This window comes from Microbispora catharanthi (assembly GCF_006334915.2).
GTDB lineage: Bacteria > Actinomycetota > Actinomycetes > Streptosporangiales > Streptosporangiaceae > Microbispora > Microbispora catharanthi.
In genome coordinates this window covers 1-114488 of record NZ_VDMA02000003.1, presented here as the reverse complement: position 1 = coordinate 114488, position 114488 = coordinate 1, and the positions used below count along the sequence as shown (strand labels likewise).

General features: G+C 69.4%; 105 protein-coding genes, 1 other RNA gene and 2 pseudogenes (1 of these 108 running past the window's edge). 63 read left to right on the top strand and 45 right to left on the bottom strand.

Annotated elements, in window-relative coordinates:
* From FH610_RS06275 to FH610_RS06260, 4 genes are all read left to right on the top strand, one after another.
* On the top strand, positions 1-1079 hold the 3' portion of the coding sequence (locus FH610_RS06275; RefSeq protein ID WP_139573345.1) for an LpqB family beta-propeller domain-containing protein. 688 nt of this gene lie to the left of the window's left edge; the window shows 1079 of its 1767 coding nt (coding positions 689-1767); the start codon falls outside the window, past its left edge; the stop codon is at positions 1077-1079.
* A 74-nt stretch (positions 1080-1153) separates the two neighbouring features.
* Positions 1154-1876: a ComF family protein gene (locus FH610_RS06270; protein ID WP_139573344.1), complete on the top strand. Its 723-nt coding sequence runs from the start codon at positions 1154-1156 to the stop codon at positions 1874-1876.
* 526 nt (positions 1877-2402) lie between these two features.
* Positions 2403-3068 (top strand): ribosome hibernation-promoting factor, HPF/YfiA family, encoded by a 666-nt coding sequence (gene hpf / locus FH610_RS06265; protein ID WP_139573343.1) that lies wholly within the window; start codon positions 2403-2405, stop codon positions 3066-3068.
* 161 nt (positions 3069-3229) lie between these two features.
* Positions 3230-3934 carry a response regulator gene (locus FH610_RS06260; protein ID WP_229689545.1) on the top strand — a complete coding sequence of 235 codons (705 nt, stop codon included), beginning with the start codon at positions 3230-3232 and terminating at the stop codon, positions 3932-3934.
* Here FH610_RS06260 and FH610_RS06255 read toward each other — a convergent pair.
* Positions 3927-5147: a winged helix-turn-helix domain-containing protein gene (locus tag FH610_RS06255; protein ID WP_240808794.1), complete on the bottom strand. Its 1221-nt coding sequence runs from the start codon at positions 5145-5147 to the stop codon at positions 3927-3929. The genes FH610_RS06260 and FH610_RS06255 overlap by 8 nt on opposite strands.
* Positions 5148-5215: 68 nt before the next feature.
* Entirely contained in the window at positions 5216-5488 is a 273-nt protein-coding gene (locus tag FH610_RS06250) for an HGxxPAAW family protein (protein WP_139573342.1), read from the bottom strand.
* Positions 5489-5706: 218 nt separating this feature from the next.
* Here FH610_RS06250 and secA point away from each other — a divergent pair, with 218 nt between their 5' ends.
* On the top strand, positions 5707-8508 hold the full coding sequence (secA, locus tag FH610_RS06245; RefSeq protein ID WP_139573341.1) for a preprotein translocase subunit SecA: 2802 nt from the start codon (positions 5707-5709) through the stop codon (positions 8506-8508).
* Positions 8509-8573: 65 nt separating this feature from the next.
* Here secA and FH610_RS06240 read toward each other — a convergent pair whose 3' ends face one another.
* The 3 genes from FH610_RS06240 to FH610_RS06230 all read right to left on the bottom strand — a co-directional run bounded on the left by FH610_RS06240 (position 8574) and on the right by FH610_RS06230 (position 11396).
* Positions 8574-9026, bottom strand: coding sequence for an Rv3235 family protein (locus tag FH610_RS06240; RefSeq protein WP_139573340.1), 453 nt, complete (start codon positions 9024-9026; stop codon positions 8574-8576).
* Between the two features lie 266 nt (positions 9027-9292).
* Positions 9293-10627: a PTS transporter subunit EIIC gene (locus FH610_RS06235; protein WP_139573339.1), complete on the bottom strand. Its 1335-nt coding sequence runs from the start codon at positions 10625-10627 to the stop codon at positions 9293-9295.
* 28 nt (positions 10628-10655) lie between these two features.
* Positions 10656-11396 carry a GntR family transcriptional regulator gene (locus tag FH610_RS06230; protein WP_139573338.1) on the bottom strand — a complete coding sequence of 247 codons (741 nt, stop codon included), beginning with the start codon at positions 11394-11396 and terminating at the stop codon, positions 10656-10658.
* A 153-nt stretch (positions 11397-11549) separates the two neighbouring features.
* Between FH610_RS06230 and FH610_RS06225 the strand changes: the two genes are divergently transcribed.
* The 7 genes from FH610_RS06225 to FH610_RS06195 all read left to right on the top strand — a co-directional run bounded on the left by FH610_RS06225 (position 11550) and on the right by FH610_RS06195 (position 17434).
* Positions 11550-12584 (top strand): SIS domain-containing protein, encoded by a 1035-nt coding sequence (locus tag FH610_RS06225; RefSeq protein WP_139573337.1) that lies wholly within the window; start codon positions 11550-11552, stop codon positions 12582-12584.
* A 32-nt stretch (positions 12585-12616) separates the two neighbouring features.
* Positions 12617-12853: a PTS sugar transporter subunit IIB gene (locus FH610_RS06220; RefSeq protein WP_030509331.1), complete on the top strand. Its 237-nt coding sequence runs from the start codon at positions 12617-12619 to the stop codon at positions 12851-12853.
* An 81-nt stretch (positions 12854-12934) separates the two neighbouring features.
* Entirely contained in the window at positions 12935-13381 is a 447-nt protein-coding gene (locus FH610_RS06215; RefSeq protein WP_139573336.1) for a PTS sugar transporter subunit IIA, read from the top strand.
* Positions 13382-13391: 10 nt separating this feature from the next.
* Complete coding sequence (locus FH610_RS06210; RefSeq protein WP_139573335.1) at positions 13392-14027, top strand: HAD family hydrolase; 636 nt, start codon at positions 13392-13394, stop codon at positions 14025-14027.
* 24 nt (positions 14028-14051) lie between these two features.
* The gene (locus FH610_RS06205; RefSeq protein ID WP_139573334.1) at positions 14052-14309 is read left to right on the top strand and encodes an HPr family phosphocarrier protein; all 258 of its coding nucleotides are present in this window, start codon (positions 14052-14054) and stop codon (positions 14307-14309) included.
* Positions 14310-14398: 89 nt separating this feature from the next.
* On the top strand, positions 14399-16075 hold the full coding sequence (ptsP, locus tag FH610_RS06200; RefSeq protein ID WP_139573677.1) for a phosphoenolpyruvate--protein phosphotransferase: 1677 nt from the start codon (positions 14399-14401) through the stop codon (positions 16073-16075).
* Between the two features lie 57 nt (positions 16076-16132).
* Entirely contained in the window at positions 16133-17434 is a 1302-nt protein-coding gene (locus FH610_RS06195; protein WP_240808793.1) for a glycoside hydrolase family 3 protein, read from the top strand.
* Here the strand turns inward: FH610_RS06195 and FH610_RS06190 are convergent.
* The 3 genes from FH610_RS06190 to FH610_RS06180 are packed head-to-tail and all read right to left on the bottom strand — an operon-like array spanning position 17427 to position 18957.
* The gene (locus FH610_RS06190) at positions 17427-17693 is read right to left on the bottom strand and encodes a hypothetical protein (RefSeq protein WP_139573333.1); all 267 of its coding nucleotides are present in this window, start codon (positions 17691-17693) and stop codon (positions 17427-17429) included. The genes FH610_RS06195 and FH610_RS06190 overlap by 8 nt on opposite strands.
* Positions 17694-17701: 8 nt before the next feature.
* On the bottom strand, positions 17702-18625 hold the full coding sequence (locus tag FH610_RS06185; protein ID WP_139573332.1) for a hypothetical protein: 924 nt from the start codon (positions 18623-18625) through the stop codon (positions 17702-17704).
* Positions 18625-18957 (bottom strand): hypothetical protein, encoded by a 333-nt coding sequence (locus FH610_RS06180; protein ID WP_139573331.1) that lies wholly within the window; start codon positions 18955-18957, stop codon positions 18625-18627. The genes FH610_RS06185 and FH610_RS06180 overlap by 1 nt, the downstream gene beginning before the upstream one ends.
* An 83-nt stretch (positions 18958-19040) precedes the next feature.
* On the opposite strand from FH610_RS06180, the gene FH610_RS06175 reads away from it, so the two are divergent.
* The 5 genes from FH610_RS06175 (at position 19041) to FH610_RS06155 (ending at position 22952) form a co-directional block, all read left to right on the top strand.
* Positions 19041-19838 carry a YbaB/EbfC family nucleoid-associated protein gene (locus FH610_RS06175; RefSeq protein WP_139573330.1) on the top strand — a complete coding sequence of 266 codons (798 nt, stop codon included), beginning with the start codon at positions 19041-19043 and terminating at the stop codon, positions 19836-19838.
* Positions 19839-19878: 40 nt separating this feature from the next.
* Positions 19879-20553 carry an HAD family hydrolase gene (locus FH610_RS06170; RefSeq protein WP_139573329.1) on the top strand — a complete coding sequence of 225 codons (675 nt, stop codon included), beginning with the start codon at positions 19879-19881 and terminating at the stop codon, positions 20551-20553.
* Positions 20554-20582: 29 nt separating this feature from the next.
* Entirely contained in the window at positions 20583-21089 is a 507-nt protein-coding gene (locus tag FH610_RS06165) for a DUF6912 family protein (RefSeq protein WP_139573328.1), read from the top strand.
* Positions 21090-21139: 50 nt separating this feature from the next.
* On the top strand, positions 21140-21772 hold the full coding sequence (locus FH610_RS06160; RefSeq protein WP_139573327.1) for an HAD family hydrolase: 633 nt from the start codon (positions 21140-21142) through the stop codon (positions 21770-21772).
* A 460-nt stretch (positions 21773-22232) separates the two neighbouring features.
* The gene (locus FH610_RS06155; protein WP_139573675.1) at positions 22233-22952 is read left to right on the top strand and encodes an HAD family hydrolase; all 720 of its coding nucleotides are present in this window, start codon (positions 22233-22235) and stop codon (positions 22950-22952) included.
* 299 nt (positions 22953-23251) lie between these two features.
* Here the strand turns inward: FH610_RS06155 and FH610_RS06150 are convergent, their stop codons facing one another.
* A complete protein-coding gene (locus FH610_RS06150) occupies positions 23252-24508 on the bottom strand; it encodes a hypothetical protein (RefSeq protein WP_139573326.1) in 1257 nt (418 codons plus the stop codon).
* Between the two features lie 142 nt (positions 24509-24650).
* Between FH610_RS06150 and FH610_RS42740 the strand changes: the two genes are divergently transcribed.
* From FH610_RS42740 to FH610_RS06140, 3 genes and pseudogenes are all read left to right on the top strand, one after another.
* Positions 24651-24794 carry a hypothetical protein gene (locus FH610_RS42740; protein WP_161627927.1) on the top strand — a complete coding sequence of 48 codons (144 nt, stop codon included), beginning with the start codon at positions 24651-24653 and terminating at the stop codon, positions 24792-24794.
* 96 nt (positions 24795-24890) lie between these two features.
* Positions 24891-25191, top strand: a pseudogene (locus FH610_RS06145) (transposase); the annotation flags it as partial.
* Positions 25192-25355: 164 nt separating this feature from the next.
* On the top strand, positions 25356-27539 hold the full coding sequence (locus tag FH610_RS06140; protein WP_152313694.1) for an HNH endonuclease signature motif containing protein: 2184 nt from the start codon (positions 25356-25358) through the stop codon (positions 27537-27539).
* Between the two features lie 79 nt (positions 27540-27618).
* Here the strand turns inward: FH610_RS06140 and FH610_RS06135 are convergent, their stop codons facing one another.
* Positions 27619-29166, bottom strand: a complete 1548-nt coding sequence (locus tag FH610_RS06135; RefSeq protein ID WP_139573323.1) for a penicillin-binding transpeptidase domain-containing protein — start codon at positions 29164-29166, stop codon at positions 27619-27621.
* A gap of 108 nt (positions 29167-29274) precedes the next feature.
* Here FH610_RS06135 and FH610_RS43550 point away from each other — a divergent pair, with 108 nt between their 5' ends.
* The 3 genes from FH610_RS43550 to FH610_RS06125 all read left to right on the top strand — a co-directional run bounded on the left by FH610_RS43550 (position 29275) and on the right by FH610_RS06125 (position 33082).
* Positions 29275-30222, top strand: coding sequence for a LysR family transcriptional regulator (locus tag FH610_RS43550; RefSeq protein ID WP_205825593.1), 948 nt, complete (start codon positions 29275-29277; stop codon positions 30220-30222).
* Positions 30219-31094: a serine hydrolase gene (locus FH610_RS43545; RefSeq protein WP_205825592.1), complete on the top strand. Its 876-nt coding sequence runs from the start codon at positions 30219-30221 to the stop codon at positions 31092-31094. The genes FH610_RS43550 and FH610_RS43545 overlap by 4 nt, the downstream gene beginning before the upstream one ends.
* A 62-nt stretch (positions 31095-31156) precedes the next feature.
* Positions 31157-33082 carry an acetoacetate--CoA ligase gene (locus tag FH610_RS06125; protein ID WP_139573673.1) on the top strand — a complete coding sequence of 642 codons (1926 nt, stop codon included), beginning with the start codon at positions 31157-31159 and terminating at the stop codon, positions 33080-33082.
* A gap of 8 nt (positions 33083-33090) precedes the next feature.
* Here the strand turns inward: FH610_RS06125 and FH610_RS06120 are convergent, their stop codons facing one another.
* Both FH610_RS06120 and FH610_RS06115 read right to left on the bottom strand, forming a co-directional pair.
* Positions 33091-33780, bottom strand: coding sequence for a cyclase family protein (locus FH610_RS06120; RefSeq protein WP_276607633.1), 690 nt, complete (start codon positions 33778-33780; stop codon positions 33091-33093).
* Positions 33777-34286: a winged helix-turn-helix transcriptional regulator gene (locus FH610_RS06115; protein WP_139573322.1), complete on the bottom strand. Its 510-nt coding sequence runs from the start codon at positions 34284-34286 to the stop codon at positions 33777-33779. Before FH610_RS06115 ends, FH610_RS06120 begins: the two co-directional genes overlap by 4 nt.
* Before the next feature lie 98 nt (positions 34287-34384).
* Here FH610_RS06115 and FH610_RS06110 point away from each other — a divergent pair, with 98 nt between their 5' ends.
* From FH610_RS06110 to FH610_RS06100, 3 genes are read left to right on the top strand one after another with little or no spacing between them, the layout of a single operon-like run.
* Positions 34385-35029 (top strand): dihydrofolate reductase family protein, encoded by a 645-nt coding sequence (locus FH610_RS06110; RefSeq protein WP_139573321.1) that lies wholly within the window; start codon positions 34385-34387, stop codon positions 35027-35029.
* 21 nt (positions 35030-35050) lie between these two features.
* Entirely contained in the window at positions 35051-35842 is a 792-nt protein-coding gene (locus FH610_RS06105) for an alpha/beta fold hydrolase (RefSeq protein ID WP_139573320.1), read from the top strand.
* 59 nt (positions 35843-35901) lie between these two features.
* Positions 35902-39072, top strand: coding sequence for an ATP-binding protein (locus FH610_RS06100; protein ID WP_139573319.1), 3171 nt, complete (start codon positions 35902-35904; stop codon positions 39070-39072).
* Position 39073: 1 nt separating this feature from the next.
* Here the strand turns inward: FH610_RS06100 and FH610_RS06095 are convergent, their stop codons facing one another.
* The 3 genes from FH610_RS06095 to FH610_RS06085 all read right to left on the bottom strand — a co-directional run bounded on the left by FH610_RS06095 (position 39074) and on the right by FH610_RS06085 (position 42184).
* Entirely contained in the window at positions 39074-39919 is an 846-nt protein-coding gene (locus FH610_RS06095; RefSeq protein ID WP_139573318.1) for an ABC transporter permease, read from the bottom strand.
* Complete coding sequence (locus tag FH610_RS06090) at positions 39916-40902, bottom strand: ATP-binding cassette domain-containing protein (RefSeq protein WP_139573317.1); 987 nt, start codon at positions 40900-40902, stop codon at positions 39916-39918. Before FH610_RS06090 ends, FH610_RS06095 begins: the two co-directional genes overlap by 4 nt.
* 112 nt (positions 40903-41014) lie before the next feature.
* Positions 41015-42184 carry a glycoside hydrolase family 10 protein gene (locus FH610_RS06085; protein WP_240808792.1) on the bottom strand — a complete coding sequence of 390 codons (1170 nt, stop codon included), beginning with the start codon at positions 42182-42184 and terminating at the stop codon, positions 41015-41017.
* 184 nt (positions 42185-42368) lie between these two features.
* Between FH610_RS06085 and FH610_RS06080 the strand changes: the two genes are divergently transcribed.
* The 7 genes from FH610_RS06080 (at position 42369) to FH610_RS06050 (ending at position 47779) form a co-directional block, all read left to right on the top strand.
* Positions 42369-43280 carry an ABC transporter ATP-binding protein gene (locus FH610_RS06080; RefSeq protein WP_139573316.1) on the top strand — a complete coding sequence of 304 codons (912 nt, stop codon included), beginning with the start codon at positions 42369-42371 and terminating at the stop codon, positions 43278-43280.
* The gene (locus tag FH610_RS06075) at positions 43277-43990 is read left to right on the top strand and encodes an ABC transporter permease (protein ID WP_139573315.1); all 714 of its coding nucleotides are present in this window, start codon (positions 43277-43279) and stop codon (positions 43988-43990) included. The genes FH610_RS06080 and FH610_RS06075 overlap by 4 nt, the downstream gene beginning before the upstream one ends.
* 10 nt (positions 43991-44000) lie before the next feature.
* The gene (locus tag FH610_RS06070) at positions 44001-45158 is read left to right on the top strand and encodes a sensor histidine kinase (protein WP_205825591.1); all 1158 of its coding nucleotides are present in this window, start codon (positions 44001-44003) and stop codon (positions 45156-45158) included.
* Positions 45155-45760: a response regulator transcription factor gene (locus tag FH610_RS06065; RefSeq protein WP_139573314.1), complete on the top strand. Its 606-nt coding sequence runs from the start codon at positions 45155-45157 to the stop codon at positions 45758-45760. Before FH610_RS06070 ends, FH610_RS06065 begins: the two co-directional genes overlap by 4 nt.
* Positions 45761-45825: 65 nt before the next feature.
* Positions 45826-46386, top strand: coding sequence for a GNAT family N-acetyltransferase (locus FH610_RS06060; RefSeq protein WP_139573313.1), 561 nt, complete (start codon positions 45826-45828; stop codon positions 46384-46386).
* Positions 46387-46399: 13 nt separating this feature from the next.
* A complete protein-coding gene (locus FH610_RS06055; RefSeq protein WP_139573312.1) occupies positions 46400-47209 on the top strand; it encodes an alpha/beta fold hydrolase in 810 nt (269 codons plus the stop codon).
* A gap of 156 nt (positions 47210-47365) precedes the next feature.
* Positions 47366-47779, top strand: a complete 414-nt coding sequence (locus tag FH610_RS06050; RefSeq protein WP_139573311.1) for a prevent-host-death protein — start codon at positions 47366-47368, stop codon at positions 47777-47779.
* A gap of 564 nt (positions 47780-48343) precedes the next feature.
* Here the strand turns inward: FH610_RS06050 and FH610_RS06040 are convergent.
* Positions 48344-48868: a GNAT family N-acetyltransferase gene (locus tag FH610_RS06040; RefSeq protein WP_139573309.1), complete on the bottom strand. Its 525-nt coding sequence runs from the start codon at positions 48866-48868 to the stop codon at positions 48344-48346.
* Positions 48869-48913: 45 nt separating this feature from the next.
* On the bottom strand, positions 48914-49774 hold the full coding sequence (locus FH610_RS06035; protein ID WP_139573308.1) for a helix-turn-helix domain-containing protein: 861 nt from the start codon (positions 49772-49774) through the stop codon (positions 48914-48916).
* Between the two features lie 138 nt (positions 49775-49912).
* On the opposite strand from FH610_RS06035, the gene FH610_RS06030 reads away from it, so the two are divergent.
* Positions 49913-50668 carry an SDR family NAD(P)-dependent oxidoreductase gene (locus FH610_RS06030; protein ID WP_139573307.1) on the top strand — a complete coding sequence of 252 codons (756 nt, stop codon included), beginning with the start codon at positions 49913-49915 and terminating at the stop codon, positions 50666-50668.
* A 121-nt stretch (positions 50669-50789) separates the two neighbouring features.
* On the opposite strand, the gene FH610_RS06025 is transcribed toward FH610_RS06030, so the two are convergent.
* Positions 50790-51071 (bottom strand): iron-sulfur cluster assembly accessory protein, encoded by a 282-nt coding sequence (locus tag FH610_RS06025; protein ID WP_139573306.1) that lies wholly within the window; start codon positions 51069-51071, stop codon positions 50790-50792.
* A 298-nt stretch (positions 51072-51369) separates the two neighbouring features.
* Between FH610_RS06025 and FH610_RS06020 the strand changes: the two genes are divergently transcribed.
* The 3 genes from FH610_RS06020 (at position 51370) to FH610_RS06010 (ending at position 53589) form a co-directional block, all read left to right on the top strand.
* Positions 51370-52257, top strand: a complete 888-nt coding sequence (locus FH610_RS06020; protein WP_139573305.1) for an SDR family oxidoreductase — start codon at positions 51370-51372, stop codon at positions 52255-52257.
* 178 nt (positions 52258-52435) lie between these two features.
* Positions 52436-53086: a winged helix-turn-helix transcriptional regulator gene (locus FH610_RS06015; protein ID WP_139573304.1), complete on the top strand. Its 651-nt coding sequence runs from the start codon at positions 52436-52438 to the stop codon at positions 53084-53086.
* Positions 53083-53589, top strand: coding sequence for a DinB family protein (locus FH610_RS06010; RefSeq protein WP_139573303.1), 507 nt, complete (start codon positions 53083-53085; stop codon positions 53587-53589). The genes FH610_RS06015 and FH610_RS06010 overlap by 4 nt, the downstream gene beginning before the upstream one ends.
* A 9-nt stretch (positions 53590-53598) precedes the next feature.
* On the opposite strand, the gene FH610_RS06005 is transcribed toward FH610_RS06010, so the two are convergent.
* The 4 genes from FH610_RS06005 to FH610_RS05990 all read right to left on the bottom strand — a co-directional run bounded on the left by FH610_RS06005 (position 53599) and on the right by FH610_RS05990 (position 54840).
* The gene (locus tag FH610_RS06005) at positions 53599-54018 is read right to left on the bottom strand and encodes a hypothetical protein (protein WP_139573302.1); all 420 of its coding nucleotides are present in this window, start codon (positions 54016-54018) and stop codon (positions 53599-53601) included.
* A gap of 61 nt (positions 54019-54079) precedes the next feature.
* The gene (locus tag FH610_RS44235; protein WP_079315603.1) at positions 54080-54292 is read right to left on the bottom strand and encodes a DUF397 domain-containing protein; all 213 of its coding nucleotides are present in this window, start codon (positions 54290-54292) and stop codon (positions 54080-54082) included.
* A gap of 55 nt (positions 54293-54347) precedes the next feature.
* Positions 54348-54566: a hypothetical protein gene (locus FH610_RS05995; protein ID WP_205825590.1), complete on the bottom strand. Its 219-nt coding sequence runs from the start codon at positions 54564-54566 to the stop codon at positions 54348-54350.
* 64 nt (positions 54567-54630) lie between these two features.
* Positions 54631-54840: a hypothetical protein gene (locus FH610_RS05990; protein ID WP_139573300.1), complete on the bottom strand. Its 210-nt coding sequence runs from the start codon at positions 54838-54840 to the stop codon at positions 54631-54633.
* A gap of 160 nt (positions 54841-55000) precedes the next feature.
* On the opposite strand from FH610_RS05990, the gene FH610_RS05985 reads away from it, so the two are divergent.
* Both FH610_RS05985 and FH610_RS05980 read left to right on the top strand, forming a co-directional pair.
* Entirely contained in the window at positions 55001-56281 is a 1281-nt protein-coding gene (locus FH610_RS05985; protein ID WP_139573299.1) for a helix-turn-helix domain-containing protein, read from the top strand.
* A 24-nt stretch (positions 56282-56305) separates the two neighbouring features.
* Positions 56306-56614, top strand: a complete 309-nt coding sequence (locus FH610_RS05980; RefSeq protein ID WP_139573298.1) for a 4a-hydroxytetrahydrobiopterin dehydratase — start codon at positions 56306-56308, stop codon at positions 56612-56614.
* A 59-nt stretch (positions 56615-56673) separates the two neighbouring features.
* Here the strand turns inward: FH610_RS05980 and FH610_RS05975 are convergent, their stop codons facing one another.
* Entirely contained in the window at positions 56674-57060 is a 387-nt protein-coding gene (locus FH610_RS05975) for a very short patch repair endonuclease (RefSeq protein WP_240808826.1), read from the bottom strand.
* Between the two features lie 296 nt (positions 57061-57356).
* On the opposite strand from FH610_RS05975, the gene FH610_RS05970 reads away from it, so the two are divergent.
* The 8 genes from FH610_RS05970 to FH610_RS05935 all read left to right on the top strand — a co-directional run bounded on the left by FH610_RS05970 (position 57357) and on the right by FH610_RS05935 (position 73079).
* Positions 57357-58418 carry a DNA cytosine methyltransferase gene (locus tag FH610_RS05970; protein WP_240808791.1) on the top strand — a complete coding sequence of 354 codons (1062 nt, stop codon included), beginning with the start codon at positions 57357-57359 and terminating at the stop codon, positions 58416-58418.
* Between the two features lie 975 nt (positions 58419-59393).
* The gene (locus FH610_RS05965; protein WP_139573296.1) at positions 59394-60011 is read left to right on the top strand and encodes a hypothetical protein; all 618 of its coding nucleotides are present in this window, start codon (positions 59394-59396) and stop codon (positions 60009-60011) included.
* A gap of 86 nt (positions 60012-60097) precedes the next feature.
* Positions 60098-64813, top strand: coding sequence for a DEAD/DEAH box helicase (locus FH610_RS05960; RefSeq protein ID WP_139573295.1), 4716 nt, complete (start codon positions 60098-60100; stop codon positions 64811-64813).
* The gene (locus FH610_RS05955) at positions 64810-66606 is read left to right on the top strand and encodes a UvrD-helicase domain-containing protein (protein ID WP_139573294.1); all 1797 of its coding nucleotides are present in this window, start codon (positions 64810-64812) and stop codon (positions 66604-66606) included. Before FH610_RS05960 ends, FH610_RS05955 begins: the two co-directional genes overlap by 4 nt.
* Before the next feature lie 2 nt (positions 66607-66608).
* Complete coding sequence (locus FH610_RS05950) at positions 66609-69767, top strand: helicase-related protein (RefSeq protein WP_240808790.1); 3159 nt, start codon at positions 66609-66611, stop codon at positions 69765-69767.
* Positions 69764-71512, top strand: coding sequence for a DUF1998 domain-containing protein (gene drmB / locus FH610_RS43535; RefSeq protein ID WP_139573292.1), 1749 nt, complete (start codon positions 69764-69766; stop codon positions 71510-71512). Before FH610_RS05950 ends, drmB begins: the two co-directional genes overlap by 4 nt.
* Before the next feature lie 212 nt (positions 71513-71724).
* On the top strand, positions 71725-72408 hold the full coding sequence (locus FH610_RS05940) for a hypothetical protein (protein WP_205825588.1): 684 nt from the start codon (positions 71725-71727) through the stop codon (positions 72406-72408).
* Positions 72405-73079 (top strand): DUF4166 domain-containing protein, encoded by a 675-nt coding sequence (locus FH610_RS05935; protein WP_139573291.1) that lies wholly within the window; start codon positions 72405-72407, stop codon positions 73077-73079. The genes FH610_RS05940 and FH610_RS05935 overlap by 4 nt, the downstream gene beginning before the upstream one ends.
* A 2-nt stretch (positions 73080-73081) precedes the next feature.
* Here FH610_RS05935 and FH610_RS05930 read toward each other — a convergent pair whose 3' ends face one another.
* On the bottom strand, positions 73082-75184 hold the full coding sequence (locus FH610_RS05930; protein ID WP_139573290.1) for a glycoside hydrolase family 6 protein: 2103 nt from the start codon (positions 75182-75184) through the stop codon (positions 73082-73084).
* Positions 75185-75309: 125 nt separating this feature from the next.
* On the opposite strand from FH610_RS05930, the gene FH610_RS05925 reads away from it, so the two are divergent.
* Entirely contained in the window at positions 75310-75939 is a 630-nt protein-coding gene (locus FH610_RS05925) for a TetR family transcriptional regulator (protein ID WP_139573289.1), read from the top strand.
* A 14-nt stretch (positions 75940-75953) separates the two neighbouring features.
* On the opposite strand, the gene FH610_RS05920 is transcribed toward FH610_RS05925, so the two are convergent.
* The 3 genes from FH610_RS05920 to FH610_RS05910 all read right to left on the bottom strand — a co-directional run bounded on the left by FH610_RS05920 (position 75954) and on the right by FH610_RS05910 (position 80171).
* Positions 75954-76643: an alpha/beta fold hydrolase gene (locus FH610_RS05920; protein ID WP_139573288.1), complete on the bottom strand. Its 690-nt coding sequence runs from the start codon at positions 76641-76643 to the stop codon at positions 75954-75956.
* A 64-nt stretch (positions 76644-76707) separates the two neighbouring features.
* Positions 76708-78882: a glycoside hydrolase family 6 protein gene (locus FH610_RS05915; RefSeq protein WP_139573287.1), complete on the bottom strand. Its 2175-nt coding sequence runs from the start codon at positions 78880-78882 to the stop codon at positions 76708-76710.
* A 98-nt stretch (positions 78883-78980) separates the two neighbouring features.
* Positions 78981-80171 carry a hypothetical protein gene (locus FH610_RS05910; RefSeq protein WP_139573286.1) on the bottom strand — a complete coding sequence of 397 codons (1191 nt, stop codon included), beginning with the start codon at positions 80169-80171 and terminating at the stop codon, positions 78981-78983.
* A gap of 51 nt (positions 80172-80222) precedes the next feature.
* On the opposite strand from FH610_RS05910, the gene FH610_RS05905 reads away from it, so the two are divergent.
* Positions 80223-80591: a hypothetical protein gene (locus FH610_RS05905; RefSeq protein ID WP_139573285.1), complete on the top strand. Its 369-nt coding sequence runs from the start codon at positions 80223-80225 to the stop codon at positions 80589-80591.
* A 14-nt stretch (positions 80592-80605) separates the two neighbouring features.
* On the opposite strand, the gene FH610_RS05900 is transcribed toward FH610_RS05905, so the two are convergent.
* The 4 genes from FH610_RS05900 to FH610_RS05885 all read right to left on the bottom strand — a co-directional run bounded on the left by FH610_RS05900 (position 80606) and on the right by FH610_RS05885 (position 83819).
* Positions 80606-81037: a hypothetical protein gene (locus FH610_RS05900; RefSeq protein ID WP_139573284.1), complete on the bottom strand. Its 432-nt coding sequence runs from the start codon at positions 81035-81037 to the stop codon at positions 80606-80608.
* A gap of 140 nt (positions 81038-81177) precedes the next feature.
* A complete protein-coding gene (locus FH610_RS05895) occupies positions 81178-81744 on the bottom strand; it encodes a hypothetical protein (protein ID WP_139573283.1) in 567 nt (188 codons plus the stop codon).
* Positions 81745-81952: 208 nt separating this feature from the next.
* Complete coding sequence (locus FH610_RS05890) at positions 81953-82873, bottom strand: hypothetical protein (RefSeq protein WP_139573282.1); 921 nt, start codon at positions 82871-82873, stop codon at positions 81953-81955.
* A gap of 97 nt (positions 82874-82970) precedes the next feature.
* Positions 82971-83819 (bottom strand): NAD(P)H-binding protein, encoded by an 849-nt coding sequence (locus FH610_RS05885; RefSeq protein ID WP_139573281.1) that lies wholly within the window; start codon positions 83817-83819, stop codon positions 82971-82973.
* An 84-nt stretch (positions 83820-83903) separates the two neighbouring features.
* Between FH610_RS05885 and FH610_RS05880 the strand changes: the two genes are divergently transcribed.
* A complete protein-coding gene (locus tag FH610_RS05880; protein WP_139573280.1) occupies positions 83904-84626 on the top strand; it encodes a TetR/AcrR family transcriptional regulator in 723 nt (240 codons plus the stop codon).
* A gap of 23 nt (positions 84627-84649) precedes the next feature.
* Here the strand turns inward: FH610_RS05880 and FH610_RS05875 are convergent, their stop codons facing one another.
* The 4 genes from FH610_RS05875 to FH610_RS05860 are packed head-to-tail and all read right to left on the bottom strand — an operon-like array spanning position 84650 to position 88839.
* On the bottom strand, positions 84650-86701 hold the full coding sequence (locus FH610_RS05875; RefSeq protein WP_139573279.1) for a polyprenyl synthetase family protein: 2052 nt from the start codon (positions 86699-86701) through the stop codon (positions 84650-84652).
* Between the two features lie 19 nt (positions 86702-86720).
* Positions 86721-87509 carry an ABC transporter permease gene (locus tag FH610_RS05870; protein ID WP_139573278.1) on the bottom strand — a complete coding sequence of 263 codons (789 nt, stop codon included), beginning with the start codon at positions 87507-87509 and terminating at the stop codon, positions 86721-86723.
* Positions 87506-88159, bottom strand: coding sequence for an ABC transporter ATP-binding protein (locus FH610_RS05865; protein ID WP_139573277.1), 654 nt, complete (start codon positions 88157-88159; stop codon positions 87506-87508). The genes FH610_RS05870 and FH610_RS05865 overlap by 4 nt, the downstream gene beginning before the upstream one ends.
* A 32-nt stretch (positions 88160-88191) precedes the next feature.
* A complete protein-coding gene (locus FH610_RS05860) occupies positions 88192-88839 on the bottom strand; it encodes a hypothetical protein (protein WP_139573276.1) in 648 nt (215 codons plus the stop codon).
* A 128-nt stretch (positions 88840-88967) separates the two neighbouring features.
* Between FH610_RS05860 and FH610_RS05855 the strand changes: the two genes are divergently transcribed.
* Positions 88968-89207, top strand: a complete 240-nt coding sequence (locus FH610_RS05855) for a ribbon-helix-helix domain-containing protein (RefSeq protein WP_139573275.1) — start codon at positions 88968-88970, stop codon at positions 89205-89207.
* The gene (locus tag FH610_RS05850) at positions 89204-89638 is read left to right on the top strand and encodes a PIN domain-containing protein (RefSeq protein ID WP_139573274.1); all 435 of its coding nucleotides are present in this window, start codon (positions 89204-89206) and stop codon (positions 89636-89638) included. Before FH610_RS05855 ends, FH610_RS05850 begins: the two co-directional genes overlap by 4 nt.
* 48 nt (positions 89639-89686) lie before the next feature.
* Here FH610_RS05850 and FH610_RS05845 read toward each other — a convergent pair whose 3' ends face one another.
* From FH610_RS05845 to FH610_RS05835, 3 genes are all read right to left on the bottom strand, one after another.
* Positions 89687-90409: a GNAT family N-acetyltransferase gene (locus FH610_RS05845; RefSeq protein ID WP_139573273.1), complete on the bottom strand. Its 723-nt coding sequence runs from the start codon at positions 90407-90409 to the stop codon at positions 89687-89689.
* 39 nt (positions 90410-90448) lie between these two features.
* Positions 90449-91909 (bottom strand): FAD-binding oxidoreductase, encoded by a 1461-nt coding sequence (locus FH610_RS05840; protein WP_139573272.1) that lies wholly within the window; start codon positions 91907-91909, stop codon positions 90449-90451.
* A 72-nt stretch (positions 91910-91981) separates the two neighbouring features.
* On the bottom strand, positions 91982-92350 hold the full coding sequence (locus FH610_RS05835; protein WP_240808789.1) for a ferredoxin: 369 nt from the start codon (positions 92348-92350) through the stop codon (positions 91982-91984).
* On the opposite strand from FH610_RS05835, the gene FH610_RS05830 reads away from it, so the two are divergent.
* On the top strand, positions 92330-92530 hold the full coding sequence (locus FH610_RS05830; RefSeq protein WP_139573270.1) for a zf-HC2 domain-containing protein: 201 nt from the start codon (positions 92330-92332) through the stop codon (positions 92528-92530). The genes FH610_RS05835 and FH610_RS05830 overlap by 21 nt on opposite strands.
* Here FH610_RS05830 and FH610_RS05825 read toward each other — a convergent pair.
* Positions 92487-94721 (bottom strand): bifunctional polysaccharide deacetylase/glycosyltransferase family 2 protein, encoded by a 2235-nt coding sequence (locus FH610_RS05825; RefSeq protein WP_139573269.1) that lies wholly within the window; start codon positions 94719-94721, stop codon positions 92487-92489. The two genes, FH610_RS05830 and FH610_RS05825, sit on opposite strands and share 44 nt — an antisense overlap.
* 7 nt (positions 94722-94728) lie before the next feature.
* The gene (locus FH610_RS05820) at positions 94729-95286 is read right to left on the bottom strand and encodes a hypothetical protein (protein ID WP_139573268.1); all 558 of its coding nucleotides are present in this window, start codon (positions 95284-95286) and stop codon (positions 94729-94731) included.
* 309 nt (positions 95287-95595) lie between these two features.
* Between FH610_RS05820 and FH610_RS05815 the strand changes: the two genes are divergently transcribed.
* Together FH610_RS05815 and FH610_RS05810 are read left to right on the top strand one after the other, a co-directional pair.
* Complete coding sequence (locus FH610_RS05815) at positions 95596-96417, top strand: tryptophan 2,3-dioxygenase (RefSeq protein WP_139573267.1); 822 nt, start codon at positions 95596-95598, stop codon at positions 96415-96417.
* A 26-nt stretch (positions 96418-96443) separates the two neighbouring features.
* Positions 96444-101402, top strand: a complete 4959-nt coding sequence (locus FH610_RS05810; protein ID WP_139573266.1) for an NAD-glutamate dehydrogenase — start codon at positions 96444-96446, stop codon at positions 101400-101402.
* A 13-nt stretch (positions 101403-101415) separates the two neighbouring features.
* On the opposite strand, the gene FH610_RS05805 is transcribed toward FH610_RS05810, so the two are convergent.
* Positions 101416-102477 (bottom strand): DUF8094 domain-containing protein, encoded by a 1062-nt coding sequence (locus FH610_RS05805; RefSeq protein WP_139573265.1) that lies wholly within the window; start codon positions 102475-102477, stop codon positions 101416-101418.
* An 83-nt stretch (positions 102478-102560) separates the two neighbouring features.
* On the opposite strand from FH610_RS05805, the gene prfB reads away from it, so the two are divergent.
* Entirely contained in the window at positions 102561-103679 is a 1119-nt protein-coding gene (prfB, locus tag FH610_RS05800) for a peptide chain release factor 2 (protein ID WP_139573264.1), read from the top strand.
* Here the strand turns inward: prfB and FH610_RS05795 are convergent.
* Positions 103673-103861 (bottom strand): hypothetical protein, encoded by a 189-nt coding sequence (locus tag FH610_RS05795; protein WP_030509253.1) that lies wholly within the window; start codon positions 103859-103861, stop codon positions 103673-103675. The genes prfB and FH610_RS05795 overlap by 7 nt on opposite strands.
* A gap of 179 nt (positions 103862-104040) precedes the next feature.
* On the opposite strand from FH610_RS05795, the gene ftsE reads away from it, so the two are divergent.
* The 5 genes from ftsE (at position 104041) to ssrA (ending at position 108798) form a co-directional block, all read left to right on the top strand.
* Positions 104041-104730 carry a cell division ATP-binding protein FtsE gene (gene ftsE, locus FH610_RS05790; RefSeq protein WP_079315626.1) on the top strand — a complete coding sequence of 230 codons (690 nt, stop codon included), beginning with the start codon at positions 104041-104043 and terminating at the stop codon, positions 104728-104730.
* Between the two features lie 14 nt (positions 104731-104744).
* The gene (gene ftsX, locus FH610_RS05785) at positions 104745-105644 is read left to right on the top strand and encodes a permease-like cell division protein FtsX (protein ID WP_139573263.1); all 900 of its coding nucleotides are present in this window, start codon (positions 104745-104747) and stop codon (positions 105642-105644) included.
* Positions 105645-105701: 57 nt separating this feature from the next.
* On the top strand, positions 105702-106184 hold the full coding sequence (gene smpB, locus FH610_RS05780) for an SsrA-binding protein SmpB (RefSeq protein WP_139573262.1): 483 nt from the start codon (positions 105702-105704) through the stop codon (positions 106182-106184).
* Positions 106185-106187: 3 nt separating this feature from the next.
* Entirely contained in the window at positions 106188-108095 is a 1908-nt protein-coding gene (locus FH610_RS05775) for a penicillin-binding transpeptidase domain-containing protein (RefSeq protein ID WP_139573261.1), read from the top strand.
* A 317-nt stretch (positions 108096-108412) separates the two neighbouring features.
* Positions 108413-108798, top strand: a transfer-messenger RNA (tmRNA) gene (gene ssrA, locus FH610_RS05770).
* A 65-nt stretch (positions 108799-108863) separates the two neighbouring features.
* Here ssrA and FH610_RS05765 read toward each other — a convergent pair.
* Positions 108864-109040: pseudogene (locus FH610_RS05765) on the bottom strand (response regulator transcription factor); the annotation flags it as partial.
* Between the two features lie 177 nt (positions 109041-109217).
* Between FH610_RS05765 and FH610_RS05760 the strand changes: the two are divergent.
* Positions 109218-109772, top strand: coding sequence for a UTRA domain-containing protein (locus FH610_RS05760; RefSeq protein ID WP_240808788.1), 555 nt, complete (start codon positions 109218-109220; stop codon positions 109770-109772).
* On the opposite strand, the gene FH610_RS05755 is transcribed toward FH610_RS05760, so the two are convergent.
* On the bottom strand, positions 109745-110788 hold the full coding sequence (locus FH610_RS05755) for an adenosine deaminase (RefSeq protein ID WP_240808787.1): 1044 nt from the start codon (positions 110786-110788) through the stop codon (positions 109745-109747). The genes FH610_RS05760 and FH610_RS05755 overlap by 28 nt on opposite strands.
* 78 nt (positions 110789-110866) lie before the next feature.
* Positions 110867-111949 carry a S1C family serine protease gene (locus tag FH610_RS05750; protein WP_139573259.1) on the bottom strand — a complete coding sequence of 361 codons (1083 nt, stop codon included), beginning with the start codon at positions 111947-111949 and terminating at the stop codon, positions 110867-110869.
* A 202-nt stretch (positions 111950-112151) separates the two neighbouring features.
* On the opposite strand from FH610_RS05750, the gene FH610_RS05745 reads away from it, so the two are divergent.
* Positions 112152-114359: an acyl-CoA dehydrogenase family protein gene (locus FH610_RS05745; protein WP_139573258.1), complete on the top strand. Its 2208-nt coding sequence runs from the start codon at positions 112152-112154 to the stop codon at positions 114357-114359.
* Positions 114360-114488: the final 129 nt, after the last annotated feature.

Below are 114488 nucleotides of genomic sequence, written 5' to 3'. Positions count from 1 at the left end.
CCTCGTCCATAAAGAACGCGGTGAGCAGCGCGTTCCCGCCGGGCACCGAGCTCAACCGGATCAGCGTCGAGGGTGACACGGTCGTGCTCGACTTCTCCTCGGAGCTGGAGTCGGTGCCCACCGACCGCCTCGACGCGCTCAAGGCCCAGCTCGTGTGGACGCTCGGCGAACTGGTCACCGGCCGGACCGTCGAGATCCGCGTGAACGGCGAGTCCGGGATGCGGTTCCGGCCCGCCGACTACGCCCGCTACGACCCGAACGTGCTGACCGGCTCCCTGCAGGCGTACTACATGCAGGGCGGCAGGCTGCTGCAGTTCAAGGAGAAGGGCGACGGCGCGCCGGTGCCGGGCGCGGCCGGCGAGCAGGCCGGGAAGTTCTCCCAGCCGGCCGTCTCCAACACCGCCGACTTCCCGCCCCTCGTGGCCGCCCTGGTCAACGGCGACGGCGTCTACGTCGCCCCGATGACCCCCGGCAGCCAGTGGCAGCGGTGGACCGCGGGCGGGGACATGAGCCCGCCCTCCTGGGACCGTTACGGGGCCGTCTGGTCGGCCGAGAGGGTGAACCCGCACGAGAGCCGGGTCTGGACGGCCGAGAACGGCCGGGCCCGCCGTGTGGACATCGACGACGAGCTGTCGTACGGGCGGATCCTGGAGCTGCGGGTCTCCCGCGACGGGGCCCGGATCGCCGCGATCACCGACGACGGCCTCGGCACCTCCGTGAAGATCGGCACGATCGTCCGCAACGGCCAGCAGACGCGGATCGAGTCCGTACGGACGCTCATCGAGCCGCGCGACGCGCGCAAGATCAAGGACATCGCCTGGCAGGACGCCGCCGATCTGCTCGTGCTGTCCGAAGGCAGCAGCGGCCAGGAGCTCGCCACCTGGTCGGTGATGGAGGGCGTCGTCCCCAACGACGGCCCCATCAAACTCGACTCGAAGATCAAGTCGATCGCCGCCGTCCCCGACCACGTCCTCGCGGCGGCCGACGAGGGCCAGGTGCTCACCTACAGCGTGGACAAGCACGCCTGGACCCCGCGCGCCGACAACGGCTCCACCAACCCCGTCTATCCCCTCGGCTGAGCCGGCCGGAGCGACCGGAGGCGACGCGGGGTGACCGGCGGTGAACTGTCGGTGGCGGACGGCATGCTGAGGGCGTGCCGTCCCCCCTGCTCGATCTGATCCTCCCGCCCCGCTGCGCCGGATGCGGCGCGCCGGGCGCTCCGGCCTGCCCGTCCTGTACGGCCGAGTTGCTGCGGGAGCCTGCTCCCCGGCCGCCGGACCCGCCGCCTCCGGGGCTGCCGGACTGCTGGTCGGCCACCGCCTACGACGGCGCGGCCCGCCGCATGATCCTCGCCTGCAAGGAACGCGGCCGAACGGCCCTGGTGCCGGTCCTGGCGGCCGCCGTGAGCGCCTGTGTGGCCGCGTGGGCGGGGGGCGGGGGAGTCCGCCGCGAGGTGTTGCTGGTGCCGGTTCCGAGCGCGCGGGCCGCCTCCCGCCGCCGTGGGCACGACCCCGTCCGGGCCGTCGCCGCGGCGGCGGCCCGCGAGCTGTGCAGGCGGGGCCGGCCCGTCGCCGTCGTGCCCCTGCTGCGGCAGGGCCGGCGCGTGGCCGACCAGGCGGGGCTGGGATCGGCGGAGCGGGCCGTCAACCTGTCCGGGGCGTTCGAGGTCGTGCCGGGCCCGGCGGCGCGGCCACGGCCCTCTGGTCGCGGTCTGGGGGCCGTCGCCGTGGTCCTGGTGGACGACGTCGTCACGACGGGGACGACGCTGGCGGAGGCGGCCAGGGCGTTGCGCGCGGCGGGCGCGGAGCCGTCCGCCGCGGTGACCATCGCCGCGACACGCCGGAGACGCCGGATTGGTGATTATCACGGACAGTAAAGAGTTGGGTAAGCGCGGGGCTTGCCGCCGGGGAGCGACCGCCTGCCGACTTCGTAGCGACTTGCCTGCTCAATGCAGGTGTGGATGCCGCGGTTGCGGGGATTCCCAGAATATGACCACGAATTTTCCGACGGCGAGACGGCAACCGGGATCACGCAAAGTGATCGTTTAGCCGATCTCCTGGCTGACATTCGAGGCGGTAGCGACTAGCGTTCAGACATGGCACCCGTTCGGGTCCGTGGTTGCGCCGGGCCGACTCCCTCGCGGGGTCCGGCCTGGCTAGCCGATGCCAGCCGCAGGCGAAACGGCCCACGTAAGGCGACTCTTGGTCGACCGATCACGGTGCGGCTTAGAGGTAAGTCCTGCCCTCCCGGGGGTCCAGATGTCCCCCGTAAGAGGAGAAGGGCAGTAGTGGCGAGTGAGCTGCGAACCCCTCAGCAGGCGGATGTGGGGACGAAGACCAGGTCGGCCGGACGGGTGTCCAAGAGCGCGTGCACCACCGTCGATGTGCGAAGGGGGGCTTTGCGTGGAAATCATCGTCAAGGGACGGCACACCACTGTGGGTGACCGGTTCCGCGATCAAGTGACGTCCAAGCTGGCCAGGATCCAAAAGCTCAACAACAAGCTCATCCAGGTCGACGTAGAGGTCTCAAAGGAACCCAACCACCGGCAGAGCGGGCAACGTGAACGGGTGGAGCTGACAATCCACTCGCGGGGCCCCGCCATCCGCGCCGAGGCCTGCGCGGACGACCGGTTCTCGGCGCTGGACATCGCCATCGGCAAGCTGGAGGAGCGGCTGAGGCGGCTCGCCGATCGCCGCAAGATCCATCACGGGAAGAGCTGCCCTCCCTCGATGGCGGAGCTCACCGCGGTCACGGAAAACGCGCAGGGGGTGGTCACGACCGTCCGGGAAGAGCCGGAGCCGGTCGCCGAGATCCCGGCGGAGACCGCCGGAGGGCCGGCCGAGAGTTCCGAGCCCATCGTGCCCATCGAGATGGACGGCGAAGGACCGCTGATCGTACGCGAGAAGTTCCACAAGGCCGACCCCATGACGATCGACCAGGCGCTCCTGGAAATGGAGCTCGTGGGTCACGACTTCTACCTCTTCCGCGACAAGGAAGGGGGCCAGCCGAGCGTCGTCTACCGGCGCCGCGGCTACGACTACGGAGTCCTCAGGCTCGTGGAGAGCTAGCTCTCCCGGCGCCCCGGTCCGGACATCCCGGGCCGGGGCGCCGCACGATCCGGTAGGAACCGGGAGGAGAGGGGCGGGCCGGCGCGACGAAGATCCCTAACCACCCTGGAACCCGTGTAATGATGGCGATCCAGCGTCCTTGGCCCCCGCAAGGAGGTTCCGTGACCCGACCCGACGAGGCGGCCCGAGCAGCCGGTCGAAGCGAGCCGATCCGTGTGCTGATCGTCGACGATCACGCGCTGATCCGCCGCAGCCTGGAGCTCGCGCTGGCCGCGGAGGCGGACATCGAGGTGGTAGGCGAGGCGAGCGACGGCCGGGAGGCCGTCGAGCTCGCGGACCGGCTGATGCCGGACGTGGTCCTGATGGACGTCCGCATGCCGAAGCTGGACGGCATCGGAGCGACTCGCAAGATCAAGGAGTCGGTGCCGAGCACCCGGATCATCATGCTCACCGTCAGCGACGAGGAGGAGGACCTCTTCGAGGCGATCAAGGCGGGTGCGACCGGTTATCTGCTCAAGGACGTCCAGATCGACGAGGTGCCCGACGCCGTGCGCGGCGTCCACGAGGGCCAGTCGCTCATCAACCCCGCCATGGCGGCCAAGCTGATCAGCGAGTTCGCGAACATGAGCCGCAAGGAGGCCGAGCGGCCCCCCCAGCTCCCGGTCCCCCGCCTGACCGAGCGGGAGATGGAGGTCCTGCGCCTCGTCGCGAAGGGCATGAACAACCGCGAGATCGCCAAGGATCTGTTCATCTCCGAGAACACGGTGAAGAACCACGTCCGCAACATCCTGGAGAAGCTCCAGCTCCACTCGCGCATGGAGGCCGTGGTCTACGCCGTGCGCGAGCGGCTGCTGGAGATCACCTGATCGGCCCGCGAGGGCCGCGGGCCACCGCGGCGCGTAGCGGGGCCTCCAGGTCCGGTGCACCGACCCGCTCCACCCGCACGTCGGTGCAGCCGACCCAGCTCGCGGCCTCCCACAGGGCGTCGCTCATCGCCTCCACGGCCCTGGCCCGGCCGCTGCCCGGCTCGAAACCGACCTGCCGGGCGACCAGCGTGGCGCCCTCGCGGGCCGGGTCGACCCTGCCGATGATCCGCCCGCCCGCGAGCACCGGCATCGCGAAGTAGCCGTGCACCCGCTTGTCCTTTGGGACGTACGCCTCCAGGCGGTGGTTGAGGCCGAACACGCGCTCGGCCCGGGCCCGCTCCCAGATGAGCGAGTCGAACGGCGACAGCGGTGTGGTGCGGTGCCGCCCGCGCGGCTCGCTCTCCAGCGCGTCGGGGTCCGCCCAGGCGTTCGGACCGTCCGGGTCCGCGCCGCGCCGCGCGGGCCAGCCCGACACGCGTACGGGCACGAGGCCGGCTGCGCCACTCAGCAGCGCCTCGTCGAGTATGGCGGCGTGCCCGCCCTTGACGCGGGTGAAGTCGACCAGGTCCGCCCTGGTCGCCACGCCGAGCGACCGCCCGGCGATCGTGGTCAGCCGGGTCACGCACTCGTCGTCGGACAGGTCCTGGGCGAGCAGGTCCGCCGGGACCGCGCGCTCGGCGAGCTCGTAGACGCGCCGCCAGCCGACGCGGCGGGTGCAGACGACCTCACCGATGTCGAGCAGGAACTCGATGGCGATCTTGGTGTCCGACCAGTCCCACCACGGGCCTCCATTCTTGGCCCCGCCGATGTCGGCCGTGGTGAGCGGGCCGTCCGAGCGCACCTGCTCCAGGACCTTGTCGACCACGGGCGGCACCTCGTGCCAGCGGTAGCGCCGCTCCCGGTACGCGCGGCGGCGGAAGGCGTACAGCGGCCACTGCTCGATGGGCAGGACGCAGGCGGCGTGGCACCAGTACTCGAAGGCACGGGCGGGGGCGTCCCAGTAGGCCCGCTCGACCACGGAGCGGCCGACCGGCCCGAGGCGCGCGTACGCGACGAGCTCGTGGGAGCGGGCGAGGACGGAGATGGTGTCGAGCTGGACGGCGCCGACGCGCCGCAGCATGGCGGGGACGCCGCCGCCGCGGGCGGTGGCGCCGAGGAAACCCTGGGCCCGGAGGATGATCCTGCGGGCCTCGTCGGCGGTCAGGTCGGTCACAGCCAGAGATGCTAGACGCCGTGACCGACAAAACGCTTACGGCGGTTCGGGTGCGGGCCTGGAGGGCCTCAGGAGGTGATGGACCGGTGCTCGAACGGTGAGTGGTGCTCCTGGACCGACATCTCCCGGGGTGCGTCCACGATCACGTCCGAGAAGATGTCGAACGCGAGCGCGAGCAGCCCGCCGACCGCGCAGATGCCCACGCCGATCCAGACGAAGAGCCAGTTCGGGCCGAGGGTCAGCGCCACACCCCCGACCGTGAAGCCGATGAGGATGATGATGACGGCGAGCCAAGATTTGGCGCTTCCCGCGTGGCTGCCCTGGTGTCCGCTCTGTGCCATACCCCGTTTTCTACCTGATGGCTGAGGTGGTCGGAACATCGGGGGAACCTTGGGGGCGGTTTTCCCCTATGAGTTATGCGATTGTGCCGCGGCGCTCCGTCGATTGCAGGTGGGTGTGTCTGGTACGGGAACCGCCTACGATGGCTAGCGGGGAAGTATGTCTCGTCCTCACACCTCGGCGATCAACCGGGGTAGACCTGCGAGGAGCTTTACTAAAAGTGCCAGCCATTCTCGACAAGATCCTTCGCGCCGGCGAAGGCAAGACTCTGCGGAAGCTCAAGCGCATCGCCGAGCAGGTCAACTCCATCGAAGAGGATTTCAAGAGCCTGTCCGACGCCGAGCTCCGCGCGCTGACCGCCGAGTACAGGCAGCGTCACACCGAGGGCGAGTCCCTCGACGACCTGCTGCCGGAGGCGTTCGCGACCGTCCGTGAGGCCGCCCGCAGGGTCCTCGGGCAGCGTCACTTCGACGTGCAGCTCATGGGTGGCGCCAACCTGCACATGGGCAACATCTCCGAGATGCGCACCGGTGAGGGCAAGACGCTCACCTGTACGCTTCCCGCCTACCTCAACGCGATCTCGGGCAAGGGCGTCCACGTCGTCACGGTCAACGACTACCTGGCCAAGCGTGACGCCGAGACCATGGGCCGCGTCCACCGCTTCCTCGGCCTGGAGGTCGGGGTCATCCTGGCCAACATGTCGCCGGAGGAGCGCCGCAAGCAGTACAACGCCGACATCACGTACGGCACGAACAACGAGTTCGGCTTCGACTACCTCCGCGACAACATGGCGTGGTCGATCGAGGAGTGCGTCCAGCGCGGCCACAACTTCGCCATCGTGGACGAGGTCGACTCGATCCTGATCGACGAGGCCAGGACCCCGCTCATCATTTCCGGCCCGGGCGAGCAGTCGGGCAAGTGGTACCAGGAGTTCGCCAAGATCGTGCCGCGGCTGCGGCGCGGCACCGAGGGCAAGGACGGCGAGGAGAGCACCGGCGACTACGTCGTCGACGAGAAGAAGCGCACCGTCGGCATCCTCGAGGCGGGCGTGGAGAAGGTCGAGGACTGGCTCGGCATCGACAATCTCTACAAGCCCGAGCACACCCACCTCGTGCAGTTCCTCAACAACGCCCTGAAGGCCAAGGAACTGTTCAAGAAGGACAAGGACTACATCGTCGTCGAGGGCGAGGTCCTGATCGTCGACGAGTTCACCGGGCGCGTCCTGCACGGCCGTCGTTACAACGAGGGCATGCACCAGGCCATCGAGGCCAAGGAAGGCGTGAAGATCAAGGACGAGAACCAGACTCTCGCCACGATCACCCTGCAGAACTACTTCCGCCTCTACGAGAAGCTCGCCGGCATGACCGGTACGGCCGCCACCGAGGCCAACGAGTTCCACCAGACGTACAAGCTGGGCGTCGTCCCGATCCCGACCAACCGGCCGATGGTCCGCAAGGACCAGGCCGACGTCGTCTACAAGACCGAGGACGCCAAGTTCCAGGCGTGTGTCGAGGACATCAAGGAGCGCTACGAGAAGGGCCAGCCGGTCCTCGTCGGCACCACCAGCGTCGAGAAGTCCGAGAAGCTGTCGCGGATGCTCAAGCGCCGGGGCGTGCAGCACGAGGTGCTGAACGCCAAGAACCACGCTCGTGAGGCCACGATCGTCGCCGAGGCGGGCCGTAAGGGCGCGGTCACGGTGGCGACCAACATGGCCGGTCGAGGCACCGACATCATGCTCGGCGGCAACCCCGAGTTCCGCGCCCAACTGGAGCTTCAGCAGCGCGGCCTGTCACCGTCCGAGACTCCGGAGGAGTACGAGAAGGCCTGGCCCGAGGCGCTGGAGAAGGCCAAGGAGGCCGTCAAGGCCGAGCACGAGGAGGTCACCGAGCTCGGCGGGCTCTACGTGCTGGGCACCGAGCGGCACGAGTCGCGGCGCATCGACAACCAGCTCCGCGGTCGTTCCGGCCGTCAGGGCGACCCGGGCGAGTCGCGCTTCTACCTCTCGCTCGAGGACGACCTCATGCGGCTGTTCAACTCGGCCAGGGTCGAGATGATCATGACGCGGCTCAACATCCCGGACGACGTCCCGATCGAGTCGGGCATGGTCTCCAAGGCCATCGCCTCCGCGCAGCACCAGGTCGAGCAGCAGAACTTCGAGATCCGCAAGAACGTCCTGAAGTACGACGAGGTGATGAACCGCCAGCGCACGGTGATCTACGCCGAGCGGCGGCGGGTGCTGGAGGGCGCCGACCTGCACGAGCAGGTCCGCGGCTTCGTCACCGACGTCATCGACGACTACGTCAAGGGCGCCACCGCCGAGGGCTTCGCCGAGGAGTGGGACCTCGAGAAGCTGTGGAAGGCGTTCGGCCAGCTCTACCCGATCTCCTTCACCGTCGACGAGCTCATCGAGCAGGCCGGCGGCGACCGGGAGGAGCTGACGGCGGACCTCATCGCCGAGAAGGTCAAGGAGGACGCGCTCGCGGCCTACGACCGCCGCGAGGAGCAGCTCGGCTCCGAGGCGACGCGCGAGCTGGAGCGCCGGGTCATCCTCTCGGTGCTCGACCGCAAGTGGCGCGAGCACCTCTACGAGATGGACTACCTCCAGGAGGGCATCGGCATGCGCGCCTATGCCCAGAAGGACCCGCTGATCGAGTACCAGCGCGAGGGCTACGAGATGTTCTCCGCGATGCTCGACGGCATCAAGGAGGAGTCGGTCGGCTACCTGTTCAACCTCGAGGTCGAGGTGCAGGCCAACCCGATCGTCGAGGAGAACGCCGAGGAGGACACGGCGCTCTCCGAGACCGGCTCGATCATCGCCCGGGCGCTGCGGCAGCCGTCGCGGCCGACCGAGATGGTCTACACCGCGCCGGGCGAGAGCGGCGACGTGGAGGTCAACCGGGTGCGGTCGACCCCCGAGCAGCGCGCCGCGTACGGCGACACCGAGCGCAACGCGCCCTGCCCCTGCGGCTCGGGCAAGAAGTACAAGCGCTGCCACGGCGACCCGCGCAACCAGCAGGCGTGACGTGACCTGAGAAGGACCCCGCCGGGCCGTGCCCGGCGGGGTCCTTCGCGTCATGCGGGGCCCGGTCACGCGGTCTCGAAGTCGGTGACCAGCCACTGCACGCCCTGCCGCTCCAGCCGTACGGCGAGCACGCGGCTGCGCGGCCCGCAGTGGACGAGCAGGCACATCTCGATCACCCCGTCGCGGGGCCGTTGCACGTGGGGGAGGCCCGTCAGGGGCGGCCGCTCGGCGTCGATCATCTTCCCGGCCCGGACCAGCTCGCGGTAGGCCCGCTCGGTCAGCCGGTCCTGGACGGTCTCCGGTGGCCTGCGGCCCGCCAGGATCTCCGCGAGCGCCTGGCCGAGCCCCCGCAGGCGGCGCTCGTCCGTGGGCGTGCCCGTACGGCGCGGGATGGGAGCCAGGGCGAGCGCGCCGTACGTGCCGGGACGCGTGATGTGGCCGCCGCCGTCACGCTCGTCGTAGGGAGGATCGGCCGGGGGGACGGACGCGAGCCGTGGCAGGGGGACGGGCTTGGGCATCGGGGGACTCCGCTCTCATGCGCCGTGAAGCTGACGCTTAATAGAGGTTGCGGTCATCCGCTCTGATACGGGGAAACGCCAACTTTGCCGAGTCGCGAGCCTTTGTGCCGCCGTTCGTCCGGGAAGATTCCTCCCGGTTGGCGGGGCCGCTCTGGATTTGAGCACGGGTTGATCGGCGATTAGCGGCATCCGCAATGGCGGGAAACACAACAGGGGCGCCCGGGATCACCGGGCGCCCCTGCTCCCTGAGAGGGGGACCTGACGCGTCAGGCGCGGGCACGCGCCGTGTCGGCGCTCTCCCCGGAGTCCACGTCGGGCTCGGGTTCGCGACCGGGCGTCATGATGTTCAGCTTCTTGATGAGGAAGCTGAAGACCACGTAGTAGAGGAAGAAGTAGACGACGCCGATCAACATGATCAGCCAGAAGTTGTGCGTGTTGTCCTTCGTCGCGTTCAGGCCCGCGTCGATCGCGCCGGCGGAGAACCCGAAGCCGAGGCGCCCGTCCAGGGCCGCGACCAGGGCCATCGAGACGCCGGTGAGTAGCGCGTGCGCCGCGAACAGGATCGGGGCCACGAAGATGAACGCGAACTCGATCGGCTCGGTGATGCCGGTGACGAACGAGATCAGGGCCGAGGAGATCATGATGCCGCCGACGGTGGCGCGGCGGTGCGGCGGCGCGGCCCGCCACATGGCGATCGCGGCGGCCGGCAGGCCGAACATCATGACCGGGAAGAAGCCCGCCATGAACGCGCCGGCGCCGTCCTGCCCGGCGAAGTAGCAGTTCAGGTCGCCCGCGGCGTGGGTCGCGCCGACGGTGCACTCCGGCACGGTGAACCACACGATCGAGTTGACGAAGTGGTGCAGGCCGAAGGGGATGAGGCCCCGGTTCACGATCCCGTAGATGCCCGCGCCGAGCGTGGAGTTGCTGGCGAGCCAGTCGCCGAAGTTGGTCAGGCCCTGCCCGATCGGCGGCCAGATCAGGCCGAAGACGACGCCGAGGACGAGCCCGGCCAGCGCGGTGAGGATCGGGACGAAGCGGCGGCCGCCGAAGAAGGCCAGGTAGGCCGGCAGTTTCGTCCGGTAGTACCGCTGCCACAGGATCGCCGCGACGAGGCCCATGAGGATGCCGCCGAGCACTCCGGTCGGATTGGCCGCCGCGAGGTTGAGCGCCTCCGCCGGCTTGCCGTCCGCTCCCACGATGGACTGTGCCACCTTCTTGTGCACCGCCGCGTCCGCGGAGGCGTCGAAGAACATCAGGTGGGTGACCCGGTCCCAGACGAGGTAGCCGACCACGGCCGCGAGAGCGGTCGAGCCGTCGGCCTTGCGGGCGAAGCCGACCGCGACGCCGACCGCGAACAGCAGCGGCAGCGCGTCGAACAGGGCGCCGCCCGCGCCGCCGATGACCTGTGCGATCTTGTCGAGGGCAGCGTTGTCCGTGCGGCCGAGGAGGTCGTCCTGGCCGAACCGGAGAAGGAGGGCCGCGGCGGGCAGTGCCGCGATCGGGAGCATCAGGGAGCGGCCGATGCGGGACAGTGCGGTCAGCACCGCGTTCTGGCCGGAAGGTGCCGCGGGCAGGCCCGCGTCGGCGGAGGTGGAACTCATCGGGTGTTCCTCCAGGATGGGGGGACTACTAGAGGCGTCTGGCCGGGGCTCCGAGGAGCGTCCGGAGCTGGTAGCGGTCGGCGCGATAGGTGGAGACGCCGAGTTCGGCGCACACCCCGCCGGCGAAGGACCGGCGCTGCAGCAGCAGCACGGCCCCGCCCCGGGGCAGTTTGAGCAGGTCGGCGTCGCTCGGATCGGCGAGGCCGCCGTCGATGGTCAGCTCCCCGGCGTCCATCACGAGCGCGTAGCGCGACTCGAGCAGGGCGTACAGGGATCGTCCGGTCAGGTCGTAGGCATCGAGATCGGGTGCGAGCGCGACCGGGATGTGGGCGCGCTCGATGCTCAGCGGTTCCCCGTCCGCCGTGCGCAGCCGCTCGATGAAGTGGACGGCGTCTCCCGGCTGGATGCCGAGCTGCCGTGCGAGGTGGGCACTGGCCCGGACCACCCGCCGGTCCAGGTCGCGGGAGCCCGGCTCCATGCCGCGCGCCCGCATGTCGTCGGTGAAGGAGGTGAGTTGGAGTGCCAGCTCGATCTTCGGGCGGGCCACGAACGTCCCCTTGCCCGGGACCCGGTGCAACCGGCCCTCGGACACCAGGTGGTCGACGGCCTGCCGTACCGTCATACGAGACAGGTCGAAGCGCTGGCTCAGGTCGCGTTCGGAGGGGATCGCCGCGCCGATCGGCAGCTCGTTGCTCTCGATGAGGTCGAGCAGGATCTCCCGTAGCTGGAAGTACTTGGGCACCGGGCTGTCCGGATCGATCTGGGCCACTGATCCCTCCCCTCTCGCTCTGGATCGTCCGAATAAGTTAAGGTTCTTACTGGTCTAGTCCGGACTAGACCACAGCCGGGAAATGTGTGTCAATGTATGGGCCGGCGACGGATCGATAACGGACAAATCTCGCCAAGCAGAGGATGATCATCGATGACGACCAGGATGCGCGGTGAGATCGCCGAGCAGCCCGCGGCGATTCGGGCGACGCTGGACGCCCTCCTTCCGAGGACCGGCGACGTCGAGGCGGTCGCGCGGGGCACCCGCCACCTGCTGTTCGTCGCCCGCGGGACCTCGGACAACGCGGCGGTCTACGGCCGCTATCTGATCGAGGCGCGGGCGGGCCGGATGGCCGCGATGGGCGCCCCCTCCGTCGCCACCACCTACCGCCGCAGGCTCGACCTCGACGGGGTGCTGGCCGTGGGCCTGTCCCAGTCCGGCCGTACGGAGGAGATCGTCGAGACCCTCCAGTGGGCGAAGGACTGCGGCGCGAAGACCGTCGCGATCACCAACGGCGGCGAGGAGTCGCCGCTGGCCCAGGCCGCCGACCTCGCGCTGTGCACGCTCGCCGGCGAGGAGAAGGCCGTCCCGGCCACGAAGACCTACACGACCCAGCTCGCCGCGCTGGCCGTGCTCGCGATCGGCCTCGGCGCCGACGTGGACCCCGACGACCTGCGCCGGGTGCCGGACGCGGTGGAGAAGCTGATCTCCGACCCCGGCGACCTGGACGCCGTGGTCGAGGGCCTGGCCGACAAGCCCGGCGTCGTCGTGTCCGGCCGCGGCCTGGCGTTCTCGACCGCGCTCGAGCTGGCGCTCAAGCTCAAGGAGGCGTGCTACCTGCACGCCATGGGCCTGTCGTACGCCGACCTGCTGCACGGCCCGATCGCGGTCGTGGACGCCGAGACCCCGGCGATCCTGGTGGCGGCGGGGCAGGGCCCGACACTGGCGGGCACGGTCGCGCTGGCCGAGCGGGTCACCGGCGCGGGCGCCGCCGCCTTCGGCGTCGGGGGCGGCGAACGGCTCGCCGCCGCCTCGACCGCCGCCCTGAACGGTCCGGACCTGCCCGAGTGGGTGGCTCCGCTGGGACTCATCGTCCCCGGGCAGTTGCTCACCGAGGCGCTCGCGCGCAGGCTCGGTATCGACCCCGATTCCCCCCGCGGTCTGAAGAAGGTCACGCAGACCGACTGACGACAGACCGGCCGAACAACAGGAGGACCCCCATGGCTGCAGACGCCGAGGCGATCATCGCCGGGCTCGGTGGCGCCGACAACATCATCGAAGTGGAGCCGTGCATCACGCGGCTGCGCACCGAGGTGCACGACGCCTCGAAGGTGGACCAGGCCGCGCTCAAGGCGGCCGGCGCCCACGGAGTGATGGCGGCGGGCAACGTCGTCCAGGTCGTGGTGGGCCCCGAGGCCGACACCATCGCCAGCGACATCGAGGACATCATCGGCTGAACCCGGGAGATCGTCGCGGGTCCCCCGGTCTCGGGCGGACCTGTGGCGACGCCTGCCCGGATCTCAGGGAAGGGCTCTTCATTGACGACTGTTCTCGCCCCGGTCGCGGGGGCGGCCATCGGCCTGGCCGCCGTGCCGGACCCGGTGTTCTCGCAGGCGATGGTCGGCCCGGGAACCGCGATCGACCCCCTCCGGCAGCCCGTCGAGGCTCTGGCCCCGATCAGCGGCACGATCGTGAAGCTGCACCCGCACGCGTACGTCGTGGTGGGGGACGACGGCAGGGGCGTGCTGGTGCATCTCGGCATCGACACCGTGCAACTCAAGGGCGACGGCTTCCGCCTGCTCGCGGCGGAGGGGGATCGCGTCGGCGCCGGGCAGCCCGTCGTGGCCTGGGACCCCGCGGCGGTCGAGGCCGGCGGGCGCTCGCCGGTCTGCCCGGTGGTGGCGCTCGACGCCGTGGCGGGCTCGGTCGGCGAGGTCGCCGAGGGCCGCGTGAGCGCGGGTGACCCGCTCTTCGAGTGGTCGTGATGCTCAGGTGATGGAGGCCGCGCTCTTCGACCTCGACGGCACCCTGGTCAACACCGAGGTCCGCAGCCGCGCCCTGTGGCGGATGTTCCTGGACGACCGCGGCATCACGTACGACGAGACGCTGTTGCGGCGCGTCATGGGCCGCCGCGGGGTGGACGTCGTCCCCGAGGTGCTGCCCGGCCTGGATCCGGAGGTCGTGATGGAGGAGATCCGCTCCTACTACGACCATCCGGACCTGCCCGACATCGTGCCGGTCCCGGGGGCGGCGGAGCTGGTGTCCCGGGTCGCGGAGCAGGGAGCTCCGCTGGCCCTGGTCACCTCGGCCCAGCGGTGGTGGGCGGTGGAGCGGCTCACCGAGATCGGCGTCGTGGAGGTGGTACGGACCATCGTCTCGGCCGAGGACGTGACCGTGGGGAAGCCGGATCCGGCCGGTTACCTCATGGCGGCCGACCTGCTCGCGGTGGACCCGGCCACGTGTGTGGTGTTCGAGGACTCGCTCGCCGGGATAGCGGCGGCCCGGGCCGCGGGTATGACGTGCGTTGCGGTGGCCACCACCCATCATCCGGATGAACTGTCACACGCGGATCTGGTAATACCCGATATGTCGGGTATTGACTGGCCTTTGACGGAACTACCGGCGGTCTAGACCACCGCCGCAGGAGGAGGAAACGTGGCCGAACGCACAGTCAGCGTCGCGTCCGAGGTCGGGCTGCACGCCCGCCCGGCGGCGACGTTCGTGCAGACCGCGGCGAAGGCGCCCTACGACGTCACCATCGCGAAGGCGGGCGGTTCGCCGGTGAGCGCGAAGAGCATCCTGTCGGTTCTGGCGCTCGACGTACGGCAGGGCGAGTCGATCGTCATCCGCGCGGAGGGCGACGGCGCCGAAGAGCTGCTCGACGAGCTCGCCCAGATCGCCTCGGCCTCCTGACGCCAGTGGACGGACAGCGGAAGACGGGGACGACGGCGGGGGACGAGAACGGCGCGCGGTCGCTGGCCGGCACGTCGCTGGCCGGCACAGTGCTTGCCGGTACGGGGGTCAGCCCCGGCGCCGGGTACGGCCCGGCCCATGTGCTCGCGGGTGAGATCCCCGAGCCCGACAAGGAGGCGCGCCACGACGGCGACGCCGCCGCCGAGCGGGCCCGCGCCGAGCGGGCGGTCGAGGAGGTGGCCGCCGACCTGGAGGCGCGGGGCGCCAGGGCGGGCGGCGAGGCCGAGGAGGTGCTCGGCGCGCAGGCGTTGATGGCCCGCGACCCGAGCCTGGCCGTGGAGGTCGGCGAGCTCATCGAGCGTGGCGTGGCCGCCCCGCGCGCCGTCTTCGACGCCTTCGGCAAGTATCGGGACCTGCTCGCGGCGGCCGGCGGTTACCTGGCCGAGCGCGTGGCGGACCTCGACGACATCCGCGACCGGGTGATCGCCGTGCTCACCGGCCTGCCCATGCCCGGCGTGCCGGCCAGCGCCGCCGAGCCGTTCGTGCTGGTCGCCAAGGACCTCGCCCCGGCCGACACGGCGCTGCTGTCGAAGGACGTGGTCGCCGCGTTCGTCACCGAGCAGGGCGGGCCGACCAGCCACACGGCGATCCTCGCCCGCTCGATGGGCGTGCCCGCCGTCGTCGGCTGCGCCGGCGCGACGGCGATCGCCCCCGGCACCCCCGTGCTGGTCGACGGCGCGTCCGGACAGGTGCTGCTCGCGCCGGACCCGGCCCGCGTGGCCGAGGCGCGCGCCGCCGAGGAGGCGCGGCGGGCGGTGCTGTCGGCGGCCACCGGTCCCGGCGCGACCGCCGACGGGCACCCCGTTCCCCTGCTCGCCAACATCGGCGGCCCCCGCGACCTGGAGAGCGCGCTGGCCAACGGCGCCGAGGGCGTCGGCCTCTACCGCACGGAGTTCCTCTTCCTCGACCGTGAGACCGCGCCGTCGGGGAGCGAGCAGGAGGAGGCCTACCGGGCGGTGTTCGAGGCGTTCCCGGAGGGGCGTGTGGTGGTGCGCACGCTCGACTCCGGCGCCGACAAGCCGCTGGCGTTCCTGCCGCCGCCGGAGGAGGAGCCGAACCCGGCGCTCGGGGAACGCGGCCTGCGCATGTTCCGCCGGTATCCGGAGATCATGACCGCTCAGCTCGGCGCGCTGGCGCGGGCCGCCACGGGCGTCTCGGCCAAGGTCCAGGTCATGGCGCCGATGGTGGCCACCGTCGAGGAGGCCGAGTGGTTCGCCGACGCCTGCCGTACGGCGGGGCTCGACGGCGCGGGCATCATGATCGAGGTGCCGTCGGCGGCGCTGCGGGCGGTGGACCTCATCCGGGCCGTCGACTTCTTCTCGATCGGGACCAACGACCTCACGCAGTACGCGCTCGCGGCCGACCGGCAGGTCAGCGCCGTGGCCGGGCTGCAGGATCCGTGGCATCCGGCCGTGCTCGACCTGATCGCGATGGCGGCCTCGGCCGCCTCGGCGGCGGGCAAGGGCTGCGGGGTCTGCGGCGAGGCCGCGGCCGATCCGGTGCTCGCCTGTGTGCTCGTCGGCATGGGGGTCACCTCGCTGTCCATGGGCGCCCCCGCGCTGCCCTGGGTGCGCGCCGCCCTGTCGCGGCACACGCTCGCGCAGTGCCGCGACGCCGCCGCCGCGGCGCGCTCGGCCACCTCGGCGCAGGCCGCCAAGGCCGCCGCACGCGCCGAACTGCCGGGCCTGGAGGCACTCGCGTTCTGACCGTCCGTGACCGGGTTCCTGGCCCGGTCACGGCCGGGCGCGGCTACGGTAAAGAACGTGCCACGAATCAGACACGGTGTCGTCATGCTCGCCGCCCTCCTCGCGACCGGATGCTCGTCCGGCGTCGGCGCGGCGAGCCCGGCGCCCTCGCCGCGCACGTCCGCGCCGGTGTCCGTGTCCCCACCACCCCCCTCGCCGTCGGCCCGCCCCTCGGGAAGCCTGGCCGAGCGGACGCTCGCGGCGATGAGCCTGCGGGACAAGGTGGCCCAGCTCTTCACCATCGTGGTGTGGGGCCAGAAGGCCGGGGCGGCGAGCAAGGAGAACGAGGCGCGGTACGGCGTGGGGACGCCGGCGCAGGTGGTGGAGAAGTTCCGCCCCGGCGGGGTGATCCTGTTCGACTGGGCGGGCAACGTCTCCGGCGCGAGCCAGGTGGCCGCGCTCACCACCGGTCTGCGCGAGGCGGCGGCCAGGTCCGGCGAGGCACCGCTCATGATCGGCGTGGACCAGGAGAACGGCCTCGTCTCCCGGCTCAAGTCTCTCGTCACCACGTTCCCCGGCGCGTCGGAGATCGGCGAGACCGGCAAGACGGCGAACGCGCGCGACGTCGCCAGGGCGACCGGTGAGGAACTGCGCGACCTCGGCATCTCGCTCGACTTCGCGCCGGTGGCCGACGTCAACATCAACCCCCGCAATCCCGTGATCGGCCCCCGCGCGTACGGCTCCGACCCGGGAAAGGTGGCCGCGATGGTCGGGGCGGCCGTCGACGGCTTCCACGCGGCGGACGTGGCCTCCGTCGCCAAGCACTTCCCCGGCCACGGGGACACCTCGGTCGACAGCCACACGGGCCTGCCGGTCATCACGCACTCGAAGACGCAGTGGCGGAAGCTGGACGCGCCGCCGTTCCGCACGGCGATCGCGCACGACGTGGACGCGATCATGTCGGCCCACGTGGTGATGCCGAAGCTCGACCCCTCGGGCGACCCCGCGACGCTGTCCCACCGCATCCTCACCGGCCTGCTCCGCGAGGAACTCGGCTTCGACGGCGTGATCAGCACCGACGCGCTCGACATGGCCGGGGTGCGGAAGAAGTACGGCGACGCCGAGGTCGCCGTGCGGGCCGTGCTCGCCGGGGCCGACGTGCTCCTCATGCCGCCCAACCTGCCCAAGGCGTACGATGCCGTCCTCGACGCGGTGAAGTCGGGCCGGATCTCCGAACGCAGGATCGACGAGTCGGTGCTGCGGATCCTGCGGCTGAAGGAGAAGCGCGGTGTCTTCGGCCCGATCCGCACCGACCCCGGCGCGCTGAAGTCCGCCGCGCACCGCAAGGTCGCGGAGCGGGTCTTCGCCGTCGTCAGGTGACGGCGGGCGCGTCTCCTTCCGGCTCGTCCTCCTCTGGCTCGTCGGCCTGGGTGTAGTCGAAGTAGACCGTGATCGACGGCCAGTCGGTCCCGTCGTCGGTGACCTCGTTGTGCATGACCAGGTCGTACACCTCGACCTGGCCCAGTTCCTCGATCGTGGTCGCGACCCGGCGGAGCAGCGCAGGCACGCTGTCCTGTCCGATCCCTTCCGGATTGTTCTGGGTGAAGTGGTACATCTGGCTCGAAATTGGCTTGGTCATGACAGTCCCTACAGGAAACGCCTTTTCTTCTTGCCCTGGGTGTTCTGATTCTGCTGGCCCTGCTGCTGGCCCTGCTGCTGGTTGGCGTTGCCCTGGTTGGACTGGGTGCCGCGCTTCTGGGCGTTGCGGTCGCCGTCGAGCTTCTCGCCGGTCTTCACCTTTTGCTCGGCCGCCTTGGCGGCCTTCCTGTCGTACGGCTGACCGGCCTTCTTCGCGTCCAGCGCCTGCTGCTCCGCTGAGGACAGTTCGGGGCCGCTCTGCCTCGAATAGGGCCTGCGGCTCCTGCCCATGTCGAGCTTGAGGCCCCCGCGGGGCCCCGTCGCACCTGCCGTCCGCACGGGCGTGCCCCTCAGCGGAACATGGGGGCCGCCCGCCCCCGCCAGGGACGGGCCGCCTCCGAAGGGGCCGCGGGTGTTCTTCAGGATGCGTTCAAGCGGTTCGGTGATGTGCCGCGTGACGGCCGGGGCCAGAACCCGGGCGCCGCCCTCCTCGGCCTCCCTGAGGATCTTCCGCATGGCGTACCGGGTGGCGAGGAGCCCCGCCGTGGCCGAGGCCGCGGCGAACGGGCCGCCCGCGACGAGCGTCGAGGCCAACTTGGTCGCGCCCGCCATGGCCTGCGTGATGATGGCCACCTTCGTGGCGGTTACCGCGGTGGCGGTGCCTTCGAGCACCGCCGGCGCGTACGCGGCGGCCCCGACGGCCGTGCGGAGGTGTTCCGTGGTGCCGGTGTTCCAGTTGGTGCGCATCGCGTCGGCGGACACGCCCTGGTACACGCCCGGCAGCCGCCTGACCTCGCCCTCCGCGCCGCTCCCCCCGGAGGCGGCGCCGGCCTGCACGACCTGCCACGGGCGGATCTCCGTGCGGATGTCGGCCTCATCGATTTTCGGGAAGTTGACCAGGCTCGCGATCGGCTGTGCCCAGTCCGGCGGCATCAAGCCCATGTCAGGCCCTGTTCGTCGTGCGCCCCCGCGATCTGGCGCCCCGCGTCGCCCTCGGCGTCCGACACCCGCCGGCGCGCGACCGCGAGCGCCTCTCCCGTGCCGCCCACCGTCCCTCCGAGCTGCGCGTACGCCTCGACGGCCGTCAGGGCGGAGCGGTTGTACGCGGCCACGAAGGCGCCGAACAGGCCGTCGTCGCCCCACGAGGAGGCGCCCGCCCGCTCGCGCAGATACTGGAGGGCGGTCACGAATTCATCGCCGTGCTCCGTCAGGCGAGAGGAGGCCCTGTCCACTTCGCTGTGTTCGATGCCGAGTTCCCCGTGCATGCGCGGCACGTTAGCATGACCCGCGAATTACGGACGGGTGAATTGCACAGTAAAAGCATTTTGTCCTTTTTGTGGAGGAATACTTGTCCCTGTCGTTTCCGGGGGGCAGCGACCTGGAGCTGCTGGAGCAGATGATTCGCCAGGCAGAGGACGTCATGCGCGGCCTCGCGGACGTCCAGGCCGGGATCCGGCAGGTCACCGGCGAAGGGGAGGGCGCCGACGGCCTGGTGCGGGCCAGGGCCGACGGCCGGGGGCAGGTCACCGCGATCACATTGGATCCGCGGGTCATGCGGCTCGACGCGGCCGTCCTGAGCGCGGAGGTGACGAGGGCGATCAGGGCCGCCCAGGACGCCGCGAAGGAGAGGACCGACGAGCTCGTCGCCGCCGCCCAGAGCAGGGTGACCGGGCTGGCCGCCCCGCTCGACGAGACGTTCGTGCGTTATCGGTTCGACCAGCTCGCCCAGGAGCTGGACGCGGGAGCGGACGCCTTCGGCCCACACTCCGCGGACCGGGCCGACGACCTGGAGCAGGACGCGGAGCGCGCCGCACAGATCGAGGCATGGCTGGAGGACGGGCAGCGCGAGATCGAGGCCGTCACCGGCCACGGCCGGGCGGCGGACGGCCGGATCAAGGTCGTCACGACGGTGTACGGCCAGGTGCGGGAGGTCGTCATCGAGCCTCGTGCCATGCGCCTGCCCAGCCGGACGCTGGCCGAGGAACTCCTGCTGGCCCTGGGCCGGGCGCAGCAGGACGCGGAACGGCAGAGCCGTCAGATGGTGAGTGACGCGCTGCGGGAGCTGGCGCCCGGCGAGTCGTTCGGCCCGGACGCCGTCGACGAGTGGTTCGGCGGCGTGCTCAAGCCGTTCGAGCGGCCGGACTGACCACTCCCTATATTTGTAGGCACGTCGGGTGGGAGGCGCGGTGCTCAAGGGTGTGCTGATCGACTGGGGCGGGGTTCTGACCACGAGCCTGGCCGAGTCCGTCGCGGAGTGGATCGAGGCGGACCGGATCGACCCCCGGCACTACCGGGAGGTCATGCGCGCGCTGGTCACGCAGGCGTACCGGGCCGGCGTCGAGCCGGACGGCGAGAACCCGATCCACGCGCTCGAACGGGGCGAGATTCCGGTCCTGGAGTTCGAGCGCGCCCTGGCGGCCCGGCTGGTGACCCTCGACGGCGGCCCGCCGGAGGCCGACGGCCTGCTGGCCCGGATGTTCGCCGGGTTCCGGCCGGTCGAGGAGATGAACGGGATGCTCCGCCAGGCCCGGACGGCCGGGCTCGGCACCTGCCTGGTGTCCAACTCCTGGGGCGACCACTACTCGCGTGAGGGCTGGGAGGTCCTCTTCGACGCGGTCGTCATCTCCGGAGAGGTCGGCATGCGCAAGCCCGAGGAGCGGATCTTCCGGCACGCGCTCGGCCTGCTGGGGCTCGAGCCGGGACAGTGCGTGTTCGTCGACGACATCGAGGCGAACATCGTGGCGGCCCGCGCGATCGGCCTGGTCGGGGTCCACCACAGCGATCCCTCGGAGACCATCGCCGAGATGGAGCGCCTGTTCGGCCTGCCTTTCCGCGAGCCCGGCGCCGCCGCCTGTCTGTAGTTGCAATCAGAGACCGAGTCGAGGAACGCATGCGCGTCTATCTGCCGTCCACGATTCCCGCGCTGGCGCGCGTCGTCGCCGCAGGGGAGCTGGGCCCGGCCCCGCTGACCGGCTTCGCGGTCACCCCCGCGTTGATCGAGTGGTACGCCTCGGGCGACACCGAGGAGCTGGAGTACGTCGCGCTGACCGAGGCCGCCCGGACCTCCCTGCGCATGCTGGCCGCCGACCGCAAGGACGGCGTCGAGGTGGCCGCCCGGCGGGTGGTGATCGCGGCCGAGGTGCCCGACGAGAACGTGAAGGCCGGCGCCGACCTGGAGGAGCGCGCCCGCGTTCGGGTCCTGGAGCCGATCCCGATGCGGCTGGTCGCCTCGGTCCACGTGGACGACGCCGACGCCGCGCCGGACGTGGAGGCGGCGATCGCGGCGCTGCCCGCGGCCGACGTCGGGGATGACGACGCGCGGTTCGTCGTGGACGGTGCGGAGGACCACGAACTGCTCTGGTACGCCACGCAGGAGATCCAGGATCTGCTCACCTGACCCGCGTAGTTCATGGAGTTGTCACGCCCGGCGTCTAAGCTGGAGGCGAGATGACACACATTGTTTGGGACTGGAACGGGACGCTCTTCCACGACATCGACGCCGTCGTCGGCGCGACCAACGAGCTCTTCCAGCCGTACGGCCTGGGGCCGTACGACGCGGAGGGCTTCCGTGAGGTGTACACCCGCCCCATCTGGGTGGCGTACGAGCGGATGCTCGGCCGGCCGCTCGGGGAGGGCGAGTGGGAACTGCTCGACGCGGGCTTCCACGAGCACTACCACCGGCTGATGGAGGCGTGCAGCCTCGCCGAGGGGGCACTGTCGAGCCTGCGCGCCTGGGAGGGGTCGGGCCGCACGCAGTCGCTGCTGTCCATGTGGGGCCACGAACGGCTGGTCCGCAAGACCGGCGAGTTCGGCATCGACGGCCACTTCACCCGCATCGACGGCTCGCGCTCGGCGACCGGCGGCCACAAGGCCGAGCACATGGTGGAGCACATGCGCGCGCTCGGCGTCGACTCGGCGAAGGTCGTCGTCATCGGCGACAGCGTGGACGACGCCCACGCGGCCCAGCACGTCGGCGCCCGCGCCATCCTCTACACCGGCGGCATGACCAGGCGGTCGGAGCTGGAGGGCGTCGGGGTCCCGGTGGTGGACTCGCTGGCCGACGCCCTCGACCTCGTCTGACGCGTCAGCGGGCCTGGCGTTCCCCCTCCAGCAGCCACCGGGGCTTGGCGTGGCGGCCGGTAGAGCCGCCTGACCGCCACACTCCCGACGACACTTGTCGCTGACCAGGCGACCGCCGTCCGGCCCCGGCTCCTGGGTCTGGTGCAGCCGCAGGCGTCCGTCGTACAGCTCGTAGCTCGGCGGGGTCTGGCGTCGCAGTTCTGGCCGTACGGCACGTCCGGCCACTTCGTGGGATTCGAACCGATCGTGCTCGGATCGCAGTCAGCGTGTCGGAGCACTGGCCGTCGCTGGAGTGGCCCAGAGGGCTGCCCGAGCCCGAACTGCGGGGCGACCTGGCCCTTCCACGTCCCGCGTAGCGGCCCCGTGCGTGCGACTTGTCGAGGTCGTCCTGGATGCGGCGGCTGCCCCGCGTGGGCCGTACGCTGAGCACGATCCACACCGCACCCCCACGGAGGCCACGATCAACCGCCTCGTTCTCTGGAACATCGACCTGACGCTCGTCGACGTCGCCATCGTCACCCGCGACGCCTACGCGGACGCGTTCCGGATGGTGACAGGGCGGCCGCTGGTGAAGCTCGCACCGGCGCTGGGCCGCCCCGACTCGGAGATCGTCTTCGAGACCCTGGCCGTCAACGGCATCGTCGTCGAGGACCACCACCTGCCGAGGTTCCTCGACGCGCTGGCCGTCTGCTTCGCGGAGCGGCGCGACCGGCTGACCAAGGACGGCCGCGTGCTGCCCGGCGCCAAGGACGCGCTCAAGGCCGTGTCGCGCCTCGACGGCGTCGTGCAGTCGGTGCTCACCGGCACCATCAAGAGCAACGCCGTGCACAAGCTCAAGGCGTTCGGGCTGGACAAGTGGATTGACGTCGAGGTGGGCGGCTACGGCGAGGAGGTCTATCCGAAGGCCACCCTGCTGCAGGTCGCGCAGGGACGGGCCAAGGCCGGGTATGGCGCCGTCTTCACAGCCGGCAACACCGTGCTGATCGGCGACTCCACGCGTGACGTCCAGGCGGCGAAGATCGGCGGCGCGGCCATGATCGGCGTGGCGTCGGGCCGGTCCACGGCCGCCGAGCTGCGCGAGGCGGGGGCCGACATCGTGCTGTCCGACCTGTCCAACCCCTCCGAAGTCGTCGCGGCCGTCGCCCGCCTGACCACCCCGGCCGACCGTACGACGCCCTGACTTGTCGCCGCTGCCCCTTCATCGGCTCATGGCAATCGAGGGCGTAGGCGGGGCCTGGATCCGCCTGCCGCCGGCAGCGACCGGCCCACCGTCAGCGCATGTTTGCCGGCGTCGAGGAACTTGTTTCGCCACTTCCAGATCGAGACCTCCGCGACGCCCCCGTCGCGGGCCGCCCACGCTGGCGCTCGGCCTTGAAGTCCTGTGGATCGAGAGCACCGGGAGGACGTCAGACGAGGTGGCCGCTGACGTGGCCAGAACGGCTCGAGTGAAGCCTGCCGAGTGGCTGACGGCCGGGGCGCTCACTCAGCCTTCCTGCCGCGTTCCTCGTCGTCCCCGCGCCGACGGAGCGCTCGCTCGGCAATCCCGCTGGAGAGCTTGCCCGTCACCGATCTGGCCCGGTCGAGGGTCTCGTTACCGAGGTGCCTGGCGGCATCGACGCCCTCTGCTCCTGTCTCGAGCACCTTGTCCCGCACCTCCGCGGCCGCGTCCACCCATCGTCTCGCCTCCAATGACTGTCGGCTGCGCTCGATTCCGAGCCGTCCCTGGAAGTCGACGACGGCGATCGCGACATAGTCGCTCGAATGCACCACAGCCCGGGATGTGGTCGGGTGCAGCAGCACCTTCGTGTTGGCCGTGCCGGCAGCCGCATGCATGCGGGCCATCAGACGCTCGGTGCTCCGTGTGATGAGTTCCAGCCGATTTTGCCGTGCAGCCCGAAGTGCGAGGCGATGCCGGTCCAGTTCCTCCGGAGACGCGTCCAGCACCCGGTCGAGTTCGAGTACGGCGATCGCGTCCTGCAGTTGGAAGCAGCGAGCCAGAACGGCGAGCCACTCCTGAACCTTGGACTCGGCTTCCTTGGACGTCTTGGCGAGATCACCGATCTTGGTCTTGTGTTCCATCTTCTCCGCGAGTGCGTCGAGTTGACGCAGCGCGTACGCCTGGGTTCGTGCGATCGTCACCGGCGTGGCCTGTACCTTCGACCACGTGACCTCGGAGACCCGGCCCACCTGCTCTCGGATGGTCATGGCCTCCTCGATCACGAGGTCCACTCCGATCATGTCCGCCAACACCGCGTCCTTCTGGGCGCGGAGCACGTCGTCGACCTTCTCGTCGATCGTGGCGAGATAGTCGGTGATCTCGTCCATGGTCTGTTGCATCGCAAGCTGCGCCATGATCCCCGCGGCACCGGCCAGAAGCGCCGGGTTGGTCAGAAGCGATCCGGGCCCCTTCGCGAATTCGACGAATCCCTTGATGTGGCCCTTGTTCCCCTTCAGCACACCGGAACTGAGACCCGACTTCGAGCTTTGCCTCAGCCCGTACCTCTCGACAAGCTGCGCGGACTCCTTACTCAGCTTCACCCAGCGACCTGAGTTCGCGGCAATCTCGGAACCTGCCTGTGCGGCTTCAGCCCCGATATTGAGAACAGATCCGAGCCGTTGCAGTCCGAGGTCCTTCGACGGCAGTCCCTCGGAGACCAGGAAGCGTTCGACAGCCGTCGGATCCCCGATGACCGCCAGTCCATCGCCGTCACTGATCAGCTGAATCTCATCATTCATCGTCGGCTCCTGAAGCGTGGGCGGGGAGGCGGCTCTTCGCAGTTGCGGGTGGAGCCGGGGTGCGCGCGGCATTCGCGGGGCGGGGGTCGAGATCTTCCAGGATAGGAGTTCCTGCGCTCACCGTCCGGCCGAAGACCTCGACGTGCGCCACGCTATTTTCGACGCCCCTGACCTTTCCGCGTTCTGCCACTTCGAGGAGCTCGGATTGGAGGCCGTCGGGCAGCGGCTGGAGCCGGGCTGGGCGGTGATCGAGTGCCGCGTCGCGGAGTCCGACCCAGATCCCTGATGCGCACCATGCCCCGCGGCCCCCCTCGCGCACGAGCCGTTCGGGCACCGGCCCATGGTCCTGCTGGTCGAAGGCCGCACCGCCGAAGGCGAAGCTTCCCGCCGCACCCTTCACACTGGCGAGAGCCTGCTCACCGACAAGCAGCGAGCCCGGCTGGAGGCGCTGTTCGCCGACGAGGACCATGCCGAGGTCGAGGCGACCTGGGGCGTCTACCGGCGCGCCATCACCGCCTACCGCGAACCCGACAAGACGGGCAAGCAGCTGATGTGGGGCGTGATCGACTCCGTCGTCAGTGGCCTCCCGGCCGCTCTGAAGGAGATCCGAAAGCTCGGCCGGACGCTGAAGCTGCGCGCTGCCGACGTGCTCGCAGTTCTTCGACCGCCCCGGCACCAGCTCGGCTTCCGCAACCTGACGAACTGCACCCCCAAATGTGATGTGTCCCTTTATTCGGTTTAACCCCAGTTCACCTGCAACTCCAACTAACCCGTTCGGCCGGTTGCTTTCTGCGGAGAAGGAGTGAAAGAATTCATAAAGATTTTCGAATTACGTGAGGAGGGTGTGATGGATCTGTTTGATTCGGATCCCGAGCACTCTCGTCGTTCGAATAGCTCTGATAGCTCTGATAGCTCTGGCGACTGGTGGGACCGGTTGACTTCCGGTTCCCGGTTGTGGTCGGCCGAGGGTTCGCTCGCCCACGAGCACTTTCCGATCATCGACTCCGAGCTTCCGCGGCACGCGAGCCACACCAAGGCTGACAGCACCGACAGCGTCGATAGTGCCGGTGGTTGTGGAGCCGGTGCCGTTCGGGACAGGGGCCGGTCGTCGTGGGTGTTGGTGGGTTCTCTGCGTGAGTCGGCGCAGGCGTTGGCGTTGGCGGCGGTGCCGGAGGATGTGGATGTCTGTCTTGCTGAGGCGGAGGAGTTGTTGTTCGCGCGGGATCGGATCACGTGTGCTCTTGCTGAGCGGGTGGGGCGGGTGCATGGTGCGGGGCGGGCCAAGGGGCATGGGCATGCCTCGACCCGCAGTTGGTTGCGCACCGCCGGAGGGATGAGCGTCGCGGGGGCGGGGCGTCTGATCACGCTGGCGGTGGAGTTGGCGCGTCTGCCGCGGGTGCGGGAGCGGTTCGCTGCGGGTGGGTTGGCGGCGGGGGTGGTGGAGGCGATCTGCGCGGCCACTGCGCAGTTGAGTGATGAGCACGCCGCCCTGGCTGAGTCGATTTTGCTGGAGTTGGCGGGTAAGGCAGGTGCGGCGGAGGTGGCCAAAGCCGGGCGTTATCTGCGGGCGGTGCTGGATCCCGATGGGGAGGAGCGGGATGAGCGGGCGGATTATGGGCGGCGGTTTTTGAGGGTCCGCCCGACCAGGGGTGGGGGCGTGGAGGGGGAGTTCTACCTGCCGCGTGAGGCGGCCGCCCGGCTGCGGGCCCTGCTGGACGCCTACGCCAAGCCGCGCGCAGAAGGGGACGACCGGCCGTTGCGGGTCCGGCAGGCGGATGCGTTCATCGCGTTGCTGGAGCAGAAGATCGCCGCCGAGCTCCTGGTCCTGGTCACCGCCGAATCCCTCCCCACCGACCCCCAACCCGCTGACCCCGGCACCGACCACCCCGCCGAGGCCGAAGACGCCCAGGATGCCCAGAATGCCGAGCGTGCCGAGGACGCGGAGGGCGCCGAGGCCGACGAGGACGGCCGGGACAGCGAGGACACCAACGCCAGCGACGCCGACCCGGGCGAGGCCGGGGCAGCTGCCGGTTCGGAAACAGATGGCGGTGCCGATGTAGCCGCGGACGCCGTTGTCGAGAGCGCCGACCGTGCCACCGCCGGACTTCGCGACGAGGAGCCTCGCGATCCCGGAGCCGGTGAGCACGAGACCTGTGAGCATGGGACCGATGGGCGCGGGGCCCGTGAGCCGCGGATCAGCGAGCACGACACCGCGAGCGCCGCCTCTGCCGAGGGCGATGACACCGCACCCGCCAAGGGCGGAGACCTCGACCGTGCCGCGGCCCAAGCTGAAGCAGACCCCAGGCGCGCAGCAGCATCGCCTACCTGCGGCGGTAGCACGTCCCCGCACGCAGCGCCTTCGTACACAGCGCAATTGCCGGATCCTCCTCCCGAGGATGCCTCCGCGCATCACGCCCACGCCGGGCATCGGCTTGCGGGGGACTGCCGGCATGGGCAGGGCACGTGTGAGGGCCACGGCCACGAGCATCGGAGGCATGGCGAGGGCGGGTGCGGGTGCGGCGGCGAGGCACGGTGCTCGTGTGCGCCGGGGACACCGGGATCGGAGTGGGGCGTGCCAGAGAGGCCACCGGGAACAGCGCCAGGGGCGGTGCTGGGAGCGGCGCCGGGGGTGTTGCTGGCGACCGGACAGATGCTGCCCGTCTCCAGCGTGCACCGCCTTGCCCGCACCAGCAGCCTGGTGCGCCTGGTGATGGACGCCGAGGGGCAAGTGCTGGACATGGGCCGCAAGGTCCGCCTGGCCACCCCCGCCCAACGCAGGGCGGTGTTCGCCCGCTACGCCACCTGCTGGATCGACGGCTGCCCACTGCCCGCCACCATGTGCCAGATCGACCACGCCGACAACTGGAGCAGCGGTGGCCTCACGGACCTGAAACTGCTCGGACCGGCCTGCCAGTTCCACAACCGCGACCGCTACCGCCACCCCGACCGCTACACCCGCCGCAAAGCCGGCACCGACCGCTGGGCCTTCACCTACCGCAACCCCTCCAGAGGCCGGCGGCTACGGGAGTGAGAGAGGTGCCTCGCAGAAAGGCCCGGACGGCGCGATGGGCGAGATCACAGTGCTTTGCTGCGAAGCCACAGTGCCGAAGTCACAGTGCTTTGAGGAAGCGGGCCGCGACGGGGGCCGCCACCTGCGCTCCGGTGCCGCCGCCCTCGACCACGACGGCGAAGGCCAGGTCGCCCTTGTAGCCGATGAACCAGGAGTGCGTAGGGGGGTTCTTGCCCTTCTCGGCTGAGCCGTACTCGGCCGTGCCGGTCTTGCCGGCCGTGCCGGCGGGGAAGGACACGCCGCTGGCGGTGCCCTCGCTGACGACGGCGGGCATGAGACGGCGCAGCGCGGACACCACCGCGGGCTCCAGCGGACGCGGGGGCGTGCCGCCGTCCGGGACGAGCGAGGCCGGGACCAGCCGGGGTTGCCGCCAGGTGCCCGCGGCGATGGCGCCCGCGACGGCGGCCATGTTCAGCGGGCTGGCCAGGACGCGCCCCTGGCCGATGGCTGCGGACGCGAGGTCGGTGTCGTCATGCGGCGCGGGGAAGGCGGCGTCCACGGCCGGTACCCCGATCTTGATGCTGGCGCCGAAACCGAAGTCGGAGGCCACCTTGGACAGGCGGTCAGCACCGAGGCGCCGCACCGCCATGTCGCCGAACGTCGTGTTGCACGAGTGGGCGAAGGCGTCGACGAAGCGCAGCGTGCCGTAGTCGTGGAACTCGGCGTTGTGGAACGGGAAGCCGCCGATCGTCTTCTCGGCCGGGCACTCGACGGTCTGACCGGGCGTGACGCCACCGGCCACCAGGGCCGAGGCGGTCACGATCTTGAAGGTCGAGCCGGGCGGGTACGTGCCGAGCAGGGCGCGGTTGTAGCCACCCGGCTTGTTGACCACTGCGAGGACCTCGCCCGTCGACGGGCGCAGCGCGACGAGCGAGGCGGGCTTGTCCACGCCCTCCAGGGCCTGCGCCCCCGCCCGGTGCACGCGCAGGTCGAGGGTGGTCGGCAGCGGCCTGCCGGGCTTCGATCCGCCCTCGGCGAGCGTCGCGACCTTCGAGCCCGTACGGCCGTCGACCAGGTCGGCCCGGGCGGACGCGGTGCCGGTCAGGCGGGAGGCGTACTGCTCGCGCAGCCCCTCGACGATCTGCTGCACGGAGCCGGGCGTGTCCGGCGTGTCGATGCGGGTGCCGTCGGCGGCGGTGATCGGGGCGCGCTCCGCGGGCACGGTGGTGAGCTTGACCCGAATGCCGTCGGTCATCCGGGGGTGGACGGCCGCCGGCGTCCATGCCACCTTCCAGGCGCGGTCGTGCTCGACCAGGCGGAGTCTCCCGTCGTACGCGATGGGTAGCGGGCCGGTCAGCCGGGCCCGGAACCGCACGGTGTCGTCCTGGACGCTCGTCACCTGGAATCGCTGCCCGGTGAGCTTCAGGTCGTCGTGGAAACGGCGGTACGTGCTTTCGAAGCCGGCCGGCGGGTCGGCGGCGAGTGTGCGCATCGCCGCGTAGTCCGAGCGTGACCAGGCCGCGAGGAAGTCCCGCGCGGTCTCCTCAGGCGATCCCTTCGTCCGCAGCGCCCACACCGTGACCCCCGCGGCCACCACCGGCACGAGCACCGCCGCCGTGACGTACGGCCAGCGCCTTCGCTCTCGCATGCGTCCCCCTTCGAGTCGAGTGCACGCCAAGAGCAGCAGACCAGCCGGGAGGATGTCCAATATGGATATCAACGCGCTTTATGTGCAATTCGGATATGCTCCCAGCTCGTGGACCTTGTCCGGCATCTCGGCTACTTCCTGGTCGTGACGGAAGAGCTGCATTTCGGGAACGCGGCCGCGCGGCTGGGGATGGCGCAGCCGCCGCTGAGCCAGCGAATCAGGCGTCTGGAGGAGGAGCTGGGCGTGCGCCTGTTCGAGCGGTCGAGCCGACGGGTGGCGCTGACCGAGGCGGGACGGCTGCTGGTGCCCGAGGCCCGCGAGATCGTCGCCAGGGTCGAGCGGATGCGCGACCTCATGTCCGACCTGGCGCGCGGCGACGCGGCGGTCGTGCGGGCGGGCGTCCCCGCCGACCTCGGCGCCGCCGTGCTTGCTGCGCTCATCGCTGGGTTCCGCGACCGCCGCCCCGACGTACGGCTGTCGCTGACCGAGATGGGCACGGCCGCGCAGGTCGCCGCGTTGCTGGAGGGCAGGCTCGACGTCGGGCTGCTGCGTCATCCGGTCGCCGCGAACGGGCTCGCGTACGGGCCGGTGCTCGTCCGGCATCCGGGCGTCCTGCTGGCGGAAGACGACGAGCTGACCGCCTGGGCGACCGTGCACCTCGGCGACCTGGCCGGGCGGGACCTGGTGCTGTTTCCCCGGGACGCCGAGCCCGGCCTGTACGACGACACGCTGGCCTCGTGCCGCCGGGGTGGCTTCGTCCCGGCCGACATCGTCTGCACCGACCGGGTGGAGTTCGCCCTCGGCCTGGTCCTGTCCGGCACGGCCGTCGCGTTCGGCGCCCCCGCCGAGGTGCCGGGCGTGGTGTGGCGGCCCCTCGCGGGCACGCCCCTGGCCTGGCGCTGCTCCCCGGCCTGGCGCACCGAGCCGGGGCCGTACGTGCGAGACTTCACGACCGTGGCCGTACAGGTGCTGAAAGAGAGCGCCGGCATGGTGGACGAAGGCGTGCCGCCCGCGCCGCGGGTGACGCCGCGCCCCGCGACCGGGTTGCTCGCGTGAACCCCGTGGAGCGGGTGTTCCGCAACGCCGGCGTCACCGGATGGTTGCACGCGGTCGACATCGACGACGGGCGCGAGGTGGGCCTGCGGGCCGACGAGCCGGTGGTGCTCGCGTCGGTCTTCAAGGTGCCCCTGCTGCTGGAACTGCACCGCCAGGCCGAGCGCGGGCTGCTCGACCTCACCGAACGTGTCGGCGTGCCGGCGGCGGACCGTACGAGTGGGGGCACCGGGCTGGCGGCGATGCTGGACGACGCCACGCTGTCGCTGCGCGACCTGGCATACCTGATGATGGCGGTGAGCGACAACACCGCGGCCGACGTGCTGCTCGCCCGGGTGGGCCGGGAGGCGGTCAACACGCTGCTCGACGGCCTCGGGCTGACGGCGACGCGGGTGGTGCAGGACTGCCGCGACATGCTCACCAGCCTGTGGGTGGACGCGGGTGTGGCGGACCAGTCGGCCGTGACCCAGGCGTGCACCGACCCCGAGGTGGTGGCGCGGCTGCGCGCGCTCGACCCGGCGGTGGGCAACCGGAGCACACCGCGCGAGATGACCGGTCTGCTGGCGATGATCTGGCGTGACGAGGCGGCGGGGGCGGCCTCCTGTGCGGCGATCCGCCGCCTCATGGCCCTGCAGGTGTGGCCGCACCGGCTGGCCTCGGGGTTCCCGTTCGACGACGTCGCGGTGAGCGGCAAGACGGGCACGCTGCCCACGCTCCGCAACGAGGTCGGGGTGGTCGAGTATCCCGACGGCGGGCGCTACGCCGTGGCCGTGTTCACCCGGTCGTTGAGCACGGCGCAGAACCAGCCGCGGGCGGACGCCGCGATCGGGGCCGCCGCCCGGATGGCGATCGACCAGCTCAGAACCCACATATGACAGACCCTTTCTATGTGGGCGGGGAGGGTGACATGCGGCTCAAGCGTGGCAAAGATGGGGGCATGGTCGAGGAAGGCGCTCTGCTCTGGGAACCCACGCCCGACGTCGTACGTGCGGCCCGGATCACCCGTTACATGGAACGACTGGGCCGTACCGGGGACTACGAGGACGTCTGGAAGTGGTCGGTCGAGTCTCCGGCCGACTTCTGGACGTCCATATGGGACTACTTCGGCGTGGTCGGTACGCGTGGCGACGGGCCCGTCATCCAGGGAACGATGCCGGACGCCGAATGGTTCGCGGGATCGGCTCTGAATTACGCCGAGAACGCGCTGCGCGGCCACCCCGGCCGGACGGCGGTGATTTTCCGCAATGAATCGGGCAGCCGCTGGCAGTACTCGCTCGGCGAGCTCCGCGAGGAGGTCGCCCGGGTCCGGGCGGGTCTCGCGCGGCTGGGCGTCGGGCGTGGTGACCGGGTCGCCGCCTACGTTCCGAACATCCCCGAGGCCCTCATCGCCTTCCTGGCCACCGCCTCGCTCGGGGCGATCTGGTCCTCCTGCTCGCCCGACTTCGGCGCGCCCAGCGTGACCGACCGGTTCGCACAGATCGAGCCGAAGGTGCTGGTCGCGGTGGACGGCTACCGCTACGGCGGCAAGGCGTACGACCGGTCGGAGGTGGTGCGCGAGATCGCCGGGAAGCTGCCGACGCTGCAGGCCACCGTCTGGATCCCGGCGCTCGGCGCCGACGCGCCTGACGACGCCCCGGATACCGCGCTGAGCTGGGACGACCTTCGCGGCGAGTCCGCGCCGCTGGAGTTCGAGCGGGTGCCGTTCGGCCATCCCCTGTGGGTGCTGTACTCGTCCGGCACCACCGGCCTGCCCAAGCCCATCGTCCACGGCCACGGCGGGATCGTGCTTGAGCACCTCAAGTCGCTGTCCTTCCACCAGGACCTCGGCGAGGGCGATGTGTTCTTCTGGTACACCACCACCGGCTGGATGATGTGGAACTACCTCATCGGCGGCCTGCTGGTGGGGTCCACCGTCCTGCTGTACGACGGCAGCGCGGCCCACCCCGACACCGGCGCCCTGTGGCGGCTCGCCGCCGAGGAGGGCGTGACGTACTTCGGCACCGGCGCGCCGTACATCATGGCGTCGATGAAGGCGGGGGTGAAGCCACAGGGGCTCGACCGGCTGCGCGGGATCGGCTCGACCGGCTCGCCGCTGCCGCCCGAGGGGTTCGCCTGGGTCTATTCGGATGTGAAGCCCGACGTGCAGCTCGGCTCGTTCTCCGGCGGCACCGACGTGTGCACCGGGTTCGTCGGCGCGGTGCCGCTGCTGCCGATCCGGGCCGGCGTCATCCCGTGCCGCTGCCTCGGCGCGTCCGTCGAGTCCTTCGACCCCGCGGGTGCCTCGATGGTGGGCGAGGTGGGGGAACTCGTCATCACCCGGCCCATGCCGTCCATGCCGGTCATGTTCTGGAACGACCCTTCGGGCGACCGCTACCGGGAGTCGTACTTCGCCGACTACCCGGGCGTCTGGCGGCACGGCGACTGGATCAAGATCCTCCCCGACGGCGGCTGCGTCATCTACGGCCGCTCCGACTCCACCCTGAACCGCGGCGGCGTACGGATGGGCACCAGCGAGTTCTACCGTGTCGTGGAGCGCTTCGAGGAGATCGCCGACAGCCTCGTCATCGACACCGGGCAGCTCGGCCAGGAGGGCAGGCTGCTGCTGTTCGTCACCCTCGCCGACGGCGCGTCCCTCTCCGACGAGCTGACATCTCGCCTGCGTACGGCCCTGCGCACCGAGCTGTCGCCCCGGCACGTGCCCGACGAGATCCACGTGGTCCCCGGCATCCCGAGGACGCTGTCGGGCAAGAAGCTGGAGGTCCCCGTACGGAAGATCCTGCTCGGCACCCCGGTCGAGAAGGCCGCCAACCCCGACGCCATGGCCAACCCCGAGGTGCTCACCCATTTCGCGCCCGAGCGTTGATCGCTTCGTCAGAAGACGAGGGCGTACGCCCGGACGGGGAACGTGCCCATGCCGGACACGGCGACGGGCGCCGCGTGCAGCCGGAACCCGGTGTGCGGCAGCCGTTCCAGTCCGCGCATGTGCTCAATGATCGGGATGCCGGCGGTGAGCAGGGCGGTGTGGGCCGGGCGGAGCCCGTCGGCCATGTCGTCGATGTTGACACTGTCGATGCCGACGACGGCCGGTTGCCGCTCGGCGAGCAGGGCGGCCGCGTCCGCCGTCAGGAAGGGATGCTCCGGGTCGCCGTAGGCCGGGCTGCCCCAGTGCCTGTCCCAGCCCGTACGCAGTAGGACCGCGCGCCCCCTGACGTCGTGGCCTTCGAACGCGTCGACGCCGATGCCGCGCCGGAGGGAGCCGGAGACGTCGATCAGCAGACCGGGGACGTCGACCAGCCGGGACAGGTCGATCTGGGCCAGGTCCTCGCCCTCCGCGAGCCGGTGGAACGGAGTGTCGAGGTAGGTGCCGGTGTTCGCCACCATCGTGATGCGGCCGATCTGGAACTCGGTGCCCGGGGCGTAACGGCCCCGGGAGTCCTCGCGCGTCAGGTGATCGCCGATCTCCGGTGCGGGCAGGCCCGGATAGGTGACCATGCCGTGCCGGACCACATGACTGAGTTCGACGACACGGCCGCGCGGGTGCTGCTGATCTTCGGATGTCACGTCTCCATTGTCGATGACGTCGCCAGGACCCGTTCGTACGCATCCTGGAGCAGCTGGGAGGCGCGGGGGCGATCGGGGTCGGGGCGGGGGATGCCCAGGTGCGCCTCGCGCAGTTCGTCCATCAGGTCCTCCCAGAGGGGCGGGCCGCCCTCCTCCAGCAGTCGCGCCCGGATGGTCAGCTCCGGTGTCGTCGGCCGATGGCGCAGGCCCCAGGAGCCGAGCGCGACCATGACCGGAACCGTCTGGATGCCCGCCTCGGTGAGGCTGTAGGTCCCTCGCCGTCCTCGCCCCGCTTCCTCGTGGCTCAGCAGGCCTCCGGCGACGAGGGCCTTGAGGCGGCTGCTGAGAATGTTCGACGCGATACCCTCCTCGGAGTTGGCGAGCAGGTCACGGAAGTGCCGGCGCCCGCCGAAGACCACGTCGCGCAGGACGATGAGGCTCCATCTGTCTCCGAACGCCTCCACTGCCGCGTTGATCGCACATCCTGACCGCGGCTCGTCTCGCATGACCGACCTCCAACTGATTGCGTTTTGCCACTACCTAGTCTACGCTCAATCTTAGTAGTTGCAATCCGCAAGCAGTGGTCGGATACAGGAGATCAGCAATGTCTCGTGTCAGAGTGCACAATTTCTCCGTCTCTCTGGACGGCTTCGCCACGGGCGAGGGGCAGAGCCTGGACGAGCCGTTCGGCCACGCAGGCGGGCGGCTCCACGAGTGGTTCTTCACGACCCGGACCCTCCAGGCCATGCAGGGGAAGACCGGCGGCAGCACCGGGGTCGACGACGCCGTCGCCGGTACGTGGGACGCGGGCATCGGCGCGGAGATCATGGGCCGCAACAAGTTCGGCCCCCAGCGCGGCCCGTGGGAGGACCACGAATGGAGCGGATGGTGGGGGCCGAACCCGCCGTTCCACACGCCGGTCTTCGTCCTGACCCACCACACCCGGCCCTCGGTGGAGATGGAGGGCGGCACCACGTTCCACTTCATCGACGCCACGCCGGAAGAGGCGCTGCGTCAGGCCCGCGAGGCCGCGGGCGGCCTCGACGTGCGGATCGGCGGCGGGCCGAGCACCGTCCGCCAGTTCCTGGCCGCCGACCTGATCGACCACATGCACATCGCCGTCGTCCCGATCATCCTGGGCCGTGGCGAACGCCTGTGGGACGGGCTCGAAGGACTCGAGAAGCGCTTCCGCATCGAGTCCGTGACCACCCCGAGCGGCGTCACCCACATGACCTTCACACGACGGTAGACCCCTGGAAGGCTGACAGACATGACCGAGAACATCACGTCCAAGGACGGCACGATCCTCGCCGTCGACGCGATCGGCCAGGGCACGCCGGTGATCCTCGTCGGCGGCGCGTTCAACGACCGCTCGACCGTGGCCGGGCTCGGCGCCGAACTCGCGCCGGCGTTCACCGTCGTGACCTACGACCGGCGAGGCCGGGTGGGCAGCGACGACAAGAGCGACGACTACCAGGTCGCCAACGAGATCGACGACCTGGCGGCCGTCATCGAACACGTGGGCGGCCGGGCCTCGGTGTTCGGGCACTCCTCGGGCGCCGTCCTCGTGCTGGAGGGGGCCATGCGCGGGCTGCCGATCGACCGGGTGGCCGTCTACGAGCCGCCGTACTGCGCCGACGAGAACCAGCCGAGGCCGGCGGCCGACATCTACGACCGGCTCAAGGCCGTGGTGGCCGCCGGTGACCGCGACGGCGCGGTGGAGCTGTTCCTCCACGAGGCGGTCGGGGTCCCGACCGAGGCGATCGCGGGGATGAAGGCCGGGGAGGAGTGGGCGTTCCTGGCCGACAAGGCCCCGAGCCTGCCGTACGACGTGCTGGTCAGCGCGCCCTGGCAGGTGATGCCGTTCGACCGGCTCGCCGGGATCGGCGTGCCGGTGCTGGCGGTGTACGGCGATCAGACCGCGCCGAACCTGGCGGAGGGCACGAAGGCCGTCGCGGCGACCGTGCCCGGCGCCGAACTCCTGGTGATGCCCGGAGAGGACCACGGGGTGCTGCACCGGCCGGCGGCGCTGGCGCAGATCCTCACGAAGTTCTTCGGCTGAGCGTCTGCCGGCGCCGGACGCCGGAAATTGTCGGAGCGGGCGGATACCTTCGAGTCGGCATGCGAATCGACGGCGCGAGCACTGGACTGATCGGCACCGAGCTGATCGGCAGGGAGCATCCTGCCGCGATGCTGCGCGCCGAGATCGCACGGGCGGTCGGCAGCCACGGCGGCCTGACGCTGGTCGCCGGTGAGGCCGGCATCGGCAAGACCACGCTCGTCACCAGCGCGGCCGAGGAGGCCAGGCGTCTGGGCGCGCTGGTCCTCAGCGGATCGTGCTGGGACTCCGACAGCGCCCCGGGCTACTGGCCCTGGGTGCAGATCCTGCGCGGGCTGCGGCGGTGCGCCGCGCCCGAGGAGTGGGCGGCGGCCGAGGACGCCGCGGGCGCCGGACTGCCCGCGCTGCTGGGCGAGTCGCCGAGCGCCGACGCGGCCGAGGGCTTCCGGCTGTACGACGCGGTGACGAGCGCCCTGGTGGCGGTGTCGCAGAGCCGTCCCCTGGTGGTCGTGCTCGAAGACCTCCACTGGGCGGACGCCGCGTCGCTCAGGCTGCTGGAGTTCGCGGCCCAGCACACCTGGTTCGAGCGGATGCTGCTGATGGGCACCTACCGCGACGTGGAGGTGGAGTCGGCGGACCATCCGCTGCGGCCCCTCGTGCTGCCGCTCGTGGCGCGGGCGACCACGGTCACCCTGACCGGGCTCGAACGCGAGGAGGTCGGCGCGCTGATGACCCGCGCCGCCGGCCGGAACCCGTCCGCCGACCTCGTCGCCGAGGTGCACCGGCGCACCGGCGGCAACCCCTTCTTCGTGGAGCAGACGGCGCGGCTGTGGCGCAGCGGCGGTTCCGTCACCACGATCGCTCCCGGTGTCCGCGACACCCTGCTGCGCCGGCTGTCCCTGCTGCCCGCGCCGGTCGTGGACCTTCTCGTCACCGCCGCGCTGCTCGGGCGTGAATTCCATCGCCAGGTGCTGGCCGCCGTCGCCGCCGTTCCCGTTCTTCAGGTGGAACGGCTGCTCGACCAGGCGGTGGCCGCCCGGCTCGTGGTAGCGAGGGGCGGGGAGGCACGGGGCGGGGAGGAGTTCGCGTTCGTGCACGACCTGGTGCGCCAGACGCTCTACGAGTCTCTCGACGAGAAGGCGGCGTCCCGGCGGCACGCCGCGGTCGTCCACGCCGTCGACCGATCGCCCGCCCTCGCCGAGCATGTGCTCCCCGCCGACGTGGCCCGGCACGCCTACCTCGCCGGTCACCACGTCGAGCCGGCCCGCGCGGTGGACCGGCTGCTCGCCGCGGCCCGTGACGCGGCCGCTCGCCTGGCCGGCGAGGAGGCGCTCGGGCACTACCGCAGGGCGCTCGAACTGGCCGCCGTCGCCGGTGAGCCGCGCCGGCGTGTCGTGGTCGCACTCGAACTCGGCCGCGAGCTCTCCCACGGGGACGATGGCGACGGCGGCCGGCGTGCGTTCGAGGAGGCGGCCGCCGTCGCGCGGGAGACCGGCGAGCCCGAGCTGGTCGCCCGGGTGGCGCTGTCCGTCTACGCGGCCTGTGGCGGCGACGGCGGCCCGCTGGTCGCCGACCTGCTGCGGGAGGCGCACGGCGAGCTGGTCCGGGACGGCCGCCCTCCCGGCGAGGAGCTCTCCCTCGACCACCTCGCGCGGGAGCTGGCCATCCATGTGGCGCTGCTCGCCCGGCGCGGCGAGGACGACGAGGCGCTTGCCTTCAGTCTGTGGGCCTTCCACGACGCCATCTGGGGCCTGGGCACCGCACCGGAGAGGGCGGCGCTCACCGGCGAGCTGCTGACCCTGGCCCGCCGCACCGGCGACGTGGCGATGGAGAGCATCGCCGCCGCGTTGCGCTGGGTGGCTCTGCTCGAGCAGGGCGACCCCGCTTATCTCGGCCAGTTCCGCGAGTTCGTCGCGCTCGGCGGCCGCGCCGACCTGCCGCGCATCGACATGGCCACGGCCAGCGACCGCAGCATCATCGCCGCGCTCACGGGCGACTTCGGCCAGGCGGAGACCCTGCTCGACGAGCTCGCCCGGTTCGAGCACGGGCACGACCACTTCGCGTACATGCTGGACCACCACCGCTGGGCGGTGCGGATGCTCCAGGGCCGCGACGACGGCCTGGACGAGATCCACCGCGCGCTGCGCAGGAGCCGGCACCCCTGCCCGGGGCTGTTGGAGGCGATGACCGCGCTGCGAAGGGGAGACGGCGCGACCGCGCTGCGCCACCTGCGCGACACCCTGGCCAGAGGCGAGCCGCGGCGCTCGATACAGCCCCTGTGGCTGCGGTTCCAGGCCATGGTCGCCGCGTGGTCGCGCGACCCGGAGCTGTGCGAGAAGGCGCGGGCCGAGCTCGACCCCTACCTCGGCAACTGGGCGGTGTCGATGTACGGCTGGGACATCGGCGGCCCGGTGGTCCTCCTGCGGGCTCTCGTCGACGCGGCGCAGGAACGCTGGGACGAGGCGGTCGACGGGTTCACCGCCGCCTGGCACTCCGCCGAGCTGCTCCTCGCCCGCCCGTGGTCCGTCGAGGCGCGGGCGCATCTCGGTGAGGCGCTGCTGCGCCGGGGCCGCCCGGGCGACGCGGAGGAGGCCGGGAAGCTGCTGGACGACGTGGAGGGCGAAGCACGCCGGCTTGGCATGCGGCATGTTCTGGAGCGCGTCCGCAGGAGTCGTACGCCCGGCACCGGAGCCGAGTTCCGGCGGGACGGCGCGGTCTGGACCCTGGGGTTCGGCGGTCACACCGTCCACCTGCCCGACGCCAAGGGTCTGCGCGACCTCCACTGCCTGCTGCACCACCCCGGGGCCGACCTGCCCGCCGTACGGCTGCTCGCCCCGGAGGGCGGGGAGCTCGTCGTCGCCGCCCGGGGGATGGGCGGCGACGCGGTCCTCGACGAGGAGGCCAAGGCGCGATACCGGCACCGGCTCGCCCTGCTCGACGAGGAGATCGACCGGGCGGCCGAGCGGGGAGACGACGGCCGGGCGGCCGAGTTCGACAGGGAACGGGCGGCCCTGCTGACCGAGCTGCGCTCCGCCTCCGGGCTCGGCGGGCGCGACCGCCGCCTCGGCGACGAGGCCGAGCGCGCCCGCAAGGCCGTCACCGCCCGAATCCGCGACGTGCTGCGCAAGCTCGACCGGCTTCATCCCGCGATGGCCGCCCATCTGCGCGCCGCCGTCTCCACCGGCGCCACCTGCCGCTACCAGCCCGACCACGAGATCACCTGGCGCCTGTGACCTATTTGCGGTTGTAGAGGCGCATGGTCAGCGCGCCGAAGACCACGATCGACACCGCGCCGCAGACCAGCACCCAAGTGATCTCCCCGGCGTCCGGACTGCCCGCCATCAGCGAACGCGCCGCGGTGACCAGGTGGGAGATGGGGTTGACTCCGACGAACGCCTGCAGCCAGCCCGGCATGGTCTGCGGGTCCACGTAGACGTTGCTGAGGAAGGTGAGCGGGAACAGCACCAGCATGCTGACCCCCATCACCGACTTCTCGCTGCGCAGCAGCAGCCCGAACATCGTCCAGATCCACGAGAACGCGAACGAGAAGACCACCAGCAGCGCGATCGCGGCCAGCACGCCGACGACCCCGCCCTGCGGGCGGAAGCCCAGCACCAGGCCGACCACGAGGATGACCGTCGCGGCCATCGTGTAGCGGAACGCGTCGCCGAGCAGGTAGCCGACCATGGTCGACGGCCGCCAGATCGGCAGCGTGCGGAAACGGTCGAAGACGCCCTTCTCGATGTCCTTGTTGACCTCGACCCCGGTGTACATCGTGATCATGACCACGCTCGTCACCATGATGCCCGGCAGCAGGAACTGCAGATACTCCGTCGGCGAGCCCGCCAGCGCACCGCCGAAAAGGTAGGTGAACATCAACGTCATCATGATCGGGAACGCGGTGACGTCGAACAGCTGCTCGGGCACGTGCTTGATCTTCAGCATCGCCCGCCAGCCGAAGGTCAGCGAGGCCGACAGGGCGCCGGGGCGCGGCGGGCGTGCCCCGGGGGCCAGCACCGCGCCCAGCGTGTCGGCCGCGGGGACGAAGGACGTGCCGGTCTCGGTGGTCGTGGCACTCATGCCGCCGTCTCCTCCATTTCCTTGTCGGTGAGAGCCTTGTCCGTGAGTGCCAGGAAGACTTCATCGAGGCTGGGCTGGCCGAGGGAGAAGTCGTCCACGACGATGCCCGACGCCGCCAGCGCGGCGAGGGCACGCGAGGCCCGCTCCGCACCGGCGTCCGCGTCCTCTCCGGCGATGCGGGCGGTCAGGGCCACGGGGTCGGCCTCCAGGTGAACCTGGGTGTTCAGCTCCCCGGCCAGCACCCGCTCAGCCTCGGGCCGTTGCGCGGCGTCCCGCAGCCGTACGTGCACCGACCCCGAGCCCACCGACGACTTGAGCTCGCCGGGCGTGCCCTCGGCGATGACCCTGCCGTGGTCGACGACCGCGATGCGCCCGGCCAGCCGGTCGGCCTCGTCGAGATACTGCGTGGTGAGCAGCACGGTCGTGCCGTGGGCGACCACGATCCTCACGATGTCCCAGACCTGGTTGCGGCTGCGCGGGTCGAGGCCGGTCGTGGGCTCGTCCAGGAACAACAGGTCGGGCGTGTTGAGGATGCTGGCGGCGATGTCCAGCCTCCTGCGCATGCCGCCCGAGTAGTTCTTGACCTGCCGGCCGGCGGCCTCGGTCAGTCCGAACGCCTCAAGCAGCCGCATGGCCCTGTCCCTGGCGGCGGCCTTCCGGTGGCCCAGCAGCCTGCCGAGCAGGACCAGATTCTCCATCCCGGTCATCTCCTCGTCCACCGAGGCGTACTGGCCCGTCAGGCTCACCCGGCTGCGTACGGCGTCGGGCTCGCGCAGCACGTCGTGGCCGAACACCCTGGCCTCGCCGCCGTCCGGGCGCAGCAGGGTCGCCAGCATCTTGACCGCGGTGGTCTTCCCCGCCCCGTTGGGGCCGAGCACGCCGTACACCGTGCCCGCGGGCACCGTGAGGTCGAGCCCGTCCACCGCGCGGTTCTTGCCGAATGTCTTGACCAGCCCCGATGTCTCTATTGCCAGGTCTCGCATGATTTGTCGTCTCCGTTCGTCCGGCCGTTCACGGAAGAGGCGCCAGGCGCGGGGCGGGGCCCGCTAGATCCGATCTAGCGGGCCCTGCGGGAGCGGTTCGTCAGGCGGTTCGTCAGGCGGCACGGCAGGAGACCCGGGGCCAGGTCCGGTTGCCGTGGTGCTTGATCCTCACCCATCTGCTGGTGCAGCTCTTCCGAGGGGACGGCGTCGGGCTGGGCGAGGTGCCGGGAACGGCGGCGTTGAGGGCGTCGAGCACCGCCGTGTAGGCGGGCTTCTTGTCGCCGTCGCCGTCGAACAGCAGCGGGGTGTCGCCGCTGCGCCAGGAGTCGGGGTCGCGCACGCCCCACACCGTGATGCCGTCGCAGCGGGGGACGGCCAGGCAGTCGCCGGCCACGGCGGCGTACGTCGCGGCCGGGGCGCCCTGGATGTCCAGCTGGGTGATCTGGACGTCGACCCCGAGGGCGGCGAAGTTCTGCAGCGTGGTGCGGAAGTCGCCGTCGTAGGGGCTGCCGCTGTTGAAGTGGGCCTGGAAGCCGACGCAGTCGATCGGCACGCCGCGCTGCTTGAAGTCCTTGACCATGGCGTAGACGCCCTGGGTCTTGGCCCAGGTCCAGTTCTCGATGTTGTAGTCGTCGTAGCAGAGCTTGGCGGCCGGGTCGGCGGCGCGTGCGGCGCGGAAGGCGACCTCGATCCAGTCGTCGCCGGTGCGCTGGAAGTTCGAGTTACGCCGGCCGCCGGTGCCGTCGGCGAAGGCCTCGTCGACCACGTCCCAGGCGTAGATCCTGCCCTTGTAGTGGGCCATCACGCCGTTGATGTGATCGACCATCGCCTGACGCAGCGCGCTGCCGCTGAGATTCTGCAGCCACTGCGGCTGCCCGGAGTGCCAGACCAGGGTGTGGCCGCGGACCCGCTTGCCGTTCTCCACGGCCCAGTCGACGATCCGGTCGGCGTTGGTGAAGACGAACTGCCCCTGCCGGGGCTCGGTGGCGTCGAGCTTCATCTCGTTCTCGGGCGTCACCATGTCGAACTCGCGGCCGGCGATCGTGGTGTACGCCGGGTCGCCGAGCTTGCTCGCGTTGATCGCCGTGCCGAAGTAGCGTCCGCTGCGCGCCGCAGCGGTGCCCAGCGTGGTGCCGGGCGTGTCGGCGGTGGCGATCGCTGCGGGGATCTCGGCCACCGCGAGGCCCGTCGACAGCGCCGCGACGGCGCCGAGGACGAGCACGCGGCGGACGACGGGGGAGGGTCGACTTACGGGTTGTGCCATGACCTTGAGGGGCTTCACAACGTCCGTCCTTCCTCCTGCGGATCCTGATCGCTTGGCGGGCGCGGGACAGAATCGCGAATGTGGGCGAATGTTTCGGAGTTTCACCGAAATATTGCGAGCCGACAAGACCGTGACATCTGTCGTGGGTGGGTCGTGACAGACGGCGGAGGTCCGCGTGGGGGCGGTGGCGGAGGCTTGCCGCATGGACATTCACGACGGCGCCCCCGCCCTGTCCGTGGCGGGGCTGCGCAAGACGTACGGCGAGACCCGCGCGGTCGACGGGATCGACCTGGTGGTGGACCGGGGGGAGGTGGTGGCCCTGCTCGGCCCCAACGGCGCGGGCAAGTCCACCACGATCGACATGGTCGTCGGGCTGGCCCGTCCGGACGCCGGGGAGATCGCCGTGTTCGGCGCGTCTGCCCACGAAGCGGTGCGGCGCGGCATGGTGGGCGTGATGCCGCAGGAAGGCGCGCTGCTCGACGACGTGACCGTCAGGGAGACCGTGGCGCTGATCGCGTCTTTGCACCGGACGCCGCTGCCGGTGGAGGAGGCGCTGAGCCGCGCCGGGGTGGCCGACCTCGCCGACCGGCGGGCCGCGCTGCTGTCCGGCGGCCAGAAGCAGCGGGTCCGGTTCGCCATGGCACTGGTGCCCGGCCCGGACCTGCTGGTGCTCGACGAGCCGACGGCGGCCATGGACGTGACGGCCCGGCGGGAGTTCTGGCAGTCGATGCACGCCTTCGCCGAGACCGGCCGGACCGTGCTGTTCTCCACCCACTACCTGGAGGAGGCCGAGGCGTACGCGGACCGGGTCGTGCTGATGCACGCGGGCCGCGTCGTGGCCGACGGGCCGGTGTCCGCGGTCATGGCCGAGGTGTCCGGCCGTACGGTGACCGCGACCGTGCCCGGCGCCCGTGCCGAGGACCTGGGCGCACTGCCGGGCGTGACGGCGGCGCACGTCCGCGACGGCAGGGCCGAACTGCGCTGCACCGACTCCGACCTGGTCGTGCGGGAACTGCTGACGCGCTATCCCGAGGTGCGGGACATCGAGGTCGGCGCGCTGGGCCTGGAGGACGCCTTCCTCCGCCTGACCGGAGCTTCGGAGGCCGTGCGATGACCGGATACCTCACGTTCGAGATCAGGCGGACCCTGCGGGACGCCAAGTTCCTGTTGTTCGCGGTCGCCCTGCCGGTGGGGCTCTACCTGCTGATGGCCGACCGTTTCATCGACCAGGGGGCTCCCGCGTCGTACGTCATGGGTGGCGTGGCGGCGTTCGGGGCGATGAAGGCGGCACTCGACGTCGGTGCGCGCACGGCGGTGGAGCGCGGCATCGGCTGGCAGCGCCAGTTGCGGCTGACCCCGCTCAGCGGAAGCGGCTACCTGCTGGCCAAGGCGTCGGTGGCGATGGTTGTGGCGCTGCCGCCGGTGGCCGGGGTGTCGCTGGTCGCCGCGCTTGTCAGCGGGGTGCACCTGTCTCCCGGCGGGTGGGCGGTGGCCGTGCTCGGCGTGTGGGCGGGCACGGTGCCGTTCGCGCTGCTCGGCCTGCTGATCGGCCAGTTCGCCACCGCCCAGAACCTGCAGGCGTACCAGGGGGCGGTGGTGCTGCTGCTCAGCTTCGTCGGCGGGCTGTTCATCCCGGTGAGCACGTTCCCGCAGGCGCTCGCGACGGTGGCCAAGGTCCTGCCGAGCTACTGGCTCGCGCAGGTCGGGCACGCCACCGCGCTCGGCGGTGACAGCTGGCAGGCGGCGCTGGTCCTGGCGCTGTACGCGCTCGTGCTGGGCGCCGCCGTGGTCGTCCGGTATCGCCGCGACACCGCTCGGGCCTAGGGTGACTGACGTGGGCGAGCAGGGCGTATGGGGGCGTTCCGCCTGGCCGGTGTGGAACCCGGCCCGGCCGGGGTCCCGTTCCGCCCACGTCCGTGGCGTCCTCGTGCTGTCGCTCTTCCTGCTCTGGCCGCTCTGGGAGGCGCTGGGACCGGACGGGATCTGGCCGAAGGCCCCGGCCGTGCGCATCGCGATCGGAGCCGCCACGCTCCTGTACGCGGCGGGCTGGCTCGGCGCCATGGTCGCCGGGGTCCGCCTGCCGCCCCGGCGGCGGATCCTGCTCGTCGGGACGCTGTTCGCACTGGCGGTCGTGGCGGCCCTGCTGCGCAACGGCCCGCTCTACCTCGGCCACGCCGGCGTGTTCAGCTTCGTGCTCGCGGTGGCGGCCTGGCTGCTCCCGGCCCGCTGGGGCGTGCTGCTCGCGCTGGCGACCTGGGTGGTTCAGGTGCTCGCGCACTGGGTAGCCCCTGGTCCCGTCACCTGGGGACATGTGGGCGGGCTCGTCCCCGGGATCGTGATCCCGGTGGCCGTGACGCTGCTGATCCGGTTCGTCGTCCAGCTCGGCCAGGCCCACGAGGAGATCGCGGCGCTGGCCGCGGCGGCGGAGCGCGACCGGCTGGCCAGGGACCTCCACGACGTGCTCGGGCACAGCCTGACCACGATCACCGTGAAGACCGGCCTGGCCCGCCGGGTGCTGGAGAGCGGCGGCGACCCGGAACGCGCGCTGGCCGAGCTGCGCGACGTCGAGCGGTTGTCCCGGCAGGCGCACAGCGAGGTGCGCCTGACCGTGTCCGGCCGCCGCCGGCCGTCCCTCGCGGCCGAGCTGGCGGGGGCCCGCGCGGCGCTGCGGGCCGCCGGGATCAGCGCCGTCCTGCCGTCGTCCGCGAACCATGTCCCGGCCGAACTCGCCGAGCCCTTCGCGTACGTCCTGAGGGAGGGAGTCACCAACGTGATCCGGCACAGCGGCGCGACGCGGTGCGAGGTGCTGTTCGGAGACGGCTGGCTGGAGGTGCGCGACAACGGCCCGGGGCAAAGAACGGCAGGGCAGAGCGCGGCGGAGCCGGGCAACGGCCTGTCCGGGCTGGCCGAGCGGCTGCGGGCCGTCGGCGGGCGGGTCGAGGCGGGCCCGCTTCCCGCCGGTGGCTTCCGGCTGCGGGCGAGCCGCGCATGATCAGGGTGTTGCTCGCCGACGACCAGGCGCTCGTACGCGGAGCGCTGGCGGCGATGCTCGCGCTGGAGCCCGACATCGAGGTGGTGGCCCAGGTCGGCTCGGGCGAGGAGGTCGTCGAAGCGGCGCGGCGCAGCCGGCCGGACGTGGCGTTGCTGGACGTGCAGATGCCGGGCAGGGACGGCTTGGAGGTCACCGCCGACCTGCGCGCCGCGCTTCCGTCCTGCCGGGTGGTGATCTGTACGACCTTCGGGCGGCCGGGCTACTTCGCCCGTGCCATGGAGAACGGCGCCTCGGGCTTCGTCGTGAAGGACGCGCCGCCCGAGCACCTGGTCGACACCGTGCGCCGGGTCCACGCGGGTCTGCGCGTGGTCGATCCCGCTCTGGCCGCCGAGTCGCTCGCCAGCGGGTCGAGCCCGCTGACCGCCCGGGAGCGCGACGTGCTGCGCGCGGCCCGGCAGGGCGGCACGGTGGCGGAGATAGCACGGAGCCTGCACCTGTCGGCCGGGACCGTGCGCAACCACCTGTCGGCGGCGATCGGCAAAACGGGAGCGAGCACCCGCGCCGAGGCCGCGCTGATAGCCGACGAGCACGGCTGGCTCTGAAGCGTCATCGCGGCCACGGGAAAAGCGAATGACCGGCTTGTGGCTCAGGCGGGACAATCGCCCCCATGTCTCAGCCGATACTGCGGACCGACCGCATCACGCTTGTTCCGCTGTCCGACGAACACCTCGAGCACGAGATCGAACTCGACGCCGATCCTGAGGTCATGCGTTACCTCACCGGGCGTGCACGTAGCCGTGAAGAGGTGGAGGTTCTCCATCGTCAGAGGCTCGCCGCCGCGGACGGCGTCGCGGGGCTCGGCTTCTGGGTCGGTTTCGTGGATGGGCGGTTCGTCGGCTGGTGGCTTCTGGAGCCACCCACGCGTGCCGACCAAGGCCCGGTCGAAGGACAGGCCGAACTCGGATACCGGCTCCTGCGACGCTGCTGGCGCCAAGGCTTGGGCAGCGAGGGAGCCCGCGAGCTCCTTCGCCACGGATTCGAAGATCTTCGACTGGTCCGCATCTTCGCCGAAACCATGGCGGTCAACGCCGCCTCCCGCGCGACGATGACCGCGATCGGCATGCAGCACGTCCGTACGTTCCACATGGACTGGGAGGAACCGCTCCCCGGCAGTGATCTCGGCGAAGTGGAGTACGCGATCACCCGAGAGCAATGGCTGGCTGCTTGATTAAGTTGGCGGTATGGAAGAGATCAGCGGCTTACCGGTGCATTTCGTCGAGCACGGCGACGGGCTTCCCGTTCTGGTGTTACACGGATCGGGGGTGGACCATCGCGAGATGGTCGGCGCCTTGGAGCCGGTCTTCCGCGACCGGCCTGGTTATCGGCGCGTCTACCCGGACCTGCCCGGCATGGGGCGCACTCCGGTGCCGGACTGGTTCCGTGGCTCTGACGATGTCCTCGATCTCGTGCTCGGCCTGATCGACGCCGTTGTCGGCGATCAGCGGTTCGCGATCGTCGGCCATTCGTTCGGCGGGTATCTGGCCGGGGGCGTCGCCGCCCGACGCCCGGCCCAGGTCGCGGGCCTGGCGCTGATCTGCCCCATCGGCGAGGAGTCGCGTGACGTGCCCCCGCACGCGGTGCTGCACGCCTCGGTCGACGTGGCCGAAGCCCTGGATCCGGCCGAGCAGGCCCAGTTCCGGGACTACTTCGTCGTGCAGACGCCCGCCACTGTGAAGCGGTTCCGGGAGTACGTGGCTCCGGCCCTGCCCCTCGTCGACTGGGACGGCCTCGGGCGGATGTCCGATCAGTGGCGGCTGAGCGACGCTTCCGGGGACGCGCCGCCGTACACGGGCCCGACTCTGATCCTCACCGGGCGCCAGGACGCCACGGCGGGGTACGCCGGCGCTTGGGAGCTGGTGGAGCGGTATCCGCGTGCCACGTACGCCGTCCTGGACCGGGCCGGCCACGCGCTGCCGCACGAGCAGGCCGGGCTGCTCACCGCGCTCATCGCCGAATGGCTCGACCGAGTGGACGAGCATCGCGCAGCCTGAGTGCCGAAACGCCGTTCACCGTTGTGGGTTGATGCCCACGACGTGCTCGTACCGAAGGACCCAGGTCAGCCGTAGGTCGATCGCCTGGCAAGTACTTCAGGTACTTGACGTACTTGTAGGCAGATCTGATACTGGGGGAGAGCGAAGGGGATTGGTATGGGAGTGCATTTCGCCAGCTACACGGAGGCCCGCGCGAAGCTGAAGGAGCTTCTCGACGCGGCGGAGCGGGGCCGGAGCGCTACCGTCAGCCGTGATGACCGGACTGCTGCTGTGGTGGACGGCGAGCGCCTCCGTTACTTCCTGGCCCGAATCTGCCCATCCAATGCCCAAGTGGTGGCCGAGGATGGCGGATGGTCGGTCTTCATTCCAGGATTGCCCGTGGCCGCGGACGGATCAACGTTCGACGAGGCCATCGACGAGATGATCGACGCGCTTCGGGAGTACGCCGAGGACTGGCAGGATCACCTGTTGGACGCGCCTAACCACCGGGACAACTGGGGTCTGGTGCAGATGATCTGCCTGAGCAGCGCCAATCAGCTACGGGAGTGGCTGACCGGGGTGGCTCCATGACGTGGCCGCAGCCGACCCGGGAGGATCACGAGCGCTTCTGCAAGAACGAAGGCTGGCGACGAATCCGGGATGCCAGGGGACGGACGGGCACTCACCACGTCACGTACGAGTTCGACCTTCCAACGGGCGGCATCCTCCGGACGCGAATCTCACATCCACCTGACCGCACGACTTACGGGCCCAGCCTTTGGGCTCACATCCTGCGGGACCAGCTCCAGGTCTCCGAGGAGGAGTTCTGGGGCTGCGTCCGGGACGGGGTCGTTCCTGATAGAGGAGGCCCTCAGGCGCCGCTAGAGGCTCTTCCCGCGGATCTCGTGCACCTCCTCATTCACCGAGTGGGGCTTACGGATGCCGAGGTCGCCCGGATGTCGAGGGACGAGGCGCTTGCTCGCCTGCAGCTGTTCTGGTCGGAAGGCTCGTAGCCCGATCAGGAGGCGGGGCAGCGGCGGTCGCCGCTCGGCCTCGAACCGCTCCCCGACAGTCACCGCGGTGAAGTCGCCCGAGAAGACAAGGCCCGCCTGAGAGGCGCCGGCGGCGTCGCGACCGTCCGCGGTCCCGGTCCGCTCACGGATTCGGCGGGTAAGGATCGCTGCGCAGCCTGCTGTACATCCAGCCGTCGCGCCACTGACCGCGGAGGAACTCCACCGCGCGTAAGACGCCCTCCAGCCTGAAGCCGGCCTTCTCCAGCGACTTCTGCTCCGCGATGTTCTCCGGATGGGTGAACGCCTGGATGCGCTCGACCGGGGTGTGGGTGAACAGGTAGTCGCACAGCATCGCCTGAGCGCGCCAGCCGATGCCACGGCCACGCCAGTCCGGCAGCAGGGCGATCCCTATCTCCCAGTATCGGGAGACCCCGAACCCTCGGGCCGACCAGCTCATCATGCCCGCGGCCGTGCCGCCGGCCTCGACGATGACCCTGCTGTCGTCCATGCCCAGATAGCCGTCGACGGCGAAGCGTCGCGCCGGGGCCTGGGCGTCGCGGAATCCCGCCCAGTCGAGGCCGATCAGTCCCGGCTCGGTGACGAAACGCCGGAACATGGCGAGATCGTCCTCTGTCACCGGCCGCAGCCGTACCTCAAGTGCGCTCACCGTGCCGCCTCCCCTCGATGCTCTTCGACGATAGCGCTGAGATCGTCAGCCGGTGACGGCGCGAAGGGCGCCGGGGTGGCGGCCGGTGAGGTGGTCGAGCCTGGCGGCGGTGGCGTCGTCCGCGGGGAGGTAGGCGATCAGGAGTTGGTTGTCGTCGTCGGACAGGCCGAGGGTTTCATAGGCCAGACGTAGTTCGCCCGCCTCCGGATGCGTCAGCCGTTCGATGCCGGTGCGCCTGGACGGGCCGGGCGGAGTCGTCAACCGGTCGGTGAAGGGGGCGCCGACGGCGAGGGTCAGTTCGTCGACGAGGTGCTCGACGTGCGGGTCCTCGCGGGAAACCCCCAGTTTCAGCCCGGCGAGCCGCTCGTCGGCGACCCGGTCCCACTCGGGATACGCGGCTCTGGCCCGGGGGTCGGCGAAGACGTACCGCACCAGGTTGGGCGGCCGGCGGTCCAGCAATCCGATGGGGCCGGCGAGTCGCTCGTAGCCGTTCGTGTGGGCGAGCACGTCACCGAGCCGGTTGACCACCAATGCCGGGGCCGGTTCGAGCCGGTCGAGCAGTGCCCGGACGGTGGGACGGACCGACTGCGCGGGCGGCCCCTGGCACGGGCCGACGAGCCGGCCGGCACCATCGGCCGCCTTGAAGTGATGGAGCAGATGGAGTCGCTCGTCGGCGGACAGGCGCAACGCGTCGGCGAGGGCGGCGAGCACGGGCACCGAGGGGTGACGGTCACGCCCCTGCTCGAGCCGGATGAGGTATTCGACGCTGATCCCGGCGAGCGTGGCCAGTTCGGAACGGCGAAGGCCGGGGGTGCGGCGCCGGCCGCCGCCGGGTAGCCCGACCTCTGCGGGGGTGACGGCCTCGCGGCGGGCCCGCAGGAACTCGCCCAGAGTGTTGTCGCTCACGATTCGCAGGCTACCGAGTGGCTTCGTTTCCGATCGTGGCCCTGCGGGGGCCAGTCTCGGCCCGGTCTCCCTCCGGTGGTTCCTGTCGCCGGATCCTTGGCCCTGCTCAAGGTTTCCACCGTCGTCAGGAGCATTGGAATGGATCTGGGACTCAGCGGCCGTACGGTCATCGTGACGGGAGCCTCCGGCGGCATCGGGCGCGAGATCGCCCGTGGGTTCGCCGCCGAAGGGGCCGACGTGGTGCTCGCCTATCACCGCTCCCAGGCGGGCGCGGAGCAGCTCGCCAAGGAGATCGGCGGACGCTCGCTCGTCGCTCCGTACGAGCTGGACGACGACGAAGCGGCCCGCGGCCTGGTCGAGAGCGTGCTCGGATGGTCCGGCCGGATCGACGTGCTGGTCAACAACGCCGTGCACTGGGGCGCCACCGAGCCGGATGGGGACCTCCCCTTCGACGCCGTGCCCGACGAGAGGTGGCAGAAGGTGATCCGGGCCAACGTCGAGGGCGCGCTCCGGCTCAGCCGGGCGGTCGTCCCGTCGATGCGAGAGCGCGGATGGGGCCGGATGGTGCACATCTCGTCGAGCATCGCGGTCGACGGCATGCCCGGTGGGGAGTACTACGGCGCCGCCAAGGCGGCGCTGCACGGTTTCAGCAGGTCCGCCGCGTTCGGGCTCGGGAAGGACGGCGACATCCTGTCCAACGTCGTCATGCCCGGCTTCACCAGGACCGAGACCAACGTCGCGATGGTCGAGCAGGCAGGCGGGCACTACAGCGCGCGGGCTCCGATCGGCCGCCTGCTCGACGCCGCCGAGGTCGCGGGCGCCGTCGTCTATCTGGGCTCGGCCGCCAACACCGGCATCACCGGACAGGCCATCAAGGTGACCGGCGGGGCCTGACACCCGTTCGCCGTGACGACCCGATGCGAGCCCGCGCTGAAGCCGCCGGCTGGTCTGATGCCGGACGACCTGCGGGCCCGCACGACTCGGGCCGCGGTGTCGTACCGCTGGAGAGGCGGATCTACCGGCGCATGAGCTTGAAGGTGTGCTCCCCCTCCGCGCCGATCTCGGCGTCGAGCGTCTTGTCGTCGAGCGCGGGTGCCACCCCCGCCTCGACGAAGACCCGGGTGTCCGCCTTCTCGATCACCTGGTCGCCGGCCTGCGGCGCACTCACCAGAGACAGTTCGAGCGCGGCTTCCGTGCCGGGCTTCGCCGCCAGCCGCAGGCCCGCATGGTCGGGAATGTTCTCACCGACGGTCAGATCACGAATCGCCATGACGGCGTTGTCGGTCAGCGTCAGCATTGAAATGCTCCTTCACCAATGGGGGACGGATTTTCCGGGCGGCCGGAGGGAACCCCGGCACCGCCTGTGGGTCGGGACGGCTCGACGGCGCGTGTGCAACCCCGGCCACCCTGACCGCGTAACGCCGTACCCCCGATCCGGGCGGGAAACCGCGTAGCGCTCCGGTCGTGCGCGTCCTACCGATCACTTCCGCCCATCGGTCCTCTTCCCATCGCTTGTCCTCGCCGGTTTGCATGATGCTACACATTCAAGACTAGTTACTTGTTTTTCTGTAGCTGTTGGTACTAGCGTCGTAGCCATGATTCTTGTCACCGGAGCCACGGGGCTCAGTGGATCGATCGTCGTCCAGGAGTTCGCCCGGCAGAACGCTCCCGTCCGAGCGCTGGTCAGGAACCCGGACAAGGCCCGGAAACTCCACGGGCTGCCGGGTGTGGAACTGGTCGAGGGCGACATGCTGCGCCCCGAGACCCTGACGGCCGCCCTGCGCGGCGTGGAGCGCGTGCTCATGATCTCCTCCCCGAGGGAGCGGATGGTGGAGACGCAGTGCACCTTCATCGACGCGGCCAAGGCCGCGGGCGTGCCGCACATCGTGAAGTACTCCGGAAAGGAGTCCGGCGTCGGGTTCGATCCCGACAGCTTCATCGGGACGCACGAGCATCTGGAGATCGAGCGCCACCTCGAGGCCTCCGGCCTGGCCTGGACCCATCTGCGCCCGAGCCAGTTCATGGAGTTCTACCTGCCCGGCACCCTCACGGGCGTGGATCCGCATCGGCGGGAGCTGCGCATGTCCATCGGCGACAGCAGGCTGTCGCCCGTCGCCATCGAGGACGTCGCGAAGGTCGCGGTCGCGCTGCTGAACTCCGACGGCCACGAGGGCAGGGCGTACGACATGACCGGGCCGGAGGCGCTGACGATGAAGGAGGTCGTCGAGCACATCTCGGCGGCGACGGGAACCGCCTTCCGTCATGTGGAGCTGCCCCTGGAGGACAAGCTGCGCGAGTGCGCAGAGGCGGGGATGCCCGAACCGTCCATCCGGATCCTGAGGGAGCTGTTCGCCGAGCGCGGGCGGCGACCCGAGTCCCACGTGCGGCTGGAAACCCACCGGACCTTCGGAGTGCGGCCCACGAGCTTCGCCGAGTTCGCCCGCGTCCACGCGGCGGCGTTCCTCGGGCACGCGGCCATATGAGGCCGGTCGAGGAGCGCGCCGTACGGGCCCTGTTCGCGGTGACGGCGTATCACAGCTGCCGGGCCGGGATGCCCGGCTGACGCCTTTGTGGGTGAGGCTGTGGCGGACCGTCACCGCCTCACCCACCGCCGGACTACGGGAAAGCAAGCATCTGCTCCGGGATGAGTAGGATGAGCGCGTGACCACGGCACGCACGTACGGCGACCCCTGCGCCGCGGCGCGCGCTCTCGACCTGCTCGGCGAGCGCTGGGCGTTGATGATCGTGCGGGATCTGCTCTTCGGCCCGAAGCGCTACAGCGACCTGCAGGGCGGCCTGCCCAACGCCAGTCCCACCGTGCTCTCGCAGCGGCTGCGCGATCTGGAGGAGGGCGGGGTGATCCGGCGGCGCAAGCTGGGCCCGCCGGCGCGCGCGTGGGTCTACGAGCTCACCGAGTGGGGCCACGACCTGGAGCCGATCCTCGTGCACCTGGGCCGATGGGGTCGTCACTCCCCGCCGAAGGAGACGACGACGCCTCTGGGGACCGATTCGCTGATGCTCGCTGTGAAGAGCCACCTCGAATCCGCCCAGCTGGGCGACCTCGACGCCACGTTCCTGGTCGACGTCGGCGGGGACGTCTTCACCCTCCGCGTGTCCGGCGGCGAACTCGCGATCCGCCGGGGCGAGCCGGATCGGTGGGACGCGGCCCTGCGGACCGATCCCGCCGTCCTCAAGGCCCTGGTGATCGACGGAACGCCAGCCCGCCAGGTCGGGGAGCGGCTGGAGATCACCGGCGACCGCGTGACCCTCCAGCGACTGCTGGACGCCCTTCATCCGGGAGATCAAACGTGAGCCCGTCATCGGCGTCGAGTGAGGTTTCGTCCCTCCTCGGCTACCTGAACTGGAAGCGGCAGCACGTCCTCGACATCCTGGATGGCCTGGACGAGGCCGACCTCCGGCGCCCGGTCCTTCCATCGGCCTGGACCCCGGTCGGACTCGTCCACCATCTCGCCCTCGACGTCGAGCGCTTCTGGTTCCGCGCGGTCTTCGGCGCCGACCCCGAAGCGGTCGCCTCGTTCGCCACCCCGACGGACGCATGGCGGGTGCCCGGTGATCGGCCCGCCTCGGAGGTGTTCGACCTCTACCGCGAGGAGACGGCGCACGCCGACGAGGTGATCGCCTCCAGCGACCTGGACCAGGCGCCGCGCTGGTGGCCGGACTACCGCGACGACCGGCCGCCGCGCGACCTGCGTGCGGCGATCCTCCACGTCCTCGTCGAGACGGCGACCCACGCCGGCCACCTCGACGCGGTCCGCGAGCTGATCGATGGCAGGCAGTTCCTCGTCCTGGACTGATGAGAAAGGTCAGGAGGCGGGGCAGCGGTAGGCGGCGTGGCGGTTGGGGGAGCAGCACACCACGCCGCAGGTGAGGAACCGGCCGCCGGTCAGCCAGATGCCCCACTGCACGTCCACGCCGCTGGTGAGCGCCTCGCGGGCGGTCTTCAGCCTGAAGTCGAGCCCGATCCGGGCCTCGTCGGCCGGGTGAAGGAAGGAGCCCTGGGCCGTACGGTGGCGCTCCGCCAGCCACGCGAGCGCGTCGTCGAGTGAGGCCGGAGAGGCGTCGATCCGGCGGGCCGGCTTCAGAAGCCAGTCGCAGGTCCGCATCGGCGGCAGCGGGGAGCTCGTGAAAGGCCCGGGGTCGGCGGGCGGTAGCGGTGGTCGCCGCTCGGCCTCGTTGCGGAGGTCTTCCCCCAACCCGCTCCACATGTAGCAGTGCAGGTGCATGGCGCTCCGTACAGTGGGGGTGGCCCCTGCCTGCTATCACCGGGCAGGGGCCACCGTGCTCCTACAGTGTGGTCAGGCCGGCCGCGCGAAGCTCGGCACCGGTGAACCGGAGAGTCCCGGCATCCGGGTTCTTGCTGTCACGCAGGGCGAAGGCGTCGGCCTCACCCGGAATCGGGGCCAGCTCGACGCAGGACTCCATGTCTTCCTCCTGCTGGTTGCCGCCGCACAGCCGCCGGAAGCGCACTCCGGCGAGGTCGCGGTCGTACAGGTCCATCGCGTTCCTTTCCTGTTGGTGGTCCCGCCTCGGACGGTTCGCCAGGCGGGCGTCTTCATCGGGCCTTGCCGAGCAACAGATCCATCCACAGCCGGCGCGCCCGAGCGTCAGGCAGCCGTTCGGTCTCCCCGGTCTTTGGCTGGTCGCCGCTTCGGTCCATACGGCGGACGAACAGCAGCCCGCCGGAAGAGCACAGTTCGTACGCCAGCGCCGAGCAGTAGTCACAGGTGTGGGCCACGACCCGGGCCCGGACAGTGCGCCTGGTCTCGCGCATCCACCGGATCGCGACATGCCCCGGCTGCTCCGGCGCCACATGCAGCCCGGGACAGGTGCTTTCGTCAGGAAGCCGATGCAAGGGCGGCCAGGCTCTCCTGCTCGGCGATTACCCGGCAAAGCTCCGCCAGGTCGTCGCCGTCGACAGTGCGGGCGGCACCCGCCTCCTCGGCCGCCACAGGAAAGGGCCGCTCGCGGGTCGCCCACAGTCGTCCGTGATCGCTCGTCATCACCCGCCAGCCCTCGGTCGGTGCGGTGCCCTTCCGGTTCGTCACAGCTCGGACCTCGATTCCTGATCAGGGGTCCTTGCGGAGCGTGGACCCGTTCCCTGTCACCTGCTATGACAGCGCTGCGTAACCTTCCCGGCACAGGTGCGGATGAGGGAAACTGAGGGCGCCCAGGGATCACCCCCGGATCCGAGCAGAGGTGCAGGCGATGAGCGACGACCTACCCGCATGGGCCGTACGGCTGCGCGCCGAGCGGCGCAACCGCTTGTGGAGCCAGCGTGAGATGGCCCGCCGCCTGGTCGAGGCCGCCGACGAGGACGTGCGTCCCCGTCTGCCTTCCCGGGAGACGATGATCCGTCGCATCAAGGCGTACGAGGCCGGCCACAACCGCCCCGGCGACCCCTACCGCGTGCTGTACGCCCGAGCCTTCGGGCTCACTGAGGCCGAATTGTTCGGCGAGGACCGTGGGCATGGTTCCCGTGACGCCGACGAAGGCTGCGGCGTCGTGGGGTGGCGCCAGTGCGTCACCGCGCGATACGACATCCCCATGGATCCGGCAGACGCCGGCGTCACGACGCACCTACCCCATCACGGTCCCGTAGCCCCGGAGGTCGTCATGTACTTCCTCGAACAGCTTCCCGGCCACTACAGGGCGGACATGTGGCTCGGCCCCCGCCACCTCATCCCGACCGTTGCGACGCAGGCGGAGCTAATCAAGGAGCTCGCGCAAGCCGCCGACGCGCCCGTACGCCGCGGCCTTCTGGGCGCCGGCGTCGCGTACGCGGCACTGCTCGGCTGGCTGTACCAGGACGCCGGTGACCTGGGTCGTGCCCGAGCCTGGCGGGCCGTCGCCCTCGACATGGCGCATCGTTCGCAGGACCCGCAGCTCATCAGCTACGCGCTCACGAACAAGGCGATGCTCGCGGTCGATCTCGACGATGGCCGTATGGTCGTGGACTACACGGAGGCGGCCCTGGCCGACGAGGCCAAGCTATGCCCGAAGGTACGGATCCTCGCGCTGGTCCACCAGGCGCACGGACACTCGATGCTGCCCGCCAAAAACAAGGATCTCGTCGACCGGTTGTTGGACCGGGCGGCGGTGCTCGTCGACCGGGTCGACGATGAATATCCCTGGGGCAACGCCTGCCGTCGCACTCTCGGGTACATCGACGTCCAGCGGGCGACCGCCTATCTGCGGCTGGGTGCGTATCGCGAGGCCGTCGCCCTGTGGGATCGGATTCTCGGCACCGCTCCGGAATCGGCGCGCCGCGACAACGGCGTGTTCTGGGCACGCCAGGCCGCTGCTCTGGCCGCCGTCCCCGAGCCGGAACGCGTAGTGCAGATCGCGTCAGCCGCCGCGTCCGTCGTCGGTGGGACCGGGTCGGCCAGGTTGCGCAAGGAGATCAAGGCCGTCTCGCGACACGCGACCGCCTGGGCTGGCACTGGTCCCGGCCGCGATCTGGCCGATATCGTCGCCCAGTTCGCCTGACCTCGTCGGACTTGGAGACGCCCGATGCCCCCTGAGCCGCTGGCAGAAGAGGAGATAGCCGCTCGCCTGAGCGAGTTGCCGGGATGGGAACGCGAGGGCGAGACCATTGCCCGCACGTTCAAGCACACGTACCACGAGTGCGTTCACCTGGCGATGTACGTCGCCGCCAAGGCCCGAGAGATCGGCCACCACCCCGACATCCACATCACCTGGCAGCGCATCCGCTTAATGATCACCACCCACGACGCCGGTAACCGCCTAACCGCCAAGGACTTCGAACTCGCCCGCCACATCGACATGATCGCCGCGGGCCATGGTGCCGAAGCGACCTGAGCTGATCAGCAGCTCAGCACGAAGAATAGGGTCGTAAGGACCTACAGGAGGCGCTCAATCTACGAGGGGCGCTCGACTGCTCTTCCGAGCAAGATCGCCACGCGCTTGGCGGCGTCCCCCGGATCCTCGTGTTCCCAAACGCGGAGAACACGCCAGCCGGCTTCCTTCAACAACTGATCGGTCTCCGCATCCCTCTCACGGGTGCGACGAACCTTCTCGGCCCAGAAGCCGGCGTTTGTCACGGCGACCGTGTGGTGGAGAGGACAGCCATGCCAGAAACAGCCATCCAGGAAGACGGCAACTTTGGCCTTCGTGAAGACGATGTCGGCCGTCCGGCGGACTGACTTCACCGGACGGATGGCGACGCGATATCGAAGGCCGAGGGCGTGAACAGCGCGACGAAGGGCCAGCTCCGGCTTGGTATCGCGCCCCTTGTTCGATCGCATGCTCCTGCGAACGGCCTCGCTCGACGCCCACGACTTGGTCTGCATGCCCACGAGGCCACGTTAGAGCGGCGGGGCGCTTCAGGCATCTCAGCGGGACGGCCAACGCAGAGATGTTGCGAACTGGTGCTCGATTTTTCCTGGACGGCCGTGGAGACTGTGTCTTCAGCACCTCTGGGCTCGCCTGCTCGCTCGCGGGCTGTGGGGCATCATTCGCCAGTTGTGGCGACGATCGCCCCTATAGTTACGGGGGGGTTGAGTTCGCGGGGAGGGTGGCGTTGACGACTGAGGCGCTCACGGTGATCGACCTGTTCGCAGGCGCAGGGGGCCTTGCCCAAGGGTTCAAGCAGGCCAAGCTCGGTTACCAGACCGTGTTTGCGGTCGAGATAGATCCGGCTGCGGCACGAACCTTCAAGCAGAACTTCGGATGTCCCGTCTACGACGGGCCGATCGAGAAGGTCTCCGACGAGGACTACCCCAAGGCAGACGTGATCATCGGAGGCCCTCCCTGTCAGGGTTTCAGCCCGCTCGGGCGTGATCGAGACGACGCCAGCCGAGCCGTGCTCAACGAGCTGTGGCAGCAGTATCTGAGAGCCGTACGGTTAGTACGGCCCAAGGCGTTTGTGATCGAAAATGTGCCGGAGTTCCAAAAATCGGCGCAGTTCGCCCGTCTGCTACAACTCATGGAGACGGACGAGGACCTCAAGGACTACAAGTTTGGATACGGAGTCCTCAACGCCGCCGACTATGGAGTCCCGCAGAACCGGAGGCGGGGAATTTTTGTCGCCGTACGCGACGTCGAGGAGGTGCCCTGGCCTCCAGAACCGACCCATGGTCCGAACTCATCTGGTAACACGCCCTATGTTTCTCTACGCTCCACAATTGCAGATCTACCCGACTATCCCGAGCGAACAGAAATAACAGTCGATGAGTCCGGCCGGCAGGACCTCCATATTCGGCGGACTCCGACACAGAAATCCCTAGAACGATATCGTGCGATCCCTCCCGGCGGAAACCGATTCGATCTCCGGCGAAACCGACCAGACCTGGAGCCCCGTTGCTGGGCAGAGAAGGCGACGGGAACAACCGACGTCATGGGGCGGCTTTGGTGGGATCGTCCCAGTGTGACGATCCGGACCGAGTTCTACAAGCCGGAAAAAGGGCGCTACCTTCACCCCGTTCACGATCGACCCATCACTCACCGCGAAGCCGCGAGGATCCAGTCTTTCCCGGACGACTTCGTTTTCGTGGGTTCGAAGATCGAGGTTGCTCGTCAGATCGGCAACGCCGTGCCACCCCTACTTGGCCAGAAGCTTGCCCAATTTGTATATGACCTGGCTTTTGCCTCCGAATGCCCATAGCCAATTCGGGGAGATATTAGGGAGTCTCGCCGGAGTTGTGAACGCTTCCCCTAATCGCCTCGCGATCGCTTAAAAAGCTCGCGACACATCGCGATGTAATCCTTGGCGCCGCTTTGCTTCGGGAACCTCCTGATTAGCATGCTCCCCAGCCATAGATAGGCAATCTTCTCGACGGTCTCGGGGATTGCGCACGCCAGGCCGACAACAAGGAGCGCCCATACGGATGGCAGTGGTGCGCCTGATAAGAGGGAAGTCAGGGAGTACCCCGCGACTCCAACAGTGGGCTGAATGGTCTTACGCGCTGCGCCGAATCGGCGCTTCAAGCTCCCCGGCACGGAATCATCATGGCTCTACACCAACACCCTTCTCTCTGGATCACTATTTTGCCATTGGTGTCGAGGTTCTTGTAGTACACCACTTTCGGCTTACGCTCGTCCGGCAGCGCACGCAGGTACCCCTGTGCAATGGCATTATGGTTCCGCATCATCCACAGTCGCCCCCGGCGAAACCGTGGATGCGTTCAGGATGGCCTACCTGGAAAGTGGGCACAAGAGGTGATCACGGAATATGCCCTAGATACACCTTGTGGCATACAGCAACCCCCTAAGCGGTTGTTAGGGCCGCATGCCCATTTTGTGTATCTTTGCCCCATGTGACCCATCATGCGTGGCGTCCGAATTACCATGTCTTGACATCTCTTGCGATGACCATCTAGTCTGCAGGGCAGGTGTTCCTCAAGGGCACCAAATGTTCTGCCCGGATGAGCTAGAAGCCTGAAGGCCGGACCGCCTAACTGGATTGCGTGACGCCACAACAACGAGCCATGTTTCTCGACAACAAGTCACCTGGCTCTGCGTTGGCGTGCCGCGGCCTCAGTAATTCCCCCAAAGACCGGGGAATCCGCTAGCCGTCTCGGACCTAAGGGTTAAGTGAATTATGGCAGTGTCAGGCGGAAACACCCACGGGCGACAGCGTGTGGAGCTCGCACGGCTCGAAAAGTCGCTCAAGGACGCCCTCGCCATCGTGCAGGCCGCTCCTCGGGAGGAGCTGAAACCACAGGAGTGGTTGGAGACAGCAGCCCGAGTCGGGACTCATCTCGCCGAGTCAAGGGAGGCCTTGGCCGAAGTACGTCAAGACCTTCTCGGCGGTGCCCGAACGGCACTTCTCCTCTACTTCCGTAATCACCCGGGGGAGGCTCTCTCGCCGCATCAGCTAGAGGGGGTCGCGGCGATCCGTGCATGGGCGCGACGCATCAGGGAACTTCGCCAGGTTGGCTGGGACATCGAAACCCTGGGAGCAGGCGCCGGCGCCCCTTACCGGCTCACCGTGTCCCAGCTGGACGAGGCCGTGGCTTCAAGCGAGGAAACCATCGAGTCGATCGGTGGCGGAAGCCCTGCAGAGCGACTGATCGAGTATCTCCTTCACATCAGCCCTTGGCCGGCAAGCCCGCAGCAGCTCGAACGTGTCGCCAAGACACCCACGTGGCGGCAGGAGGTCCGGGAGCTCATTGATCAGGGGTGGCTCATTCAGTCGCATGACGACGACCCCGATGTCCCACCTGGGCACTATCGGCTCGCGAATCTTGAGGCTTAGGTCCAGTCCTACGCTTTTGTCTGCCCTCGCGGTTGGCGTAGGGTCCTACGCCAACGAGTGTGTATTCGCAAGGAGAGCGAGCCTCAGTGGTCGATCCAGACGAGGACAAGTTCGCGGCTGGCCCCTCCGACTGGGCCGGCGCGGACAGCCCTGTCTCGCAGGTCGTCCTCCAACAGTCAGAAGCCTGCCTCCAGTCGTACGAGGCAAACTCCGCTCTGATCGAGGAGCACGCGAACATCGAGCGCTCCGTTAAGGAGGGCGGCTACGGGCACCGACAGCTGTATGAGCTGATTCAGAACGGCGCCGACGAGCTCCGGAAAACGCCCAACGGTCTCATTCACGTTGTCCTGACGGCGGACACGCTTTACTGCGCGAACCGTGGTAGGCCGGTTACGCCATCCGGAGTTGGAACGATCCTCGCCTCGCACCTGTCGCGTAAGAAGGGTGCGGAGATCGGACGGTTCGGCCTCGGCTTCAAATCTGTGTTGAGCGTCTCCGATCAGCCCCAGTTCTTCAGCCGTAGCGGGTCCTTCGGTTGGTCCGCCACGCTGTCTGCTCAACGCATCCGGGAACGTGTTCCTGGGACGGGCCCCACTCCTGTGCTCCGCATCGCTCACCTCCTCGATGCTAAGAAGGAACGCGCTGCGGATAAGACGCTTGATGAATTGATGACCTGGGCCTCGACGGTGATCAAGCTTCCACTGGCGACGCATGACCACGCTACTCGCCTTGCTGAGGACCTCGAACTCTTTCCTGCAGTCTTTGCCGTCTTTTCCCCGCATGCCGGCCAGGTAGTCTTGGAGAACAGGCAGGCTTCCAAACTCAGGGAGATCAGTGTTAGCGGCGAGGGCCACCGTCGGTCGCTGAGGGTTCGCGAGAGCGATGGCGAGTACGTATCCGAAGAGTGGGCGGTTTTCGAGAGCAGTTTCCAGCCCCCTGACGAAGCCTGGGCCGATGCCGGTGAGTATCGTAACCGTGTCGAGGTGCCCATAGCGTGGGCAGTTCCGTCTTCCGGGTCTCGGGAACGGGAGCTGGGGGAGTTCTGGGCATTCTTCCCCACTACGTATGCGACCACCCTCCGCGGAGTCTTGAACGCCGCGTGGAAAACCAATGAGGATCGCCAACATCTTCTTGAGGGAAACCGTTTCAATGAAGCTCTGATGAAAGAGGCCGCCCGCCTCGTTGTGGCCTCGCTTCCCGCGCTTTCTACCCCGGAAGACCCGGCACGACCTCTGTCGCTCATGACGGCACGTGGACGAGAGACGCGGAACTGGGCAGACGCGTTGCTTACCAATTGCGTCCACGAGGAGGCCACGCGAAACCCCTCTCTGCCTGATCAATTGGGCAGATTCCAGCGCCCGAGCGCGATCAAGATCCACCCTCGGGGCGCAGCGGCAGATGACAGACATTGGAAGACCTGGGTCGAGAGATGGGCTGGCTACCCGGGTCGTCCAACCAACTGGTGCCATTCCACGGTTGAGAGCTCTGCGACCCGCCGAGCCCGCGCCGAGTCGTTGATTGAGTCGGCCGGCGCCAGGGTGAGTAGCGTCCAGGAGTGGCTGGAGGCACTGGTCTCCGACGGAACTGTCGCTGCCTCTGCCGTAGCACTGTCCATCGTGGCGGAGATGGTCGCAGAGGGACATCCGTACGCGGAACAGGCACGCGAGTCGGCCATTCTCAGGACGGCAAGTGGACGAATGGTTCCCCCACAGGGGGACCGCGTGTTCAGGCGCACGTCCATGGACCCGTCCAGTGAAGTCACTGTTTACGTCGACTCCGATTTGGAGAACGACTCCGCGACATCTCGATTCCTTGACATTCTCGGCATTCGAGAGGCCGACGCCTTTGGCCGCCTCGCTGCTGCCGTCTCCGGAGGCTTTGTCTCCTACCGAAACGCCGACTGGGATCGCTTCTGGCTACTCGCACGGCAGACCGGGGCGGAGCGGGCAGTGGAACACCTGACGAGCCAAGGCGTGAGCACACAACTCAAAGTCCGCAACCGCTATGGGACATACAAGCGGCTGAGCCAGCTCCTTCTTCCCGGCGCCGTCATTCCTTCCGGAAGCCCTGACGACGGTGACTTCGTGGTTGATGAGGACTTCCATCACGATGACATGAGGATGCTCCGCCTCCTCGGCATGTCCGACAGCCCCAGCACCGGCGTGGATCCATCCTCTGCCTCGTGGTACGACGACTACCGGTCGAGCATGATTGAGCGGTACTACAAGGCTTTGCCGCCAGATGTCCGAAGGCCTCAGGCAGGTAAGATCGTAGTCACAGGTCCTCATCCCGCTGGCCATTTGGGTCTGTTGTACGGCCTTACGCCCGGTGCGCGCGCTCGTTACATCCAGCAGCTCCCTTCTGAAGGATTGGTGACGACCTGGACCGTCTACGCGCTGACTCGCTCGAATGAAACCCCGCTATCCATACCGTCGCCGTTGATCTGGGTTATTGAACAAAACGGCAGGCTGGCCACTTCGATGGGCATCCGCCGTATTGCCGACTGTGTGGGCCCGGGCTTAGAGGAGTACGCTCGCGTCCTGCCGGTCGCCGACGTGGACCCAGGTCTAGCTCGTGCTCTCGGACTGCCCAACACGTTGGAAGCCATCAAGGGGGTTCTGTGGTTCTCCCTTCTGAAAGACGCACTTTCGAGTGAGAATCACATAGAGCTGGGCAGCCTGTACGCGGTTGCGGCGACGCAATTGAGCGCGCCTCCGAAAATTCGCTGCCAGCAGGGCTCTGAGTGGGTGTCCTCTCCTCCAGGGGACGTGGTCGCCACTGCGGATCCTATGCAGTACCGGCGTCTGCAAGCCGGTGGCATGGCCGCGATCCTGGTCCCGCAGTCAGATGATGTCGCAGTGCTCGTGGACGCATGGGGGATGAAGACCTTTGATGAGGTCTACATCACTGAATTGCGCGCGACCCGACAGGGTGAGCCGACTCCCCTTGAAGACGTGTTTCCTCAGCTCAAGTTCGAGCCTGGGCGCCCTCTGCGAGGTCTCGCCCTCGTGCGGTGCGACGAGTTGGATCAGCTCGTCCGTACCCCATCCGGCCAGACCTCGGAACCGGTGGACATCGGCCGGCGTGAGGACACCATCTTCTGGCATGACCTCGGGGACGATCTGGCCCTGCTGAGGGAGTTGAACCACCTACTTAGACTCGGGCTGTCGGAAGAGCGCTGCCGAGAGGTGCTTCGGCACCGTAAGGACGTCCAGCGAGACCAGCAGATCGTCAAGGTCCGGCAAATGCCGGACCTACGGGACAAGCTGGTGGCCATGCTCGGTGGTGACGTGCTCCGTGAACGATTGCCCTACGGCCTCATCGATGCTGTCGAGTCCGAGGAAGGGCCGATTGACGATCGAGGCATTGCCGAACTCGCGATGGCCGTTCATGGCCCCGGTGTGCTGCGTGAGTTCCGGCAGGAGTTGGAGGAAAGGGGCTTCCCGGTGCCAGTCCAGATGGCTGGCAGTCATCAGGCCAAGGCGTTTGTCTCCGATCTTGGCTTTCCTGCGGAGTACGCCGGGTTCCGGCAGCCAGGGCTTGAGCCCTTGCTAACTGTCCAGGGTCCGGTGGACTTCCCACCCCTCCACGAGTACCAGGAGCTCATGGTCGGACGAATCCTGGAGGTGCTACAGAGCCGGCCAGCACAACGAGGAATGGTCAGTCTCCCCACAGGGGCAGGTAAGACGCGGGTGGCCGTCGAGGCTCTCATCCGACGGCTGCGGGCACTTCCACCTGAGGCGATCTCGGTTCCGGTTCTCTGGGTGGCTCAGACGGAGGAGCTGTGTGAGCAGGCCGTGCAGAACTGGCAGTCAATCTGGCGCCATACCGGCCCGTCACAGCAGCTGACCATCAGCAGGCTGTGGAGCACGAACGAGGCTGACCCCGTTGTGGAGGGCTATCACCTCGTTGTCGCAACCGACGCCAAGCTAGAAAAGATCATCGAAACCCATGAATATGCATGGTTACGAGGGGCTCAGGCCGTTATCGTCGATGAGGCTCACACGTCAATCAGCCCTCGTTACACGCAGGTGCTGGCTGCTCTGGGGCTGACTCCGCATCGATCCCGCTGCCCACTCATCGGTTTGAGCGCGACGCCCTTCCGCGGAGCGAACACAGTAGAAACCGAACGTTTGGTTGCCCGGTACGGAAGGAACAGGCTCGATCACAATCGGGACGGCACTGAGATCCTGGGCCCTCAGCCGTACCGGACGCTACAGGAGCTCGGCGTGCTGGCTCGCGTCAGGCATGAGGAGCTACCAGGCGCGACGCTCGACCTCACTGCTCGTGAGCGTGACACGCTGCAACAACTGCGCCGCCTTCCTCCAACGGCGGAGGAGCGGCTTGGCCTCGACAGTGCCCGCAATCGAATCCTTATCGACAAGATTCTTGCCCTGCCAGATGACTGGCAGATCCTGCTCTTCGCCACTTCGGTCAACCATGCCCAGGCCATGGCGGCCCTTCTCAACCGCAGGGGGGTTACGGCCGCCGCGGTGTCAGGTGACACCGACCTTGGCCAGCGGCGATATGTCATCGAACAGTTCAAGAATCGGGGCATTCGAGTCCTCACCAACTACAACGTTCTCTCCCAAGGCTTCGACGCGCCTGCGACACGAGCGGTGATTGTGGCTCGCCCCACTTACAGCCCTAATGTGTATCAGCAGATGATCGGACGAGGGTTGCGTGGGCGTTTGAACGGGGGCAAGGATGAGTGTCTGATCATCAACGTCGCTGACAACATCGCACAGTATGGCGAGGAATTGGCGTTCCGCCAGTTCGAATACCTGTGGAAGACCCAATGATCAATTCTGCGCACTGGACGGAGGCGCAGCAGCGGCTGATCGAAGAGCCGGCTGATGCTCGTCTCCTGGTGACGGCTCCTGCAGGTAGCGGCAAGACCTTTTCGCTCATACACCGTCTTGCGTATCTCATCGACGAGGAAGGTCTGGAACCATCAGAACTTCTTGTCCTGAGCTTCTCCCGCGCAGCGGTCCGTGAGATAAGGAAGAGGCTCGTTGCGCTTGACAGTGCTGCCGCCCAGGTCGAGGTCCGAACATTCGACTCTTATGCGACCTGGCTCTTGTCGGAGCTCGTGCCGGACGGTCCTTGGCAACGCGTGAGCTTCGATCAGCGCATCCGGGAGGCGACTCGGCTGATCAAGGAGGATCCGGAGGGAGCGGAGCAGATAGGTGAAGTCAGGCACCTGGTAGTGGACGAAGTCCAGGATCTGGTCGGCGTTCGAGCACAGCTCGTGCAGGCGCTTCTCGAGACCGATCTTGAGGGCTTCACCCTGTTGGGCGATCCAGCCCAAGGCATTTACGGCTTCCAACTCGACGATCCACAGGAGCGCTTGGCCGGGGCGGCTCGGCTGTATCAGTACGTGCGCAGTAGCTTTGGAACCGAGCTTGAGGAGATCTCTCTCCGCGGCAACTTCCGTGCCCGCGAGCCAGAGGCCGAGGTAGCGCTCTCGTTCGGTGACGCACTGGGTGCAGTTGACGCCCCCTTCGCCACCATCCAACGAGGGCTGCGGACCGCGCTTCTGGAAGGCGATTCCCTCGGTACGCTGGACCAGGCCGCGCCGGTGCTGTCACGAGTGGTGGTGCCAACCGCGGTGCTCTGCCGTGCGAACCACGAGGTTCTCCTGGTCTCACGGCGGCTTCACGCGCTTGGCGTGCCTCATCGCCTCCAACGCTCGGCTCAGGATCAGGTAATCCCGTCGTGGGTCGCTGCGATCTTCCGCGAACTCGACTCCAAGCAGCCGACCAAGGACGCTGTTCTGGCAGTGGTCAGCAAAGCCGGCATGGACGCGGAAGAAGCCTGGCGGATCCTGCGCCGTATGGATTCCAATCGCCGTGGGGAGACGCTCGATCTCACGACTGTCCGTAGACTGCTGCTCGGCGGGGATTTCCCTCAGCAACCTCCAGAGCAGCTCGTCGTCTCGACTATCCATCGGGTCAAAGGCATTGAGTTCGATCAGGTCGTTCTCGTTGATCCAGGTGACGCACCGGACGACGACCCTATCGAGCAGGCCGAGCGTGCACGTCTGATGTATGTGGCGATGACCCGCCCAAGGGACCTGCTGATGCACGTGAAACCGGTCGGCAAACTCTCCGCTGGTTATCTCAAACGGCAAAACGACGGCCGGTGGGCCGAACTGGGCTTCAAGCCAGGGCGATATCTGGGCATGGAAATACGTCCAGAGGATGTGAATGCGGAGGAACCCGCAGGCGCGGTCGGCTTTGTACAAGATCCCCAAGAGATCCAGAACTATCTGGCCACCATGGTGCGAAGCGGTGATCTGGTCAGGTTCGTTGCGGCGCCTGAACGTGCCTCTGAAGAGGCTCCCCAATACATCGTGGAGCATGAGGGCCACCGCATCGGCGTGACCACGGCTTCTTTCGGCAGAGCGCTCCGGACGCTCGTTCCCGGTCGGGGCCGCCAGCTGCCTCCATCCATCGAGGATCTTCGGGTGGACGATGTGGAGACTGTCATCGGACGGGAGGCCGCCGGCCTCAACGCTGGCCTTGGCTGGTCAGGTGTATGGCTTCGGCCACGAATCGGAGGACTAGGGCGTTTCGACTGGACTGGTGGGTAAGCGTGAGTTTCGACAAGCACTATGCGTTTCGGCAGGAACTGGTTTCGCGGCTAGAGCAAGACCTGATCGGACCTAGCGGTTCCACGAGGGAGACGATCACAGACCCGCCGATCACCAAGTACGCGGCCGGCATCCTCTTCCCTCAGTCCCAGGACGTGGTGGCCGACGTCAATGCCTTGGACGAGGAGCCAGAGAACAAGCACCAGAGCGAGGTTCCGGACCCGGCCATCACTATGGCCAACATCCGGTACCCCTCCTCGATGGGCATGACCTTCTCTGTTGACATCAGGGCAGCGGACAGCATCCTCGTGGAGGTGGAGGCTGCACGTTATGTGCCCGAGACGACTCTCGAAGAACGTCGTGGGCGCACCGGTACTGTCGCCGAGGGTTCCTGGCGGCGTGAGCCACTTTCGATCGCGCCTCGGAGAATCAGGGTCTCGGCCGCGTTTCAGGACCAGATACCACTTGCTGACGATCTGGAACTGTTCGTTCGTGTAAGGCCAGCGGATTCCAACATGGTTTCGGCCGTTACATTGGCGCTTTCGAACAAGCATCGATCGGCGGCGAAAACCGCTGACCGAGATGCGATGGCCTTCTTTCAGCCTCGAATCACAGTCAGGGGGGCCGACGGTGCTGCTCCCTTCGTGGAACGCCCGTCGCTCGGACTGGCGACCGATGCGGACGAGGAACTCAACTCGTACCGACTCCTGTATAGGCACGCGCCGACATTCGCTACAGGCCACGGTTGCGCTGTGGAATGGCAACCTTCGGAAGTTGCCATCAATGATATGACTTCGATTACTTCGACCGGCTGGATACGCACGACCTTCGTTCCAGAACACGATCTTCGCCTTGCCGACTCCAACCCAACCATCGACGTTCGCCGACTTGGAATGCATCATCTGGCGACGTCATCTGATGCCGAGGTTGTTTCCGCCTTGAAGGCGCTCACGGCCGGGTATCGGGAGTGGATCAGGTTAAGGGCCGCTCAGGCTGAAAGCATCGCCACCGAGAGCCTCCGTAAGACCGCTCGGGAGCACTTGGACAGGTGCAACGCAGCTTGCGATCGCATGGAGGCGGGGATCGAACTTCTCGCAGACACTGCAGACCCGATCCCTATGGAGGCATTTCGTCTTACCAATCAAGCGATGGCCATGCAGCGATCTCGGACAGAGTGGCTGAGGTCATCTGTACGGAAGAGTACGTCTCCTGACGATAAAGAAGGCGTATGGCGACCTTTTCAGATAGCCTTCATTCTCCTGTCGCTGCGTGGTCTGGCTGAGCGGGAGTCCGCCGATCGTGACATTGCCGACGTGCTGTGGTTTCCCACAGGTGGTGGCAAGACGGAGGCTTACCTGGGCCTGATCGCTTTCTCGACGTTCCTGAGACGGCTGCGTGATCCGAAAGACGGTGGTGGCGTTACCGTTCTCATGCGCTATACGCTCCGCCTGCTCACGGTTCAGCAGTTCGAACGTGCGGCTCTCCTTATGTGTTGTATGGAGCGGCTCCGTCGGGATCGAACTGACCGCCTGGGATGGAGTGAGATTTCTATCGGTATGTGGGTGGGTCGCGGATCCACTCCAAATACTCTGGACGAAGCGAAACGGTCGCTTCGAAAGCTGGCGAAGAATGAAGTGGTGCAGGAAGAAAACCCTGTCCAGCTTCGATCCTGCAGCTGGTGCGGGACTGCCCTCGATCACTACAACTACAAGGTTTCGGACGACCGTCTGGTCATTGCCTGTGGTACGCCGGGTTGTGACTTTGCCGACGGCCTTCCGATCCATGTGGTAGACGAGGTCATCTACGCCGCGCGGCCCACACTGATCATCGCGACAGCGGACAAGTTTGCCGGGCTGCCCTGGAAACCGGAGATTGGGCACCTCTTCAACCACTTCAGTGCCGAGCCCCCTCCTGAATTGATCATTCAGGACGAGCTGCACCTCATTTCCGGTCCCTTGGGCACTCTGGCCGGTCTCTACGAGACGGCAGTTGACCTCATCGGTTGTCGCCCGAAGGTGGTGGCGTCGACGGCCACCATCCGCCGTGCGGTGCATCAGGGACGTGCGCTGTTCGACCGACAGGTGGAGCAGTTTCCACCGCCTGGACTCGACGCTCGTGACTCCTACTTCTCGGTCGAGACGGCGCCGTCCCGGAAGGCTAGCAGGCTGTATGTGGGCCTCATGGCGCCGGCAACCAGCCAAGCCAGTTTGATGGTGCGGACCTATGCCGCGCTTCTTCACCATGCCCAGGCGATAGAAGGCGACGACGCGGTTCGAGATGCGTATTGGACGCTCCTCGGATACTTCAACAGCCTGCGGGTCCTCGGCGGCGCCAAGCTTCAGGTTCAGGACGACGTTAATGACCGCCTTGATCTATTGAGTGAGGGGTTACCTCAGAAGCGACGTGACATCGGCCGTGATATCGAGCTGACCAGTCGGGAGCCGTCAAGTGCTATACCGGGCCATCTCCAGGACATGGCCACGCCCCTGCCTGATGCTCTCGGCGTGATCCTCGCCACGAACATGATCTCCGTGGGAGTCGACGTCGATCGGCTCGGGTTGATGGTCATGATGGGTCAGCCTCAGTCCACCTCCGAGTACATCCAGGCCACCAGCCGTGTCGGACGAAAATGGCCAGGCCTGGTGGTCACCCTGTTCAACGCAGCAAGATCCAGGGACCGCTCGCACTACGAGAACTTCACCGCCTACCACTCAGCCCTGTATCGCCAGGTTGAAGCTACAAGCGTGACGCCGTTCTCCGCCCGCGCCCGCGACCGTGGCCTGCACGCGGTCGTCGTCGGCCTGGCGCGCCTACTGATTCCCATGGCACGCCCCAAAGAGGCGGCCGCGCTCATCGCTGAGTTCGAGGAAGACCTACGGAACCACTGCGATGAGATTCTGGCCCGCGTCGAGAGGGTCGCCGGACAGACCGAGCGCGACATGGCGGCCAAACAAATCGACGAAATAATTGCACGGTGGCGAGAGGCAGCAGAGGCAGACCCGGAGCTCAAATACGGTACTTACCGACAGCCCGGGCTCCTCGTGGATGCCGGCCGCTGGGACGAGTCAGACGATCAACTTGCTTATTCCTTCGAGACTCTCTGGAGTCTGCGGGATGTGGACGTGGAGTCCACCCTCTACCTGGACAGGGGAACAAGGTGAAGGGGAAGCCAATCGGCGGCGTACGCCGCGCCCAGCTCATCACCACTTACGGGGTCGGCTCCTTGATCGCAGTCGGTAGCGAGTCGTTTATGGTTGCCGGCCTTGACCTCTGGTCTGAGTTCGGTCCCTACGATCAGATCATCCACGAACGACGGCTTGAGAGGGAACTCGGAGTTAAGAGGTTCCGCCTCCCCCCGGCGTCCGACAGCGAAAAATACGGCGATGTCCCGGTTGTTCGGTTTCCAGAGATGCAGTCCTGCATGAGCTGTAACCGGCTCGCCCAGGCTCGGTTCTTTGGTGCTACACGTAGTCCGGCAAAATGCCAGAAATGTAATCGTGAGCTAGTGCCATCCAGGTTCGTCGTATGCTGCGCCGCTGGTCACATCGACGACTTTCCCTACTATCGCTGGCTCCATAAGGGCGGTGGGTCGCCTGGTAGCGATAGTCCCAAGCATGAGCTGAAGCTCAAGGCTTCGGGACGCAGCGCATCGCTCGGCGACATCGAGATCTCGTGTACCTGCGGCGTGCGTCCCGTAACGATGGAAGGCGCTCTCAGCAAGGGCGCCTTGAGTGGGATCAGTTCATGCACGGGTAGGCGTCCATGGCTGGGTGACGTTCCGCGGGAAGAGTGCCAGGAGCTTCCACGAGCGATGCAGCGAGGTGCGTCGGGAGTGTGGTTTTCCGACGTCCGCTCCGCCCTTTCCATTCCGCCGTGGTCAGAAGGCGTTCAGAAGCTTGTGGAGCGTAACTGGAACTCGCTTAGGAGGGCTGCTGACCTTCGCGATCGCATTGAAGAGCTTGAACTGGCGAATCGTATGTACAGCGTTGAGCAGATTATTCAGGCCGTAGAGAGGCGCCGTCAGGACGAGGCAGGTCACACGGACACCTCCGAGGAGGCGTTGAAATTCGAGGAGTACCAGGCACTCAACAGGACCACTGAGGAGAAGCCCGAGAAGCAGGACTTTGTTTGCGTACCATGGCACGACGATTCGGTTGGTACGGAATTAGCCATCGATCAGGTCATGCGGGTTAAGCGGCTGCGGGAGGTCCGAGTGCTCCGGGGATTCAGTCGTTTGGCTGCGCCCAGCTCCGTGAATCCGCGTCAACGGGCGTCGCTCTACACGGCGGAGAGCCGTCCCGACTGGTTGCCGGCGATCGAAGTCATCGGCGAAGGAGTCTTCTTGCGCCTGGATGGCGCTCGACTCGCAGAATGGGAAAAACGTTCAGATGTTCTGGCGCGTGTCGCACCGATGGACGCAGCGTACCAAGAGCGCTTTACTCGCTTTGGCCTACCACCGGATCGAGAGATCACGCCTCGCCTGGTTATGATCCACACTCTTGCTCATGCAATCATCAACGAGTGGAGTCTCGACTCTGGCTATCCTGCTGCCTCCTTGCGTGAGCGGCTGTATGTATCGGATGAGATGTCCGGATTCCTTGTTTACACGGCTACTAGCGACTCTGCGGGCAGTCTCGGCGGAATTGTGGCGCAAGTAGAATCGGGTAGGCTTGCAACCTCTATCCGTACCGCACTCGACAGAATTTCATGGTGCTCGGCCGATCCTCTGTGCATCGAGTCGGACAGTAGCGGCACCGATAACTTGAATCGTGCTGCCTGTCATTCGTGCGTATTGCTTCCCGAGACCAGTTGTGAGGAATTCAACGTCCTTCTTGATCGTGCCCTTCTGGTTGGGACGCAAGATAATCCAACTCTTGGATTTTTTGCGGGAGCACAGAGCGGGTAACGGCAAGGACTTTGGCCGGGGTGGCCATGCCGGACGCCGACCTCGTGGCACCCCTTCGGTGTTTCGACTGAGCGGTCCGGGTGTGCCTGGAAGCTGGCACGGGGGCGTCGGACGAGGAAGTGGGTGCACCTGCGTTCCGGCTCGTGCTTGAGCGAACGCTCAAATCGACCTACTCTCAGTTTGAGCAGTTGCTCAAACTGAGGAGGTGGCTTGTGGGTCGGTCTGTGTACGTCGAGTGCTTGGTCCGGGCCGACATGGAGGCCTTGTGGGAGCGGACGCAGGGGCCTGAGCTGCACAAACGGTGGGATCTGCGGTTTACGGAGATCGACTACCTGCCGCGTGCCGACGACGGGCCGCAGCGGTTCCGGTACGTCTTTCGCCTCCTGCCTGGGCTTGTCATCAACGGCACCGGCGTCACGACCGGGGACCGTCACGACACCGACGGCAGGACGTCGGCGCTGCGGTTCTCTTCGGGCCATCCGCTCTCGCTGATCCGCTCCGGCTCCGGTTACTGGCGATACGTCCCCACCAACGACGGGGTCCGCTTCATCACTCGGTACAGCTATCGCCCCGGCTGGGGCAAGGCCGTGGACCTCGTCTTCCGGCCGCTCATCGGCTGGGCGACTGCCTGGTCCTTCGACCGGCTTCGCCTCTGGCTGGAGGCCGGCCAGACGCCCGAGCGCTCCCTGTGGCAGGCCCTCGCCGAACTGTGCGTACGCGTGCTCGCCGCCGGCATCGCCATACAGGCGACCCCGGCCGTCATCGCCTGCATGGTCGTCGCGGCGGCTGTCCTCTTGCCGCCGCTTCCGTCGACTCCCGCTGCCCGCCGATGCCTGCGCCGTCCGCCCGATCGGCTGGCGTTCAAAGCTCCCCTGACCCACCTGGAGATGCCATGACCTCGATTTTCGAACGCGCCCTCGGCACCGACTTCGCCCGCCTGCACCCGCAACTGCGGCGCCGGTTCGGCGTCAGCGTCACCGACGGGCAGGCCTGCGTCGGCACGGGGGTGATGGAGCACATCTGGCACGCGGGCTTCACCCGGCCGTTCCTCGCCCTCGGCGGAACCCGCAACATCCTGATCCCCGAGCAGGGGCGGCAGGTGCCGTTCACTATCGAGAACTACCCGTACGTCGACTCGTACGGGCGGGAGACGGTCAGCTTCGTCCGCACGTTCGACCTGCCAGGCCGCCCCAGGCGGTTCGACGCCCAGATGGTGTACGACCCCGCCAAAGGCATCGTCGACTACCTGGGCTCGCACCAGCATCTGGCCGTGGATCTGGACCTTCAGGTGGACGAGCGCGGGGGCCTCGTCATCCGCTCCAGTGGGTTCCGCCTGCACGAGGGTTGGTTCTCGTGCCGTCTTCCCGCGCTCATGACCGGCACGGCCGTCGTCAGGGAGTCATACGACGACGAAGCCGAGGAGTTCCGCGTCGGGGTGACGGTCTCGCACCACACACTGGGCCCGATGTTCGGTTACTGGGGCGCATTCAAAGCCCGGTACGTCGACGTGTCGGAGCACGGCGTGCCCGCCGCCCTGAAGCCGCGGCGCGAAGAGGCACGCCTGTGAGCTCAACGCAGCGGGGGCACGGCGTTGCGAGCGCGTTCGAGGGCGAGGTCGGGCCACCAGGTGCCGCCAACGGGGTCCACCTGGTGATGCACCGGATCCTCCGGCCCGGAGCCGCCGCGGAGGCACCGGCCGTTGGACTGGCCGGGATCGCGGATCCACAGGAACGCGTCGGCCAGCTCGCTGCCGGTGTCGGTGGTCGGGCGGGGGCCGATGCCCCTTCCTGGGGGGTTGCACCACAACTGGGGGTCGGCGTACTTGCCCTCGGGAGCCTTCCACACCCCCCTGCCGTTGCGGCTGGTGTCGATGACGAAGTGCGTCAGCGGTGCGTCGGCCGGCACGGCGTCGATGTCGGCACCCGCACACGCGCTTCCGCCCTTGGCGGCGATGAGGTAGACGCAGCGGGAGAGCCTTTCCCCATATCGGAGGAGGCTGTCGGTGTGCTGGAAGTCCGAGCTGTTCAGATAGAAGCCATCAGCCCGCCCTACTGCGGCCTTGACGAGCCGATCGGCCATATCGGCGACGGACTCGGGCCAGCCCTGGATGCCGCCGTCGAGGTAGACGGCCGTGTGCGGCAGCGCCCCCAGGCGGTCGACGGCGTAGCCGAGCTCGCGGTAGCGCTCGGCGGTCCCCGCCGTGCCGCCTGTCTCGCAGTTGTCGGTGCCGGGCACTTTGGTCAGGCTGTTCGGTTCGAGCACGACCACCGCCCGGCCCGCGCCGATGCCGGCCGCGACCTGGTCGATCCAGTCGCGGTACGCCTGCTCGTTCGGCGCCCCGCGATCGGAGCAGTCCGTCAGGGGGATGTAATCGGTGAGGAACACCGGCACGGCGTCGTGGGCCGCGGCGAGCCGCATCGTGGACCTGACGGTGTCCTCGGCCTCGGTGGCCGGTCCGCTCAGATTCACCGAGTGCGGCACCGCGGCGAGGGCGCGCATCAGCGCGGCGTCGGCTTTCCTGCCTTGGGCGTCCCAGGCGTCCGCCTGGCGCTGCGGGTCGGGCTCCTGCTTGTACGCGAACCGTACGCCGGGCTCGCGCAGCGGATTGGCACCGGTGCCGGCGGCGGAAGCGGACGGGAGCGCGGCAGCCACGGAGGCGGCCGACGTGGCGGATGAGGTGGCGGACGAGCCGGACGTTGCCGGGCCCGACGAGGTGCCGAGCCAGGCGGCGGTCACCGCCGCGACCACGGCAAGCGCGCCCGCGCCGGTCCCGATCACCAGGCCGCGGCGGCGTCTCCCACCACCCCCGGGAAGAGTGGCGACGGAAGGTGCCGTAGAACCGGTGAGGGTGTCGAAAATGTCCTGTACGGCCGGTCGTTGTGCCGGGTTCTTGGCCAGGGCGCGGGCGACGAGCGTGCCAAGCGGTCCGTCGAGGCCGGTCAGGTCGGGTTCCCCGTTGACGACTCGGTTGAGCACGACGGGGAGCGATCCGTGACCGAAGGGGGCGTGGCCCGTGCCCGCATAGGTGATCGTGCTCGCCCAGGCGAAGACGTCGGAGGCGGGTGTGAGGGGGCCGCCCTCGAACTGCTCGGGAGACATGAACGAGGGTGTCCCGATGACCGCGCTGCTCATGTGTCCGGCCGTGTCGGTCAGGTGGGCGACGCCGAAGTCGATGACTTTGGGGCCGATGGGGGAGAGCAGGACGTTGCCGGGTTTGAGGTCGCGGTGGATGATGCCGGCGGCGTGGATGGCGCGTAGGGCGGTCGCGATGCTGACGGCCAGTCCGTCCAGGCTTGAGCCGCGTAGCGGTCCGTCCCGTTCGACGGCCTCCCGCAGGGTCGGCCCGGGCACGTACTCGGTGACCAGGTAGACGGTCTCTCCGTCTACTTCGGCGTCGAGGACGGCGGCGGTGCAGAAGCGGGCGACTCGCTTGGCCGCCTCGACCTCGCGGCGGAACCGGCGGCGGAAGTCGGGGTCGGCGGCGATCGTGTGGTGGAGCAGCTTGACCGCCACGCGTGTGCCGTCCGGTGTCTCGCCCAGGTAGACGGTGCCCATCCCGCCCTCGCCCAGCCTGCGCACCAGCCGATAAGGCCCCACCTGGGCCGGGTCACCCGCCCGCAGGCCCGACTCATGCTGCCCGGGTAAGCCCCCCGCCTCGCTGCCGCCGTTCACATCGCCCCCGCTCGGATGTCCGGAAGGTCAGGTCACTATGGATCTTATTGACCGCCGCCGGGCGCGGCCATGGCCGAACACGTGCCGCTACGGTGAAGCCGCGAAGAGGAACGAAGGGGGAGACGATGGGTGACACCCGTACGCGGCTGCTCGAAGGCGCTCTGGAGACCTTGCGGACCCAGGGCATCGCGGGGGCCTCTGCGCGGGCGATCGCCTCCGCGGCCGGGGTCAACCAGGCCCTCGTCTTCTACCACTTCGGCAGCGTGGACGACCTCCTCGCCGCGGCCCTGCGGCACGGGTCGGAACAGCGGGTGGCGGTCTATCGGGCTCGGTTCGCGGCCGTGAACTCCCTGAAGGAACTGCTCGACCTCGGCCGTTCCCTGCACGCCGAGGAGCGCGAGGCGGGGAGCCTGGCCGTGCTCGCCCAGATGCTCGCGGGCAGCCAGATGGACGACAAACTCGCCCCCGCCACCGCGGCCGGCCTCGGCATGTGGGTCGCCGAGGTCGAGGACGTCCTCCACCGAGTGCTGGCCGGCACCCCGCTGACGGAGTTCGTGGACGTCGCCGGGCTGGCCCGCGCCACCGCGGCGGCCTTCGTCGGTCTCGAACTGTACGAGGGCGTCGACAAGGACGGCGCGGAGCGCGCCTTCGACAGCTTGGAGCAGCTCGCCGGCCTGGTCGCCGTCCTGGAGGACATGGGCCCGCTGGTTCGCCGCACGGTCCGCGCCCGCCTCCGCAAGGCCAACGGCGATTGACGAGTCAGCACTGTTCAGAGCCCGGTGCGGTACGCCTCAAGGCGGTCGGCCAGTTCCTTCGGGTGACCGAGCATCGGACAGTGATCACCAGGCATCTCGTCCGGTTGGAAACCGAGACGCTCGGTGACGATCCCGCGCATGAACTCGGCCGGGAAGAAGCGGTCGCCGGCGGCCAGCAGGAACCTGGTCGGCACGTCCGGCCAGGACGCCAGCGGCCACGGCTTGCCGAATGGGGTAGGCGCCTGGTGCCGCTGGTGTCGGGCGACGAACTCGGCGGCCAGGTCGGCCGGGGTGTCATGCAGCACGAGGGAAAGCGTGTCCTCCTCCGTGCCGCCCGGGACGCCTCGGCGCCGGTCGGCTTCCTCCCGTGCCGCCCAGTAGCCGGTGTTGCCCCACCATTCGCCGGGCGACTCGGCGGGAGCCGGGATCTGGGCCTGGAGCATCACGAGCAGGTCGGCAGGCACCCGGTCACACACCAGCGGGCCGGTGAACCCGCCGAACGAGTGGGCGACGACGACCAGACCTGTGCGCCCGCCGATCGCCTCGACCACCGTGTCCGCGTACTCTTCGAGCCCGGCCGACTCGTCGTCGCACGGCAGGTCCGGTGCCACCACGTCGTGGCCCCGGTCTCGTAAAGCGGCCGAGAGCGGTCCCCAATACCAGGAATCGACCGCCGCAGCGTGGATCAACACATAGGTCGCCATTGGACAGCATTCTCCCGATTTGTTGATTTACTCGTTCGCCGTCGTCTCCCACGATGGCCGTAGTTCAGCGCAGTGGAGGGACGGCGTTGCGGGCGCGGTCGAGGGCGAGCACCGACCACCACGTGCCGCCTTGGGGGTCGACCTGGTGATAGACGGGGTCCTGGGGACCGTGGCCGCCTCGCGTGCACTGGCCGTTGGACTGCTCGGGGGAGCGGAGCCACAGGAACGCGTCGGCCAGCTCGCTCCCCGTGTCGGTGGTCGGCCGGATGCCGACGCCCCGGCCCGGTGGGTTGCACCAGATCTGGGGGTCGGCGTACTTGCCCTCCGGCGGCTGCCACACCCCCTTGCCGTTCCTGCTGGTGTCGATGACGAAGTGGGTCAGGGGCGCTCCGGCCGGCACCGCGTCGATCTCGGCGCCGGTGCAGGTGCTCCCTCCGTTGTTCATCTTCAGGTAGAGGCAACGGGACAGACTCTCCCCATACCTGACAAGCTCGTCGGTCTCCTGGAAGTCCGCCGTGTTCAGGTAGAAGCCGTCGGCTCGCTTCACCTTGGCCTTCACGAGCCGGTCGGCGATCTCGACGAGGCTGGGCCAGCCCTTGATGCCGCCGTCGAGGTAGACGGCCGTGTGCGGGAGCTTCCCCAGGCGGTTCACGGCGTACGCGAGCTCGCGGTAGCGCTCGGCCGCGCCCGCCTTGCTCCCCTGGGAGCAACTGTTCGAGCCGGGGAGTCTGGTCAGGCTGTTCGGCTCCAGCACGACCACCGTCCGCGCCTTGCCGATGCCCTTCGCCACGCGGTCGATCCAGTCACGGTAGGACCGCTCGTCCGGCTCCCCCCATTGGGAGCAGTCCTTCATCGGCACGTGATCGGTCACGAACACGGGAACGGCGTGACGGGCGGAGGCCACCCGCACGGTGGACGCGACCGTGCGCCCGGCCTCGGCGGCCGGCATGTTCAGGTTCACGGGATGCGGCACCGCGGCCAGGGCGCGCATCAGCGCGGCGTCGGCCTTCCTGCCCTGCCCGTTCCAGACGCCCGCCTGGCGCTGCGGGTCGGGCTCCTGCTTGTACGCGAACCGTACGCCTGGCTCGCGAAGCGGATTGCCGCCGCTGCCCGTCGGAGCCTTCGATGCGGTGGAGGCGATCGGCGTAGGCTCCTCGGGGATCACCACCGCGGAGCGCGTGGAGGTGGCGGAGGAGGTCGCGGACGCCGAGGCGTGCGGGTCGCCGCCGGAGGGCCATAGGGCGACCACCGTCGCGATCACCGCCAGCCCGGCTACTGCGGCCCCGACCCCGGTCAGCAGCCTGCGGCGGCGTCTGCCGCCCCCCGGCAGTGTCGTGACCCACGACTCTTCAACCGGGGACGAGCCGGTGAGGGCGTCCAGGATGTCCTGTACGGCCGGTCGTTGTGCCGGGTTCTTGGCCAGGGCGCGGGCGACGAGCGTGCCCAGCGGTCCGTCGAGGCCGGTCAGGTCGGGTTCCCCGTTGATGACCCGGTTGATGACGACCGGCAGCGGTCCGTTGCCGAAGGGGGCGTGGCCCGTGCCGGCGTACGCGATCGTGCTCGCCCAGGCGAAGACGTCGGAGGCGGGTGTGAGGGGGCCGCCCTCGAACTGCTCGGGAGACATGAACGAGGGTGTCCCGACGACCGCGCTGCTGTGCGTGGCGGTGTCCGACAAGTGGGCCACGCCGAAGTCGATGACTTTGGGGCCGATGGGGGAGAGCAGGACGTTGCCGGGTTTGAGGTCGCGGTGGATGATGCCGGCGGCGTGGATGGCGCGTAGGGCGGTCGCGATGCTGACGGCGAGCCCGTCCAGGCTTGAGCCGCGTAGCGGTCCGTCCCGTTCGACGGCCTCCCGCAGGGTGGGCCCTGGGACGTACTCGGTGACCAGGTAGACGGTCTCTCCGTCCATTTCGGCGTCCAGGACGGCGGCGGTGCAGAAGCGGGCGACCCGTTTGGCCGCCTCGACCTCGCGGCGGAACCGGCGGCGGAAGTCGGGGTCGGCGGCGATCGTGTGGTGGAGCAGCTTGACCGCCACGCGTGTGCCGTCCGGTGTCTCGCCCAGGTAGACGGTGCCCATCCCGCCCTCGCCCAGCCTGCGCACCAGCCGATAAGGCCCCACCTGGTGCGGGTCGCCGGTACGCAGGTCGGCCGGGTGCTGTGGGCCGGACGGCCACCCGGGGCCGGACTCGTGCCCGTCACCGAAACCGCGTAAGCCCCCCGCCCCGCTGCCGCCGTTCACATCGCCCCCGCTGGAATGCTTTTCGACAGATCGACAAGGATCCTATTGACCGCCGCCGGGCGCGGCCATCGCCCAGCACTGGGGCCGCTGTCGTCCGTTCAGCGGCTGCGGCGGTCGTTCTCGCGGTCGGCGTCGTCCTTCCCACCGTGGTCGAGGCCGATGAACTGTCGCATGTACGCCTGGTAGGCGTCGGCCCGGACTCTGGCCGACGGCGATTGAACGCCTCGGACGATGCTCTCAGGAATGCCGCCGGAACCGGGCCGCCTGGACTTGTAGTCCCGCAGTCGCTCCTTATGCTCGTCCGCCCAGTCGTGAAGCGCCCCGATGCGGGCGAAATAGAACGCCGCGGCCAGCAAGGGAGTGACGAGAACCGTTGTCGCGATGACGCCGATGTCGTGAAGGAGCACCCCAAGGATCAGGAGGGCTGCGACCACGGCGCCGGCTCTGATCAGACCCCTCCGAACGCTTCCGGGGTCGGCCCGGGCCTCCTCGGCCCATTCGCGCATGCGCCGCAGCGGAGGCTGGTACGCCGCGCCGAGCCGTATGACTCTTGGTAGCCAGCCCGCGTACGCCGCCAGGGTCAGCGCGACGAGATACCAGGACAGCGTCGCGGCGATGTCCGGCCGAGCCCAGCCCCACATGATCCAGGCCACCGGGATCGTGGCCGCGCCCCAGGTCCCGAGCCACAGCGCCGCGCGGATGACCGCTCCCGATCGGGCGGTGGGCGAGAGCCGCCGGCTCTCATAGTCGGCCCACTGCCGGTCCCGCAGAGCGGAGGCGGCGTCCAGCGCGGTCATCGCCTGCTGGTTCTGCCGGTCGACCGCCGCCTGCCGACGCCGCTGTTCCGCCTGGGCCGCGGCGAAGGCGGTGAAGTCGGCGCGCACGAGCCACCCGATAGGGGTGTCGGAGCCGCCATCCCGCGCGCGCAACCAGTCGTACCAGGTGATCTCACCAGTGGGGGGTGGTGCCACGCTCTCGCAGCCGGCGCGCAACCACGTCTTGCTCTCCGAGTAGGGCAGAAGGGCCGCCAGCAGCAGCCCGCGCGCCCCGCTCCCGGCCCACTCCCGGGCTTCGGGTGGCAGGTCGGGCACCCGAGCGGCCAGCTGCCGCCACGAATCCCAGACCTCGTCCCAGGTCCGTTGCGTTCCGCGGAGCGCGCTCAGCACAGTGAATCTGGAGAGGGCGTCCAATAAGCCGCCCTCGCAGAGGTCGCGGTAGAGCTCCCATTCGGGGCCGCTTTCGCGCAGACGACCGATCCTGAGCGCCTCGGAAAGCGACTCCGGGGTCACGACCGTTCCTCGCCAGACGGCTTCTCCCTCCGGATCGAGCCAGCCCAGCAGGTGAAGCAGTTTCAGGTCAGCCGGGAGTCCGTCGTCTCGGAGCCGATGGTCGATGAGTTCGATCTGAGCGGTCAGGTCATCGGCGGTGAGACCGTCGAGCTCGTGCAGCCAGGCGAGAAGGCTGAGCCAACCGTCGGAGGGTGCGCCGGTCGTGGCGGCGCCCTCGAAGAACTGACGCCTCGCGGCGGTCCAGTCGCCGCGGATGGCGGCGGCCAGTTCTTCTCGGGTCGTAACCGCCACACCTGCGAGGACCAGCGGGCGGCGCTGCGGCGCCGGCTGATGGATGTGATTGATCTGGACGTTGCGATCGCCGAGCTGGAAGGGGGCCGGGCCGTGGAAGACGTTTCCCGATACTCCGTCTCTTCCTGATTCGGAGTCGCGGGTCATGCCCTCGGCCCGAAGTGGTTGTCCTGACGGTTGCGGTCCCCGACCTGAAACGCGGTCGGTCCATGGAAAACGTTCCCCGACACTCCTCCCACGGACGCGTGACGAGCCTCGTCGGCGATGTCGTTCAGTTCGTGGGCGATCCGTTCGCGTTCGGCCTCGCCGAGACTCTCCAGCAGCATCTCGAATCGGGCCGTCCAGGACGCCTCCTGCCGGGCCCGCATCAGCGCCGCCTCCCCCGGGGCGAGTGAGGCGAGATCCGTCGCGGTCTGATCCAGCCGCATCAATTCCGCCTGCTCACGTTCGGGATCGTCGCGGCCGAGTACATGCGCCACCCGCTGCCGCACGCTCACCCACACGTCAGTGCCCGCGGCCTGCACCACCGCGGTTCCGCCCGCCGCGGCCACCGCTGCCAGCCATTCGACCAGCATTTTCGGCCTCCTCACATGTTTTCATGACACTTTATATCTGGCCATGGTGAGGTCGCCGGATGTCCCGACATGAAAATCGGCCCGGAAAACGGGGCCGCCTAATTCGGCTGACCGCGCCCCGCGATCGACACCGAGAGGTGTTACTGCACGCAGAGAGCGGACACGGTCACGTCGTAGATGTACCAGCTTCCGGTAGGAGTCACGTACACATAGTTCACGGCGGTCGTCTGATAGCCGGTGCAGTCGCCTCCGGCCGCGAGGATGGCGGCACGGGCCGCTGCCGCGCCGTTCTGCACAGCCGCCGAGTACGTGCTCGCCTCACCGCGAGCCGTCGCGGTGCGCGACACGGTGTAGGAGGGCGGTGGCGGCGCGGGAGCGCACAGGCCGGTCGCGGTTCCGCTGTACTGGTAGCCACCTCCGCTCGGTACGACGTACACGAGGGTGGCCGACGAGGTCACGTTCGTGCAGACCTCCCCCAGTTGGGTGGCCAGATTGGCGAGGGCGGTGCGGGCGCTCGCCTGGGCCGCCGCCGAAGCCGTGGCCTGCGTCTGGCCCCATGCCGAGCCGGTCGCCGTCCGCCAGGTGTCGGCGTGGGCCGCCGCCGGGCTGAGGCCGATCCCCGCCGCGACGAGCGCCACCAGGATCATCAATCGCCCGGCGAGCGAACCACGCCGGGATTTCCCGTACGGTTCATCGTGCTGAGTCATTCGCGCCTCCTATGAGCGCCTGATGCATAGCGACAGTGCAGGATGTGCTCTGATCCCCGCTTATGGGCGTGATCTCGGGGCGCGCGAAGTCATCGTAGATTTGCCGTTTTCCGGCGGCCATCCTCGGCGGCGTGGGCGGCATGGACGTGCTGGTGGGCGATCTCGGCCGATGAAAGTTTCCGCACCCTCGTCCCGAGCCCGTAGTGGCTCACACAGTGGGGTCCAGCTGCCGCCATCGGCCGGGGTCGTTGAGCCGTTGCAGTCGTAGCGCCTCGTCGTGGTAGCCACGACGGGCGTCGTCCTCCGTGCGGAAGGCCAGGGGCCTGCCGCGGGGCTCCGACGACGTCACGTACCAGCCGCCGTACTCGCAGCCGCTCGGCAGTCGGCCCAGGGTGATCTGGAAGGACTTGCGCGGATCGGCGGCGGCGAACTCCCATCGGGTCACCGGTTCGAGACCGGAGCAGGTGGACAGCCACCCCGGGGGCAGCTCCCCGCCCCCCGCTTCCGCCCGCTCGGCCGCCAAGCGTGCCAGTTCCCGGGGAGCGACCAGCAGGTACGCCGCCAGGACGCGTGACGCCTTCGACAGCCCATATTCGGCGGACAGGTCGCGGTCGACCTCGTCCCAGTGGGTGCCGACCACCCGCCCCAGCTCCAGCGCGTCGAGCCTGCCCGACATCAGCTCCTCGCGGACCGGAAGGATGTCCCGAAGCCATCCCGTGCCCGACTCGTGCAGGTTGAACAGCTCGGAGTCCTCGGCGTACATGCTGAACCGCAGGAGCAGGTCGTCGTCGCTCGTTTCCATGCGCAGGCCTTGAAGCACGTCGCCGTGCAGGTGCGGGGCGACGGCCTGCGCCGGCAGCGCCTCGCCGGGGATCCGGAAGGCGACCGTACGGGGACCGTCGTTGTCGAAGAACAGCCAGGCGTCGAACGTCTGCTCGACGAATTCCTCCATCTCCCGCGTGTAGTCGTCCCAATCCACGGATGCGGAGAAATGGTCGGCCGTCACCATCGGCTGCCCGGGCAGCATCCGCAGCACCGACTGCGTGTTCTCGTCGAGAACACGGCCGAGCACCACGGCCTCGATGTATCTGTAGTGACGACGTTCGTTCCGGTATTTGCGCCTGCCCATGCCTGCACTCCCTGGGAACGCTCCGTCCGACGTACTGTAACGATCACGCGAATCGAACGGGCGGAATCAGGCGCAAAAGGGCCGGACGCCGCGCAGGTCAGTTCGTCAGCGTGGCCGCCAGCAGCTCGCGCAACGCGATCGGCTTACGACCGAGCAGCTCCCCGAGGGCGGGGCCGGCCTCGGCGAACTCTCCCCGACGGCTGGCCTCGAACATGCCCAGCAAGAAGCGGGCCTGCTGCTCGGGCGCGCCGTGCGACACCATGCCCGCGACCCACTCGTCGTCCGGGACGGTGACGCGGGTGATCACGCGTCCCGTCAGGTCGGAGGCGATCGCGGCGACGTCCGCGAGGTCGAGTGACTCGGGACCGGTCAGCGGCGGGGTGATCCCGTCGAGCCGGCCCTCCTCCGTCAGCGCGACGGCGGCCACCTCGGTGAGGTCGGCGTGGGCGGTCCAGGAGACCGGGCCGTCCTCGGGGGCGACGAGTGTGCCGCTCTGCAGCGCCTGACTCACGAAATGGACCGCGGTGGTCGCGTAGAAGCCGTTGCGCAGCGCGGTGAACGCGACCCCGGATGCGCGCAGGTCCTGCTCGGTTTCGGCGTGGGACGGCATCGGGGCGAAAGGGGAGGCCGGGTTCGCGCCCATGTGGCTTGTGTAGAGGATCCGCTCGGCGCCCGCGGCCCTGGCGGCCTCGATCGCCGTCCGGTGCGGGCGGGCGTCCGCCGGGCCGGAGACGACCAACACCTGCGACGCGCCCTCGAACGCGTGCGCCAGGCTCGCGGGGTCGTCGAAGTCGCCCTGCCGGACTCGTACGCCGAGGTCCACCAGGTCCTGGGCCTTGAGGGGGTCGCGGACGCTGACGCCGATCCGGTCGGCGGGGAGACGCGCGAGCAGGCGCTCGACGACGCCGCGGCCGAGCCGGCCGGTCGCTCCGGTGATGACGATCACGATCCACTCCTTGCTATCGGCGATATCGGCTGAACGCTAACACTGGAAAATCGCCGATAGCAACAAGCTGATATCGTTGGAAGCATGAGCGATCCGGAGAGCGAGGCGGCGAGCGGCCGCGACAGGACGCGGGCCCACATCGTGTCGGTCGCGGCCCGGTTGCTCGCGAGCGGCGGGCGCGACGCCCTCTCGACCAGAGCGGTGGCCGCCGCGGCGGGGACACAGGCCCCGACGATCTACCGGCTGTTCGGCGACAAGGAGGGCCTGCTCGACGCGGTCGCCGAGTATGGCTTCAGCTCATATCTGCAGGACAAGAAGGCGAGCCCGCCTGCCGACGACCCGGTCGAGGCGTTGCGCGCCGGATGGGACCTGCACGTCGGCTTCGGGCTGGCGAATCCCGCCTTGTTCTCGCTCATGTACGGCGATCCCACGCCGGGACGGCAGTCGCCCGCCGCCGTCGCCGCCTTCCGCATGCTGGGGGAGCGCATCCGCGCCATCGCCGCCGCCGGCCGGCTGAAGGTCGGCGAGCGCCTGGCGGCGGACCTCGTGCACGCCGCGGGCTGCGGCACGGTCTTCACGCTGCTCGCCCTGCCCGAGGAGCGGCGTGACCCGCGCCTGTCGGAGGTGGCCCGCGACGCGGTGACAGCCGCCATCACCACCGATGCCCCCGCGGTCGAAACCCCCGGACCCGCCACGGCGGCGATGGCACTGCGCGCCGCGCTGCCCGACGCCACGGCTCTCACCGACGGGGAACGTCACGTGCTCGGCGAATGGCTCGACCGCCTCGCGGCGGACGGATCCGCCTGACAACTCCGCGTAGGGGACCGGGATCAGCGTGCCGCGCCGGTCTCGGCGTACTCGAGCAGGAGTTCCCGGCGCAGCCGGGTCAGGTACGTCTCGCTGCCTGCGGACGAGCGGCTGTAGCGGTCGATGTCGTGGAGGGTGCGCCAGCCCGGTAGCCGCTTCTGGGTAAGACGCAGGAGACCCATCCCGGCCACGGAGCCGGCGCCGCCGTCGGCGGAGCGCAGGATGGCGGGTGCGGAGGCGAGTATGGCGTCCACCTGGGCGAAGCCGTCCTCGACCTGGCGGGTCACCTCGTCGATCGCCTCCTGCCTGGAGCAGCCGGTCTCGTGGCGGAGCACCCTGACCAGGTTGTAGGGAGCGCCGACGGCCTCGTCCTCGTCCAGGGTCCGCAGGTCGTTCTCCGCGAGAGCCGCGGCCGTGGCGACGTCCAGCAGTCGCCGGAAGAGCGGATGGTCGCGTACCGCCGGCTCGAACTCCCTGCCGTACGTGATCTCGACACTGTCCAGGAAGACGGGCGCCCCGGAGCTCCCCAGGCGCAGCGCGAACTGGTCCCGCAGGCTGGGGATGAACCCGCTGAGCCGGTGGCATGCCTCCCGCTCGGCCGCCTCCAGCCATTCCTCGAGGTGGCCGAGAGCGCGCGTCCGCCATGAGCGCGGCTGGATCAGACGGATCCGCTCCCATGCCTGAGCCATGGCCGTGGCGACCGCTCCGCCGGTCGGCGGGGTGTCGTCGAGCCCGCGGACGAGGCGGGTGAGCCGGTGTCGCAGCCGGACGATCTCGCCAGGGTCGGCGAGACCTGGCTCGTCGAAGAGGTCGTCGACGACGGCGATCACCAGCATCCACCGGGCCAATGTCTCGGCCTGTTCGGCGTCGGCGTCCGGCCAGAACCGTGCGGCGGTCGAGGCCATGGCGTTCCATCGCGGGTGGCGGGCCTCCTCAGGCGTGGCCGCCAGCCCGGTGTGCAGCAACCAGGCGTCCAACCGCTCCTGTACGCGCTCCTTTTCCCCGGCCGGGACGCCGGCCCGAGCGGAAGCCGGAGCGAGAGAGGGAACGGGAGAGGGGGCGGGCACGGTGACGGGTGCCGGGGCGGCCTTTCCACCGGAACCCATGACCGACCGCACGTAGCCGGCGAGCCCCTCACGTGATCGCGGATCGCCGAGGCCCCGGAGCTGCAGGAGATCGAGTCGCCGGAGAGCCGTCTCCATGTGGGAGTCCGCGACCTGCCGAGCTTCCTCCACGGCTCCGCAGGACAGGACCAGTTGCCGCGCGCGCTCGGCGTCGGCCGAGGTCAGGCCACGGCGCAGCAGCCGGGCGAGCGCGGGTTCGCGGCCCAGGGCCCTGATCACGGGGAGCGTGTAGACGCCTTCCGTGATGTCGGAGTTGGCCGGTTTTCCGAGCTCCCCGGTCGTCGCGGTCAGGTCGAGGATGTCGTCGCGCACCTGGTAGGCCAGGCCGAGATGCCAGCCGAACCGCGCCAGCTCCTCCTCCGCCTCGGGGTCCCGCCCGGCCTGCATGGCGCCCAGCCTGCAGGCCAGGGACAGTAACTCGGCCGTCTTGGCGCCGGTCACCTCCAGATAGGCCTCCTCCGTGCGGGAGAGCAGGAAGCGGTCGGCCGTCTCGGCGATCATTCCCGAGCAGGTGCGCTGGGCGGTCTCGGCGACCATCAGGGCCTCACGCCGGCCCAGCTCGGACAGGATCCGGCTGGCGCTGATGAACAGGAGGTCCCCGGCCAGGACCGCCAGGCGCGCACCCCACACGATGTTGACGCTCGGCCTGCCTCTGCGCTGCCGCGCGTCGTCGATGACGTCGTCGTGGTAGAGCGATGCCATGTGCAGCAGTTCGACGGCCGCCGCGGCCTTCACGGCGCGGACGTCGGCGGCCCGTCCCGGCCCGGCGAGCACGTAGTACGACAGCAGTGCCAGGGTGGGCCGGATCAGGTGACGGTGACCGGCCGGCTGCCTGGTCAGCGGGGCCAGCTCGGAGCGGCTCGGCACGTCCGCCATGCCGACGATCTCCCGCACCCGATCCAGGTCGGACTCCAGGGCGGGGAAGGCACGAGAAACGCTCTCAGATGTCACGGATACTCCAGACGGGGACTCATGAATGCGCCGTCACCGGCCCGCCCACCGGCTGGTGCGCGCGCGTGCGGCCGGCGAAAGCGGAGATGCCGAGGATCACCGTGCCCAGCGCCCAGCACACGGCCGGGCCGACGGCGTTCCAGGGCACCGTGTCCATGGCCACGGCCGCGACGGCCGCCTGCATCGGGCCGTAGTCGGGCAGATAACGCACCAGGGCGCTGGCCGCGGCGGGGGTGGCGAGGGGGCTCTGCAGGGCCAGGTCGATCGAGCAGATCACGGTGACGAGGACCAAGCCGGCCAGGTCGCTGGTCAGCACCGCGGCGAGCGCGATGCCGATCCCTCCGTAGATCAGCGCCCCGCCGGCGAGGGCGGCGGCGAGCAGCAGGGGCTGCGCGGTCGGATGGGTCAGGCAGATCAGGCCGGTCGCGTAGAGCGCGACGCAGAGTGCGACCACCGCCAGGGCGGTGAGCTTCGCGGCGATCAGGCACAGCTGGGGGAAACCGGATCGCACCAGCCGGCGGTCGAAGGACGCCGAGTTCATCGTGGTCACGAACATCATGAACCCGGTGATCAACGCCAGGATCTGCAGCGCCCCGCCGAGCTGGTTGAGGACGTCGGCCGGCACCGTGACGGTCCGGTCGGCGGCCCGGACGTAGAACGGGAGCGGGATCTCCAGGGACAGGGCGTAGATGAGGATCGCCCACACCGGGATGAAGACCACGATGATCACTAATGCCAGCCGGTTGCGCAGGTGCTCCACGAACGTCATGCGCACGGCGGTGGCGTAGCAGGCCCAATGGCGTCTCACGGCGCGGCCGCCCTGTCTCCGCCACTGGCGATCACGCGTTCCCGCTCGCGCAGCACGCCGCCCTCCAGCCGATGCAACATGTCGAGCCGAGCCGCGTCGTAGGCGAGATGGGAGACCACCAGCACCGAGCGGCCACGCGCGCGCAGTTCCTCGGCCAGGTCCCAGAACCGTACGTACGTCTCCCAGTCGAAGCCCTGGTAGGGCTCGTCGAGCAGGAGCACGTCCGGGTCGTGCATCAGAGCCAGGACGAGGTTGAGCTTCTGCCGTGTGCCACCGCTCAGCGTGGCGGGGCGGGCTTGGCGGGAGCCGGAGAACCGCAGCGCCTCCATCAGCTCCTCGGCCCTGCACAGGCTCTCCAGGCCGTAGGCGACCTGGAAGAACCGCAGGTGCTGCTCGACCGTGAACGCGTCGTGCAGCACCGTCTCCTGCGGACAGTGACCGATGCGCCCGCCGTGGCGCACCGACCCGCCGTCCGGCCGCAGGTCGCCCGCGAGGACGCGCAGCAGAGTGGTCTTGCCCGCGCCGTTCTCCCCGACGATCCCCACCACCCGGCCGGGCGGCAGATCGAGATCCACTCCATGCAGGACCGGGCGACCCCGGTAGCTCTTCCGTACGTCCCGCACCCGCAGCACGGGCTCATCCGACGGCATTCAGCACCCTTCCCCACCCGGTCCCGCGTCGGCTACTTCGATGCGTCGACGGCGATGAAGGCGACCGTGCCGCTGCCCTGGGCGCTGCTCACGCCCTTGCTTGAGCACTGGCTGATGTCCGAGGTGGGAGCGGCCTTCCCCGCGATCCGCTTGCCCTTCAGCTTTCCTTGGGTGACCTCGCCGACCAGCATCATGTCGCCAGGGTTGTACGCGTTGATCGCGTCGAGGTTGGGACGGACCGTGGAGGTGCCCAGCGTCTGGCCCTGGGCGTCCTTCCAGGTGATGGTGCCCGTGCCGGCGACGTCCTGGACGCTCGTGCAGGACGCCTGCCCGGTGCCCTTGAAGGTGGCCGTCCCCGAGCGGAGGTTGGGGAAGCTCCCGTCGGGAGAGGCGCAGTTGGTGAGCGTCACGGTGCCCTTGGCGGTCACCGCGCGGGCCTCCTTGCCCACCGCGGGGTCGGCGGTGATCGGCTGGCCGTTGGTGCTCACCGCGCACGTCAGCACGGTGTGGCCGCCCGGCTGCTTCGGCGAGGGGTCGGCGACCGGCCTGGTGCTCTGGCTACCGCCACTCGACGCACCCTCGGCGACCGACGGGACGACCGTCAGGGCCAGGCCCAGCACACCCGCCGCGGCGGCGCCGAGACCGCAGGTCAGGTACACGCGAGATCGAGATACGTTCATGGACTTCCCCCCGAGTGATTGCTGTCGGCAATCTACTTATCACATTGAGTAACGGGAGGGTCGGCGGCTCGGCACGGCTCACGCGCCGCGCCCCTCATCGATACCGGTACGTGTGTTAGCGTTGGTACATGTCTATGAAGAGGACGAACGTTTACGCCGACCCTGAGGACCTTGCCCTCATCAAGGAGGCTGCGAAGCGCCGGGGCATTCCGGAGGCGGAGATCATCCGTGAGGGAATCCACTTGGCTGCGATGGCGAACCGTGTGTGGGACGAGCCGTTGGACTGGCCGACCTTCGAAGGCAGCGGCGAGCCGGTCACCAACGATGAGATCACATCGGTGGTGGCCAAGAGGGCCGTCGGCGGGTGATCGTCATCGCGGACACATCCGGCATCATCGCCGCCTCTGATAGAGATGCGGCCGAGAGTACCGATTGTCAGAGCATCCTCCGTGAGGCCGGGACAGTAGTCATCTCTCCTTTGGTGTTGGCGGAAGTCGACCACCTGGCCAAGGTTCGTTTCGGCTCTGCCGCTCGCGCGCAGATCATCGCCTTCATCCTCTCCAATGCGCGCCGTCTGCGCTTTCAGGTCCCGGAAGTCTCGACCGAGGTCCTGGAGGCGGCATGTGCGGTGCGGCACCGCTATGCGTCAATGGACCTGGACCTCGCCGACGCGGTCAATGTCGTGCTGGCCGCGGAGTTCCGGACGGACGCCATGCTCACGCTGGACCGGCGTGATTTCCGCGCGGTGCGCCCTCTGACACCGCACAAGGCATTCCGGCTGCTGCCGGACGACATGTAGCTCCCGGTCGAGCATCGGCAGCACGATGTCCGGTCGTCTGTTCAGCTGTCAGATCATGACCGTCATCGCACTGTCGATGACGCGGAAACCGAGCCTCTCGTACAGGCGGCGGGCGGGGTTGCCCTCGGTGACCACCAGGCCGACGCCGGTCAGCCCGTCCGCGCCGGCCCGGGCCAGGGTGGTCGACAGCATGAGCGCGCCGAGACCTCGCGGGGACCGGTCCGGGTGCCGGAACACGTCCGCGATCCACGGCCCCCGGTTCGAGTCGGTGACGAGAACTCCCCCCACGACCTCTCCCTCATCCCGTACGGCGAGGACGCTGCAGGGAAGCAGAGGGCCGATCTCCTCGCCACTGAGGAGCGGAACCAGCTCCTCCTCCAGAGCCTTCCCTCTGTCACGCGGGCGGTAGTCGGGATGGCCGGGCGGGTAGGCCGCGAACCACGCGGGGAAGATCTCGGCGGGCGACCGGTCACAGGGCACTATCCGGAAGCCGTCCGGAGCGACGTCCGCGACCGGCCTGGTGATCGACAGGTCGCACCGCATCATGTGCATGTGCCGCAGCAGTCGCGCGCCCCGGTCGAGCAGGGCCTGACCGAGCTCGACCGGCGCGGAGACCGCCCAACCGGGCATTCGCGACGTGATCGCGCCGGCGGCTCCCGGACCGATGTCCTCGATCGCGTACGCCCAGGGGCTGCCGTCGCGGACGCCTTCCAGGTAACTGAACACCGGGGCGCCGTCGGCGCCCGTCATCGTCCGCCGCTCCTCGCTCATATCGTGAGGTTCGCGCAGCCCGGCCCGATCGGCAACCGTTCACACACCCTGGGGCAGACGGAACAGGCGGCCGGGGTCGTACGCGGCCTTGACCTGGGCCAGGCGGGCGGCGTTGGCGCCGTAGTACTGCTGCCGCCAGTCCTTGAGCTCCGGATCGACGTAGTTCACGTACGCGTGGTCGCCGAAGTACGGCCGCATGGCGGCGTGGGCGGTCCGGGCCCAGCCGGCGGCGCCGGAGAAGTGGGAGTAGTACTGCACGCTGAAGAGCGCCTTGCGGTGCGGGAAGGCGGTGGCGTCGGGGCGGACCCTCGCGACGGCGCCACCGAGCGCGTCGAGCAGCACCGAGTGCCGTCCCGGCGCGGCGACCTGGGCCAGCAGCGCCTTGATCCCGGCGGACGACAGCGGAGTGTAGGCGAAATGCGACTTGGCCGAGAACGAGTCGCGGACGAGCTTGCCGCTCGCGTTCTGCCCGGGAAGCGTGCCGGGGCGGTGGCACTGGGCCACGGACATCGACGCGCAGCCCGCCTCCACCATCATCGCGTGGTCGTAGGCCGAGGTCGCGACGTAGCGGGTCGAAGGGCCCGAGCCGACGCGGTCGACGAGCTTCTGCAGCAGGTTCTCGCACGCCGTCTTGCCGCCGAGGTACAGCCCGCCGACCATCACGTCGAGCGACGGATCGTGGTTGAGGTGGCAGTTGGACCACATCGCGTCGGGCGCGGAGGGCGCCCACGCCTGCCATGCCTTCAGCACGGCCGCGGCCTTCGACCAGGGCCAGTGCAGGAAGAACAGGGTCACGGAACGCGTCGGATGAGTCCGGAACGTGAACGACGTCGCCACGCCGAAGTTGCCGCCGCCGCCTCCCCGGGAGGCCCAGAAGAGGTCCGGGTGCGAGCTCGGCGAGCAGGTCACCACCTTGCCGTCCGCCGTGACCACCTTCAGGGACTCCAGCACATCGCAGGTCAGGCCGTACTGCCGTGACACCACGCCGATGCCGCCGCCCAGCGTGAGCCCGGCCACCCCGACGGTCGGGCAGGAACCGGCCGGGATGCTGACGCCGTGCGCGGCGAGCTTGGCGTACACGTCGACCAGGCGCGCCCCGGCCCCGACCGTGGCGTGGCCGCCCGAGTAGGACACGCCGCTCATCGGTGACACGTCGATGACGAGCCCGCTGCCCGTGGACCAGCCCGCGTAGCTGTGCCCGCCAGCGCGGGAGGTCACCGGCACGGCGTATCGCCGGGCGAACGCCAGGCACTCCGACACGTCCGCCGCCGTCGTGCAGTAGGCCACCCCGGCCGGGCGTACGGAGTCGAAGGCCGAGTTGAACACGCGGCGCGCGTTGTCGTACGACGCGTCGCCGGGACGGATCAGTTTGCCGTCCAGCCCCCGCCCGAGCGCGGACCAGTCGGCGGGACGGGGACCCGCGGCGGCGAAAGCCGTGCCGGAAAAGGCGGCGGCCCCGGCGAGGGCCGAGACGCGAAGGAAACTCCGTCTGTCGATCATGGTCGTACTCCCGAGGTGGTGATCTACCTCGTTGAGACGCTCATGGAACCGGTCCGGTTGGTAACAAGCCCATCACTTCATCCCTATGCGGAGGGCCAGCGCGGGGCACATCTCCACGGCCTTCTGCGCCTCGCCCAGCAGCCAGGAGGGCACCCCGGTGTCCATGAACACCGGAAAGCCGTGGCGGTCGAGCTTGACCAGCTCGGGCACGAGGTGCGCGCACAGGCCGTGGCCCTGGCAGCGAGTCCAGTCGACGACGAGCCTGGCGTCCTGCGCGTCCTCGATCGGCAGCGGCAGCAGGCCCTTCGTCGCCCGCCCGCAACCGCCGTGGAAGCGATGCTCCTCCACGTCGTCGGCGAACGCGTCCAGCGCCGACAGCACGAACCTGGCCGAGCTGAAGGAGAGGGGAGTGGCCAGCTGATGTCCGCGACGTCGCCGCACTTCGACGTGGCAGCGTACGCCCTGGGAGTGCTTGACGACGCCGACGCCGAGGCATTCGAGCGGCACCTCGACGAATGCGCTCCATGCCGGGCGGAACTGCTGGAGACCCAGGAGCTGCCCGGCATGCTCGACGCCGTCAAGGACGGCTCCGTCTCCTCCTCGGAGCGTTCCCACCCCTGACCGGCCCGCGCCGGCGGCCCGCGACTGACGGTCTCGGGACGGACGGTCTCGGGACGGACGGTCCCGCCAGGGTGAACGTGCCCTCCCTGCGGACCGTGTGCCAGCGCAGCCGGGCCCCCAGGACCGCGGTGGCCATCGACTGGATGACGACCAGATACATCAGCTGCCGGTAGACGAACTGCTGCAGCGGCAGCACCCACAGCACCGAGGCCCGTTCGCCGTCCAGGCGCAGCGCGTACCAGCCGGTGAGCGCCTGCACCGCGACGAAGCCGGCCCACACCGCGACCACGGGCAGGGGATCGCCGACGAACAGCCCGTAGAGGGCCATGACGTCGACGACGGGGGCCAGTAACGGCAGGATCACCTGGAACAGCGTGAGATATCCGATGCATCGCCGGCCGAAGGGACGGCGCTCCGCGACCGCGCCGCGATGCTTCCAGATCGCCTGCAGCGTGCCGTAGCACCACCGGTACCGCTGCCGCCACAGCTGGCCGAGCGAGGCGGGCGCCTCGGTCCACGCGCGCGCCCGCTCCTCGTAGACCACCCGCCAGCCCCTGCGGCTGATCGCCATGGTCAGGTCGGTGTCCTCGGCGAGCGTGTCCGCGCTGACGCCGCCGGCCGACGCGATCGCCTCGCGGCGGAACGCGCCGATCGCCCCCGGCACCGTCGCCATGCAGCCGAGCAGGTCGAACGCCCGGCGGTCCAGGTTGAACCCGACGACGTACTCGATGTGCTGCCAGCGGCCGATCATCCCGCGCCGGTTGCCGACCTTGGTGTTGCCGCTGACCGCGCCGACGGTGCGGTCGGCGAGCGGCCGTACGAGGGTCCCGATGGTCGAGGGTTCGAAGACGGTGTCGCCGTCCACCATGACCAGGATGTCGTGGGCGGCGTGGGCGATGCCGGTGGTGAGCGCGGCGGGCTTCCCCGCGTTCGGCTGCCGGATCACCCGGACTCCGGGCAGGCCGAGCGAGGCGGCGATCCGCCCGGTCTCGTCGGCCGAGCCGTCGTCCACGACGACGACCTCGACCGGGCCGGGATAGTCGGTCCTGACCAGCGACCGGACCGTCGCCTCGATCCCCGCCGCCTCGTTGTAGGCGGGCACGATCACCGAGACCGGCGGCGTGGCCGCCCAGTGGGGAACGCCGGCGTTCGCGGATCTCCCGCGCGTCCTGCGGGCGTGCGCCCACGCCAGCGCGACGAAGAGGGTCAGCCGGAGCAGGGTGAGCACGCCGGCCGCGGCGAGGAACCAGCCGAGCGCCTCGACGAAGGTGAAGGAGGCGCGCTGGGCGAACCCCAGGACCGTGCCGAGGACGCGCTCGTCAGGGGAGGCGGCGGTGTGCGCCGTGGGGAGCCCGACGGCGTCCGTGAGGGTGGTGGCGGTGTATCCCTTCTTCTCCAGCCGGGTGAGCAGCCGGTCGACGGCGGCCAGCGTCCGGGCGCGGTCGCCTCCCGAGTCGTGGAACATGATCACTACGCCCTCGCCCTCGACCGTGCGCGCGAGGGACGCGAGGACCATCTCGTCCACGGGCGGGCGGCTCCAGTCCTGGGTGTCCACGTCGGTGAACGTCACGAGGTATCCCTCGTCGCCGAGCAGCCGCATGGTGGCGAGCTGCCCGTACCCGACCGCTCCCGGGCCCGAGGAGTACGGAATGCGGGCGAGGCGGGTGTGAATCCCGGCCGCCGCGGCCAGCGTCTTCTGCGTCAGGGACATCTCCACGCGGATCCGCCAGGCCGGCACCGCACCCAGGTCGGCGTGGGTGTAGGTGTGGTTGCCGATCTCGTGTCCTTCGGCGACCATGCGGCGGGTGAGCTCGGGGTGGTCGGCGACGTGGGCTCCCAGGACGAAGAAGGTCGCCTTCGCGTGGTGCTCGCGGAGCAGGTCGAGCAGCCGGGGCGTCCACCGCGGATCGGGTCCGTCGTCGAAGGTGAGCGCCACCCGGCGGGGCTTGGGCCGGGCGCTGAGCGGCCGGGATCCCGAGACGTTGACCAGGGGGCCGCCGGAGCGAATCTGTTCCAGCTCGGCGGAGTCGCCGAAGTCCGCCGGGGGCGGCTGGGTCTCGCCGACCACGTTGTGCGCGTACGCGTTGAGCAGCAGCGCTCCGGCCATGAGCAGCGCGGCGATCGCGGCGAGGAACCAGTGGCCGCGCGGCTCGGCAGGTCTCCGCTCGGCCGCTCTGCGCTGTCGTCTCATCGACGCATCACTGGGAGGCCCCGGGCTGCTGGGGAGGTGTCTGGACGGTGCTGGGCTCCGCTGCCGGGGTCCGCGTCGCCTCCTCGGCCGGCGCCGTGGTCTGCTCGACCTCGGGAGCCGACGGCTCGGGCGTGGACTCACCGGACGCGGAGATCTCCACATCCGGCTCCGGGACCGCGGAAGGCGTCGTGCTCGGCCTCAGGCTCCTCCGGCTGGAAGGGGAGGCGGAGGGCACCCTGCTCGGCGGCCTGCGCGCGGAGGGAGTCCGCGGCGCGGGAGCCGCCGTCGCGCGCGGCGTGCCGCTCGCCCGAGGGACACGCCTGTGCTCGGACCCGCGGGACGGGGTGGGGGAACCCGTGGGGGAGCGTTCCACGACCTGCTGTCCCTGCGTGCCGAGCCATCCCATCGGAGGGAGCTCGGGACCGGCCAGTGCTCCGCTCACCAGCGTGAGAGTCAGCGCGAGGACGACGATCGCCCCGCCGACCGCGGCGGCTGTCAAGATCTTGGCCCGGCGCCCGCTCTGGTCCACGAAGACGGCCGCACGCTCCGGACGATGATCTTCCACAGCGCATGATCGTACGTGAATCGAAAGCAGCTTCGAGAAGTCCAAGCCATTTTGTGATCAGGCATTCGCGATTTCCCGATGCCCGGCGCGAGGGCCTCCGTCGGTGGACGGTCGTCTCCGGCGGCTGTATGCGCATGAGACCCCTCGGCGGAGGCGTGGCTGGTTAAATGGGGCAAGGTCAATCCCCTGATTGCGGGCGCGCGACGAAGTTGACGTTTGTGCCGTTATGGGGTGGTATCGGGGGCGGTGGTGCCGGGCTTTCGGTCAATGGGGATCGGAAGGGACGCGCCCATCGTGGAGGAGTGGCGCATGCCTGCGACGCCGTACGGCCGGGCCGGGTCCGGGGACGTGCTTCCCCCGCCCCGCAGCTTCGGTGAGGAGGGCGGGCGCCTGTCCTATGGCGGCTATCTCCGCCTGCCCGAGCTGCTCGGCCAGCAGGAGCAGCGGTCGGGGGCCAGCGACGAGCTGCTGTTCATCACCGTCCACCAGGTCTACGAGCTGTGGTTCAAGCTCCTCCTGCACGAGCTGGAGCGGATCAGGGACGCGATGATCGAGGGCGCGCTGTGGCGCGCCCGGCATCTGTTCCGCCGGGTCCACGCGGTGGAGAAGGTCATGGTCGACCAGGTCCAGGTGCTGGAGACCATGACGCCGCAGGACTTCCTGGAGTTCCGGTCGGTGCTCGCCCCCGCGAGCGGCTTCCAGTCGGTGCAGTTCCGCGAGCTCGAGTTCCTCTCGGGCGCCAAGGACCCGGCCTACCTCGGCCGGCTGAGGGACGCGAGCGAGGCGGAACTCGCCAGGCTCCGGCGGCGGCTCGCCGAGCCGACGCTGTGGGATGCTTTCCTCACCGCCCTCTCCCAGCGCGGCCTGCCGGTCTCCGACGAGGAGATCATGGAATCCCTGCTGGCCGTGGCCCGTGACCGGGGGTCGTACGACGATCTGTGGGACCTGGCCGAAGATCTCCTCACCCACGACGAGACGACCGCGCTCTGGCGGATGAGGCACGTGCAGATGGTGGAGCGCCAGATCGGCACGAAATCCGGTACGGGAGGCTCCTCCGGGGCACCGTACTTGAGGGGAAGGACGCGTTTGCACTTCTTTCCCCTGCTCTGGGAACTCCGGGCCTGGCTTTGAATCCTCACAAGGGAGTGAGTAGCGACATGCCGCTCGAAATGGCGCTGAATCGGCAGGAATCGGATGAAGCGCTGGACGAGCTTCTCCGCATCGCCGCCGAGAGGTGCGCGCACGCGCCGGGAGCGCTGCACGTGGAGGGCGAGGACCCCCTGGCCTTCCTGAGGCGGTACTACCGCAACGTCCCGGTCGAGGACCTGGCCGACCGCGACCCGGTGGACGTGTACGGCCCCGCGATGGCCCACCGCCACCTGGCCCAGCACCGGCCGCAGGGACGCGCGCTGGTCCGCGTCTACACCCCCACGCTTGAGGAGTGCGGCTGGGACCCGGGCCGCACGGTGGTCCAGATCGTCACCGACGACATGCCGTTCCTCGTCGACTCGGTGACGACCGAGCTGGACCGGCACGAGATCGGCACCCACCTGATCGTCCACCCCCAGATGCGGGTGCGCAGGGACATGACCGGTGAGCTGCTCGGCCCCGACAGGGAGAACGTGACCGGGCAGGTCGTCCGCGAGTCGTGGATGCACATCGAGATCGACCGGCAGGCCGATCACGGCGTGCTCAAGGAGCTGGAGAGCGACCTGCAGCGGGTGCTGCTCGACGTGCGCTGCGCGGTCGAGGACTTCGCCAAGATGCGGGCGCTGGCCGTGCAGACCGCCGAGGACCTGGCGGTCAACCCGCCGCCGCTCGACCCCGCGCAGGTCGAGGACGGCATGGAGCTGCTGCGCTGGCTGGCCGACGGCCACTTCACGTTCCTCGGCTACCGGGAATACCGGCTCGAGGACACCGACGGCGGCGCCGCGCTGCGCGGCCTGCCCGGCACCGGGCTCGGCATCCTGCGGGCCGACAAGGCCGGATCGGCCAGCTTCGCCGCCCTGCCGCCGAAGGTGCGGGCGAAGGCGCGGGAGAAGCAACTGCTGATCGTCACCAAGGCCAACAGCCGGGCCACCGTCTACAAGCCCCACTACCTCGACTACGTCGGGATCAAGGTCTTCTCGCCCGAGGGCGAGGTGATCGGCGAGCGGCGGTTCCTCGGGCTGTTCACCCACGTGGCGTACAACGAGTCGATCTCCCGGATCCCGGTCCTGCGGCGCAAGCTCGCCGAGGTGCTGGAGCGTGCCGGGCTGTCGCCCGACAGCCACGACGGCAAGGATCTGATGGAGATCCTGGAGACCTACCCGCGCACCGAGCTCTTCCAGATCTCCGTCGGCGAGCTGCTGCCCATCGCGCTCGGCGTGCTGCGGCTGCGCGAGCGCAAGCAGGTCAAGCTGTTCCTGCGCCGCGACGACTACGGCCGCTACATCTCCTGCCTGATCTTCCTGCCGCGCGACCGCTACACCACCAAGGTCCGCCTGCACATGCAGCGGATCCTGATGAAGGCGCTCGGCGGCTCCTCGCTCGACTACAGCACGATGATCGGCGAGTCGGCGCTGGCCCGGCTGTACGTCGTGATCCGCGGCGAGCGCGGAAAACCGCTCGGCGAGACGCCGGTCGACGTCGAGGAGCTGGAGGCGCGGCTGGCCGCCACCACCCGCACCTGGGAGGACGACCTCGCCGCCGCGATCGGCGAGCTGTGCCCGGAGGAGGACGCACCCCGGCTGCTGCGCCGCTACGGCACCGCCTTCCCCGAGGGCTACAAGGCCGACTTCCCCGCGCGTACGGCCGTCGCCGACCTCAAGCGGCTGGAGGCGCTCGGCGAGGACCCGAACGCCATCGGCATGAACCTCTACGAGCCGTACGGCGCGGCGGAGGGGGAGCGGCGCTTCAAGCTCTACCGGCTGGGCGCGCCGATCTCGCTGTCGCGGGTGCTCCCGCTGCTGCAGCGGATGGGCGTCGAGGTGGTGGACGAGCGGCCGTACGAGATCGACCGCGACCACGACCCCGACACCAGGGACGCCTGGATCTACGACTTCGGCCTGCGGTACACCCCCTCGGAGGAGGTGCACCGCGACGAGTTCAAGCGGCTCTTCCAGGACGCGTTCGCCGTGCTGTGGCGCGGCGAGGTGGAGAACGACGGCTTCAACGCGCTCGTGCTGGCCGGCGGGCTCACCTGGGAGCAGGCCGAGATCCTCCGGGCGTACGCCAAGTATCTGCGGCAGGCCGGGACCACGTTCAGCCAGTCGTACATAGAGAGGGTGCTGCGCGGCAACGTGCGGCTGGCCCGGCTGCTGGTGCGGCTGTTCGAGGCCAGGCTCGACCCGCGGCGGCCGGACGACGGCAGGCCGGAGGTCTGCGACGCGCTGACCGAGGAGATCCTCGCCTCGCTGGACGAGGTGGCCTCGCTCGACGAGGACCGCATCCTGCGGGCCTACCTGGAGATGATCCAGGCGACGCTGCGCACCAACGTCTTCCAGGCCGCGCGCGACGACGGGCGCGACGCCGGGGACGCGGGCAGCCAGTTCGTCACCGGCAGGCGCAAGCCGTACATCTCGCTGAAGGTCGATCCGCAGTCGATCAGCGTGCTGCCGCTGCCCCGGCCGAAGTACGAGATCTTCGTGTACTCGCCGCGGGTCGAGGGCGTGCACCTGCGCTTCGGCAAGGTCGCCCGCGGCGGCCTGCGCTGGTCGGACCGCATGGAGGACTTCCGCACGGAGATCCTCGGCCTGGTCAAGGCGCAGATGGTCAAGAACACCGTCATCGTGCCGACCGGCTCCAAGGGCGGCTTCGTCGTCAAGCGGCCCCCCCAGCTCAAGAACGGCGCGGCAGGGCGCGACGAGTTCCTGGCCGAGGGCGTGGCCTGCTACCGCCAGTTCATCTCCGGCCTGCTCGACCTGACCGACAACCTGGTCGCGGGGGAGGTCGTGCCGCCGCCCGACGTCGTGCGGCACGACGGCGACGACACCTACCTCGTGGTGGCCGCCGACAAGGGCACGGCGACCTTCTCCGACATCGCCAACGAGGTGGCCAAGGAGTACGGCTACTGGCTCGGCGACGCCTTCGCCTCCGGCGGGTCGGTGGGCTACGACCACAAGGCCATGGGCATCACCGCCAGGGGCGCCTGGGAGTCGGTCAAGTACCACTTCCGCACGCTCGGGGTGGACGTGCAGAGCACCGACTTCACCGTGGCCGGCGTCGGCGACATGTCGGGCGACGTGTTCGGCAACGGCATGCTCCTGTCGGAGCACATCCGGCTCGTGGCGGCCTTCGACCACCGGCACGTGTTCGTCGACCCCGACCCGGACGCCGTGCGGAGCTTCGCCGAGCGGCGACGGCTGTTCGAGCTGCCCAGAAGCTCCTGGGACGACTACGACAGATCGCTCATCTCGGCGGGCGGCGGCGTGTGGCCGCGCACCGCGAAGTCGATCCCGGTCTCGCCGCAGACGCGCGCCGCGCTCGGCCTGCCGCACAACGTCACCGCGCTCGCGCCGAACGACCTGATCAGCGCGATCCTGCGGGCCCCCGTCGACCTGCTGTGGAACGGCGGCATCGGCACGTACGTCAAGGCGTCGTCGGAGACCCACGCCGACGTGGGGGACAAGGCCAACGACGCGCTGCGGATCAACGCGGCCGACCTGCGCTGCAAGGTCGTCGGCGAGGGCGGCAACCTCGGCTTCACCCAGCGCGCCCGGATCGAGTTCGCGCTGAACGGCGGGCTGATCGACACCGACTTCATCGACAACTCGGCCGGTGTGGACACCTCCGACCACGAGGTGAACATCAAGATCTTGCTCGACCAGGTCGTCCGTGACGGCGACATGACCGACAAGCAGCGCAACCAGCTCTTCCTCGACATGACCGACGAGGTGGGCAGGCTGGTGCTGGAGGACAACTACGCCCAGAACGTCGTGCTCGCGGCGGCCCGGGCGCAGGCGCCGGAGATGCTGCACATCCACGCCCGCTACCTGCGGAGGCTGGAGCGCGAGGGGCTGGTCAACCGGGAGCTGGAGTTCCTGCCGTCGGACAAGGTGCTCGCCGAGCGGCGCCAGGCCGGGCTCGGGCTCACCAACCCCGAGTTCGCGGTGCTGCTCGCCTACACCAAGCTCGTGGTGGACGCGGAGCTGCTGCAGTCGGACATCCCCGACGACCCGTCGCTGGCGTCGTGGCTGGTGTCGTACTTCCCGTCGGCCCTGCGCGACCGGTTCCGGGCCTACATGGACTCCCACCCGCTGCGCCGGGAGATCATCACGACCCGGATCGTCAACGACGTGGTGAACTTCGGCGGGACGAGCCTGGTCTACCGGTTCGGCGAGGAGACCGGCGCCTCGACACCCGACATCGTGCGGGCCTACCTCGTGACGCGGGAGGTCTTCGACCTGCCCTCGTTCACGCGCCAGATCGAGGAGCTGGACAACGAGGTGGACACCGCGACCCAGCTCGCCATGCTGCTGGAGGGCCGCAAGCTGTCCGAGCGCGGCACCCGCTGGCTGCTCGGCAACCGCCGCCCCCCGCTCGACCTCGCCTCCACGGCCCGCTATTTCATCGAGGGCGCCGGGGGCCTGCTGCCCCACCTGCCCAAGCTGCTGACCGGCCCCGACCTGGCGGCGTACGAGGAGCGCAGGGACTCCTTCGTGGCCAGGGGCGTGCCCGGCGAGCTGGCCGAGCGGGTCGCCGCGATGGTGCCGGCCTACTCCACGTTCGACCTCGTGGAGATCGCGGCGTACACCGGCCGGCCGGTGAGCGAGGTGGCCGAGGTCTACTTCGACCTGGCCGACCGGCTCCAGCTCGCCCGGCTGCGCGAGCGGGTGATCGCGCTGCCGCGCGACAGCCGGTGGAACTCCATGGCCAGGGCGGCGCTGCGCGACGACCTGTACGCGGCCCACGCGACGCTCACCAGGGACGTGCTGATCCACAGCCGGCCGGGCCTGTCGCCGGAGGAGCGGCTGGCGAGCTGGACGGAGGCCAACCAGGCAGCGGTGACGCGGTCGCGGCAGACGCTGTCGGAGATCTGGGAGAGCGACACCTTCGACCTGGCGACGCTGTCGGTCGCGCTGCGCGCGGTGCGGACGCTGGTGTCCACCAGCAACCTCCCGCACGCGGAGGCGTGACCGTGCTGGGCGATCAGCGGTTGGAGCCGCCGGTGACGATGCCCTCGTAGCCGACGACGTGCGCGGGCGCGGTGGACGCCTTGGGCGGCACCGCGCTCACGTACTGCTGGGTCTCGACGATCTGCCGCTTCTGCCGGATGAACAGGTCCTTGGTGTGGCCCAGCAGCCAGCGGGCCGCCGCGGGGATCGTCACCGGGCGCCCCTCGCCGCACTTCGGGATGGGGTTCCACGAGGACGTGCGGATCAGCGTGTACAGCATCATCGCGCCGCCGTCGCGCGTGCGCAGCGCGAAGATCGGATAGTTGGGGGCCGAGGCGAAGATCGACTCGTAGGCCATGCAGTCGTCGTCCTTCGCCGTCGCCTTGGTCTTGACGATCTCGTCGTAGAAGCCCGTCGTCTGCGGGCCGGGGGCGATCAGCCCGGAGGCGTAGCCCTTGGGGCCCTCCTCGGCGACCGTGGCGTGCAGCGGGCCCATGAGGTTGGGGCTGATGGCCACCGAGGCGTCGCGCGACTCCAGCGCCGTGGCGTACCCGTCCGCGTCGAGGGCGACCGAGGGCGGTTTCTCGCCGGGGTAGAGCAGGGACGCGAAGCTGTTGAGCCACCGCTCGTCCCGGCCCTGCCGTACGAACGTGAACACGCCCGTGCGGACCTCGCCGGACGCGTCGCGCCGCCGGGCGGTGGCCGCGAACCAGACGGTCGAGCGGCCGCTCTGCCGGGGCACGAGCACCGTACGGCGATCCCAGGTGTAGCGGGCGGGCTTGCCCTCCTGCGAGTGGATGTCGGCGATCGTGATGGGCCGCTGGCCGTCCTGGGTGAGCAGGAGCTCCCACCGGTCGGCCCCGGCCAGCCGCAGCACGTCGTCGGTGTCGAGGAACGCGTCGAGCGCCCGGGACGCCTCCTCAAGCGTCACCGCGGGGGGGCTGGGCGACGGCGACGGGCTGTCGCCGGGACTCGGCAGGGCGGAGGTGGCCGCCGCCGGGCTGGCCGTCGGCCGGGCCGGCTCCCCGCCGGAGCAGGCGACGGCCGTACAGGTGACGAGGGCAAGGGCCAGCGCACTCCGAACGACCCCGTTCACGCCAGCCTCCCCATGCAATCGATCCACATGCTACCGACGCGTGCTGCCTGACCGGGTCTCCGATTCGCGTACCCTTTACAGACGTGGCAGTCATCGATCCAGCCGAAGAGATCAACGAGCTTAGCGGCACGCTGAAGGGCATTCAGGACGTGCTCGACCTCGACGCCCTGCGCAAGCAGATCGCCGAGTTGGAGGACCAGGCTGCCGCGCCCGACCTGTGGAACGACCCCGATCAGGCGCAGCGCGTCACCAGCCGGCTCTCCCACCTGCAGGCCGAGGTCAACCGGGTGGACGGCCTGGGCCGCCGCCTGGAGGACCTGCCGGTCCTGTTCGAGCTGGCGTCCGAGGAGGGCGACGAGGACGCGCTGGCCGAGGCGGAAAGGGAGCTCGCCGCGCTCAGGTCCGAGGTCGGCGCGCTCGAGGTCCGCACGCTCCTGTCGGGCGAGTACGACGCCCGCGAGGCCCTGGTGACCATCAACGCGCAGGCGGGCGGCGTCGACGCGGCCGACTGGGCCCAGATGTTGCTGCGCATGTACCTGCGGTGGGCCGAGCGCAAGGGCTACCCGGCGGAGGTCTACGAGACCTCCTACGCCGAGGAGGCCGGCATCAAGTCCGCCACCTTCACCGTGAAGGCCCCCTACGCGTACGGCACGCTCAGGGGCGAGCACGGCACCCACCGGCTGGTGCGGATCAGCCCGTTCGACAACCAGGGCCGCCGGCAGACCTCGTTCGCGGGCGTGGACGTGGTGCCCGTGGTCGAGCAGACCGACCACATCGACATCAACGAGGACGACCTGCGCATCGACGTCTACCGGTCGTCCGGGCCGGGCGGCCAGGGCGTGAACACGACCGACTCGGCCGTGCGGATCACCCACCTCCCGACCGGGATCGTGGTCTCCTGCCAGAACGAGCGGTCGCAGCTGCAGAACCGCGCGACGGCGATGGCCGTCCTCCAGGCCAAGCTGCTGGAGCGCAAGCGCCAGGAGGAGGCCGCGGCGATGAACGAGCTGCGCGGCGAGACGACGACGTCATGGGGCACGCAGATCCGCAACTACGTGCTGCACCCCTACCAGATCGTCAAGGACCTGCGTACGGGTGTGGAGGCGGGCAACCCCACCGCCGTGCTGGACGGCGACCTCGACGAGTTCATCGAGGGCGAGATCCGCTGGACGCGCCGCCAGGAGTCCGGTGACGGTCAGTAACCGCTGACGTGTGTCAGCGCGACGAGCGCCACGACCAGTAGCACGATTAGCGCGATGACCAGGGGCGACAGCCCCATGAATCCGTGGTGGTGAACCTTGGCGCGGCCCTCACGGCAGACGGGGCAGCGCCCCTCCACCACGGGGCCCGCGCACGCGGCGCAGATCAGATGTTCGCAGCTCATAGCAGCTTTACCGCCCCATCGCCCAAGGGCTAATCGTTTTGTTTCCGTTATGGACGTTCCATGCCAGTGTTACCCCTAGACTGGCCTCTGGCCAAACGGAACGTCGATCCAGAGCAAAGTGACCGGCGACCCCCGTACCGGCCGTCCCACCCCCTAGACTGGCTAGCCGTGATGCGCCCGTGATCCATTTCGATAATGTCACCAAGGTCTACGCGAACCAAAACCGGCCCGCCCTCGACCACGTGAGCGTGGATGTCGACAAGGGCGAGTTCGTGTTCCTGGTCGGTCCGTCAGGGTCGGGGAAGTCCACCTTCCTCCGGCTGGTCCTGAAGGAGGAGCGGCCCAACAGCGGCTCCATCCATGTGGCCGGCAAGGACCTGTCGAAGCTGTCCAACTTCAAGGTGCCGCACCTGCGCCGCCGCATCGGCTGCGTGTTCCAGGACTTCCGGCTGCTGCCGAACAAGAACGTCTACGAGAACGTGGCGTTCGCCCTGGAGGTCATCGGCAAGCCGCGCCGCTTCATCCGCAAGGTCGTGCCCGAGGTCATCGAGCTCGTCGGCCTCGAGGGCAAGGCGCACCGCATGCCGGAGGAGCTGTCCGGTGGCGAGCAGCAGCGGGTCGCCATGGCCCGCGCGTTCGTCAACCGGCCGATGATTCTGCTCGCCGACGAGCCCACGGGAAACATCGACCCCGCCACGAGCATCGGCATCATGAAGGTGCTCGACCGAATCAACAGGACCGGCACGACCGTCCTCATGGCGACACACGACGCCGCGATCGTCGACTCCATGCGCAAGCGCGTGGTCGAGCTCGAGGACGGCAAGATCGTCCGCGACCAGTCGCGCGGCGTGTACGGCCAGGCGTATTAGGAGTAACTGGGACCATGCGGGCCAACTTCATCTTCTCCGAGGTCTGGATCGGCCTTCGGCGCAACCTCACGATGACCATCGCGGTGATCGTGACAGTGGCGGTCGGCATGGCGCTGCTCGGCGTCGGACTGATGATCAACTCCCAGGTCTCGAAGCTGACCGGCTTCTGGAGCGACAAGGTCGAGTTGTCGGTCTACCTGTGCACCAAGGGCTCTCCCTTCGAACCCTGTAAGAACAGGGGCGCGGTCACCCCGGAGGAGAAGGGCACCCTGGAGCAGACGATCAAGGCGCTCCCGGACGTCGAGCGGGTGCAGTTCGAGAACCAGGCCCAGGCGTTCAAGAACTTCCAGAGCACCGAGAGCAACACGCTGCTGCTTTCGGTGACCAAGCCCGAGGACATGCCGGAGTCGTTCCGGGTCAAGCTGAAGGACCCGGAGAAGGCGGCGGCCGTCGCGAGCAGCCTCAAGGGGCAGCCCGGCGTCTCCAACGTCGTCAACGAGCGCGACCTGCTCCAGTCGGTCTTCGGCTTCATGGACACGCTGCGCAACGTGGCGCTCGGCATCGCGATCCTCATGGTGATCGCGGCCACCCTGCTGATCGGCAACACGGTCCGGCTGTCGGCGTACAACCGCCGAAGGGAGACCGGCATCATGCGACTGGTCGGCGCCTCCAACATCTACATCCAGCTGCCGTTCGTGCTGGAGGGCCTGATCGCCGGCCTCATCGGCGGCGTCCTGTCCGGTGTGATCCTGATCATCGTCAAGGTCTTCATCTTCGAGTCGATCCAGACCTACATGGCCGCGCCCCTCGGCTGGGACACGGTCGCCGGCGTGATCACCGGCACCATGGCCGTCGGCGTGCTGATCTGTGTGCTCGCCTCGTTCGTCACCCTGCGCCGCTACCTGCGGGTGTGATCCCGCACCGGCCGCGCAGCTCGTTTCCGCCCTTCGCGGCGACGGTAGGCTCCCCTTATGCCACGTGAGACCGGGCGCAAGCTGATCGCCCAGAACAAGCGTGCCAGGCACGACTTCTTCATCGAGGACACCTACGAGGCCGGGCTCGTCCTGACCGGCACCGAGGTCAAGTCCCTGCGGGCGGGAAAGGCCAACCTGACCGACGGCTACGCCTCGGTCGAGGGCGGCGAGGTCTGGCTGATCAACGTGTACATCCCGGAGTACAGCCAGGGCACCTGGACCAACCACGCCGCCCGGCGCACGCGCAAGCTGCTGCTGAACCGCAAGGAGATCGGCAAGCTCGACGCGACGCTGAAGGAGAAGGGCCTCACGCTGATCCCGCTGTCGATGTACTTCAAGGACGGCCGGGCGAAGATCGAGATCGGCATCGCCAGAGGCAAGAAGGACTACGACAAGCGGCAGACGCTCATGGAGAAGCAGGCCGGCCGGGAGATGGCGCGGGCCATGTCGAACGCGGTCCGCCGCCGGGGGGGCCGTTAGGCCGTGTCCTTCCGATCATTCGGGGTCGTCCGGGCGAGAGCCGTACGGGCCGCGCTCGCGCTGGGGCTGACCGCGCCCCTGCTGACCGGCTGCTTCGAGGAGCCGTCGCCGCACGAGGCGGTGCGCGACTTCCTCGTCGGCTGGCAGACGGGGGACTACGCGGCCGCCGCGCGGCGGGCCGACGGCGACCAGGCGGCGGTGCGCAAGGCGCTTGAGGACGCCCGGCTGCAACTGGACGCCGCCTCGATCCGTTTCTCCCTGCGCGGCATCAGCCAGGACGGCGACGCTGCGCAGGCCGGCTACCACGCCGAGGTGGACCTCGGCGAGAACAACCCCCTCTGGCAGTACGACGGGAACCTGCCCCTGCACCTGGTCGGCAGCCAGTGGAAGGTGCGGTGGTCGCCGAGCGTCGTCCACCCCGACCTGCACCCCGGGCAGCGGCTCGCGGTCGCCACCGTCCCCAAGGGCCGCAGGCCGGTCCTCGACCGGAACGGCAGCCCGTTGCAGGACGAGACCGTCCTGCACGTCGCCGGGGTCTACCCCGCCAAGGTCAAGGACCCCGGCCGGCTCTGCGACCAGCTGTCGAAGGTCACCGGCTTCGCCCAGGACCGCCTGCTGAGCCGCATCCTGTCGTCGCCCCCGCAGGACTTCGTCCCTCTCGCGACGTTCGGGCGGACGAAGTTCGCCCAGATCAGGTCCAAGCTGGAGGCCATCCAAGGTCTGGAGTTCCAGATCGACAACCCACCGGTCGCCCCCAAGTCGCCCACCCAGATCGTCGGGGTGGTCACGGCCATCACCCCGGAGGCGGAGCAGCGGCTCGGCGGGCCGCAGCGGGCCGGCGACACGCTCGGCCGGGACGGCCTGCAGAAGGCCTACCAGGACCAGCTCACCGGCTCGACCGAGACCCGGGTCGTCGTCCTCGACAACGCCACCGGGCGACTGGTCAAGGAGCTCAAGGCGTGGCCGGGGCGGGAGAACTCGTCGGTCCAGACCACGATCGACAGCCGCCTGCAGAGCGTTGGGGACGCCGCGGTGGCGGGGCCCCGCCCGGCCGCGCTCGTCGCGGTGCAGGCATCCACCGGCCAATTGCTCGCCGTCTCCACCAACCAGCTGCACCAGGAGAAGGACGCACTGGCCGGCAAGTTCGCGGCCGGCACCGCCTTCTCGGTCGTTGCCGCGGAAGGACTGCTCCAGTCGGGCCTCGACCCGAAGCAGAAGGTGCCGTGCAGCGCCGATCGCACCGTGGGCGGAGCCCGATTCCAGCAGCCCGGCGTCGACGGCGTGATGACGCCCACCTTCCAGACCGACTTCGCGCAGGGCTGCGTGACCGCCCTGGCGTCGCTGGCGCGGCGGATCAGCGGGCAGCGGCTGTCCGCCAGCGCGAGCCAGTTCGGCATCGGCGGCGACTGGAAGCTGCCGCTGAAGACGTTCAGCGGATCGATGGACGCCCCCGACGGCGACGCCGCCATCGCGAAGATCATGGCTGGGCAGGGCGCCCGCGTGAGCCCGCTGGCGATGGCCCTCGTCGCCGCGGCCGTCAAGTCCGGCACGTGGCGGCCGCCGGTGCTGGTGACCTCGCCCGTCGCTCCCGACCCGGCTGCCGGGGACGGCGTCACGCCGGCCGCCGCGCAGCCCGTGACGCTCGATCCCGCGATCACCGCGAAGCTGCGCACGCTCATGCGGGCCGGTGTGACGTCCGGCGCGGCCTCCGCCGCCTCCGCCCCCGGCGACCCCGTGTACGGCGTGGCCGCCGAGGTCACTCAGACGGAGAAGAAGGAGCGCACCAAGCTCTCGTGGTTCGTGGGCTGGCAGGGAGACGTCGCGGTCGCCGTGCTGGCGCAGAGCGGCGATACGGCGGCCGCTTCGGCGATCGCCGGGAGCTTCTTCCGCGACGCCCAGCCCCAGATCTGAAAAATGCTCGGAGCCGAGCAACCATCAGGGCGGCGACCGGCGTCTTTCTAGGTGACTGGGACCCGCTTGGGGGGTTGCGGGCCCAGTCGCCGTGATGAGGACAGGGCTCCATCTCGGGGGGAGCCCTGCCCGTCCGGACCGGCTCGACCCTGCCGGTCGGCCCCCGGGGGCGCGTGCCAGAGGCCGCGTTCCCGGGGGCTTCGGCGTCTCACCGGCCCACCGGCGTACCGGGGGGAAGGAATTCGAGTCGCGTCGCCGGTGTTGTCATGAGTAAGCTTGTGATGCCGGGCCCTCGGGTCTGGATTGACAACTGCACAGGGGGTGACCGGTTTCGACTTCGACATTGCAAGTCAGGGGAAGCGGGTCGGGGACTGCGGACATAACCCCGTCAACACTGTGACCGCAAACAAATAAGTGCCAATAAGAAGAGCACTGAGGTGAGCCAGGCTTCCCTGGCTCTCGCCGCCTAAGCAGCGAGAAACCTCTGTCAGCCCGGGAGTGCCTTCGGCCCGGAACTGACATCGCTAGGAGGCTCAACCGTCCGGCCCGGTCACGGGGCCGTACGGGAAACCAAACAGTGACTGGGCCCGTCGGCGACTCGCCTGTGAGATTGCCGGGGCCGAGAAAAGCGTAACAGGCTGCACCCGGAGAAGCCCTGTCTTGGTGTTGAAGGACGCGGGTTCGATTCCCGCCACCTCCACATCTCCGCGGAAGGGCGGGGAGGAAGCGAACGCTTCCTCCCCGCCCTTCCGCCGTTTCCGGCCAGGATCAGGGCGCGGTGTGGCCGGGCGTGACGAGGCCGGTCTCGTGGGCGAAGACGGCCGCCTGGGTGCGATCCCGCAGCCGGAGCTTGCTCAGGATGCGGCCCACGTGGGTCTAGACGGTCTGCTCGGCGACGACGAGGCGGCCGGCGATCTCGGCGTTCGACAGGCCGTGGGCGATCAGCGCGACCTGAGGCGATGAGCGGGGATCGTCATCGCGAGACTCCCTTCCAGATGCCTGATCTGGGCAGGAAGTTATGGATCGGTGTCCCTGACCCGCGTCACCCCGTGGGGCCCACCTGCGGAGTGGCTCTCAGGTATGACGAGTACTGTCGGGGCGGTACGTGGGAGGGGGTCTGCCGTGGGGGAGCCGAGAGTGGTGGTGCGGCGGTCGTTGCCGTCGGAGCCTGCCGTGCGGGGATCGGCCTCGTTGTTCCTGACGGAGGCGGAACGGCAGGGGGTGCGGGCCGGGCGCAGGATGCTGTACGTCGGCCCGGAGCCCGCCGCCGAGCACGTGGCCGCCGGGCTGCGGGTCGAGCCGGGCACGCCGGTGCTGGCCCGGCGCAAGCTTCTGCTCGCCGGCGACGTGCCGGTGCGGGTCGCCACGAGCTTCCTGCGGCTCGACCTCTTCGCGGACACGCCCCTGTGCGAGCCGGGCTTCCTGGCGCCGAGCCTGCAGGCGCGCATCGAGGAGCTGGGCCACCGGTTCGGGCGGGCGGAGGAGCACCTGGTGGCCCGGCCGCCCCGGGACGACGAGGCGGCCACGCTGGAACTGGATCCCCGCGAGTGGGTGGTCCAGATCGTGCGGGCCGCCTATTCGGCCGAGGATTTGCCGATCCACGTGCTGGAGACGGTCTGCGCCGCCTCACGGCACGTCTTCGACATCGTTCAGGTGAGCGGCGCCGACGAGTTCTGAGCGACGTAGGCGTCGATCTCCGCGAGCAGGGCCCAGGTGCCCTCGGCGCCGAGGAAGGACGCCTCCACCGCGGCGCGGGCCAGGTCGGCGACGCCCTTCTCGTCGAGGGAGAGCAGTTCGGCCGCCACGGCGTACTCCCGGTTCAGGTCGGTGCCGAACATCGGCGGGTCGTCGGTGTTCACCGTGATCGGCACCCCGGCCGCGACCAGCGCGGGCAGCGGGTGCTCGGCCAGGCTGGGCACGGCCCGCGTGCACACGTTCGAGGTGGGGCAGACCTCCAGCGTGATCTCGTGCTCGGCCAGGTGCTCCAGCAGCGCCGGGTCCTCCACGCTGTGGATGCCGTGCGCGATCCGCTCCGCGCCGAGCTCGCGTACGGCGTCCCAGACGCACTGCGCGCCGGTCACCTCGCCGGCGTGCGGCACCGAGTGGAGCCCGGCGGCGCGGGCCGCGGCGAAGTGCGGGGCGAACAGCGACCGGGGCACCCCGTGCTCCCCGCCGCCGAGCCCGAGGCTGACGAGCCCGTCCGGCCGCTGCTCGAGCGCGAGGGAGAGCGTCTGATCGGCGGCCGGGACCCCGAAGTCGCCGGGGATGTCGAAGCACCAGCGCAGGACGGTGCCGTAGTCCGCCTCGACCCTGTGACGGGCGTCCTCGATCACCTCGCAGAACTCCTGCGGGGCGAAGCCCCGCACCAGATGGAGCTGCGGCGTGATGGTGAGCTCGGCGTACCGCACCTGCTGGGCGGCCATGTCGCCGCCCACGCCGTGGATCAGCGTCCACAGGTCGTCGGGCGTCCTCACCAGGTCCACGACCTGCAGGTAGACCTGCAGGAAGTGCGGGAAATCGCGGAAGTCGTAGAACGCCTCGACCAGCGCGGGATCGGCGGGCACGGGCGTGAATCCTTCGTGCCGTGCGGCGAGTTCGGCGACGATGCGCGGAGACGCCGCGCCCACGTGGTGCACGTGCAGTTCGGCCTTGGGCAGCCCGGCGATGAACCGGCTGAGTTCCGGGGAGATCACGGACCGACCGTAACAACCAGGTAGGAGCCCCCTCCAAGAGAATTCGCGGTATCTCACACCACTTTGTCAGGATCGGGCTCATCCCCCCGCCGGCAGTTCGCTGAGCACGACGGTGACCGTGCTCTTGGTGCCGTCCGGTTGCCTCAGCTCGACCCGGGCCCTGTCGCCCGGCTTCAGCGTCACCAGGACCTGCGACAGAGCGCTGGCGGTGGGCGTGGGCGTGCCGTTGACCTTCACGATCACGTCGCCGGGGCGGATGCCCGCCTTGTCCGCGCCGCCGCCGGGGGACACCGAGCCGACGGCCACGCCGATCGGGTTGCCGTCCGCGTCGACCGCCGTGCCGACCCGTACGCCGAGGGCCGCCCGATGGCTGTTGACGACCCGGCCGTACCGGATGATCTGGCGGGCGATGTCGGTCGCGGTGTCGCTCGGGATCGCGAAGCCGAGGCCGGGCGCGGCGCCCAGGTTGGGGTCGACGGCGGCCAGCGTCGGGATGCCGATGACCTGGCCGGACAGGTCCACCAGCGCGCCGCCGCTGTTGCCGGGGTTGATGGGCGCGGAGGTCTGGACGGCGTTGGTGATGGTCGCGGCCCCGCCGCCGGCGTGCCTTTCGCCCGTCACGGTGCGGCCCAGGGCCGACACGATGCCCTGGGTCACGCTGCCGGAGAAGCCGAGCGGGTTGCCCATCGCGAGCACGATCTGCCCGACCTTGAGGTTCGCGGAGCGGCCGAAGGTCGCGGGTGTCAGCCCGTTCTTGTTCTCGACCTGAATGATCGCCAGGTCGCCGGGGGGATAGGAGCTCACCAGCCTGGCCTTCCTCGGCTTGCCGCCGGTCGCCAGCGTGACCTGGAACTCCTTGGCGGCGCCCACGACGTGGGCGTTCGTCAGGATGTGGCCGTCGGTGTCGTAGACGATGCCCGAGCCCAGCGCCTGTCCTGTGGTGATCTGCACGATCGACGGAAGGACCCTCTTGATGACCTGCTCGTAGGCCGTCTCGAGCTCGACAGGGCGGGTCGGCACGGGCGCGGCCGTCCCCGTCTTGGGGGGCGTCGCCGGAGGGGAGGTCTGGCCCGGGGCGGTTCCCGGCGCGCATCCCCCCGCGACCAGCGCGGCCACGGCCGGGGCAGCGACCGTACGGAGGACCTTCCGTGAGAGCTGCATAGTCCCCTGTCTACCTGCGGGAACGGTCGCCGCAAGGCGGCACGCCGGATCCGGCGCAGGTCATGACGGGTGCCCGGGACAGCCGATACCCGGGGCGCTCCGAGTACCCGCGCTCCGAGTAATCCGAGCGCACGGCCACGGCCTAGCCAGCGAATATTCCTCTAGAATATGGTTCTACAAGGACCTAGTGCTGGAGGATCTAATGGCGATCGGGCTGAGCGAGGAGCACGAGGCGCTTCGCGAGTCGGTGACCGGATGGGCCGAGCGGGCCGTGCCCGCCGACGTCGTGCGAGGCACGGTGGGTGTCCTCGCCGATCCGGGAACGGAGGAGCGCCCGGCCTTCTGGCCCGCTCTCGCCGGACAGGGGCTGCTCGGGCTGCACGTCCCGGAGGAGTTCGGCGGCTCCGGCTACGGCCTCCTGGAGGCGGCCGTGGCGATCGAGGCGCTGTCGGAGCGGGTGGCGCCCGGTCCCATGGTGCCGACCGTGCTCGCCAGTGCCGCGATCCTCGCCTCCGAGGGCAAGGCGCAGGCCGAGCTGCTGCCCGGGCTCGCGGACGGTTCGCTGACCGGCGCGGTGGCGCTCGGCGGCGAGATCACCGGTGTCCGCGACGGCGACGTCCTGTCGATCAGCGGCGCGGCCGGGTATGTCCTCGGCGCGGCGGTCGCCGACGTGCTGGTCCTGCCGGTGGCGACGGACGGCGGCGAGGAGTGGGTGGCCGTCGACGCCGCCCAGGCGACGGTCACCGCGGTGAAGTCGCTCGACCTCACCCGCGGCGTGGCCAAGGTCGAGCTGGACGGCGTAGGGGTGCCCGCCGAGCGGGTGCTGACCGGCCTGACCGGCGCCGAGGTGCGCAACATCGCCGCGATCGTCCTCGGCGCGGACGCGGCCGGGGTGGCCGCCTGGTGCGTGTCCGCCGCCGCCGACTACGCGAAGGTCCGGGTGCAGTTCGGCCGCCCGATCGGCCAGTTCCAGGGCATCAAGCACAAGATCTCGCGGATGCTCGTGGCGCTGGAGCAGGCCCGGGCCACGGTCTGGGACGCCACCCGGGCGGAGGGCGCCGAGCGCGACTACGCCGCCGCGATCGCCGCCGTCATGGCGCCCGACGCGGCCGTGCAGTGCGCCAAGGACGCGATCCAGACGTTCGGCGGCATCGGTTACACCTTCGAGCACGACGCCCACCTGTACTACCGCAGGGCGCTGACCGTCCGCGCGCTGCTCGGCTCCTCCTCCGAGTGGTCCGACCGGGTGGCCGCGCTCGCACTCCAGGGCGTCGCCCGGGAGATGGAGATCGACCTGCCGGAGGAGTCGGAGCCGCTGCGCGAGTCCATCCGGGCGGAGCTCGCCGAGATCGCCGCCCTGGAGGGCGTCGAGCAGAAGCGTGCCCTGGCCAAGGCGGGCTTCGTCATGCCGCACCTGCCCGCGCCCTGGGGCCGCGCGGCCTCCCCGCTGGAGCAGGTGCTCATCCACCAGGAGGTCAGGGCGGCCAAGATCAAGCCGCCGCAGATGATCATCGGTGCGTGGGTGGTGCCGTCGCTGGTGACGTACGGTACGCCGGAGCAGCAGGAGCGGTTCCTGCCGCCGACGCTGAGCGGCGAGCTGATCTGGTGCCAGCTCTTCTCCGAGCCGGGGGCCGGCTCCGACCTCGCCTCGCTGCAGATGAAGGCGGAGAAGGTCGAGGGCGGCTGGAGGCTCAACGGCCAGAAGATCTGGACGTCGGTGGCGCACGTCGCCGAGTGGGCCATCTGCATCGCCCGGTCCGACACCTCCAAGCCGAAGCACGATGGCATCACCTACTTCCTGGTGGACATGAAGGGGCCCGGCGTCACCGTGCGGCCGCTGACCGAGATGACCGGGGAGAACCTGTTCAACGAGGTGTTCCTCGACGATGTCTTCGTGCCGGACGAGCTGGTCGTCGGCGAGGTCGACGAGGGCTGGCGGGTCGCCAGGAACACGCTGTCGAACGAGCGGGTCTCGCTGTCGTCCGGCTCGGGCGGCACCGGCGCCTCGGCGCCCGACCTGCTCGGCCTGACCGGCCGGCTGGGCCGCGAGCTCACCGCCGCCGAGCGGCAGGACCTGGCCCGCGTTGTCTGCGAGGCGCACTCGATCAACGCGCTGTCGCTGCGGGTGACCCTCAAGCAGCTCGCCGGCAGCGAGCCGGGCGCCGACGCGTCGGTGCGCAAGCTGCTGTCCACCGCGCACGCGCAGCACGTCTCCGAGGTGGCGGTCTCGCTGCTGGGCCCGGCCGCCGTCACCGCCGCCGACTGGAAGCTCGGCGACGCCGGCTACTGGAACCGCGCCGTGCTCGCCACCCGCGCGATGACGATCTACGGCGGCACGACCGAGGTGCAGCTCAACATCATCGCCGAGCGCATGCTCGGCCTGCCCCGCGACCCCGAGCCGGGCAAGTAGCCCCGGCCGCCGGCGCGGACGTACGCGCAGGCGGCGCGACAGCCGTGGGCACGGGCCGGGGGTCAGCCGTCGCGGTGGCGCGTCCCAAGGGCGGGATCGCCGAGGTCGAGCCGGCCCAGTTCGGTTCTG

Excerpts from the sequence above, each read along its gene's own strand:
- FH610_RS06250 (WP_139573342.1), bottom strand. The coding sequence starts at position 5,488 with ATGGCACAGAGCGGACACCAGGGCAGCCACGCGGGAAGCGCCAAATCT.
- FH610_RS06240 (WP_139573340.1), bottom strand. The coding sequence starts at position 9,026 with ATGCCCAAGCCCGTCCCCCTGCCACGGCTCGCGTCCGTCCCCCCGGCC.
- FH610_RS06235 (WP_139573339.1), bottom strand. The coding sequence starts at position 10,627 with ATGAGTTCCACCTCCGCCGACGCGGGCCTGCCCGCGGCACCTTCCGGC.
- FH610_RS06225 (WP_139573337.1), top strand. The coding sequence starts at position 11,550 with ATGACGACCAGGATGCGCGGTGAGATCGCCGAGCAGCCCGCGGCGATT.
- FH610_RS06220 (WP_030509331.1), top strand. The coding sequence starts at position 12,617 with ATGGCTGCAGACGCCGAGGCGATCATCGCCGGGCTCGGTGGCGCCGAC.
- FH610_RS06210 (WP_139573335.1), top strand. The coding sequence starts at position 13,392 with ATGGAGGCCGCGCTCTTCGACCTCGACGGCACCCTGGTCAACACCGAG.
- FH610_RS06190 (WP_139573333.1), bottom strand. The coding sequence starts at position 17,693 with ATGACCAAGCCAATTTCGAGCCAGATGTACCACTTCACCCAGAACAAT.
- FH610_RS06185 (WP_139573332.1), bottom strand. The coding sequence starts at position 18,625 with ATGCCGCCGGACTGGGCACAGCCGATCGCGAGCCTGGTCAACTTCCCG.
- FH610_RS06180 (WP_139573331.1), bottom strand. The coding sequence starts at position 18,957 with ATGCACGGGGAACTCGGCATCGAACACAGCGAAGTGGACAGGGCCTCC.
- FH610_RS06165 (WP_139573328.1), top strand. The coding sequence starts at position 20,583 with ATGCGCGTCTATCTGCCGTCCACGATTCCCGCGCTGGCGCGCGTCGTC.
- FH610_RS06160 (WP_139573327.1), top strand. The coding sequence starts at position 21,140 with ATGACACACATTGTTTGGGACTGGAACGGGACGCTCTTCCACGACATC.
- FH610_RS06150 (WP_139573326.1), bottom strand. The coding sequence starts at position 24,508 with ATGAATGATGAGATTCAGCTGATCAGTGACGGCGATGGACTGGCGGTC.
- FH610_RS06140 (WP_152313694.1), top strand. The coding sequence starts at position 25,356 with ATGGATCTGTTTGATTCGGATCCCGAGCACTCTCGTCGTTCGAATAGC.
- FH610_RS06135 (WP_139573323.1), bottom strand. The coding sequence starts at position 29,166 with ATGCGAGAGCGAAGGCGCTGGCCGTACGTCACGGCGGCGGTGCTCGTG.
- FH610_RS06125 (WP_139573673.1), top strand. The coding sequence starts at position 31,157 with ATGGTCGAGGAAGGCGCTCTGCTCTGGGAACCCACGCCCGACGTCGTA.
- FH610_RS06115 (WP_139573322.1), bottom strand. The coding sequence starts at position 34,286 with ATGCGAGACGAGCCGCGGTCAGGATGTGCGATCAACGCGGCAGTGGAG.
- FH610_RS06110 (WP_139573321.1), top strand. The coding sequence starts at position 34,385 with ATGTCTCGTGTCAGAGTGCACAATTTCTCCGTCTCTCTGGACGGCTTC.
- FH610_RS06105 (WP_139573320.1), top strand. The coding sequence starts at position 35,051 with ATGACCGAGAACATCACGTCCAAGGACGGCACGATCCTCGCCGTCGAC.
- FH610_RS06100 (WP_139573319.1), top strand. The coding sequence starts at position 35,902 with ATGCGAATCGACGGCGCGAGCACTGGACTGATCGGCACCGAGCTGATC.
- FH610_RS06095 (WP_139573318.1), bottom strand. The coding sequence starts at position 39,919 with ATGAGTGCCACGACCACCGAGACCGGCACGTCCTTCGTCCCCGCGGCC.
- FH610_RS06090 (WP_139573317.1), bottom strand. The coding sequence starts at position 40,902 with ATGCGAGACCTGGCAATAGAGACATCGGGGCTGGTCAAGACATTCGGC.
- FH610_RS06080 (WP_139573316.1), top strand. The coding sequence starts at position 42,369 with ATGGACATTCACGACGGCGCCCCCGCCCTGTCCGTGGCGGGGCTGCGC.
- FH610_RS06075 (WP_139573315.1), top strand. The coding sequence starts at position 43,277 with ATGACCGGATACCTCACGTTCGAGATCAGGCGGACCCTGCGGGACGCC.
- FH610_RS06065 (WP_139573314.1), top strand. The coding sequence starts at position 45,155 with ATGATCAGGGTGTTGCTCGCCGACGACCAGGCGCTCGTACGCGGAGCG.
- FH610_RS06060 (WP_139573313.1), top strand. The coding sequence starts at position 45,826 with ATGTCTCAGCCGATACTGCGGACCGACCGCATCACGCTTGTTCCGCTG.
- FH610_RS06055 (WP_139573312.1), top strand. The coding sequence starts at position 46,400 with ATGGAAGAGATCAGCGGCTTACCGGTGCATTTCGTCGAGCACGGCGAC.
- FH610_RS06050 (WP_139573311.1), top strand. The coding sequence starts at position 47,366 with ATGGGAGTGCATTTCGCCAGCTACACGGAGGCCCGCGCGAAGCTGAAG.
- FH610_RS06030 (WP_139573307.1), top strand. The coding sequence starts at position 49,913 with ATGGATCTGGGACTCAGCGGCCGTACGGTCATCGTGACGGGAGCCTCC.
- FH610_RS06025 (WP_139573306.1), bottom strand. The coding sequence starts at position 51,071 with ATGCTGACGCTGACCGACAACGCCGTCATGGCGATTCGTGATCTGACC.
- FH610_RS06020 (WP_139573305.1), top strand. The coding sequence starts at position 51,370 with ATGATTCTTGTCACCGGAGCCACGGGGCTCAGTGGATCGATCGTCGTC.
- FH610_RS06005 (WP_139573302.1), bottom strand. The coding sequence starts at position 54,018 with ATGCACCTGCACTGCTACATGTGGAGCGGGTTGGGGGAAGACCTCCGC.
- FH610_RS44235 (WP_079315603.1), bottom strand. The coding sequence starts at position 54,292 with ATGGACCTGTACGACCGCGACCTCGCCGGAGTGCGCTTCCGGCGGCTG.
- FH610_RS05995 (WP_205825590.1), bottom strand. The coding sequence starts at position 54,566 with ATGCGCGAGACCAGGCGCACTGTCCGGGCCCGGGTCGTGGCCCACACC.
- FH610_RS05985 (WP_139573299.1), top strand. The coding sequence starts at position 55,001 with ATGAGCGACGACCTACCCGCATGGGCCGTACGGCTGCGCGCCGAGCGG.
- FH610_RS05980 (WP_139573298.1), top strand. The coding sequence starts at position 56,306 with ATGCCCCCTGAGCCGCTGGCAGAAGAGGAGATAGCCGCTCGCCTGAGC.
- FH610_RS05975 (WP_240808826.1), bottom strand. The coding sequence starts at position 57,060 with ATGCGATCGAACAAGGGGCGCGATACCAAGCCGGAGCTGGCCCTTCGT.
- FH610_RS05955 (WP_139573294.1), top strand. The coding sequence starts at position 64,810 with ATGATCAATTCTGCGCACTGGACGGAGGCGCAGCAGCGGCTGATCGAA.
- FH610_RS05935 (WP_139573291.1), top strand. The coding sequence starts at position 72,405 with ATGACCTCGATTTTCGAACGCGCCCTCGGCACCGACTTCGCCCGCCTG.
- FH610_RS05925 (WP_139573289.1), top strand. The coding sequence starts at position 75,310 with ATGGGTGACACCCGTACGCGGCTGCTCGAAGGCGCTCTGGAGACCTTG.
- FH610_RS05920 (WP_139573288.1), bottom strand. The coding sequence starts at position 76,643 with ATGGCGACCTATGTGTTGATCCACGCTGCGGCGGTCGATTCCTGGTAT.
- FH610_RS05900 (WP_139573284.1), bottom strand. The coding sequence starts at position 81,037 with ATGCTGGTCGAATGGCTGGCAGCGGTGGCCGCGGCGGGCGGAACCGCG.
- FH610_RS05895 (WP_139573283.1), bottom strand. The coding sequence starts at position 81,744 with ATGACTCAGCACGATGAACCGTACGGGAAATCCCGGCGTGGTTCGCTC.
- FH610_RS05890 (WP_139573282.1), bottom strand. The coding sequence starts at position 82,873 with ATGGGCAGGCGCAAATACCGGAACGAACGTCGTCACTACAGATACATC.
- FH610_RS05880 (WP_139573280.1), top strand. The coding sequence starts at position 83,904 with ATGAGCGATCCGGAGAGCGAGGCGGCGAGCGGCCGCGACAGGACGCGG.
- FH610_RS05865 (WP_139573277.1), bottom strand. The coding sequence starts at position 88,159 with ATGCCGTCGGATGAGCCCGTGCTGCGGGTGCGGGACGTACGGAAGAGC.
- FH610_RS05860 (WP_139573276.1), bottom strand. The coding sequence starts at position 88,839 with ATGAACGTATCTCGATCTCGCGTGTACCTGACCTGCGGTCTCGGCGCC.
- FH610_RS05855 (WP_139573275.1), top strand. The coding sequence starts at position 88,968 with ATGTCTATGAAGAGGACGAACGTTTACGCCGACCCTGAGGACCTTGCC.
- FH610_RS05845 (WP_139573273.1), bottom strand. The coding sequence starts at position 90,409 with ATGAGCGAGGAGCGGCGGACGATGACGGGCGCCGACGGCGCCCCGGTG.
- FH610_RS05840 (WP_139573272.1), bottom strand. The coding sequence starts at position 91,909 with ATGATCGACAGACGGAGTTTCCTTCGCGTCTCGGCCCTCGCCGGGGCC.
- FH610_RS05830 (WP_139573270.1), top strand. The coding sequence starts at position 92,330 with ATGTCCGCGACGTCGCCGCACTTCGACGTGGCAGCGTACGCCCTGGGA.
- FH610_RS05825 (WP_139573269.1), bottom strand. The coding sequence starts at position 94,721 with ATGAGACGACAGCGCAGAGCGGCCGAGCGGAGACCTGCCGAGCCGCGC.
- FH610_RS05815 (WP_139573267.1), top strand. The coding sequence starts at position 95,596 with ATGCCTGCGACGCCGTACGGCCGGGCCGGGTCCGGGGACGTGCTTCCC.
- FH610_RS05810 (WP_139573266.1), top strand. The coding sequence starts at position 96,444 with ATGCCGCTCGAAATGGCGCTGAATCGGCAGGAATCGGATGAAGCGCTG.
- FH610_RS05795 (WP_030509253.1), bottom strand. The coding sequence starts at position 103,861 with ATGAGCTGCGAACATCTGATCTGCGCCGCGTGCGCGGGCCCCGTGGTG.
- ftsX (WP_139573263.1), top strand. The coding sequence starts at position 104,745 with ATGCGGGCCAACTTCATCTTCTCCGAGGTCTGGATCGGCCTTCGGCGC.
- smpB (WP_139573262.1), top strand. The coding sequence starts at position 105,702 with ATGCCACGTGAGACCGGGCGCAAGCTGATCGCCCAGAACAAGCGTGCC.
- FH610_RS05750 (WP_139573259.1), bottom strand. The coding sequence starts at position 111,949 with ATGCAGCTCTCACGGAAGGTCCTCCGTACGGTCGCTGCCCCGGCCGTG.
- FH610_RS05745 (WP_139573258.1), top strand. The coding sequence starts at position 112,152 with ATGGCGATCGGGCTGAGCGAGGAGCACGAGGCGCTTCGCGAGTCGGTG.